The sequence below is a fragment of the Pedobacter sp. UYP30 genome (genome assembly GCF_040547165.1).
Taxonomy (GTDB): Bacteria; Bacteroidota; Bacteroidia; order Sphingobacteriales; family Sphingobacteriaceae; genus Pedobacter.
In genome coordinates this window covers 346029-450179 of the sequence record NZ_JBEPPD010000002.1, presented here as the reverse complement: position 1 = coordinate 450179, position 104151 = coordinate 346029, and the positions used below count along the sequence as shown (strand labels likewise).

95 protein-coding genes (1 of these 95 cut by a window edge) are annotated in these 104151 nt (G+C 38.8%); 32 read left to right on the top strand and 63 right to left on the bottom strand.

Features of this window, described 5'->3' with window-relative positions; genetic code table 11:
• Positions 1 to 618: 618 nt before the first annotated feature.
• The 4 genes from ABIB40_RS04315 to ABIB40_RS04300 all read right to left on the bottom strand — a co-directional run bounded on the left by ABIB40_RS04315 (position 619) and on the right by ABIB40_RS04300 (position 5213).
• Positions 619 to 1812 (bottom strand): phosphoglycerate kinase, encoded by a 1194-nt coding sequence (locus ABIB40_RS04315; protein WP_354356327.1) that lies wholly within the window; start codon positions 1810 to 1812, stop codon positions 619 to 621.
• 466 nt (positions 1813 to 2278) lie between these two features.
• Positions 2279 to 3274, bottom strand: coding sequence for a type I glyceraldehyde-3-phosphate dehydrogenase (gap, locus tag ABIB40_RS04310; protein ID WP_354356325.1), 996 nt, complete (start codon positions 3272 to 3274; stop codon positions 2279 to 2281).
• A gap of 27 nt (positions 3275 to 3301) precedes the next feature.
• On the bottom strand, positions 3302 to 4333 hold the full coding sequence (locus ABIB40_RS04305; RefSeq protein ID WP_354356323.1) for an MraY family glycosyltransferase: 1032 nt from the start codon (positions 4331 to 4333) through the stop codon (positions 3302 to 3304).
• Positions 4334 to 4466: 133 nt separating this feature from the next.
• Positions 4467 to 5213 (bottom strand): glycosyltransferase family 2 protein, encoded by a 747-nt coding sequence (locus ABIB40_RS04300; RefSeq protein ID WP_354356321.1) that lies wholly within the window; start codon positions 5211 to 5213, stop codon positions 4467 to 4469.
• Positions 5214 to 5382: 169 nt separating this feature from the next.
• Between ABIB40_RS04300 and ABIB40_RS04295 the strand changes: the two genes are divergently transcribed.
• Positions 5383 to 5904 (top strand): acyl-CoA thioesterase, encoded by a 522-nt coding sequence (locus tag ABIB40_RS04295; RefSeq protein WP_354356319.1) that lies wholly within the window; start codon positions 5383 to 5385, stop codon positions 5902 to 5904.
• Between the two features lie 70 nt (positions 5905 to 5974).
• Positions 5975 to 7180, top strand: coding sequence for a cation:proton antiporter (locus tag ABIB40_RS04290; protein WP_354356317.1), 1206 nt, complete (start codon positions 5975 to 5977; stop codon positions 7178 to 7180).
• Between the two features lie 54 nt (positions 7181 to 7234).
• Here ABIB40_RS04290 and ABIB40_RS04285 read toward each other — a convergent pair whose 3' ends face one another.
• From ABIB40_RS04285 to holA, 13 genes are all read right to left on the bottom strand, one after another.
• Positions 7235 to 7639 (bottom strand): EVE domain-containing protein, encoded by a 405-nt coding sequence (locus ABIB40_RS04285; RefSeq protein ID WP_354356315.1) that lies wholly within the window; start codon positions 7637 to 7639, stop codon positions 7235 to 7237.
• Between the two features lie 689 nt (positions 7640 to 8328).
• Entirely contained in the window at positions 8329 to 8820 is a 492-nt protein-coding gene (locus ABIB40_RS04280) for a hypothetical protein (protein ID WP_354356313.1), read from the bottom strand.
• A 27-nt stretch (positions 8821 to 8847) separates the two neighbouring features.
• Positions 8848 to 9966: an outer membrane protein assembly factor BamB family protein gene (locus ABIB40_RS04275; RefSeq protein ID WP_354356311.1), complete on the bottom strand. Its 1119-nt coding sequence runs from the start codon at positions 9964 to 9966 to the stop codon at positions 8848 to 8850.
• A gap of 21 nt (positions 9967 to 9987) precedes the next feature.
• On the bottom strand, positions 9988 to 11520 hold the full coding sequence (locus tag ABIB40_RS04270) for a rhamnogalacturonidase (protein WP_354356309.1): 1533 nt from the start codon (positions 11518 to 11520) through the stop codon (positions 9988 to 9990).
• Positions 11521 to 11607: 87 nt separating this feature from the next.
• Positions 11608 to 13137: a rhamnogalacturonidase gene (locus tag ABIB40_RS04265; RefSeq protein ID WP_354356307.1), complete on the bottom strand. Its 1530-nt coding sequence runs from the start codon at positions 13135 to 13137 to the stop codon at positions 11608 to 11610.
• A 36-nt stretch (positions 13138 to 13173) separates the two neighbouring features.
• The gene (locus ABIB40_RS04260; protein WP_354356305.1) at positions 13174 to 13317 is read right to left on the bottom strand and encodes a hypothetical protein; all 144 of its coding nucleotides are present in this window, start codon (positions 13315 to 13317) and stop codon (positions 13174 to 13176) included.
• Positions 13318 to 13417: 100 nt separating this feature from the next.
• Positions 13418 to 15487 (bottom strand): glycoside hydrolase family protein, encoded by a 2070-nt coding sequence (locus tag ABIB40_RS04255; protein ID WP_354356303.1) that lies wholly within the window; start codon positions 15485 to 15487, stop codon positions 13418 to 13420.
• 54 nt (positions 15488 to 15541) lie between these two features.
• On the bottom strand, positions 15542 to 17506 hold the full coding sequence (locus tag ABIB40_RS04250; RefSeq protein WP_354356301.1) for a glycoside hydrolase family 97 protein: 1965 nt from the start codon (positions 17504 to 17506) through the stop codon (positions 15542 to 15544).
• A gap of 102 nt (positions 17507 to 17608) precedes the next feature.
• Positions 17609 to 19288 carry a PQQ-dependent sugar dehydrogenase gene (locus ABIB40_RS04245; RefSeq protein ID WP_354356299.1) on the bottom strand — a complete coding sequence of 560 codons (1680 nt, stop codon included), beginning with the start codon at positions 19286 to 19288 and terminating at the stop codon, positions 17609 to 17611.
• A gap of 93 nt (positions 19289 to 19381) precedes the next feature.
• Positions 19382 to 20395, bottom strand: a complete 1014-nt coding sequence (locus ABIB40_RS04240) for an aryl-sulfate sulfotransferase (RefSeq protein WP_354356297.1) — start codon at positions 20393 to 20395, stop codon at positions 19382 to 19384.
• The gene (locus ABIB40_RS04235; RefSeq protein ID WP_354356295.1) at positions 20392 to 21855 is read right to left on the bottom strand and encodes a glycoside hydrolase family 28 protein; all 1464 of its coding nucleotides are present in this window, start codon (positions 21853 to 21855) and stop codon (positions 20392 to 20394) included. The genes ABIB40_RS04240 and ABIB40_RS04235 overlap by 4 nt, the downstream gene beginning before the upstream one ends.
• A gap of 169 nt (positions 21856 to 22024) precedes the next feature.
• On the bottom strand, positions 22025 to 23794 hold the full coding sequence (susR, locus tag ABIB40_RS04230) for a SusR family glycan utilization regulator (protein WP_354356293.1): 1770 nt from the start codon (positions 23792 to 23794) through the stop codon (positions 22025 to 22027).
• A 93-nt stretch (positions 23795 to 23887) separates the two neighbouring features.
• Complete coding sequence (gene holA, locus ABIB40_RS04225; protein WP_354356291.1) at positions 23888 to 24904, bottom strand: DNA polymerase III subunit delta; 1017 nt, start codon at positions 24902 to 24904, stop codon at positions 23888 to 23890.
• Positions 24905 to 24990: 86 nt separating this feature from the next.
• Between holA and ABIB40_RS04220 the strand changes: the two genes are divergently transcribed.
• Positions 24991 to 25449, top strand: a complete 459-nt coding sequence (locus ABIB40_RS04220) for a type I restriction enzyme HsdR N-terminal domain-containing protein (RefSeq protein WP_354356289.1) — start codon at positions 24991 to 24993, stop codon at positions 25447 to 25449.
• Positions 25450 to 25676: 227 nt separating this feature from the next.
• Here ABIB40_RS04220 and ABIB40_RS04215 read toward each other — a convergent pair whose 3' ends face one another.
• The 4 genes from ABIB40_RS04215 to rpsF form a co-directional block, all read right to left on the bottom strand.
• Positions 25677 to 28403 (bottom strand): valine--tRNA ligase, encoded by a 2727-nt coding sequence (locus tag ABIB40_RS04215; RefSeq protein WP_354356287.1) that lies wholly within the window; start codon positions 28401 to 28403, stop codon positions 25677 to 25679.
• A 289-nt stretch (positions 28404 to 28692) separates the two neighbouring features.
• Entirely contained in the window at positions 28693 to 29136 is a 444-nt protein-coding gene (gene rplI, locus ABIB40_RS04210; RefSeq protein WP_354356285.1) for a 50S ribosomal protein L9, read from the bottom strand.
• 14 nt (positions 29137 to 29150) lie between these two features.
• Positions 29151 to 29414, bottom strand: coding sequence for a 30S ribosomal protein S18 (rpsR, locus tag ABIB40_RS04205; RefSeq protein WP_354356283.1), 264 nt, complete (start codon positions 29412 to 29414; stop codon positions 29151 to 29153).
• Positions 29414 to 29770, bottom strand: a complete 357-nt coding sequence (gene rpsF / locus ABIB40_RS04200) for a 30S ribosomal protein S6 (protein WP_354356281.1) — start codon at positions 29768 to 29770, stop codon at positions 29414 to 29416. The genes rpsR and rpsF overlap by 1 nt, the downstream gene beginning before the upstream one ends.
• A gap of 681 nt (positions 29771 to 30451) precedes the next feature.
• On the opposite strand from rpsF, the gene ABIB40_RS04195 reads away from it, so the two are divergent.
• The 4 genes from ABIB40_RS04195 to ABIB40_RS04180 all read left to right on the top strand — a co-directional run bounded on the left by ABIB40_RS04195 (position 30452) and on the right by ABIB40_RS04180 (position 33830).
• A complete protein-coding gene (locus ABIB40_RS04195) occupies positions 30452 to 30754 on the top strand; it encodes a hypothetical protein (RefSeq protein WP_354356279.1) in 303 nt (100 codons plus the stop codon).
• An 81-nt stretch (positions 30755 to 30835) separates the two neighbouring features.
• Positions 30836 to 31261 carry a VOC family protein gene (locus ABIB40_RS04190; RefSeq protein WP_354356277.1) on the top strand — a complete coding sequence of 142 codons (426 nt, stop codon included), beginning with the start codon at positions 30836 to 30838 and terminating at the stop codon, positions 31259 to 31261.
• A gap of 21 nt (positions 31262 to 31282) precedes the next feature.
• Positions 31283 to 31747, top strand: a complete 465-nt coding sequence (locus ABIB40_RS04185) for a hypothetical protein (RefSeq protein WP_354356275.1) — start codon at positions 31283 to 31285, stop codon at positions 31745 to 31747.
• 130 nt (positions 31748 to 31877) lie between these two features.
• The gene (locus ABIB40_RS04180; RefSeq protein WP_354356274.1) at positions 31878 to 33830 is read left to right on the top strand and encodes a DNA polymerase III subunit gamma/tau; all 1953 of its coding nucleotides are present in this window, start codon (positions 31878 to 31880) and stop codon (positions 33828 to 33830) included.
• 381 nt (positions 33831 to 34211) lie between these two features.
• On the opposite strand, the gene ABIB40_RS04175 is transcribed toward ABIB40_RS04180, so the two are convergent.
• The gene (locus ABIB40_RS04175) at positions 34212 to 34613 is read right to left on the bottom strand and encodes a hypothetical protein (RefSeq protein ID WP_354356272.1); all 402 of its coding nucleotides are present in this window, start codon (positions 34611 to 34613) and stop codon (positions 34212 to 34214) included.
• A 105-nt stretch (positions 34614 to 34718) separates the two neighbouring features.
• The gene (locus tag ABIB40_RS04170; protein WP_354356271.1) at positions 34719 to 36938 is read right to left on the bottom strand and encodes an NADP-dependent isocitrate dehydrogenase; all 2220 of its coding nucleotides are present in this window, start codon (positions 36936 to 36938) and stop codon (positions 34719 to 34721) included.
• A gap of 395 nt (positions 36939 to 37333) precedes the next feature.
• Between ABIB40_RS04170 and ABIB40_RS04165 the strand changes: the two genes are divergently transcribed.
• From ABIB40_RS04165 to ABIB40_RS04145, 5 genes are all read left to right on the top strand, one after another.
• Complete coding sequence (locus ABIB40_RS04165) at positions 37334 to 38125, top strand: glycerophosphodiester phosphodiesterase (RefSeq protein WP_354356269.1); 792 nt, start codon at positions 37334 to 37336, stop codon at positions 38123 to 38125.
• 48 nt (positions 38126 to 38173) lie between these two features.
• The gene (locus ABIB40_RS04160) at positions 38174 to 40237 is read left to right on the top strand and encodes a TonB-dependent receptor (protein WP_354356267.1); all 2064 of its coding nucleotides are present in this window, start codon (positions 38174 to 38176) and stop codon (positions 40235 to 40237) included.
• Positions 40238 to 40393: 156 nt separating this feature from the next.
• The gene (locus tag ABIB40_RS04155) at positions 40394 to 41665 is read left to right on the top strand and encodes an MFS transporter (RefSeq protein ID WP_354356265.1); all 1272 of its coding nucleotides are present in this window, start codon (positions 40394 to 40396) and stop codon (positions 41663 to 41665) included.
• 276 nt (positions 41666 to 41941) lie between these two features.
• The gene (locus ABIB40_RS04150) at positions 41942 to 43201 is read left to right on the top strand and encodes a putative DNA modification/repair radical SAM protein (RefSeq protein WP_354356263.1); all 1260 of its coding nucleotides are present in this window, start codon (positions 41942 to 41944) and stop codon (positions 43199 to 43201) included.
• A complete protein-coding gene (locus ABIB40_RS04145) occupies positions 43201 to 43962 on the top strand; it encodes a TIGR03915 family putative DNA repair protein (protein ID WP_354356261.1) in 762 nt (253 codons plus the stop codon). Before ABIB40_RS04150 ends, ABIB40_RS04145 begins: the two co-directional genes overlap by 1 nt.
• 68 nt (positions 43963 to 44030) lie before the next feature.
• Here the strand turns inward: ABIB40_RS04145 and ABIB40_RS04140 are convergent, their stop codons facing one another.
• Positions 44031 to 44393: an alpha/beta fold hydrolase gene (locus tag ABIB40_RS04140; protein ID WP_354356260.1), complete on the bottom strand. Its 363-nt coding sequence runs from the start codon at positions 44391 to 44393 to the stop codon at positions 44031 to 44033.
• Between the two features lie 277 nt (positions 44394 to 44670).
• Between ABIB40_RS04140 and ABIB40_RS04135 the strand changes: the two genes are divergently transcribed.
• The 3 genes from ABIB40_RS04135 to ABIB40_RS04125 all read left to right on the top strand — a co-directional run bounded on the left by ABIB40_RS04135 (position 44671) and on the right by ABIB40_RS04125 (position 46643).
• Positions 44671 to 45819, top strand: a complete 1149-nt coding sequence (locus ABIB40_RS04135) for a hypothetical protein (RefSeq protein ID WP_354356259.1) — start codon at positions 44671 to 44673, stop codon at positions 45817 to 45819.
• 172 nt (positions 45820 to 45991) lie between these two features.
• Positions 45992 to 46357, top strand: a complete 366-nt coding sequence (locus ABIB40_RS04130; protein ID WP_354356258.1) for a type II toxin-antitoxin system RelE/ParE family toxin — start codon at positions 45992 to 45994, stop codon at positions 46355 to 46357.
• A complete protein-coding gene (locus tag ABIB40_RS04125) occupies positions 46341 to 46643 on the top strand; it encodes a helix-turn-helix domain-containing protein (RefSeq protein ID WP_354356256.1) in 303 nt (100 codons plus the stop codon). Before ABIB40_RS04130 ends, ABIB40_RS04125 begins: the two co-directional genes overlap by 17 nt.
• 142 nt (positions 46644 to 46785) lie before the next feature.
• Here the strand turns inward: ABIB40_RS04125 and ABIB40_RS04120 are convergent, their stop codons facing one another.
• The 3 genes from ABIB40_RS04120 to ABIB40_RS04110 form a co-directional block, all read right to left on the bottom strand.
• Positions 46786 to 47133, bottom strand: a complete 348-nt coding sequence (locus ABIB40_RS04120; protein ID WP_354356254.1) for a hypothetical protein — start codon at positions 47131 to 47133, stop codon at positions 46786 to 46788.
• Entirely contained in the window at positions 47133 to 47930 is a 798-nt protein-coding gene (locus tag ABIB40_RS04115) for a type II toxin-antitoxin system antitoxin SocA domain-containing protein (RefSeq protein ID WP_354356252.1), read from the bottom strand. Before ABIB40_RS04115 ends, ABIB40_RS04120 begins: the two co-directional genes overlap by 1 nt.
• Before the next feature lie 140 nt (positions 47931 to 48070).
• On the bottom strand, positions 48071 to 48673 hold the full coding sequence (locus ABIB40_RS04110) for a thioredoxin family protein (protein ID WP_354356250.1): 603 nt from the start codon (positions 48671 to 48673) through the stop codon (positions 48071 to 48073).
• Between the two features lie 1274 nt (positions 48674 to 49947).
• On the opposite strand from ABIB40_RS04110, the gene ABIB40_RS04105 reads away from it, so the two are divergent.
• Positions 49948 to 50973: an IS110 family RNA-guided transposase gene (locus ABIB40_RS04105; protein WP_354356248.1), complete on the top strand. Its 1026-nt coding sequence runs from the start codon at positions 49948 to 49950 to the stop codon at positions 50971 to 50973.
• Between the two features lie 236 nt (positions 50974 to 51209).
• Here ABIB40_RS04105 and rsmA read toward each other — a convergent pair whose 3' ends face one another.
• The gene (gene rsmA / locus ABIB40_RS04100; RefSeq protein WP_354356246.1) at positions 51210 to 52043 is read right to left on the bottom strand and encodes a 16S rRNA (adenine(1518)-N(6)/adenine(1519)-N(6))-dimethyltransferase RsmA; all 834 of its coding nucleotides are present in this window, start codon (positions 52041 to 52043) and stop codon (positions 51210 to 51212) included.
• A gap of 118 nt (positions 52044 to 52161) precedes the next feature.
• On the opposite strand from rsmA, the gene pdxA reads away from it, so the two are divergent.
• Complete coding sequence (gene pdxA, locus ABIB40_RS04095) at positions 52162 to 53238, top strand: 4-hydroxythreonine-4-phosphate dehydrogenase PdxA (RefSeq protein WP_354356244.1); 1077 nt, start codon at positions 52162 to 52164, stop codon at positions 53236 to 53238.
• Between the two features lie 564 nt (positions 53239 to 53802).
• On the top strand, positions 53803 to 54555 hold the full coding sequence (locus ABIB40_RS04090; protein WP_354356242.1) for an NYN domain-containing protein: 753 nt from the start codon (positions 53803 to 53805) through the stop codon (positions 54553 to 54555).
• A 9-nt stretch (positions 54556 to 54564) separates the two neighbouring features.
• On the opposite strand, the gene ABIB40_RS04085 is transcribed toward ABIB40_RS04090, so the two are convergent.
• Positions 54565 to 55791, bottom strand: a complete 1227-nt coding sequence (locus tag ABIB40_RS04085) for a DUF2254 domain-containing protein (RefSeq protein WP_354356240.1) — start codon at positions 55789 to 55791, stop codon at positions 54565 to 54567.
• Positions 55792 to 55945: 154 nt separating this feature from the next.
• On the opposite strand from ABIB40_RS04085, the gene ABIB40_RS04080 reads away from it, so the two are divergent.
• The 3 genes from ABIB40_RS04080 to ABIB40_RS04070 all read left to right on the top strand — a co-directional run bounded on the left by ABIB40_RS04080 (position 55946) and on the right by ABIB40_RS04070 (position 58080).
• Entirely contained in the window at positions 55946 to 56551 is a 606-nt protein-coding gene (locus ABIB40_RS04080) for an alpha-ketoglutarate-dependent dioxygenase AlkB family protein (protein ID WP_354356238.1), read from the top strand.
• 175 nt (positions 56552 to 56726) lie between these two features.
• The gene (locus ABIB40_RS04075) at positions 56727 to 57092 is read left to right on the top strand and encodes an META domain-containing protein (protein ID WP_354356236.1); all 366 of its coding nucleotides are present in this window, start codon (positions 56727 to 56729) and stop codon (positions 57090 to 57092) included.
• Positions 57093 to 57231: 139 nt separating this feature from the next.
• Positions 57232 to 58080 carry a YihY/virulence factor BrkB family protein gene (locus tag ABIB40_RS04070; RefSeq protein WP_354356234.1) on the top strand — a complete coding sequence of 283 codons (849 nt, stop codon included), beginning with the start codon at positions 57232 to 57234 and terminating at the stop codon, positions 58078 to 58080.
• Positions 58081 to 58138: 58 nt separating this feature from the next.
• Here ABIB40_RS04070 and ABIB40_RS04065 read toward each other — a convergent pair whose 3' ends face one another.
• Entirely contained in the window at positions 58139 to 58435 is a 297-nt protein-coding gene (locus tag ABIB40_RS04065; RefSeq protein WP_354356232.1) for a hypothetical protein, read from the bottom strand.
• A gap of 131 nt (positions 58436 to 58566) precedes the next feature.
• On the opposite strand from ABIB40_RS04065, the gene ABIB40_RS04060 reads away from it, so the two are divergent.
• Positions 58567 to 59718, top strand: a complete 1152-nt coding sequence (locus ABIB40_RS04060; protein ID WP_354356230.1) for a tetratricopeptide repeat protein — start codon at positions 58567 to 58569, stop codon at positions 59716 to 59718.
• A 277-nt stretch (positions 59719 to 59995) separates the two neighbouring features.
• Here the strand turns inward: ABIB40_RS04060 and ABIB40_RS04055 are convergent, their stop codons facing one another.
• Genes ABIB40_RS04055 through ABIB40_RS04045 form a run of 3 tightly spaced genes read right to left on the bottom strand, consistent with a single transcriptional unit; the run spans position 59996 to position 63144 of the window.
• Positions 59996 to 60580 carry a riboflavin synthase gene (locus ABIB40_RS04055; protein ID WP_354356228.1) on the bottom strand — a complete coding sequence of 195 codons (585 nt, stop codon included), beginning with the start codon at positions 60578 to 60580 and terminating at the stop codon, positions 59996 to 59998.
• A 33-nt stretch (positions 60581 to 60613) separates the two neighbouring features.
• Positions 60614 to 62104, bottom strand: coding sequence for an acetyl-CoA carboxylase biotin carboxylase subunit (gene accC / locus ABIB40_RS04050; protein ID WP_354356226.1), 1491 nt, complete (start codon positions 62102 to 62104; stop codon positions 60614 to 60616).
• 17 nt (positions 62105 to 62121) lie between these two features.
• Positions 62122 to 63144, bottom strand: coding sequence for a threonine aldolase family protein (locus ABIB40_RS04045; protein WP_354356224.1), 1023 nt, complete (start codon positions 63142 to 63144; stop codon positions 62122 to 62124).
• Positions 63145 to 63357: 213 nt separating this feature from the next.
• Here ABIB40_RS04045 and ABIB40_RS04040 point away from each other — a divergent pair, with 213 nt between their 5' ends.
• A complete protein-coding gene (locus tag ABIB40_RS04040) occupies positions 63358 to 64227 on the top strand; it encodes an N-acetylglucosamine kinase (protein ID WP_354356222.1) in 870 nt (289 codons plus the stop codon).
• Positions 64228 to 64294: 67 nt separating this feature from the next.
• Here the strand turns inward: ABIB40_RS04040 and ABIB40_RS04035 are convergent, their stop codons facing one another.
• On the bottom strand, positions 64295 to 64984 hold the full coding sequence (locus tag ABIB40_RS04035; protein ID WP_354356220.1) for an NUDIX hydrolase: 690 nt from the start codon (positions 64982 to 64984) through the stop codon (positions 64295 to 64297).
• A 109-nt stretch (positions 64985 to 65093) separates the two neighbouring features.
• Here ABIB40_RS04035 and pfkA point away from each other — a divergent pair, with 109 nt between their 5' ends.
• From pfkA to ABIB40_RS04015, 4 genes are all read left to right on the top strand, one after another.
• On the top strand, positions 65094 to 66080 hold the full coding sequence (gene pfkA / locus ABIB40_RS04030; protein ID WP_354356218.1) for a 6-phosphofructokinase: 987 nt from the start codon (positions 65094 to 65096) through the stop codon (positions 66078 to 66080).
• 1 nt (position 66081) lies between these two features.
• On the top strand, positions 66082 to 66924 hold the full coding sequence (locus tag ABIB40_RS04025) for a hypothetical protein (RefSeq protein ID WP_354356216.1): 843 nt from the start codon (positions 66082 to 66084) through the stop codon (positions 66922 to 66924).
• A gap of 6 nt (positions 66925 to 66930) precedes the next feature.
• On the top strand, positions 66931 to 67935 hold the full coding sequence (gene gap, locus ABIB40_RS04020) for a type I glyceraldehyde-3-phosphate dehydrogenase (protein ID WP_354356214.1): 1005 nt from the start codon (positions 66931 to 66933) through the stop codon (positions 67933 to 67935).
• Between the two features lie 822 nt (positions 67936 to 68757).
• A complete protein-coding gene (locus tag ABIB40_RS04015; protein WP_354356212.1) occupies positions 68758 to 69567 on the top strand; it encodes a M48 family metallopeptidase in 810 nt (269 codons plus the stop codon).
• 107 nt (positions 69568 to 69674) lie between these two features.
• On the opposite strand, the gene ABIB40_RS04010 is transcribed toward ABIB40_RS04015, so the two are convergent.
• The 9 genes from ABIB40_RS04010 to ABIB40_RS03970 form a co-directional block, all read right to left on the bottom strand.
• A complete protein-coding gene (locus ABIB40_RS04010) occupies positions 69675 to 70097 on the bottom strand; it encodes a hypothetical protein (RefSeq protein WP_354356210.1) in 423 nt (140 codons plus the stop codon).
• A 135-nt stretch (positions 70098 to 70232) separates the two neighbouring features.
• Positions 70233 to 71672: a serpin family protein gene (locus ABIB40_RS04005; RefSeq protein ID WP_354356208.1), complete on the bottom strand. Its 1440-nt coding sequence runs from the start codon at positions 71670 to 71672 to the stop codon at positions 70233 to 70235.
• A 155-nt stretch (positions 71673 to 71827) separates the two neighbouring features.
• On the bottom strand, positions 71828 to 72385 hold the full coding sequence (locus tag ABIB40_RS04000) for a hypothetical protein (protein WP_354356206.1): 558 nt from the start codon (positions 72383 to 72385) through the stop codon (positions 71828 to 71830).
• Positions 72386 to 72582: 197 nt separating this feature from the next.
• A complete protein-coding gene (locus tag ABIB40_RS03995) occupies positions 72583 to 73494 on the bottom strand; it encodes a hypothetical protein (RefSeq protein WP_354356204.1) in 912 nt (303 codons plus the stop codon).
• An 81-nt stretch (positions 73495 to 73575) separates the two neighbouring features.
• Positions 73576 to 74274 (bottom strand): hypothetical protein, encoded by a 699-nt coding sequence (locus ABIB40_RS03990; protein WP_354356203.1) that lies wholly within the window; start codon positions 74272 to 74274, stop codon positions 73576 to 73578.
• Between the two features lie 921 nt (positions 74275 to 75195).
• Positions 75196 to 76275, bottom strand: a complete 1080-nt coding sequence (locus ABIB40_RS03985) for an alkene reductase (RefSeq protein WP_354356201.1) — start codon at positions 76273 to 76275, stop codon at positions 75196 to 75198.
• Between the two features lie 446 nt (positions 76276 to 76721).
• Positions 76722 to 77801, bottom strand: a complete 1080-nt coding sequence (locus tag ABIB40_RS03980; protein WP_354356199.1) for an Ldh family oxidoreductase — start codon at positions 77799 to 77801, stop codon at positions 76722 to 76724.
• Positions 77802 to 77847: 46 nt separating this feature from the next.
• On the bottom strand, positions 77848 to 79434 hold the full coding sequence (gene bshC, locus ABIB40_RS03975; RefSeq protein ID WP_354356197.1) for a bacillithiol biosynthesis cysteine-adding enzyme BshC: 1587 nt from the start codon (positions 79432 to 79434) through the stop codon (positions 77848 to 77850).
• A 311-nt stretch (positions 79435 to 79745) separates the two neighbouring features.
• On the bottom strand, positions 79746 to 80375 hold the full coding sequence (locus tag ABIB40_RS03970; protein WP_354356195.1) for an NAD(P)H-dependent oxidoreductase: 630 nt from the start codon (positions 80373 to 80375) through the stop codon (positions 79746 to 79748).
• 102 nt (positions 80376 to 80477) lie between these two features.
• Here ABIB40_RS03970 and ABIB40_RS03965 point away from each other — a divergent pair, with 102 nt between their 5' ends.
• Positions 80478 to 80885 (top strand): winged helix-turn-helix transcriptional regulator, encoded by a 408-nt coding sequence (locus ABIB40_RS03965; RefSeq protein WP_354356193.1) that lies wholly within the window; start codon positions 80478 to 80480, stop codon positions 80883 to 80885.
• 246 nt (positions 80886 to 81131) lie between these two features.
• Here the strand turns inward: ABIB40_RS03965 and ABIB40_RS03960 are convergent, their stop codons facing one another.
• The 9 genes from ABIB40_RS03960 to ABIB40_RS03920 form a co-directional block, all read right to left on the bottom strand.
• Positions 81132 to 82727, bottom strand: a complete 1596-nt coding sequence (locus ABIB40_RS03960) for a RagB/SusD family nutrient uptake outer membrane protein (RefSeq protein WP_354356191.1) — start codon at positions 82725 to 82727, stop codon at positions 81132 to 81134.
• 18 nt (positions 82728 to 82745) lie between these two features.
• On the bottom strand, positions 82746 to 85769 hold the full coding sequence (locus ABIB40_RS03955; protein ID WP_354356189.1) for a SusC/RagA family TonB-linked outer membrane protein: 3024 nt from the start codon (positions 85767 to 85769) through the stop codon (positions 82746 to 82748).
• Between the two features lie 59 nt (positions 85770 to 85828).
• A complete protein-coding gene (locus tag ABIB40_RS03950; RefSeq protein ID WP_354356187.1) occupies positions 85829 to 87016 on the bottom strand; it encodes an ROK family protein in 1188 nt (395 codons plus the stop codon).
• 333 nt (positions 87017 to 87349) lie between these two features.
• Positions 87350 to 88543 carry a signal peptidase I gene (gene lepB, locus ABIB40_RS03945; RefSeq protein WP_354356185.1) on the bottom strand — a complete coding sequence of 398 codons (1194 nt, stop codon included), beginning with the start codon at positions 88541 to 88543 and terminating at the stop codon, positions 87350 to 87352.
• 109 nt (positions 88544 to 88652) lie between these two features.
• Complete coding sequence (locus ABIB40_RS03940; RefSeq protein ID WP_354356183.1) at positions 88653 to 89093, bottom strand: GNAT family N-acetyltransferase; 441 nt, start codon at positions 89091 to 89093, stop codon at positions 88653 to 88655.
• On the bottom strand, positions 89093 to 89827 hold the full coding sequence (gene dapB, locus ABIB40_RS03935) for a 4-hydroxy-tetrahydrodipicolinate reductase (protein ID WP_354356181.1): 735 nt from the start codon (positions 89825 to 89827) through the stop codon (positions 89093 to 89095). Before dapB ends, ABIB40_RS03940 begins: the two co-directional genes overlap by 1 nt.
• Positions 89828 to 89837: 10 nt before the next feature.
• Positions 89838 to 90557 carry a DUF5683 domain-containing protein gene (locus tag ABIB40_RS03930; RefSeq protein WP_354356179.1) on the bottom strand — a complete coding sequence of 240 codons (720 nt, stop codon included), beginning with the start codon at positions 90555 to 90557 and terminating at the stop codon, positions 89838 to 89840.
• The gene (locus tag ABIB40_RS03925) at positions 90557 to 91468 is read right to left on the bottom strand and encodes a ParB/RepB/Spo0J family partition protein (RefSeq protein WP_354356177.1); all 912 of its coding nucleotides are present in this window, start codon (positions 91466 to 91468) and stop codon (positions 90557 to 90559) included. Before ABIB40_RS03925 ends, ABIB40_RS03930 begins: the two co-directional genes overlap by 1 nt.
• 8 nt (positions 91469 to 91476) lie before the next feature.
• Positions 91477 to 92280 (bottom strand): ParA family protein, encoded by an 804-nt coding sequence (locus ABIB40_RS03920; protein WP_354356175.1) that lies wholly within the window; start codon positions 92278 to 92280, stop codon positions 91477 to 91479.
• 180 nt (positions 92281 to 92460) lie between these two features.
• Between ABIB40_RS03920 and ABIB40_RS03915 the strand changes: the two genes are divergently transcribed.
• Together ABIB40_RS03915 and ABIB40_RS03910 are read left to right on the top strand one after the other, a co-directional pair.
• The gene (locus ABIB40_RS03915; RefSeq protein ID WP_354356173.1) at positions 92461 to 92982 is read left to right on the top strand and encodes an NADPH-dependent FMN reductase; all 522 of its coding nucleotides are present in this window, start codon (positions 92461 to 92463) and stop codon (positions 92980 to 92982) included.
• A gap of 220 nt (positions 92983 to 93202) precedes the next feature.
• Positions 93203 to 94924, top strand: coding sequence for an FAD/NAD(P)-binding protein (locus tag ABIB40_RS03910; protein ID WP_354356171.1), 1722 nt, complete (start codon positions 93203 to 93205; stop codon positions 94922 to 94924).
• Between the two features lie 90 nt (positions 94925 to 95014).
• Here the strand turns inward: ABIB40_RS03910 and ABIB40_RS03905 are convergent, their stop codons facing one another.
• The gene (locus tag ABIB40_RS03905; protein ID WP_354356169.1) at positions 95015 to 95275 is read right to left on the bottom strand and encodes a hypothetical protein; all 261 of its coding nucleotides are present in this window, start codon (positions 95273 to 95275) and stop codon (positions 95015 to 95017) included.
• 208 nt (positions 95276 to 95483) lie between these two features.
• Here ABIB40_RS03905 and ABIB40_RS03900 point away from each other — a divergent pair, with 208 nt between their 5' ends.
• Positions 95484 to 97220 (top strand): GMC oxidoreductase, encoded by a 1737-nt coding sequence (locus ABIB40_RS03900; RefSeq protein ID WP_354356167.1) that lies wholly within the window; start codon positions 95484 to 95486, stop codon positions 97218 to 97220.
• A 9-nt stretch (positions 97221 to 97229) separates the two neighbouring features.
• Entirely contained in the window at positions 97230 to 97862 is a 633-nt protein-coding gene (locus tag ABIB40_RS03895; RefSeq protein WP_354356165.1) for a gluconate 2-dehydrogenase subunit 3 family protein, read from the top strand.
• Between the two features lie 123 nt (positions 97863 to 97985).
• On the opposite strand, the gene ABIB40_RS03890 is transcribed toward ABIB40_RS03895, so the two are convergent.
• The 10 genes from ABIB40_RS03890 to secY all read right to left on the bottom strand — a co-directional run.
• Positions 97986 to 98234, bottom strand: a complete 249-nt coding sequence (locus ABIB40_RS03890) for a hypothetical protein (protein WP_502931047.1) — start codon at positions 98232 to 98234, stop codon at positions 97986 to 97988.
• Positions 98235 to 98478: 244 nt separating this feature from the next.
• Complete coding sequence (gene rplQ, locus ABIB40_RS03885; RefSeq protein ID WP_354356163.1) at positions 98479 to 99069, bottom strand: 50S ribosomal protein L17; 591 nt, start codon at positions 99067 to 99069, stop codon at positions 98479 to 98481.
• A gap of 122 nt (positions 99070 to 99191) precedes the next feature.
• The gene (locus ABIB40_RS03880; protein ID WP_354356161.1) at positions 99192 to 100184 is read right to left on the bottom strand and encodes a DNA-directed RNA polymerase subunit alpha; all 993 of its coding nucleotides are present in this window, start codon (positions 100182 to 100184) and stop codon (positions 99192 to 99194) included.
• An 86-nt stretch (positions 100185 to 100270) separates the two neighbouring features.
• Positions 100271 to 100879 carry a 30S ribosomal protein S4 gene (gene rpsD / locus ABIB40_RS03875; RefSeq protein WP_354356159.1) on the bottom strand — a complete coding sequence of 203 codons (609 nt, stop codon included), beginning with the start codon at positions 100877 to 100879 and terminating at the stop codon, positions 100271 to 100273.
• Positions 100880 to 100943: 64 nt separating this feature from the next.
• Complete coding sequence (rpsK, locus tag ABIB40_RS03870) at positions 100944 to 101333, bottom strand: 30S ribosomal protein S11 (RefSeq protein ID WP_354356157.1); 390 nt, start codon at positions 101331 to 101333, stop codon at positions 100944 to 100946.
• Between the two features lie 151 nt (positions 101334 to 101484).
• On the bottom strand, positions 101485 to 101862 hold the full coding sequence (gene rpsM, locus ABIB40_RS03865) for a 30S ribosomal protein S13 (RefSeq protein WP_354356155.1): 378 nt from the start codon (positions 101860 to 101862) through the stop codon (positions 101485 to 101487).
• 72 nt (positions 101863 to 101934) lie between these two features.
• Positions 101935 to 102051 carry a 50S ribosomal protein L36 gene (gene rpmJ, locus ABIB40_RS03860; RefSeq protein WP_354356153.1) on the bottom strand — a complete coding sequence of 39 codons (117 nt, stop codon included), beginning with the start codon at positions 102049 to 102051 and terminating at the stop codon, positions 101935 to 101937.
• 2 nt (positions 102052 to 102053) lie between these two features.
• A complete protein-coding gene (gene infA, locus ABIB40_RS03855; protein ID WP_010599888.1) occupies positions 102054 to 102272 on the bottom strand; it encodes a translation initiation factor IF-1 in 219 nt (72 codons plus the stop codon).
• A 71-nt stretch (positions 102273 to 102343) separates the two neighbouring features.
• Positions 102344 to 103129, bottom strand: a complete 786-nt coding sequence (gene map / locus ABIB40_RS03850; RefSeq protein WP_354356151.1) for a type I methionyl aminopeptidase — start codon at positions 103127 to 103129, stop codon at positions 102344 to 102346.
• Positions 103130 to 103138: 9 nt separating this feature from the next.
• Positions 103139 to 104151: the 3' portion of a preprotein translocase subunit SecY gene (gene secY, locus ABIB40_RS03845; RefSeq protein WP_354356149.1), read on the bottom strand. Its footprint extends 328 nt past the window's final position; only the last 1013 of its 1341 coding nucleotides appear in the window; the start codon falls outside the window, past its right edge — the gene reads right to left on this strand; its stop codon occupies positions 103139 to 103141.

Below are 104151 nucleotides of genomic sequence, written 5' to 3'. Positions count from 1 at the left end.
TTTTTTTCGTCCAAATCGTCATGCAGAAACCTGCCCCTCTTCGATGTTTTTTGCTCTATTCCCCGCCCATATCCCTGAGCGGAGTGCAAAGATAGAAAAAATAACGGCACGCAGTTATAACCGGAAGAGGATTTCAGGATAATCACCGCAAAACGCTGTGGAATAGCACGTTTTATTTTTGCAACGGGATATCGGGACGGCGCTGGGGCAGCGCTCAATGTCACCAAGTCGTATATCGAACCTCGGGATGAGATCATTTTGTTTGCTCTTATTATTAGCTTAACGGCGCACGTGCCGCGCCAACGACAGAAACGGCATCCTTTTGATCTCCACTTCGGAGATCAAAAGATATAGTGAATGGCGTGTTAAGGCGCCCAAATTATCTTTATGGAAATGCTGTACATGCTTGTGATAAATATTTCAGCAAATATTGCCTGAGACAATAATTAACGATGTCATTGGCTCGATTTTGGCGAAAATAAAAATAGGCCTATATTAAGGCCTCTAAATCCCTACCTGTTTAAAAAAAAGCAACGGAACTAATTCCGTTGCTAAGTTTGTTTGAAGCCCGCCTATCACAAAAAGGCCGGATTTTATAAAAAATTAGTTTTTGAGTGGCTAATCATTAATCGCCTTTACTCCTGGCAATTCTTTGCCTTCCATATATTCTAACAACGCGCCGCCGCCGGTAGAAACGTAGCTTACATCATTTTCCATCCCGAATTTTGCAATTGCCGCAGCCGAATCACCGCCTCCGATTAAAGAGAATGCCCCATTATCTTTGGTAGCCGCAACTACCGCTTCTGCAACTGCTTTGGTGCCAATTTCGAAACTTTCCATTTCGAAAACGCCCATTGGACCGTTCCAAAGCACCGTTTTAGAGTTTTTGATAACATCTGCAAAAAGCTTAATTGTTTTTGAACCAATGTCCAATCCCATCCAGTCGGCTGGAATTTTACCCGATGCTACTTCTTTCTTGTCTGCGTTGTTGTCAAATTTATCGGCAATTACGGTATCAACGGGAAGCAACAACTGTACGCCTTTATCTTTTGCTTTTTGAATTAGTTCTAAAGCCAGGTCTTGTTTATCGGCCTCTAGCAAAGATGTGCCTATTTCGCCTCCCTGCGCCCGCGCAAAAGTGTAAGCCATTCCACCGCCAATGATGATGTTGTCTACCTTATCCAGTAATTTCTCGATTAACAAAATTTTATCGGACACTTTTGCTCCACCCATAATGGCAGTAAAAGGGCGCTCTGGATGATTTAAAACCTTATCGGCATTCTCAACTTCGGATGCCATGAGGTAGCCAAAATACTTTGCTTTCGGAAAAAACTGCGCGATAACGGCTGTTGAGACGTGCGCACGATGTGCAGTTCCAAAAGCATCGTTTACATAAACATCGCCAAGCCTAGATAACTTTTCTGCAAAAGCTACGTCGCCCTTTTCTTCTTCTTTATAAAAACGGAGGTTTTCTAACAGAAGCACTTCGCCCGGAAAAAGATTTGATGCCTGCTTAACGGCATCTTCACCTATGCAATCGTGGGCAAATTTTACCTCCAAATCTAACATCCGGGAAAGATCACCAAGAATGTGCTTTAGGGAAAACTCACCTGTTGGGCCATTTTTCGGTCTGCCCAAATGAGACATTAGTATAACCGAGCCCCCATCATTAAGAATTTTCTGAATGGTAGGCAATGCGGCACGCATCCTTTTATCATCGGTTATGTTAAAGCTTTTATCTAAGGGTACATTAAAATCTACCCTTACTAAGGCTTTGTGGTTTGCAAAGTTAAACTGGTCTATCGTTTTCATTCTTTTGTTGTTACTAAATTTCGTTTCGTTTTATAATGCGAGGCCAATTTTCGATATTCAAACATATCTGGATTGGATTAAAGCTCCTTTTCTGACAAAAGCAGCCCTCAATTGCTCTTGCATCGCACCAAATATAGCCTACTTTTGTGGTTTTTAACAAACTTATTGCAAAAGCAACAAGTTTAGAACAGAAATTTTTACCTACAAAATTAGCATGAATGTCCATTCCACTTTATTGGTATCCAAAGGGATGGACTAATTTAAATCGTTTGGCGCAAATGACTCAACACGTACAATCTCTTGGTTATTGAATGTTTTTACATTATCATCGAACATGAAAATGCTTCAATAAAAAAACTCACCCTTTCTTAAAACTAGGCTACGGGGGCAAAATATTTTAGCAGAAGAATTTTTTCTGTAATTTTTTATAGCGTGATAGCTGTAATCAATGATGCGGCTTTAACCGTTAGGAAGATTTTTGCGCTGCAATTTTTTTAACTACATCAATTAATCTACTGCTGTAGCCATATTCATTGTCGTACCAGCCTACAACTTTTACCAAAGCACCAACAATAGAGGTAAGTTGCGCGTCGAAGATACAAGAATGCGGATTATTGATTACATCGACGGACACAATTGGATCTTCTGTATACTCTAAAATTCCCTTCATACCAGCATTTGCGGCGCTTTTAAATACCAGATTTATCTCTGCTACCGTTGCTGGCTTATGGAGCAAACAGGTAAAATCTGTTAAGGACCCGTTTAATACCGGCACCCTGATGCCTGCACCACCTAAAAAGCCGTCTAACGACGGGAAAATTCGGGTAATGGCTTTTGCAGCCCCTGTGGTTGTAGGAATAATAGAGGAAGATGCCGCCCGAGCTCTACGCAAATCTTTGTGGTTTGCATCGTGCAGATTTTGATCACCGGTCATAGAATGGATGGTAGTGATGTAACCCTCTTTTACACCCCAGTTTTCATTCAATACCTTTATCATGGGGGCAATGTTGTTGGTTGTACAACTTGCGTTGGAGAGGATTTCTGTGCTCAGATCTATCTTGTCTTCGTTTACTCCAAGCACAAGCATTGGTATATCATCTACCGCGGGCGCAGATACCAACACTTGGGTTGCCCCGGCTCTAATATGTTTTGATGCTGCATCTTTTGTTAAGTGCCTGCCTGTGCAATCTATAACTAAATCTATGTTTAGTTGCTGCCAAGGTAGGCTTTCTGCATCTTCGATAGAAAAGACAGAGATTAGCACATCATTTATTAATAATGCGTCGGTTTTGGCCGAAACATTTCCTTTAAAAACACCATGTACACTATCATACTTTAGCAAGTGGGCCATTGTTTCGGCATTGCTTAAGTCGTTAATGGCCACCACATTCATATTATTTTGTAGTGCTAATCTTAAAAATGTGCGTCCTATTCTACCAAACCCATTAATCGCAATTTTCATTATCTGTTCCTTTTTGCTTTGTTATTTTTATAATCCCTGCACGTTGTCTTTTCGCTTCAAGGCGATTGTTACGCCAAAATTAAACAAAGCGCAGGCAACAATCATTAAACAAATGAGCACAAAATTGCCCAAGTTTTGAAGTAAAAACACCAAGCTGACAAACAATGCGTTAAAAACGACCAAGATGAGCACTATTTTATTTGGTTTTAAGCCTAATTGTTCCAATCTGTGGTGCGTATGATTTCGATCACCATGAAAAGGAGATTTACGCTTCAAAATACGAACTGTAAACATTCTAAGCGAATCGAAAATGGGCACGATAAGGATAGATACCGCAATGGCAGGTGCAGAATAATACATAGAAGCAGCTAGCGCATTCACTTTATTCAATTCTACAAACCTAATTGCCAATACCGAGGTTATTAAACCAATAACCAAAGAACCGGTATCGCCCATAAAAATTTTAGCAGGGCACCAGTTAAATTTTAAAAAAGCCAACAAGGCACCAAATAAAGCAAAAGAAATTAGGGCATAAGGTGATTGATGCATGAGTGCAAACAAGATTCCGAAACATCCGCTTACCAACAAACCTATACTGGTGGCTAAACCATCGATACCATCTATTAAATTGAAAATATTGCTTAAAAAAATAATCAACAGCACAGAGAAAAGACTTCCCCAAATGTAATTTATGTCGCCTATACCAAAAACTCCATAAAGACTGGTTAGAGAATAATGGCCAAAAAACACCAATAACACTGCAACACCTATCTGTAAGAAAAGTTTCGCCATCAAACTAGCGCCGGAAACATCATCCTTTAAGCCCATAGCACCTATAATAAAACAGCCGATAATTAAAAAATTGGCGCTCTCGTAATGAATCCAGGGAGCAAAAAATAAAACGGTTATGGTAAAGCTTACAAAGATAGCAACGCCTCCTAGTCTAGATATGAGCCCTTTATGGTCTTTTCTATGTAAATCTACCCGATCGAAAAGTTTGTATTTTTCCGAAACTGAAATTATTGTGGGCATAATACCGATTACTATGGCAAGGGCCATAATTATGGCAAAACAATAAAAATACTCAGGGTGTGTTTTTAATAATTCTTGTAGCAAATCAACAACTTCTTTAATAGCAAATTAAGGCCAATGTTTGGGCTGGCCACCCATTTCACTGGCCAATGTACAATTGTTATCTAAAATATTGGCTAAACTTTGTTATTTTTTTAAGTAAAAGTACATAGATCGGAAAAGGCAGTTTATTTGCGACCAAGGCTTTATAATCGTTCAGCAATGCAGAAATTCGGCTAGCCATAGATTGATTGCTCACTCCGCCTTGACGCATTTTTATCATTAAAAAAGGCAAATATTTACAAGCAACCTTATGTGTATAAAAATAGCGAAGGATAAAATCATAATCTGCGGCGGTTCCATAATTTAACGAGTAGTTGCCATGCTTGGTAATGACTGATTTTCTTAGGTAAAGCGTTGGGTGAGCTGGCATCCAGCCCTGCGCCAATGCTCTAAAACCAACTTGCTTAGAGCGCCAACGCCTCAAAATTTTTCTACTTTGCGGATGGATGTAATCCAAATCTCCATAAATACAATCTATTTTTAGGTTTTGTTCAAAGGCTTCTGCAATTTTGGCAACTACAGAACCGTCTGCAAACATATCGTCTGAGTTTAGCAGACCAATTACATCGCCCGTGGCAACTTCCAACCCTTTATTTATGGCGTCGTATAAACCCAAATCAGCCTCCGAAATTACTTTTGCTATAGTTGATTGATGATTTGCGATGATGTTAGGCGTACGATCTGTGGAATTTCCATCGACCACAATATATTCTATATTTTGATGGGTTTGCGAAGAAACAGAGGAAATACAATCTGCAAGGTAATTTTCTCCATTAAATACAGCCGTTATGATTGATATTTTCATTAAAAACTTCTATTTCTAAGCGATGGGGAGACAAAGGTTCGCCCTAAAGGTAAAAATAATTTACAGAGCTGACGCGTATTTTTAGATTAACAATTGCATTTTAATGAGCTCCAAAACAAACCGGTGATTGCTCTAATTAACCTCAATTTGCTTACTTTTACCGCTAATTATGATTGTAGAAAATAAATTTGCCAAAGAAAGCTTTACCATTATGAACGAACTGGTATTGCCCAATGATACCAATACGCTAAACAACTTAATGGGCGGAAGACTCTTGCATTGGATGGATATCGCCGCTGCAATTTCAGCCCAAAAACATTGCAACAGAATAGTGGTAACGGCATCGGTAGATAATGTTTCTTTTAGAAACCCAATAAAATTAGGCGACGTAATTACCATCGAGGCTAAGGTTACTAGGGCTTTTAACACATCTATGGAGGTGCGTTTAGAAGTTTGGGCAGAAAACATCCCGACAGGAGAACGAAAAAAAAGCAACGAGGCCTATTATACTTTTGTTGCCATTAACCAAAGTGATGAAACCCTTAAAGTGCCAGAAGCCGTTCCAGAAAGTGAAGAAGAGTTGGAACTTTACGCTGGCGCGCTGCGTAGACGGCAATTGAGGTTGGTGCTAGGCGGTAAAATGCAAGCAAAAGACGCAACCGAGCTAAAAGCGCTATTTTTAAAAGTTTAAAACTTTTTTGGAGTTTTTATAGTTGCTAGGCAAGTTTATATTAAATTGCGGGTTAAATAAAGGTTAAAATATGTCTACATATACCACACTTATTATCTTAAGCGGCTTGGTTATTTTCTCCTATCTGTTTGACTTATTTGCTGGCAAAACCAAAATTCCATCGGTTGTGCTGCTACTTTTGCTAGGCATTGGACTAAAATTGTTGGTGGAAAGCTTGCACCTAAAAACGTTCGATTTTCTCTCCATCTTACCAACCTTAGGCACGGTAGGCCTTATCCTTATCGTTTTTGAAGGGTCGTTGGAGCTTAAATATGAGAAGGAAAAAAATAAGATGATTAGGACTGCATTCTTTTCTGCACTTACCATTTTGTTGGTTACGGTTACCATTATTACACTCATTATTTATCAAATAAGCCACAGAGACCTTTATACTTGCATTGCAAACGCAATCCCTTTTAGTGTAATCAGCTCGTCTATCGCTATCCCATCGGCGGCAGCTTTGGGCAAAAAAGGCAAAGAGTTTGTGGTTTACGAGTCTTCATTTTCTGATATTCTGGGCATTGTAGCCTTTAATTTTGCCATCTCCAATCCATCTTTAACCACCTCTTCTTTTCTTAGTTTGGGATTGAGCACTTTCCTAATTTTGTTGTTATCTGCAATTGCATGCGTGGTACTACTTTATGCCATGGGCAAGCTCGTTCATCACGTAAAGTTTTTCTTAATCATTTCTATTCTCGTATTGCTTTACGCCATCGGGCAATCGTATCATCTCTCGGCACTTATTTTAATTTTAAGCACCGGCCTGTTTCTAAATAATGCAAGCACCATAAGAAACGCTTGGTTTAAATCGATACTTATTTATAAAAACCTAGATCAAGACATCTCTCAGCTTTACCAACTTTCTGCAGAAAGTGCCTTTATTTTGCGCACGTTCTTCTTCGTAATTTTTGGTTTTACCATGAATATTCAGGAGCTGAACAATGGAGTTGTATTGGCAAATGGATTTTTTATTTTAGCAACCGTTTATGCGGTACGATACGTTTTGCTGAAATTTTTAAAGGAAGGAAGTCCAATTCCCATTTTATATCTAGCACCTCGTGGATTGATTAGCATATTGCTTTATTACAGTTTGCCCGACAACTTAAAAATCGAAGGTGTAGGCACCTCGTTTCTATTCTTGGTGGTACTCGGAAGTAGCGTAATCATGTCGCTTGGGCTTCTATTTAGCAAAGGCAAAATAGAGGGAGGAGAAGAAACAGAAGCTGCTAGCGCCTAACTAATCTTTTTAATTTTTTCGCTTCCGCGGATAAATAACGACCATACAGCCCCATTAACTCCCCATTTCTAGGATTTTATCAAATTCTTCTGCTTTTAATGGCATAACCGATAAACGACCCTGACGCACCAAAGAAACATTCTTTAAACTTTCTTCTTCTTTAACCTGCGCCAACGATACCGGCTTTTTTAAGCTTTCTACTGGTACAATATCTACCACTACCCAATTGGTATTATCGGTTGTTGGATCTTGGTATGCTTCTTTTACAACTTTGGCAATGCCGACCACATTTTTGCCTTCGTTGCTGTGGTAAAACAGTACAAGATCACCTTCTTTCATATCGCGCATGTTATTTCTTGCCTGATAATTTCGAACGCCATCCCAAAAGGTACGGCCATCTTTGTTAAATTGTTCCCAACTGTATTTATGCGGTTCTGATTTTACAAGCCAATGGTTCATGGGTTTAGGGTTTAGGGTTTAGGGTTTAGGGTTTAGGGTTTAGGGTCAATATTGTCGACAAAGAATTGTTTGCCGGAAATTTATAAAAATTAATCCACATCTGTAAGTAAATACTTAACAAGGAATCTAAATTTGATGTGATCCTCCAAGTATAATTATCACAATCATTTTCTAGATATTTGCAATGTTGGCAGATAGTTTACTTTAGTCAGCGAATTTGTTTTGGCTCTTTGTTCTGCTACTTGCTTGTTTATCTGAAACCTGAGCAAAAGCCGCTTTTACACTCAACGTTGTTATAAAACATATAGTAATTTAATGTAATTTCCCATAATTCATGAATGTAGGGTAATACTACGCATTAGCGACAGACTTTAGTATTCTAAAATATTCAATTCTTTAATGATGTATTTGTCTTCCCAAAAAGCAACACTTATTTTTCCGTATATATAGAAAAAAACTTGAATCAAAAAAGTTATCTAAAATTCTATTTCGCCAAGCGGATTTCGGTTGTAAGAATTTTAGCGTAGCAAAATTTTAAAAAAAACGGCGCCCTGTTTTTTCAACTTAGCACTTTCCCTAATATTTCGTCAAACCGCTTTAGGGATAGGAAAAACTTATGCTTTTTCAACCAAATAACAGGTTATTTTTTTGCTTTTTTGATAAGCCTTCTTGTATTTAATTCTTTACTACTAACAGCTAAGGCTTCGTTGGGCTCGCAGAGCCAACAATGAAGCCTTAGCTGTTGGGTGTACATATATCCAAAAGGAAATGCGGTTATAGCCTGACGAATCCTGCGGCGTATCAAAATGCAGTTGCAAAGACGAGGCACCAGCTTGCCCATTAATATTAAACATTTGGGAACCCCACTTTGTCTTATTACCCGGTAAGGCCAAGTACTCGGTATCTCGTATGGAAGTGCGGAATCGTAATGATTGCTTTCCATCCTTTGCACGGTCGCGGGTATAACTCATTTGGCCAATGCTGGTAACGATCCATTTGCCTTTGGCCTCCATGTCGTCAATCAGTTTAGCATCAAGAACGGTCTTTTTTTCCCATGTGGCCATTAGCGAATTTTGTTCTGCCACGGAAAGAGGAAAAGCTGCAAGCTGCTTCGTGCTTGTCTGCGCCTTGCAGAAAAAAGAGGATGCCAACAGCAGCAATATTAAATAGAAACTTCTCATCTTAACATTGCATGTGTACTGTTCAGATTAATGTTCAGATTGTCCGGGTATTTCTGGAATTCCCGGATCATCCAAAATCTGAACCGCAGTTGCGTCGCCAACAGTTTCCCAATCGTGCAACACCCAAACTACCTTTTTATCGTTTGTAACTTCAATCAATTGCGGACCTTTACCACCCTGGCCCCGCGAAGCAAAAATGGTGTTACCGTTTGCCAGCCTGGTACAGCTTTGCGGCGCGGAGGTAAACTGGTACTCGGCAGGAAAATCTTTTTTACAATCAAAGTTCCATACAGTTTCACCCTTTTTGTTAACTTCAAACGTGCGATTTTCGGTTTCGTCCGTAATTAGGGTATTACCATTTTTTAACCTTATGGCAGCCCATGGCTTTGTGCTTTTGTAACTCCAAATTTCTTTAAAATCTTTATCGTATTCAACAGTCTTGCCTTGGTTAAGCAACGCAATAAGGTAAGTACCTTGTGCAGTATAACGCGCTCTTCTAACCTGCGGATGAATATCTCCAACGGTTGCAGGTTGGTTAGAGGGAAGCACATGTTCTACTTCAACCTTTCCGGTTTTAATGTTTACAACGAATAATTTTGGTGGTAAGCCATTCACCACAAACATAACCTTATCTAAACCAATAGGTTGGCAGGCATGTACCTCTGTATGATCTGCACCTTTTGAGTTATTGCAATCGTAACGCCAAAGCACTTTCTTATCAGGAGAAATTAGAGCTATGTATTGCATCCGGGTAAACAAAATATTCCCGTTAGATAGCATCCAAATATCATCATATTCCGGACCCTTGCCTGTGTTATAGGTCCAAATTACCTTACCATCTTTTACAAGCGACATTCTATTGCAGTTTTCGCCAACATACAACATTGGATGTTGCGCCAACCCGTTTCCTGGTAAGTTTGACGGTGTCGCTTCAGTTGATGAAATTAGCGGTGCAAACTTCTCCTCTGGAGCCATTGCCGGTACATTTGCATCAGTAAAAAGATGGAGCACATCCATGCATGGAGTTGCTGAGGTAGTTGCTTTTTTAGACGTCCTCTTAGCTTTGGCTGAGTTTTGCGCAATAAGCGATTTTGAAGAGAACATTAAACATAAAGCCAAAAGAAAACTGATTTTGATAACTCTCATAATATTTAATTAAATCAATACTTAAAACTGTTTTTTGTCTATATCTGCCAATTTAGTATCCGGCAGCCTGTTGCTATTAAAGAGATTGAAATTCTTTACCTGGTTCAACATAAAAGTTGGCGCTCCATCAGCTCTTTGAGCACGCACATGCTGAAAATCTGCTCCGTCTACGTTATCCAAAATAAATGCAGGCCTAAGGTCTTCTTTCAGGTAGCTAACTTCCACATTGTTTAAGGTAATATTCTTAACATTGCGGATAAAAAAGGCATACGCAGGTGTAATTCCCCAACGGTTTGGATCTGGATAGCTGTCTATCAGCGCCGGTACTTCCCGTTCGGACTGAGCCTTAGTACCGCCGCCGTTAAAATAAAACTTAATATTACTTAAGGTAATGTCCTCAATATCGTGGCCAGGTATACCACTTATAATTGCGCCTTGTGTACCGGTAATTCCATACGCAATCACATTACTAATCATTACCCGGCGCAGTGTACTGTATCGAAAATCTTTAGGCCCGCGCATCCGTGCGCCAAGCCTAATAAAAATTGGTGCATTACCAACATCGCGCATAGTGATATTGCTGATATTAATATCTTCCAGTACGGCACCGTCAACTGTTTCGAGTGCCAAACCACGGCTGTTATCAAATACACAATTACTTATCGTGATATTTTTAAAGCCCCCGTTTGATTCGGTACCCAACTTAATACGACCGGTAGGCGAACCATTACTCCACTTTACATTGGTACCATCTAATAAGGTGCCTTCCTTGTACCCAGAAACCTGGCAGTTGGTTATGGTAATGTTTTCTACATCGCGCGGATAACCCAACGCGAAATCGCTCTTTATCACAATAGCATCATCAACCGGCGTATTAATGGTACAATTTGAAATACGTACGTTTTTGCTGGATATCAGGTCTATACCATCGCGGTTAGTATCCATCTTTATATTGTCAATTGTGGCATTGTCTATCCCTGTTAACAAAAAACCAAACCAGCCACCATGTGCCACGGTAAAATCCCTCAATATTACATTTCGACAAAGTTTAAGAGCAAGCGTTTTATTACCCAATCCACGCTTATTTTCGCCAGATGTACTTTCTTTCATGACTAAGCCTTTTCCCCATATACGCCCGGGACCAGTAATGGATATATCGTGCAAATTTTCGCCATAGATAAGACTGTTCCGAAAATAGCTGTGGCCATAATCCTGATACAGGTCGTTATCGGCCTTTTCGGGGTGATTATATTGTACCCCTTCGCTTGGAGTAGCGGCTACAATGGTGGCTCCTTGATCAATATATAAAGCGATGTTGCTTTTAAGGTGAATGGTTACCGATAAATAATCTCCCGCCGGGAAATAAACGGTACCACCACCTGCCGCTGCAGCTGTTTCAATGGCCTTATCAATTGCTTTGGTGTCTAAAGTTTTACCATCGCCCTTGGCTCCGTATTTCTTTACATCATAAACTGGAGCCTGAGCCCAGGTTTGGCATGTAAATATGCACAGAAGAAGGAACGCACTAAAAAGGTTACGGTATACTGCTATCATAGTTTATCTATTAACTTTGTTATTGAAATTATAAGGCAATTATGTATAAGTCCTTTTTTCATAAAATAACTAACCTTACCTCTTAGCTTAAATTACTTTTTTATCAACAGTTGGCAAATTAGTATTTGGCAATTTATAGCTGTTAAATAAATTAAATTCCTTTACTTGATTCAACCGAAACACAGGAGTATCTCCAGATTTTTTTGCACGAATCTGTTGAAAATCTGCACCGTCTACATTATCCAAAATAAAAGCCGGGCGCAGATCTTCATCCATAAAACTAACTTCTACATTATCCATTTTTAAGTTTTTAACATTCCTGATAAAAAATCCATAAGCAGGCGTTATTCCAAAAGAATCCGGTTCGGGATAGTCTTTAATTAAAGGCCGTACTTCACGGGCAGCTTGCTCTTTAGTGCCCCCGCCTTTATAATAAATACGGATATTATTTAATGTCAAATCTTCAATATCGTGGCCGGGTATGCCACTAATAATAGCGCCCTGATCGCCGGTAACGTCATAAGCTATAATATTGCTTATAATTACCCTACGCAATGTACTGTATGGAAAATCTTTGGGCGCGCGCATACGGGCACCCAGCCTAATAAATATAGGGGAGTTGTTAATATCACGCATGGTAATATTGCTAATGGTAATATCTTCTAATGCTGCGCCGTCAACGGTTTCAAGCGCCAGGCCTTTGCAATGGTCAAAAACACAGTTACTTATGGTGATGTTTTTATATCCGCCGTTTGACTCGGTTCCGAATTTAATACGGCCCTGGGGGTGTTTTCTGCCGTCCTTTAAAAAAGTGCCGTCTAAAAAAGTCCCCTCATTGTAGCCTGAAACCATGCAGTTGGTGATAGTTACATTCTCTAAAGCCCGGGGGTAGTTTAAAGAATAATCACATTTCAAACACAAGGCATCATCACCAGGGGCATTGATAGTGCAATTTGAGATATGAACATTTTTGCTCGAGATAAGATCAATTCCATCCCGACCAGTATCCATTTTAATATTATCTATGGTTGCATTATCAACCGCAGTAAGTAATAGGCAAAACCATCCCCCATGGAAAATGGTAAAATCTTTTAAGGTAACATTGCGACAAAGCTTAAGCGCTATTGATTTGTTTCCTAAACCGTCATTTTGTCCTGGTTTGCGTTCATCTTTTATCAAACCCTTTCCCCAAATCTTTCCTGGCCCAAGGATGGATATGTCGTGTAGGTTTTCGCCAACAATCAAACTGTTATTAAAATGGCTGTGCCCAAAATCCTGATAGATCTCATTTTCGCCCTTTTCAGGTAAATCATACTGAACATCTGGCGAGGTAGTAGCAGCTACAATAGTGGCTCCCTGATCGATGTATAAGGCGACATTGCTTTTAAGATGAATGGTCACTGATAAATAATCTCCGGCAGGAAAATAAACAGTACCACCACCTGCCGCATTAGCGGCATTAATGGCTTTGTCAATCGCTTTGGTGTCAATATTTTTGCCATCGCCTATCGCTCCGTATTTTTTAATATTATAAACGGGTGCCTGTGCTGATGAAAGAGTAATGGTTGAAAATAGAAGGATAAATGCGGAGGCTAGATTGCGGTATATGGATATCATAATTTTTAGTTTATATGTTAATGTATTAAACTTGCATTAATGTTCTGATTGTCCTGGAATTTCGGGTATGCCCAGATCATCTAATACTTGCAAAGCGGTTGCATCACCAACATTTTTCCAATCGTGAAGAACCCAAACCACTTTCTTTTCTTTGGTTACCTCGATGGGGGTTTTTTCCACTTTTGCCCTGGCAGTTTCTACTGCCAAATGTTGGAAAAATCACTTAAACATTAATTACTTTTAAAAGGAGTAATTAATTAACTAGGTAAAAAGAGGTTTTTTAATACTTTAGTGCCGCTATTTTTACATTTTTGATTCCAGTTCCTTCCGATTTTAGCAAGAGTTTTTCCACCTTCAAGTCAGGGCGAAAAGCAATCATCGTACGTTGACCTGCAATTTCTGTGTCAATCTGCGAACCGCCAAATTTATCTTCATATTTAACAATGATGCGCACGGTAAACGGTTTATCTGTATTTGCCAAGTTTTCAATAGCGTAATTACGTGCGCCGCTTGGAGAACCACCCTCCCGCAATGATTTCTCCCTACTCGAGAAATTTTGAAGCTGCCCTTTGCCATATTGCGCTCTTTTAGCATTTGGACTAATTTGTACTTCACAGGCATTTTTTTCACCATCTGCCCCTAAAAAAAGTGCCCCAAGTTTTCCGGTCAAATCTGTACCTGGTTCTACCTCAAACGTTAGCAGGAAAGAGGACGATTTGGTTGTAAAAGAGGTGGTCTCTTTAACTTCTTTCGCTAATAATTTCTCTTTTTGCGTTGCAGGAATTATTTCCTTCATCCATTTTGTTCCTATTCTGCCATCAGGAGATTGGATCATTTCATGGATAGTCAGTGCACCGCCCCAACCAGCCATGGGAATCCAGCCGGCCAACAAGAAACGGCCATCGCTTATTTCTGTTACCGCGGGCACGTTCATTCCATTGTAAAAGTCTAATCCTTTTTTAACCCCATCTACAAATTTGTCTTCTGATGCAGCGGCAGGTTTTGACCAAAAGCCGGTAAAACCGCCGATGACGTAATCATAACTTCCCCAGCGAAAGAAGAAGGTGCAATCACCTCCTGGAGGGAAATTCGGATTGATAGATCGCCAACCTCCATTGATGGATTTCGACCCCCAAGTTCCTTTAGCTCCATAGTTCGCTAACATGCGCAAGTTTCCTTCGGGATCTGTATAAACACTCGGGTTTTCACAGGGATGAAATAATATCTTGGTTTTTTTGAAATTACTGATGCCATCTTCGCTAATGGAATAAGTAGATCCTGCTGGATACCCCGGAATGGTGTCATAGCGGAAGGAACCAGTAACGCCGTGTTTATTGTAGTAATCCCACTGCAAGGGCAACATGGTTTGTTCTTTAGGATAAATCCGTGTCGTGTGTAAGCCATAACTAAGACAAAATTTATTTTCAAAGATAAAAGGTGTACCAGTTCCAATCGTTTCCCATTGTGCCTCTATGGGAGTTGCCGCTTCGTGCTCGGTCCACGTTTTGAAGTCTGTTGTTGAGATGTGTTCAAAGTAATGACCTCCCTTTCCAAATTTACTCCCATGCCCGCGGCGATCAAACAAATAAAATATATGATAGCGTCCGTGATAATAGAAAGTAGCAACATCGCCCACCCAAGCGTTATGTCCCTGAGGTGTCCAATACTGCATCTCATTTGAAATGCGGGGCTTCTTCAATGCCACTCTTTTTGGTTCAATTCCAGGAAAGAAGATTTCTGCTTTAGAAACTACCGAAGGATTTATTTCCCAGGTACTTTGCTTTCCCCATTTTGGATATCCTATTGGAAAATCGTTATCAAGAAGCTCGTTGTCAACATATAACGTCCATCTAACACCAGAGAAATGAAGTACAACTTCGTGTTCTCCTTGGGGCTTTTTTAACATTGCCAATGGAATACCTATTGGCATATCACGTGCGCCTTTAGGTTCTAAAGGCGGATAAAGCCGAAGAGCTGCTTCCAGTACTGGAACGGAACCATCCGGCATTGGATAAGCTGGATAGTTTTGACCTTTTCTATCCTTCGCATCATGTTGAGAGGTGGTAACAGTCAGCACCCCTGGAATGTTAAGAAGGTTAATAATCGAGTTTTCCGCTCTTAGATTGACCCGCATTTTGATTGTAAAACTGCTGCTGTCAAAAGGCACCGTAAAAGTTGCTTTGGTTTCTTTTGATGAAAGGGTACTCTGTGCTTTACCTCCCGAAAATTGCCAAGGAGTAGCGCGCAGCAAAAGTTGGACCCCCTGACGTTTTTGTGCACAAACAGTACCAAGAATGCTCCCAATGATTACCAGTGTAAGTAAGGAGGAACTGACTAGTCTATTTTTCATTGATGATTATTGTAGTATAAAAGTTAGTCATAAAAATTCTCCTTTTCGATAAGTTTATTTTAATACTGCAGCCCATCCTCCGTTCCGAACCATTTTGATCGTCGTTTTATCACCTGCTTTTACCTGAACGGATTTTTTTCTGTAATCCATCGCCTGCACGCCAGCATTTATGCCATCTTCAAAATAGGTCATGGTATAGGTCTTGCCTTTCTTGAGGAAATCAAAATTGATTGTTATATTTCTTTCCTTTTCTTTTCCATTGGTAATGCCACCTATAAACCATTTATCTCCTTTACGCTTGGCTACCACGGCCACTTCGCCCGCTGTCGCTACTAGTGCTTTTGTTTCGTCCCATGTAGTTGGTACGCTGGTGATGAATTCCGTGCAATCGGGGTTGCGATAATAAAGAGTCGGATTGTCTGCCAGCGCCTGGATGCCACTTTCAAAAACAACATATAGGGCAAGTTGATACGCCCTGGTGCCAACGCCTGCGGCGTTTGGACGTTCAGATCGGTATACTTCGGGCTGCATGTTTATCATTGCGCCCGGCGTAAAGTCCATCGGGCCAACGGCGTTACGCATAAATGGTAAAAAAACGCTGTTATCTGGTGTGCAGCCACCCATTTGTTCCAATCCTCTCACTCCTTCGTAAGAGATTAGGTTGGGATATTTATATTCTAGACCTGCAGGCTTAAAAGAACCATGGAAATCAACAAATATTTTATTTTTTGCCGCCTCTTTTACTACGTTCTCATAGTAATTCACCATCCACTGGTCGCTACGGTCCATAAAATCGATCTTCACTCCCTTTATTCCCCATTCATGGAAAGTCTTGAAAAGGTCCATGTTGTTGTGTACCGTTAACCAAGTTAGCCAAAGAATAATGTCTACATTCTTCGTTTTGCCATAACGGATCAGCTCTTTTACATCTACCTTGGGATTCGGTGTGTAAGGATCGGTGGTGCTTTTAGCCCATCCCTCGTCCATCACGATATATTTAATACCAAATTTCGAAGCAAAATCTATATAGTACTTATAGGTATCTAAGTTGTAACCGGATACGAAATTCACATCTGGCCCATACGGAGTAGCACCGTTCCACCATTCCCAGCTGGTCTGTCCCGGCTTAATCCAGCTTGGGTCCGCGATTGTACTTTTTGCTGCCAACTTCAAAGTCATGGTGTTTTCCATCAGCTGTCTATCATCTGAGGTAATTACAAAATACCGCCATGGAAAATTCCTTAATCCGGTAGTTTTTGCGATATAATCTGCCGACTTGAGGATCTTCTGGCTACGATCGCCATCGGGAACAAACTCTAGCGGTACTTTTGGGAACGCGCCCTCCAGTCCGTTATTTCCGTTGCCTTTTAGAAAAAGCCCAGGATAATCAGAAAGATCAGACTCACTTATTAATATTTTGTATTGTTTTTTGGTATCGATCAACATGGGCAGGTTTGCTATTTTATCAGACGGCTTCCAGTTATTTGATTCAATGTGTTGGTAAGCTTCTTCGTAAGACGATTTAAAACCATCATGCTGCTGCACATGCAGTAGGTAATCGTTCGGAAGATTAACAGCAAACTCTTCGTTCATAACCTCTATATTACCTTTTTTAGCGGTAATAAAACGATAGGCTACACCATCATCAAAAGCACGGAATTCAACCGAGAAATCTCCTTTGAAATTCAAGACCAAACCATTGTAGTTATTTTTTACCGTCGAGAATTTTAAAGAAACGTAGGGCTTTATCTCCTCTGATCCTTTGGTTTTCTTAGACGAGAGCAATTTTGGGTTCTTACCAAGTAATTCGTCCCTTAGCGTCAGCGAAAGCGAGTTTTTGGTGAGAAGCTCCTGCTTGTTGCCTGCCACAGAATAATAGATTTTATCGCTCAGGCTGATTGAGACTTTTATCTCTCCGTTGGGAGAAGCTAAATCTATTGGCTTAGACTGCGCATAAAGTTGGGCAGATAGTCCTGCCAGCAATATAAAACAAGCGGCAATTTTGTTAATCAAATTCATAAATTATTAGTTATTGTGTGTTTCTTAAATTATAATTCCATTTTATCTGCTTCCGGCAACTTGGTATTCGGAAGTTGCGGGCTATTGAACAGGTTAAAGTGGTTATTTGGTTTTACGGGCCGCAGCAACTTCGGCATTGGTTACGGCACTGGCTTTATTGCCAAAACTATTGCGAACATAAGTAAGCACGTCCGCAACTTGTTTGTTGGTTAAAAAGTCATGCGCCGGCATCACGTTGCTATAGCTTTCCCCATTAATATCAACGCCTTTCATGCCTTTGAGCAGCGTTTTAATCAGTCTAGTTTTGTCTCCGAGCACATAATCGGTTTTGGATAAAGGAGCATTTAAATTTTGTACACCGCCGCCATCAGCCATGTGGCAGGTCTGGCAATTTTTCGCATAAACAGTTGCTCCAGCCAAATAAGATGCTTTAATGGCAGTTGGTATTTTTGTGCTAACAGCTTTTGAAACGGACGGTTTAGCTACAGCTTCTTTTGTATGTAAACTAGAGCTTCCACCTTTATAGGAGATTTTATAAATGGCACCTTTCGAATCGTCGGTTACGTATAAGGAGCCATCTGGTCCTTGTGCAAGTCCACAAGGACGATGATCTGCCCTACCTGATGCAGTTTTCTCGGCGGATCCTGAGAATCCATCTGCGAAAACCTCCCATTTACCAAAGGGCTTGCCATTTTTAAATGGCTGAAAAACCACGTAGTAGCCTGCCTGCGGTTCGGGTGCCCGATTCCACGAGCCATGGAAGGCAACAAAAGCACCGTTTTTGTATTTTGCGGGGAATTGGTTTCCCGTGTAAAACAAGATGTCATTAGGCGCCATGTGTGCCGGAAAGGCAACAACTGGGTCGATGTATTCTGAACTGCCTTCTTTCTTTCCATCGCCACCATATTCTGGAGCTTGTATCTTTTTATTCTGCGAACGGTCATAATAAATAAAGGGCCAGCCCGCATTATCGCCTTTTTTTAGCGCATACATGCATTCGGCAGGTGTCTCGGCATTTTGTTTGGCGTTGAAAAGGTCCGGAAATAAGTTATCCAGCTGGTCACGGCCATGCTGCATTACATACAGTTGATTGGTCTGCTGATTCCAATCAACACCAACTACGTTGCGTAAGCCAGTTGCATACCGAATACCGTCAGCGTAAGTTTGATTTGGCTTATTTGGACTAAACTGCCAAACACCGCCTGCTGTTTTCAACAACGGACAACCAGGCTGCCCCAATGACCCTTTTTTCCTATCTTCTATTTGGCAGGAGTTAGATGGGCAACCAATGGGAATATACATATTTCCATTATTATCCATTACAATGGATTTGGTTTCATGCGTGCTCTTATCAACAAGACCAGTTACAATAGTTTCGGGTTCATCTGGATTCATGACGTTGTCATTGGCATCGACTTTATATCGAAATATTTCTGAATTGGAAGCCACATACAAATGGTCTTTATATAGCCTTACACCTGTGCCACCATAATTGCCAAATCCCGATTTTACCGTGGCTTTCCCATTAATTTCTCGCAATAGCAAGGTGCCTTGGTTGTTCACGGGCTTCGCCAACCTTACGTAAATATTTCCTTTTGGCGTAACAATGAGGTGGCGCGCCTTACCTATTCCTTCAATAAGTTTCACTGCCGAAAAGCCTTGCGGAATAATTAAGCCCGCATTTACTAATTCATCTTGTTTGCCACTGTATTTTAATGATGATAATGTTACCGTTGCAATTAATGCCAGTAAAAGTAAGCCGTTGATGTAAATTTTCTTCATGTTATTTTTTATATTGTCAGAGGTTCTTTACCCAAACATAAGTTCTACTTAGCAACTCATTATGCCCAAAATCTCAACGTTTAAGTAGTTACATCACTTTATATTCCCAAAATGCGCTTTCTCATAACCAGCATTATTTGGGTCTTTTAATAGCTGTATAATTGTTGCAGGGCCTAAATTTGCGGGCGCATCCCATGAGCTCAACGCCCAAACTATCTTTTTATCAGGCATAATTTCAATGGCCTGCACCGGGCGATTGGTTTCGTCGATTTTGCCGTCCCATTGATTAAACCAACTATTGACCAATATGTTGCCATTCGGCAGACGTTGGGCAACTTGTGGAGCTATTTTATAATCGGGCAATTCCTTTAAATCGAAGTCCCATACAGTCTTGCCATCACGGGCAACCTCGCGCACATAATGGTCGTTACTGGCGATTAAAATATTTCCGTTGTTAAGTTCAACTCCGCTCCATGCACCAGGCGCGTCTATCGAATTTAGTATTTTTCCATTAACATCGTATTCGTTTATTTTACCTAGATCCATGTGGGCAATAAGTAAAGTTCCTGCTTTCGTCAAACGGGCATGCCTTATTTGGCCATGTGTACCACTCTTAAAAGGCAATACAAATTCTTTTACTACCTTATTTGTTCTGATGTTCATCACAAATACTTTGGCTGGGTTTCCATTTTGAACAAACACTACATGGTCCTTTCCAATAAGCTGAGCAGTATGCGTCTCAAATCCTTCTGGCGCATCGTATTTCCAAAGCACTTTTTTATCGCGGTTAATAAGGGTTACACCGAACTGATGAGCGAATAGCACGTTTCCATTGTCCATTAAAATTGCATCGCTTATTTCGCCACGGCCTACAGTATCGATGTATGACCAGGTAATCTTGCCGTTCCGCACAATATACATATTGCGCGATTTAGCTTCGCCTGCATAAAAAAAGTCAAAATGCTTGAGTCCATTTCCTGGTAAAGTTGTTGGTGCAGCGGGTTTATCTGCAGCAGCTGTTTGCGCGGTTGATTGTTTGCTGAAACTAGTCATCAGCCCAAGAATTAATACTAGGGCCGAAAAACTTACTTTTTTAAAGGGCTTCATTTTTTTGGAGTTATGCTTGATGAGTTTGCCGTGAAAATTTTATTTTTACTATTAGGTTCTTTTACTATCAGTTTTTTAAATGTAGACTGATGCACATCATCTAGCACAATCGCAGTTCTAAAGTCGGCCTTAGCGGCGGTTATAGAAAGACCGCCAAATTGTACATTACGGGCATGGCGAATAAATACGCCCCATGCAGGTAACTGGCCGAACATATCGTATTCGGGATAGCCATCTGCCTTCTCGGGAATATCTTTTAGATTAGCAATAGAAATTTTTGCCGAAGCTTTATCTGCGCCCCCAGGAAATTTTACTACAATGTTTCTTAGCTTTACGTTATTGATAATCTGATTGGGCATACCGCCAATTACTATACCAGGCATTGCCTTAAGTGGATTTTTTTCGGTACGTATTTCCACATTAACATTTTGGATAGATACATTTTCGATTTTACCATTACGGTTACCTTTGCGTGCACCGGCGCGTAAAAATATGGCATTACCAATATTTGTACCCTGTAAGCCATCAATTTCAATATTTTCAATAGTTGCACCGTCTACCGCTTCTAAAGCAATTGCAGAGCGATTGGTATCAAACACTTTGTTGTTGAGGATGCGGATGTTTTTAAAACTTCCCAAGGAGGCCGTTCCAAACTTTATGCCACTGGCATCGGTGGTCATGCTGTTATTTTCAATTAAAATACTTTCGTTCGACTTATCTGGTTCCAACGATTTCAAACAGATGCCATCATCGCTACAGTCGAAATAGGAATTACTTACCTTAAAGTTTGTACAATCCACAATGTCGATACCGTCATTGTTCCAAAACGCGCGACTTTCTACACGGATACTATCAATTACAACGTTTTTGCACTGGTTGTAACATTCTGTCCAACACGACGAATTTTTTAATGTGATATTTTTAACGGTAACGCCATCGCAACCGAACAGATTAATAATCATTGGCCGTTTATCTTCATCAGGCCGACTAACGGAACGATCTTTTATTAAGCCTTTTTTTACGAGTTCGCCCACCGCAGCGGCGAGTGCTTTTCCCTGTCCATCAATTTCTCCGGGGCCGGTTATGCCAATATTTTTTTGGTTTAGTCCGAGTATCAGCGCAAGCGAAGTTTTAAAATTATGGTCGAAAGGAGTGTTCTGCCGGTCGTAATCAAATGGATTTGTAGACCCCATCAACACCGCTCCTTTTTCTAAATGAATGGTAACATCTGATTTAAAATGGATGCCGCCGGTTAAGTATTTGCCCTCTGAAAAAACCAGTCTTCCACCTCCATTTTCGCTGATGTAATCTATGCCGAATTGGATGGAGCGCGTATTTAAAACCGTACCGCCGGGTGCAATACCAAAAAATGCGGCAGTGTAATCTTTAGCCGAAACTGTAAAAATCTGAAAGATTAAGAATACTGCGGTTAGACAGCTGCTTTTACATTTTACGTTCATCCTTTATAGGGGATTGTTGGTTAGAAATTTTATAACAAGCCTTTCAACAAACTTACGATTCGCTTCTTGTATTCTACCGTTCTGAAGGCAGCAGCCAAAAAAATCAAAAAGCACTAAAAATCAAATCACTTATAATCAGATGTTTATCTGACATTAAAACCATAAAAATCTAAGAAATATCCACAAACTTTATTTGCATAATCTGCTGATCAAAGTCATCTCCCTGCAAAATTGCCTTTGATTTTATTCGATTTCTGTAGGTGTAGACGGTGCTTACGGCTGTCTCTAAAATATTGGCTATCGTTTGGGTATCGCTTATTCCCAGTCGCATCAATGCAAATATCCTAAGGCTGGTATTCAAGAGCTCGTTCTCTTTTGGAAATATCTGATCGTCGTGTTTTAAGAGAGAATTAAACGTGTCGATGAAATTTGGGAAGAGCTTAAGAAAAACATGATCAAATGTATAAAACAGATTCTCACGTTCTGCCTTAATATCTATTTCTCTCGCAATCTGAAGCAGGTCTTCATAATTTTTCTCTTTAATTTTTCGCTCTGTATTTCTCTTAATTTTTGCGAGTTTTAAGATGTAACCCGAAATTACATTAAAGAAATAGCCAATATATTCTTCTTTAATTCGAGCATCTTCCATCAGTTTTTTATTGATATGATCTAGCTGCTGATTTCTTTGATGAACGAGTTGCTCTCTAACTTTTACCCGTTTTAGCCGGGTATAAACTATAAACGAAATCAAAGCTAAACCACTGAGCACAAATGCCGCTATCACAATTAGAATGGTTAGCAGCTGATTTTTACTATTTTCAGAATCAATAAGTTTCTGAGCGGAAGCTTGAGTCAAAATGGCGGTTACCTCTCTTGCACGAGGTTTATTACCATAAAAAGTAGCCTGATCGAGTGCCTCGCGCAAAAGTAGTATCGCGTCGTTAACGTTCCCAGTACTAAACTGCTGTTTGCCTAACGTAAAAACGGCCAATGTTTGTTTGGTTGATGAACGGATATCATAAATAGCAGCTAGCGTGATCAACCTATTCTTTTCTTCTCCCGTAGTTAAATGACTTAGGTCGTTGGCCGCCATTGCTCGTTGATGACTTGTATACTTAGAATCGACCATTAACATTCTTAAAATACCAATCGCTTTCTTTGGCCTTCCATAAAGGGCTTCCCTTTCTGCTATCATTTTGTAATTTTCATACGATCCAGATAGCGTTAACGCAATAGCAGAATCGAGCACAGCCATTGACCTTACTCGGTTTGCAGGGGAAGAAAAAGTACTTCTGTTATAGGCAGCTAGGTCCCACAAAGCGCGCGACTTTAAGCTATAATACTTTAGTTTAACTTTCTCGCCTAGTATTGCCGTGTTAATTTGTCTTAAACAGTCAAATGTTTCTTTAAACATTCCGCCAGACAATTGGATACTGCCCAACTTAATTTTGCTTTCAAATTGTTTGCTTAGGTCATCGGTAAGTTTACTTATCTGCAACAGCTTTTGCACATAAACAAAAGCAGAATCAAATTTAAAATCTTTATACTCCTCAAATATCTGATTGCAGATTAGGTACTGTTTAGAAAAATCAGTTGCCGGTACGCGCGATAATTTAAATTTTAATGCATTTATGCGATTTTCCTTTGCCTGATCATAAGACTGTTTTTTTCTTATCTCAACTTTCAGTACTTTAAGAAGGCTGTCGGCAGGAGGTTGGCCTACTGAATTGTACGACACTCCAAGCACCAAGAAAAATGATAGTAAAACTTTAATAAACAAGTTGACCTTAGTTTGTGTCAACTGTTCATTTTCCTGGCCTGTAATCATCATATAACTAAAAACAACATCAGATTTTAACTTAGCCTCTTCGTTTAAAGGGCTCTTGGATACAAAAGCAGAACTGTCCGAATTTAAACCGCCCGTACGGAAAAAAATCAAGTAAACGCTGGTATGTGCATCTCTATCAATGATATAAACATTATCATTAGTAAAATAAAAAATAAGATTTACAAAGTGTGTCTAAAAGTAAACTTAATGCACCATTTTAAATATCATTTCCTTCAGCAAATCGCCTTGTTCGGTATTGCCGGTACTTTCCAAGCCTTTGCTTTTCAAATCATATTCCCTCAGGTAGCTAATAATTTCGAACACTTTTTGAGTGGGATAATTTTTTGCGGCCACTTCATAATCTCTAATAAAAAACGGCGGAACGCCCAGCTCTTGTGCGGCATTACCTTTATTTGGCAAATAATGATATTTTAAGATTTTAGAAAAGTAACTGTACAGATTTCCGAAAACCAGTGGCAGTGGATTAGATTTTGGATTGTCTGCAAAGTAATTAATGATTTGGTTACATTTAAAAACATTGCGAACTGCCAACGCCTTCTGCAACTCGAACACATTGTAATCTTTGCTAATGCCGATATTTCGTTGAACCAAATCAGAATTAATAATTTGCCCTTTAGACACATTGAGCATTAACTTTTCAATCTCCTTGGCCATTTTAGAAAGATCAGCACCTAAATATTCTGCCAACAGCGATGTAGCCTGTTGATCTATCGCATATCCTTTGGATTTTACAAAATCATCAATCCAGACCGCCAGCTTATAATCTTTAACGGCATCAGATTGAAAAACCAATCCGCTTTTAGAGATGGCTTTGTATATTTTCTTGCGCTTATCAAAATTACTGTATTTAAACGCCAGGACCAACACGGTACTAGGCAATGGTTTTTCAAAATAGTTTAGCGCAATTTCTGCATCTTTCCCTTCGTCTTTTGCCCATTTCATATCCTGTGCTTCTTTTACCAAGATTACCTGGTAATCGCTCATCATGGGATACCGCTTTGCTGCCCCAATTACGTTTGCCATATCGGTATCCTTTCCGTAAAAAATGGTTTGGTTAAAGCCTTTTTCGGCATCGCTAAGCAAATTATCCTCAATATAATCGCTAATTAAATCGATATAATAAGCCTCTTCGCCATGCAACAGATACACAGGCTTAATGGTGCGATTTTTAATGTCTTTAATAATGTCTCCAGCGGTCATTAAAGGTAAAATTACAATTTAGCTTTTAGGTTTTCAGAAATTACTAGAAATGTTTATACACAAATGATACCTTTGAAATTGCAAACATGTTCAAACCAACGCCTTTAAACCTTCCGCCCTATCCATTTAAAATTACCGAAAAGGATAATCAGGTTTTCATTTTCGATCAGTTGCGCAAAAAACACTTGGTACTTACGCCAGAAGAATGGGTGAGGCAGCATTTTATCCAACATTTAATCGCAAACCATAAATTCCCAAAAACGCTAATCAATATTGAGGGCGGGCTTGTGCTAAATCAACTACAAAAGCGTAGCGACATTTTAGTGTTTAATGCAAATGGCGAAAAACTGATGCTAATAGAATGCAAAGCTCCAAAGGTTAAAATTACCGAAACCGTTTTCGACCAAGCACTGCGCTACAATTCTATCCATCAAGCACCATGGATTGTACTTACCAACGGCTTAAAGCACGTCTATGCGAAACTAAACTTTACATCCGGCGAAGCCGAATTTGTGGAAGAGTTACCTCTTTATCTAAATTTGTAACTTCGTAGATTTAGAAGATATTTCCAATTAATTCTACCCTGTTTTTTTTTCTCATAGCTATAAAAAATACTGAAAGGGGAATGCGAAAGCTTAGGAAGTTGGATGTTTCAGACACACGCGACATGCATGCGCTATTTATGAAAAGACTAAAACCAAAAGCTTAGCAAGTGAGATGTTTCGCTGCACTCAACATGACGTCGCATATCTAAACAACTAAACACTAACCCCTAACCTTCTAACTCTCCAAGGCTTTCCTCTATAATTCTGATCTTCGCTTCTGCATCTGCCTGCTTATTTCGCTCGTTGGCGATGATTTCTGGCTTTGCATTTTGCACAAAACGCTCATTACCAAGCTTTGCGTTTACAGATTTTAGAAAGCCCTGCAAATAAACCAAATCGGTTTTCAAACGTATTTTTTCTGCTTCAACATCTATATTTTCCGTCAGCGGGATAAAAAACTCATCTTTGCCAGCCATAAAAGCAGTAGCGCCCACTAATTTATCGCTAACCACCTCTGCGGTAGAAACATTGGCGAGTTTAGAGATTATCGTTAACCAATTCGAATAATTTAAATGAGAGTTTACTTTAATGCTTAGAGACAATTCTTCTTTCGGTGAAATCTGCTTCTGGTTGCGCACATTTCTAATTTCTGCAACAACGGTTTTAATTACTTCGGCTTCTTTTAAAAGGGGTTCGTTTACATCCTCCACTTTCGGAAAATCGGCAACAATACAGCAATCCATTTCTCCACGCGCGGCAAACAAATCATCATGCCACAATTCCTCTGTAATAAAAGGCATGTTTGGATGCAATAGCTTAATTATTTTTTCGAAAAATCCAACCGTAGCGTCAAAACTTGCTTTATCTATAGGTTGCTGATAGGCGGGTTTAACCATCTCTAAATACCAAGCGCAGAAATCATCCCACACTAACTTATAAGTAATCAGCAACGCTTCTGATAAACGATATTGCTTAAAGTTGGCCTCAATTTCTATCAAAGCTTCATTAAAACGGCTCTCAAACCAAGCAATAGCTTGCTTATTTGGATTTTCTAACTTTTCATCAACTTCCCAACCTTTAACCAAGCGGAAAGCATTCCATATTTTATTTGCGAAGTTTCTACCCTGTTCGCAGTAACTTTCATCAAACATTAAATCGTTGCCTGCTGGCGACGACATCAACATGCCCACACGAACAGCATCAGCACCATATTTTCCAATCAATTCAATTGGATCTGGCGAGTTACCTAAAGATTTAGACATTTTGCGTCCCAACTTATCGCGAACAATTCCGGTTAAATAAACATTTGTAAATGGCTTTTTGCCCATAAACTCATGTCCGGCCATGATCATTCTCGCCACCCAGAAGAACAGAATTTCTGGCGCAGTTACTAAATCGTTTGTTGGATAATAATAGTTTATGTCTTTATTATCGGGGTTTTTAAAACCATCGAACACAGAAATTGGCCACAGCCAGGAAGAAAACCAAGTATCCATTACATCGTCATCTTGGCGAATATTATCAAGAGCTTTAGAAATTTGATTCTCAGTATAAAAAATCTCGTCGCTACCAGCATGTTCTATCGGTCTCCTATAATATTCTCTAAACTTTTCTAGCGCATCTTTCTTTGTTTTTGCAATTTCAATATGGTCCGGGCCATCGTACATCAAACTTCTTGGACCATACCAAGCCGGAATGCGTTGTCCCCACCAAAGTTGCCGCGATATGTTCCAATCGCGCACATTTTCCATCCAATGTTTATAGGTGTTTTCAAACTTATTTGGAATCAGATTTACCTCGCCATTTAACACATCGGCTAAAGCAGGCTGCGCTAATTCTTTCATTTTTACAAACCATTGGATAGAAAGTTTCGGCTCTATAGCAGCATCGGTACGCTCAGAAAAACCAACCTGCGATTTGTAGTCTTCTACTTTCTCCAAATGTCCAGCTTCCTCAAGCATTTTGGCTATTTTCTTTCTCGCCACAAAACGATCTTCGCCGACCAAAATGATTGCTGATTCGTTTAGAGTTCCATCATCATTTAAGATATCGATTACCGGTAGATGGTGCTTTACGCCCAGCTCATAATCATTCAAATCGTGCGCTGGCGTAACTTTTAAGCAGCCTGTGCCAAAATCAATATCAACGTATTCATCCTGAATTATGCGTATTTCGCGATTCACAAGTGGAACGTAAACCATCTTACCTTTCAAATGCTTAAAGCGTTCATCATTCGGATTGATACAAATTGCTGCATCTGCCATAATGGTCTCGGGGCGAGTAGTCGCGACAGTAAGGAAAGTTGGCGGTTTAGAGTTGAGAATATCGACCCGTTCCCGCTTTATCTCATATTTTATAAAATACAATTTTTGATTTACTTCTTTCCTTATTACCTCCTCGTCAGAAACGGTAGTCATCCCTTTTGGATCCCAATTTACCATTCGCTTGCCGCGATAAATTAGTTCTCTTTTATGCAAATGAATAAACGCATCAATTACCGCTTCAGAAAGATCTTTTTCCATGGTAAAACGTGTTCGATCCCAATCGCAGCTGGCACCAAGCTTTTTTAACTGTTCTAAAATAATGCCACCATATTTCTCTTTCCATTCCCAAGCATAACTTAAAAATTCCTCCCGGGATAAATCTTTTTTGTCGATTCCCTTTTCCTTAAGCATGGCCACAACCTTTGCTTCGGTAGCAATAGAGGCATGATCTGTGCCAGGAACCCAACACGCATTTTTGCCCTGCATACGTGCCTTTCTAATCAACACATCTTGTATGGTGTTGTTAAGCATGTGCCCCATGTGCAACACACCGGTAACATTTGGCGGCGGAATTACAATGGTATAAGGTTCGCGTTCATCAGGCTCTGAATGAAAAAACTTCTTGGATAACCAATAGCTATACCATTTATCTTCTGTTTCTGCGGGATTGTACTTGGTGGAAATGCTCATTTGAAATGTTATGAAAAGGCAAAAATAAGTATTTTAGTGAGACTTGAGATGTGAGATTTGAGATTTGAGACCGTAACTTCATACGCGAGGCCACTAAAAACCCATCAAGCTCCATCGGAGCGGCCGATTTAATAGCGATGGGTTTCAACCCGTCGCATTGGAATTGGAGATTTGAGACAAATAACTCCCAACCCTAAAACCTACACCCTATCACCTAAAACCTATCATTACCCAACAAAAAAAGGGCCTCGCAAAAATGCAAAGCCCTCGTATAATCTATAAAGAAAAATTACTCTACAACAACCTCGAAAGGAACTTGTACCTTAACCTCTTTGTGTAAATTTAAGTTGGCAACATATTCACCAATAAATTTAGGTTCGGTTTCGAACGTAATTCTTCTGCGATCTACCTCAAAGCCTTTGGCCTTTAATGCTTCAGAAATTTGAATGGTATTTACTGCACCAAAAATCTTTCCGCTTTCGCCAGCTTTAGCACCAATGGTAAGCTTAACATCTGTTAAACGTTCTGCTATACCTTGCGCGTCCTTTTTAATCTTATCTTGTTTAAAAGCTGCTTGTTTAAGGTTTTCTGCCAACACTTTCTTTGCAGAAACAGTTGCCAATGCACCAAAACCTTTTGGGATTAAATAGTTACGACCGAAACCGGGTTTCACCGTAACTAGATCATCTTTTTCGCCTAGGCCTTTAATATCTTGTTTTAATATAATTTCCATATCTACTTAGCCTCCTATTTTAATTGATCTGCAACATAAGGCAACAAACCAATGTGGCGAGCGCGTTTTACCGCTTGGGCCACTTTGCGTTGAAACTTTAAAGAAGTACCTGTTAAACGTCTAGGCAATAACTTACCTTGTTCGTTTATAAACTTCATTAAAAAGTTTGCATCCTTATAATCGATGTACTTGATACCATTTTTCTTAAAACGGCAATATTTTTTACGATTGTCCTCTACTTTAGGGGCGGTTACGTATTGTATCTGTTCTCTTGCCATTACGCTGCTACCTCCTTAGGTTTTTTATTAAAAGCACCACTACGCTTCTTCTCATTATAAGCAATGGCATGTTTGTCTAACCTTACGGTTAAAAATCTCAACACACGCTCATCGCGTTTTAATTGAAGCTCTAATTTGCCGATCAATTCACCGTCTGCTTTATACTCGGTTAAATTGAAAAATCCGTTTGTCTTCTTTTCAATCGGATACGCTAATTTTCTCAAACCCCAACTATCTTCTTGGATAATTTCGGCTCCGCTATCAGTAATGATACCTACAAATTTGGCCATAGCCTCTTTTGCAGCTTCGTCTGATAACAACGGGGTTAGAACGATAACAGTTTCGTACTGATTCATTGTTAATTGATTGATTATTTGTTTATTCCCGATACAATTCGGGCTGCAAATGTAGCGATATTTTTGGTTAAATCAAACTGGATGAAAAAGAATGAAACTGAAGCATAAAGCTTAAAGCAAAAAGACCAAAGTCTAAAGCAGAAAGCTTAAAGCTTAAAGTCTAAAGCAGAAAGACACAACCGCCTAAAGGAGTCGTCACTGCAAGGCACGAAGCAGTCTTAAACAGAAAATTAAACATACAACGCCAAGGATAATAACCTCCACGTCTGTGTGTCCTTTGCGAGATCCTCTGCGCCTTCTGTGGTTACAATAAAAAGAACTAGAAAACCAAGCAAAAAGTGCCCCTCGGTTGCTGAAAATACAATCATAAAGAACACGGAGAAAATCGCATAAAGAGCGCAAGAAATAACCTCCAACCCTTTGTGATCTTTATAAAAACCTTAGCGCGCTGTGGTTACAATAAAAAGAATTAGAAAACGCTCAGACCCTGCTAAAAAACTCCTGCAGCCCCGTGTTCCGCTGTAGGTTTATTTTTTTCGGAAGAAAAAATAAACGCTGCCGCTACACCCGGGTTTAGAAACAAAGGCTTCTGCAAACCAACCTAAAACCTCGCAATCGCCGCAAAAAAGGCTATTCTACTTTTTTTAAGAGAAATTTTCTATTTTAGTAAAAAAAGAACTTGTGAAGAATACCAAAGCAGATAGTCAACATTATTCTAAGGAAGAATTAAAAAACTTAAAAATAAATTTAAGCAGCAACATGTGCTTTACTGGCTTTTATTGTATCATGGAAGTGTTACTGTGGCTATTAATCATTAGCATATTTTTAGATAGAACGAGTTCAGATGGATGGACTGTTTTTTCAGTTCTTTTTTTGGTAGTTGGTCTTTTAATGTTTGTAGCAGCAACTATTTATCATTTTAAAAAATTCTTTCGGCAAATGTCGCTGTTTCGAGAATTAATTAGACTGTCTAGAAATAACTAAATTAGAGAACTTTACCGTTTTCTTGATTGTAAATTAAATTTTACCAGACTTATTAGAAAATCAAATTTTAAACTTATAACTATGGCGACTGTAAATACTTATCTAACTTTTAACGGCAATTGCGAACTTGCTTTTAAATTTTATCAAAGTGCTTTTGGCGGCGAGCTAAAAGACTTTAACAGGTTTGGAGATATGCCGCAGCAAGAAGGTGCAGCCGAAGATAAAAACAAGATTATGCATGTTAATTTGCCCATCAGCGCAGAAACCACGCTTTACGGCAGTGATTCCATTGATGGCTTTAGCCCGCCACTTGTTATTGGCAATAATTTTTCGATTTCTATTGCAGCCAGCTCTAAAGAAGAAGCCGACGACTTGTGTACCAAACTTTCTGCCGAAGGAACAGTAACCATGCCATTGGCAGATACTTTTTGGGGCGCTTATGTTGGTATGTGGACAGACCAGTTCGGCATCAATTGGATGGTAAATTACGATAAGCCAACGGCATAAAGTCTAACAAAACGAAAAGATATGAACAGACAATTAGCAACGGTAGCAATTTTAATTTTTGCCTCGCTTACAGCTGATGGACAGACAAAACAAAATAATCATGCTTTTAATTCAAGCTTTATAAACATTAACAAGCTAACGGTTTTCCAATTTATTGACCTACTTAAAATTGATAAAGAAAATTCGAAAAAAACTCATATTTTGACCATTGTTGGAGTGCGAACTTCTGAGAATTGGCTAAAAGACAAGGATATTGACAGCTTGATGAACTTAATAAGCTCGACAGCGCCTGCAAAATGTGTGATGAGCGCTCTATGCTCTTATGCACCTTTAAGTGACATTTCGACAATTGGTGGGCAAGTTATGGACATCATAGAGGCATACAAAGACAACAAACAATATCCAACTTTTTTAACAAGTTGCGCAAAAACAGACGCGAAACGAGTTGAAAAAATAAAGCTATGGTGGAATGGACAGAAAAAATAAAAAGTAGTGCTAATGTGTAAGGATGTCAGACTTTTAAATTATATTACAAAAAATCAATCCATAAAACCGATTTTTCAACATTTGCCATCACCACGTTCCTACTCAATAAAATTTTCTTAATTTCGTACCGATGGAAAATTTTATTGTTTCAGCGCGCAAATATAGGCCGGCAACCTTCGAAACGGTTGTTGGTCAGCAACATATTACCGGAACGTTAAAAAACGCCATCAAAAATAACCAATTGGCGCAGGCATTTTTATTCTGTGGTCCGCGAGGCGTTGGCAAAACTACCTGTGCAAGAATTTTGGCAAAAACCATTAATTGCACCAATCTGGGTGCAGATGTAGAAGCCTGCGGAACTTGTGAAAACTGTCTTTCTTTCCAAAATGGCAACTCTTTTAATGTACATGAATTAGATGCTGCTTCTAACAATTCTGTAGATGACATTAGAAGTTTAATTGAACAAGTTCGCATCCCGCCGCAGGCCGGAAAATATAAAATTTACATTATAGATGAGGTGCACATGCTTTCTGCTAGTGCTTTTAATGCGTTTTTAAAAACTTTAGAAGAACCCCCACCTTATGCAATTTTTATCCTCGCCACAACAGAAAAGCACAAGATTTTGCCAACCATTTTGTCGCGTTGCCAAATTTTCGATTTCAATAGAATCCAGGTTGATGACATTGCAACACACTTGGCTGTTATCGCAGAGCGAGAAAACATTACTGTGGATGCAGACGGACTACATATCATTGCGCAAAAAGCTGATGGTGGTTTGCGAGATGCACTTTCTATGTTTGATCAGATTGCGAGTTATTCTAATAAACAGATCACCTACAACTCGGTAATAGACAACTTAAATATTTTAGATTACGACTATTTCTTTAAGCTAACCGATTATTTAAATCAAGCCGCAGTAAGCGAAACCTTATTGTTATTTGATGAAATTTTGAATCACGGGTTTGATGGCAACAATTTTATAAACGGGTTGGCAAGCCATTTTAGAAATTTATTGGTAAGCAAAGATGCGACAACCGTGAAATTACTGGAGGTAAGCGAAAACATAAAAAAGCGCTATTTGCAGCAAGCACAGCAAACAGCTCTTTCTTTTCTGTTAACCGGTTTAAACCTCGCCAATAATTGCGACCTCAATTATAAAACATCTAAAAATCAGCGGTTGCAGGTAGAGTTGGCCTTAATTAAAATGTGCCACATTAAAGAAGCAGTCAAATTAGCTCAACAACCCATTGCTAACTCTCAAACATCGGCGGACGAAAATCCGGATAAAAAAAAAACGATTAGCGTAACTGAGGGTGAGGCTAAGGCTGAAAGAATAAAGAGCAAAGACCAAAGCGAAAGTGAGCCCAGAAACGACCAACGACCAACGACTAACGAGGTTGAGGCTGAGATTAAGGCTGAAAGACTAAAGACCAAAGACCAAGGCGAAAATAAGGTTGAGGCCGAGATCAAAGTTGAAAGACTAAAGACCAGAGACCAAAGCGAAAGTGAGCCCAGTAACGACCAACGACCAACGACCAACGAGGTTGAGGCTGAAAGACCAACGACCGACGAAAACAACTCTTCTAGCACCTCTATAAAAATAAAAAAACCGATTAATGCGGTTAGCTCGCTTATTCCATCCCTTACCGATTTGCAAAAAGTTGTCGGTGGCGACGAAGCGGAGGAACCAAAAAAAATTACTGGAGAAACTAGAAATCCATTTAGTGCCGAAAGGCTATTTGAGGTTTGGAGCAATTATGCCACTCAATTAAAAGCCGACGATAAAATAAATCTTTACACCATTCTAAATAGCTTTCCGCCGGTTTTAAAAGAAAACCATGTAATTGAAGTTTTTGTGGAGAGCAAAACCCAAGAAGAAATGGTTCAAAAAGGTTCGATAGACCTGCTTAACTACCTTAGAAATACCTTAGATAATTTTGGCATAGAAATTATCTACAAGCGTAGCGAACGTAAAGTAGAAAATCGACTTTATGGCAATAGGGAAAAATATGATTACCTGGTTGCCAAAAACCCAAAGTTGGATGAGATGCGGCGGAAGTTTAATTTGGATGTGAGTCCTTAAAAAAATTCGTCATTGCAAGGAACGAAGCAATCTGTTATGCCATGAATATTGTTTGATTGCTGCCAAGTAATGTCCTGCAATTTATCTAACCAAAAAAACTCCTCTTTAATCATGAGTGCATTATCAATTGCCTCAAAATAACCACCCCAGTAAGGTGTTTATAAAATATGATGGAAAATTCCCCTCTTTCATAGCGGTCATCACAGACGCGGGTGTTCAACTAAAAGTTAGTCCACTAATAATTAATATTTTAAAAACGCATAAATACAACTACGAGCTCTACTTTGCGTAAGTTTTGGAAACGCCAGAAGAGTTTAAAAACAAAAACCCCAAACCAATGTATACATCAGCTTGGGATTTTAACAACTTCAAAACGGAAAGTTATTTCTCATCATTTTTTGGATAACCTTCTTCATCCAAATCTGCTCTATCATCTTCTGGTGTATGAGCGAGGGCTTCATCGTTTTTGCCAACCTTTACGCTTTGGCCGCTGTCTACATGCATACCCAATTCCTCTAATTCATCGTCTGCAATTTCAGCTTTATCGGCATACTCATCGCCGATGTAAGGATTAGAATTATCATACGTAGAATCATCGTCTTTTGCACCTTGCGCTACAGTTTCGTATCCCATTGGGTGATCGTATTCTTTGTTCTCTCCCTTTACATCAAGCTCATAACTCTGCTTGTGCTCATCGTAAGCTAAGTTTTCCTTATTTACCTCAGTGCCTTCTGTAGTGCTCTTTAATTTATCTTGCGCTTGTTTTTTATGATCGTTTTCCATAACAATATGTTCTAGTTTTCATTAACAAACAGTCGATATACACTTTGGTTTTAAAAACCTTGTTCTAAAGCGACACCAATAATCTCCAAAAAGAGCAGCACCTTTTTACAAACCTGCAATTGCTGCATTAAATGTTTCACTCGGCCGCATCGCTTTACTTCCCAATTCATCATTTGGATTATAATAACCACCAATATCTTGAGGTTTACCTTGCGCACCGATTAATTCTGCAGTAATCTTATCTTCATTCTCCTTTAAAAATTTTGCAAAGGCCGTAAATTTTTGCTGCAAATCTATATCCTTAACCTGCGATGCCAACGCTTCTGCCCAGTAAAGTGCCAAATAAAAATGCGATCCACGGTTGTCTAACTGCCCAACTTTGCGAGCAGGAGATTTATCATTTTCCAAAAATTTATCTGTTGCATTGTCTAAGCATTCTGCTAACACCAATGCTTTTGGATTGTCTAGCGTTTGGCCCAAATGTTCTAAGGAAGCAGCCAAGGCTAAAAACTCTCCAAGCGAATCCCAACGGAGATAACCTTCTTGTAAAAATTGTTCTATATGTTTTGGCGCAGAACCACCCGCACCTGTTTCGAATAATCCGCCACCATTCATCAAAGGCACAATCGACAACATTTTTGCCGAAGTACCTAATTCTAAAATTGGGAAAAGATCTGTTAAATAATCGCGAAGTACGTTCCCGGTAACAGAAATGGTATCTAATCCTTTACGCAATCTTTCTAAAGTAAATTTAGTTGCCGCTATTGGCGATAATATGCGAATGTCTAAATTTTTGGTATCATGCTGAGGCAAATAGGTATTTACTTTTGCGATCATTTCCCTATCGTGTGCACGGTTCTCATCCAACCAAAAAATAGCTGGCGTGTTAGATAACCTCGAACGGTTTACCGCCAATTTTACCCAATCTTGGATGGCTGCGTCTTTTGCTTGGCACATGCGAAAAATATCGCCTTTGGCAACTTTTTGATCAAAAAACACCTTTCCATCTGCATCGCTTACCTGGATTGTGCCTTCGCCTTTGGCCTGAAAAGTTTTATCGTGCGAGCCATATTCTTCTGCCTTTTGGGCCATTAAACCAACGTTTGGCACCGAACCAATGGTGGTTACGTCGAACGCGCCGTTTGCCTTACAATCTTCTATGGTGGCAGTATATATCCCTGCGTAACTTCTATCTGGAATTAATGCAATGGTATCTTGTAATTTTCCTTCTGCATTCCACATTTGGCCAGAACTACGGATCATTGCTGGCATAGATGCATCTACAATTACGTCAGATGGAACGTGCAAATTGGTAATTCCCTTATCAGAATTTACCATGGCTAATTGGGCGCTATCGCGCATCGCAGCCGCAAGGGCATCAATTACCTCTTGTTCTTTTGCATTCCCTTTTATCTTTGCATATACATCACCCAATCCGTTGCTCGTATCTACGCCTAGTGTTTTAAACAATTCTGCGTATTTGATAAAAACGTCTTTAAAATAGACTTCTACAATAGCACCAAAAATAATGGGATCAGAAACCTTCATCATGGTTGCCTTTAAATGTGCAGACAATAAAACACCTTCACTTTTTGCTACCGCGATTTCTTTTGCCACAAATTCCTTTAGAGCCGAAATGCTCAAAGCAGAGCAATCTATCACTTCGCCCGCTTTAAGTGGCGCAAGCTTTTTTAAATTTTCTACCTTTCCATCGGCAGATATAAAATCTATTTTAAATTGTGTTGCCTCTTTTACGGTAACAGATTTCTCAGAGCCGTAAAAATCGTGTGCAGACATACTCGCCACTCGTGTTTTAGAATCTGCCGACCATGCTCCCATACTGTGTGGATGCGCTTTAGCATAATTTTTAACAGCACGTGGTGCTCTCCTATCTGAATTGCCTTCCCTTAAAACTGGATTTACCGCAGAACCTAAAACTTTGCCATATTTTGCCTTAATATCTTTTTCTTCATCGCTTTGCGCGTTTTCTGGAAAATTTGGAATTTTATAGCCTTGAGATTGCAACTCTGCAATGGCTTCTTTTAATTGCGGGATAGACGCCGAAATATTTGGCAACTTAATAATGTTGGCTTCTGGAGTTGTGGCTAACGCTCCTAATTCTGCCAATGCGTCTCCAACCTTTTGATCTTCTGTTAAAAGACCAGAAAAATTAGCCAAAATTCTATTTGCTAAAGAAATATCTCTACTTTCTACATCGACATTTGCATGAGCTGTAAATGCCTGTATGATAGGAAGCAAAGAATAAGTGGCCAACATTGGGGCCTCGTCTGTTTTGGTGTAAATTATTTTTGATGGATTTGACATGCAGCTTAATATTAATTGAAAATGTAAAAAAAACGATCCTATCTGTTAAACAACTTAAAAATCGGCTAAAGATAATGGAAACTAGCTAAATTTTGAACATTAGTGTGTTAAAAGAGAAATCAAAGGTCAGAAATTGGAAATCAGACATTTTACTCTAGAAATAAATTCATCATGCACAATGCTTGTCTGGCAAGTTTTTTAACCTCGACAAACATGTGGCATTAAGTTTTTGACAAATTGCCTAGCCCGATTGTCTTTGCAAGGCACGAAGCAATCTCAAAAAAGAAATTAATAGCTATATAAAATTACAACTAGCGAAAACCCACAGCCACAAAACCTCTAAAAACTTAACGCTACAGTTAAACTCTTTGCCTTATCTTTGCAAAAAATCCATTATGCGAATTATATTCATCGGCTTAGTCGCCATAATTTTAACATCTTGTAAGATTGTGCAGAACAAAACAAATTTTCATAAAAATGTGGTCGTGGCTCATCGTGGCGCCTGGAAAACTTTAGGTTTGCCACAAAACTCCATCGCCTCCTTAAAACAAGCAATAAAATTGGGGTATCGGGGTTCTGAATTTGATGTTAGAATGACCTCAGACGACAGCTTGGTAATTCATCATGACCCAGATTTTAACAACCTAGAAATTGAAAAAACTACTTTTGCCGAACTGCGTAAATTTAAGTTAAGCAATGGAGAAGAACTACCTACGCTGCACGAGTACCTTTCTGCAGGGCTAGCGAACAACTCTGGCACCATGCTGGTTTGCGAAATAAAACCTTACGATGGTGGTGCAGAACGGGCCGATAAAGTGGCCACTAAAGTAGTGCAAACGGTAAAAGACCTTAATGCGCAAAAATTGGTGGGCTACATCAGTTTTGATTACAACATCTTAAAAAAAGTACATCAACTAGATCCAAAAGCTACCACACAATATTTAGAAGCGAACAAAACGCCTGAGGAAGTCGCCGCAGATGGCCTAACGGGTGTTGATTATTATTTTACGGCGTTCCAAAAAAACAAAGACTGGATTTCTATGGCGAAAAAGAAAGGCATCACCCTAAACGCTTGGACGGTTAATAATCCAGAAGATATGGATTGGTTGTTAAAAGATGGCTTCGATTTTATCACCACCAATGAGCCCGAACTACTTTTGAGCAAGGAAAAAGCGCTAAAAAAATAATTTTATAAATTTCCTCATCCTTTTAATATCGAACCCGATCAACAGCGTATGCAATTAAATTTAGCTCGGTTTTTCGCAATTACCGTCCTTTTCTTCTCGCTTTGCGAAAACATTTCTGCGCAAACTCTGCCTGTAGATTCTGCAAAAAAGCTTCACGAAGTTACCGTAAAAGGCTATTACAACCAAGAACCGCTTATTCGTTCTACTGCGGCAGTTAGCATGTTAGATAGTGGTACGCTTAAAAACGAAAATACAACATCGTTGGTTGGTGCATTAAATACAATTGCAGGCGTACGAATGGAAGAACGCTCTCCAGGAAGTTATCGGTTATCCTTGCGCGGCAGTTTGCTTCGTTCTCCTTTCGGGATAAGAAACGTAAAGATTTACATTGATGATTTTCCCCTAACGGATGCAGGAGGAAATACTTATCTAAATCTATTAGATCTAAACTCTATTGGATCGATGGAAATTTACAAAGGCCCGGATGGGAGTATATTTGGTGCCAATACAGGTGGCGTTGTGCTTATCAATCCAAAATCTAACCAAAATAATGCTACAGAAATTGGCCTTTCTGGTGGGTCGTATGGATTATTTTCGCAGCATGCAAATGTGCAACGTACCTTCAAAAATTATCAATTCAGCATTTCCGAAGCTTACCAACGGAGCGATGGTTACAGGCAAAATAGTGCCATGGACAGAAAGTTTATCCAAACTACGCAGCGTTGGCAATACAGCCCAAAAGCAAACCTCCATGCGCTAATTTTTTACAGCGATTTAACCTATCAAACACCTGGTGGATTAACAGCAAGCCAATTGGCAGAAAACCCAAAGTTTGCGAGACAGGCTACCAAAACGTTGCCCGGCGCTATCGAACAACAAGCAGCCATTTACAACAAAACCATTTTCGCAGGGCTTTCAAACAGTTACCAATTTAACAAAAACTTTAAGCATGTTTTGGCAGTATTTGGCTCATATACCGATTTCAGAAATCCTTTTATTACCAACTACGAAAAACGTTTTGAAAACACATTGGGATTGAGGACTTTTCTGGATTACACAAAATTGTTTCAAAATAATCGTGTAAACGCTCAGCTTGGAGTAGAAAGTTCGCAAACTGGAAGCGAAATTAGAAACTTCGACAACAACAAAGGCGCACCAGCGGCTATACAAGCGTTTGACAATTTAAAGGCAAGCCAAACTTTTGCCTTCGTAAAATTAAAGGTAGATGTAAATAAAAAACTTTTAATGGAGCTTGCTAGCAGTTTAAATTTTTACCGTTACAATTATGAAAGCCTTGCGCCAGTAGCCATCGCAAAACAAGAAAATAAATTTAAACACCAATGGATGCCAAAAGCTGCGGTGTCTTATTTATTTACAAACAAGTTGGCCATTCGCGCAACTGCTGGTCGCGGGTATTCTACACCTACCATTGCCGAGGTTCGATCGTCTAATAACGAAATAAACGCAAATCTGCAAGCAGAACTCGGTTGGAATTACGAAACTGGAATTAGGTATCAGACGGACAAATTCTACCTAAACGCAAATTTATTTAGGTTTAATTTAGCAGACGCCATTGTTAGAAGGCTTGATGCAAATGGCAATGAATTTTTTATAAATGCAGGCGGAACAAGTCAGCAAGGTTTAGAGTTTGAAGGCTCTTTTGTTTTATTGAAAAAAGCAGACGGCTTTTTAAATTTGCTCAAATTAGCATCTAGTTACACCTTAAACCATTTTAAGTTTACAGATTTTAGTGATGGCACAAATAATTATGGTGGAAATAATTTAACTGGTGTGCCCAAAAACGTTTGGGTAAACAGTGTTGACCTTGGTTTTAAAAAAGGCTTCTACCTTTTTGTCCAAAATAATTTTACCGATAAAATCCCGCTAAATGACGGCAACTCGGCTTATGCAAAAAGCTATAACCTGTTAGATGCGAAAGCAGGAATGAGAGGTAAACAGGTTTTTGGCGGCCGCTTAGATTTTTACATTGGCATAAATAACATCCTCAATCGCAAATATAGCTTAGGAAATGATTTGAACGCATTTGGTGGAAGATATTATAATCCATCTGCCACCGTTAATATTTATACAGGAATTAATTTGGCATTTTAAATGCATCGGGTTAAAACCCGACGCTAGAATTTCGGCCGAGCCGATTGCTCTTTTGAAACCGCACGGAATCATTCTTGTGAAGCACTGCCTGTCCCGAAACTTCGGGAAAGCAATGTTATCTTTGCGTCGATAACGTAATTTGGGCAAAAACAATAAATGAATATCACCACTTTCAATTCTTTTAAAAGCAGAAACTACCGCTTATTCTTTGCTGGGCAATCTGTATCGCTTATAGGCACTTGGATGCAGAAAACTGCGGTAAGTTGGATCATTTATTCCATTACCGGTTCTAAATTTATGCTTGGGGTTTCTGTATTCGCAACGCTGTTTCCAACTGCAATATTTTCTCTATATGGTGGCATCATCGCCGATAGATATAACAGATACCGCGTATTGCTTATCACCCAAGTGATCTCTTTGCTGCAAGCTGTGCTGCTTACACTTGCAATCATTTTCTTTAGGCAAGACGCCGTTTGGTGGATTATTGGCCTGAGCGTTATGCTAGGCATTGTTAACGGTTTCGATGTGCCCGCTCGACAGTCGCTGGTAAGAGATATGGTAGATAAAGATGAAGATTTGCCAAATGCATTAGCGTTAAATTCTTCTATGGTCAATCTTTCTAAACTTATTGGCCCTGCACTTGCCGGCTTTATTTTAGAAAGTTTTGGAGAACAAGTATGCTTCGGCATAAACGCCGTAAGTTTTATAGCCGTTATCGTTTCGTTGTTGTTTATGCATTTAGATAAGTCGAGGACTAAGCCAGGCATCAAAAGAGATTTGAGGAAAGAATTTTCGGAGGCTTACCAATACATTAAAAATACCGCAACCATCAGCTCGGTTATTGTTTTTGCGGCCATGATAAATTTATTTGCGTTGCCCTTTTCTACGCTCACGCCCGTTTTTGCCAAAGATATTTTTAAGGGAAATGCGTCAACTTTTGGGGTAATTGATGGTTTTGTTGGCCTCGGTGCTTTTATCGGTGCACTTTATCTTGCCTCCTTAAAAAAAGATACAGATTTAAGCAAAATCCTAGCGAGAAGTACCTTTATTTTTGGAACGGGATTAATGCTTTTTTCTTACACCACCTTTTTCCCGCTCGCACTTGCATTCCTAATTTTTACCTCTTTTGGTATGATGGCCATCGTTACGCTCACCAATACCATCATCCAACTGATTGTGCCCCATGAGCTGCGCGGCAGAATAATAAGCGTTTTTGTGATGGTGCTTACCGCCATGGTGCCTATTGGAAGTTTGCTAGTCGGCTCCATTTCTCACTACATTGGTGTAGAGAACACCGTTTTGGGGGAAGGTATTATTGCCATCATTGTAGCTTTCTTTTATAACAGTTACCTTAAAAAACAAAAATTAAAGGCACAGCAAATTCCGGTTACCCCGAACGCGAAGGAAGCAGCTTTTACTCCAGTTTAATTGCAACATCATTTTAATTCTAATTTTAATTGCTGATAAGTACTAAAATGTTTTTGGGCGTTTTTACACGTGCTAAGCTGTATCTTTTATTGGCAGAAATAGCCAACAAAAGGATGCCGCGCCGCCCGTTAACGCAAAATTATCTACAAACTGAATCCACTTATATCCGGCTATCTCCATTAATAAAAATCTTTCTTAACTCTACACCTTAACTTTTCAAAAACAAATATACTAATATTATTAGTTTTTAAGCTAATAATATTAGTATATTTGAAAATGAATTTTGAGCGGATAACCGAAAAATTAAGCATCCTAGCCGATGCTGCGAAATACGATGTCTCCTGCTCATCGAGCGGAAGCAAAAGAGCCAATAAAGAAAAAGGTTTGGGAAACGCAACAGGAATGGGCATTTGCCACTCTTATACTGAAGATGGCCGATGTGTAAGCTTGCTCAAAATCTTATTAACCAATGTTTGTATTTTCGATTGTGCGTATTGCGTAACCCGAAAAAGCAACGACATTAAACGCGCAGCTTTTACCGTGCAAGAAGTGGTAGACCTGACCATTAACTTTTACCGTAGAAATTATATTGAAGGATTATTTCTGAGTTCAGGCATTTTTAAAGATGCTGACACTACCATGGAGCGTTTGGTTTCTGTCGCCAAGAAACTGCGTTTAGAAGAAAATTTTAACGGATACATTCATTTAAAAAGCATTCCTGGCGCATCAAATGAATTGATGCGACAAGCAGGATTGTATGCCGACCGCTTAAGTGTAAACATAGAACTGCCAACCGAAGCAGGCTTAAAATTATTGGCACCAGATAAAAACCACAAAGACATGACCGGCCCGATGGACTTTGTAAACAAAGAAATCATCGCTTATAAATCAGAGAAAAAACTTTTTAGATCTACTCCGAAATTTGCCCCTGCTGGGCAGAGTACGCAAGTTATCATTGGCGCTACACCAGAAACAGATTTAGAAGTCATTGCGATAGCCAATAATTTTTACAAAGATTATAAGCTAAAACGCGTTTATTATTCCGGTTACATTCCTGTAAGTGATGATTCCAGGCTGCCCTCGCTCCAAAGCAAAGTTCCCATAATTAGAGAAAACAGGTTATACCAAGCCGATTGGCTGATGCGCTTTTATGGTTTTAAAGCAGAGGAAATTTTAGACCCGAAAGATCCTTTTTTGGCGCTGGATATGGACCCGAAGTTGGCTTGGGCGCTTAGAAATCAATCTTTTTTTCCCATAAACATTCAAAACGCAGATCTCGAAGCGATTTTGCGCATACCCGGAATCGGCGTAAAATCTGCATGGAAAATTGTTTCTGCGCGTAAATTTTGCACTTTAAATACAACGCATCTTAAAAAGATGGGCGTTGCGCTAAATCGCGCAAGTCATTTTATTTGCTTTAACCAATTCCAAGCAACTTATAGTAAATTGGATAGTCCAGATTTAAAATCGGTGATTTTAAAAACGGTAAAAAGCAAATATGCCAACGATTTTAAACCGCAACTTTCTCTGTTCTAATGCACATTTTAATTTATGATGGAAGTTTCGAAGGTTTTCTAACCGCCGTGTTCGAACTGTATGAATATAAGTTGGCGCCAGTGCAAATCGTTAAAGAAAGCGCACCTTTGCCGCTCTTGTTTATCAACGCAAAAATCGTAATCACAGATCGGGTAAAGGCCGAACGCGTTTTCACCAAGCTGAACGCCATTATTGGCAAAAAAGGCATTCACCAATTGCTTTGTTCCATCTTAACAGAAAAAGACGATTGCGAAATCCATTTGCTAAACGTAATTAGGTACGTGCTCAAAAACCCAAACGATAATGTATTGCAGAACATGGCCGATCCATCTGTGTTAAAATTGGCGCAACAGGTTAAAATGATTGGACGAGAAAAGCATAGAATGGAAGCTTTTGTGCGTTTCAAACTTACTTGTGATGATATTTATTTCTCAGAAATAGAACCCGATTTTAATGTGCTGCCACTCATTCTCAGCCATTTTAAACAACGCTACCAAGACCAAAAATGGTTAATCTTTGACCAAAAAAGACATTACGGCATTTTCTACGATTTGCAAACCGTAGAATATGTAGAGATGGATTTCAACGAACTTAAAAACAGTAGAGCAGGATTAGAAATGTTGGCCAAAGACGAAGAACTCTACCAAAGCTTATGGAAAACCTATTTCAAAAGCACGAATATTAAAGCAAGAAAAAATACCAGGTTGCACTTGCAGCACGTTCCGAAACGGTATTGGAAGTATTTGACTGAGAAGGTTTAGATTAGCTATTCTTCCGTTGCTCTAAAAATCTAAAATTATTATGCACCACACAAGCCGACGAAAAATCGTCATTGCGAGGAACGAAGCAATCTAATTCGTACCAAAATTACATGGTCTAACTTTTTATCTTTTATGTATTGAATAATCGCAACCTTGTATGTGTCTAAATAAGGCGAATTTTCAATGGGTGGCTGACCTGCATAACCCGCCAATGTAAATACATGGCATTGGTAATTTTTGCTGTATTTTGCGATGGTCGAATCCCAAACGGCGCTACTACAAGTTAAGCCTGGAATAAACAACATGGGCTCGCCTTTTCCTGTTACTGTGACAGCAAAAGGTTTTGCAGCCGGACTTTGTGCAAATAGATTACTTCCTGTAAGTAGGAAGATCATCAACACCATCGGAAATCCTAAAATTTTCTTTTTCATCTTTTTATTGTTTACTTCTTAGTAAGGGAGGATGAAAATTTATTACAGTTTTTGGTGAAGTATTTTTTACACAAAAAATTTCAGATAAAAGTTCTATATTGTGGGAACTAAATTAATAATCGTGCTTGATCTCAAAAGTTTGATTTAACTATCTATAAAAGCTTAATACGAGGTTTCAAAAACTTAGAATCGCAAACCAAATATCAAAGACCTGGTAGCAAGTCTCGAGGAATTATTTAGTTTATTAAAAGCCGACCTTAACCTAAAACTATCCGAAATGGCTCCAGAAGAGACAAATGATGCGACAAGTAAAGCGTCCACCCAAATCAAAAAAACTGTTCCGAAAAAAGCGGCAGGAAGAGGTGCAAAAAAAGCACTTCCTAAAAAAGATTTGAAAAATAAATCTGGCAACTCAAAAAGTACCACTTCACCGACAAATTCTAACTATCCTCGTCATTCTCTTTTAAAGGCATTAAGGATACCTAAAGCGATTTTAGAGCAAAATGCCGGTAGAGAATGTACAGACGTTGAATCAGCATCTTTCGTTGGAGTTAATTATAATGGCGGGCCATATGCTTCCGAAATTAGCTCGGCTATAAAGTTTGGCCTACTTGAGAGGACAGAACCCAAGAAAATAAAACCAACAGAATTAGCAAAGAAAATTTTAAGACCGCAAACTGCCGATGATGAATTAAATGGTTATCGAGAAGCTGTTTTAATGGCACCAGTTATAGGAAATGTTTACAAACATTATAGAGGAGAAAACTTGCCCGACAGAAAGTTTTTTGAAAACGCCTTGACCGAAACTTTCAAAGTACCAGAAGAAAAATATTCTGAATTTATAGATATATTTAACGAATCTCTCACAGTTGCTAAGCTGATAGAAAAAAACGGCGATAAGTTTAGAGTAGTTGATATTTCTACTAATGCACCATCTTCGTTACTAAATGCAAACTCTGAAATAAAAAAGCTAGGGAAATCAGTAAACATTGCGGCTGGCGATTCATGCTTTGTAATGATGCCTTTCGCCGCACCTTTAGGCGACTACTACAGCAAAATATATGATCCCGCTATAAGGAAAGCGGGTTTAAATCCTATTCGTGCAGACCAAGACATTTTTGGAACAGGCAAAATCGTAGACCAAATTTGGCATGGTATTAATTCAGCTAAAGTTTTAATTGCTGAATTGACAAACAGAAACCCAAATGTTTTTTATGAGCTTGGATTAGCTCATGCTTTAAAGAAACCGGTAGTATTAGTGTCATCAAATCAAGATGACGTACCCTTTGACCTGCAGCATATCCGTGTTATCTACTATGACGTCAATGACCCTTTTTGGGGGAACAAACTTATTGACAAAGTAGCCGAGAATATATTATCAGCACTTAAGAATCCTGAAGAAGCAATGCTATTTAGAGATGTATAAATATTGGTATATAATTCCCAATCTGGCGCAAGCTTCCGCTTATGCATTTCCTATTAATAAAAACTTTACGAATCAAAAATAGACAACTTAAATATCAAGTTTATTTTTCGTTTGCCTGACAAATACTTAAAAAAGTATTTCATTTTGTTCCATTATTAGTTAACTTTGTTTGATGAAAACAATTCGAGAGATCGTTTTTTATAAAGATTACTTCGACGACTTTTTTGAAACCCTAACTGCAAAAGCAAAGGATAAAATTGACGAAGTTTTGTTTATGATTACAATTCTTGAACGTGTACCAACTAAATTTTTTAAAAGTATTGAAGGCATAAAAGGACTTTTTGAAATTAGGGTTGAATATGAAAGTAACATCTACAGAATATTTTGCTGTTTTGACAAAGGAAATTTGATAGTATTGTTTAACGCATTTCAAAAAAAAACACAGAAAACACCAACTAAAGAATTGAACAAAGCAGAAAAAATAATGAGGGAATATTTTAACGAACAAATAGAGCTAAAAAATGCAAGCAGAAAATAAAAACATCAAAAATTTTGCCGACCACCTCGACAAAAGATATGGGGAAACAGGTACTGAAAGCAGAATTAACTTTGAAATTAAAGCAAAATCTTTTGCAATTGGCGAGTTAATTAAAGAGGAAAGAAAATTAGCAAATTTAACTCAAGAACAGCTTGCAGACAAAATAGGTGCTAAAAAAAGTTTCATATCAAGGATTGAAAATGGGCACAGCGACATCCAACTTTCAACACTTTACAAGCTAATAGAATTTGGCCTTGGTCGAAAGATAAACCTCACAATTCAGTAAAAGCTATCATCATAATGGCTCAAGCGTCCGCTTGTGCATTTAATAACTACTCAGTAATTACGCTGATCGAATCTTCCAAACTGCAAAAGCTTCGTTAACACAAGCGGACGCTTGCGCTAGACGGATTTGTCGTGTAAAAAACCTACCTAAAATTATCCAATATTCTTTTTCTGTCTTCATTTTCTTTGTCGTTTTTGTGATACAATTCTATGAAGGTAATTTTTTGGTCGGCGGGAAAGTAAGCGTATATTAATCTTAATCCAGAGTTTACACCTCTGCCTTTTAAGCTGTCGCAAGCAATTTTCTTCACTTTTATAATGCAGGTTTCAATTCCTAAATTGTTTATCTCGAAACTAAATGGAGGCTTTTCATTGGGTCTTACTTTTAAAATGGTTTTAACAACAGCAAGATCAGTATGCAGACTTCTATATTTCTTTAACAATCGCTTTAAATCTTTATCGAATTCCAGAAGTGTATCAAAAACAACCATTAGTTTTCGGTTTCATTATAGACCCTTACCGTATAAGGCAATTCTCTATAAAAAGCTAAGTTGTAATTAATGTCTTCGCCGTTTTCTGTAACTTCCCAAGGCAAATCTTTATGAGAATAATCACTTATAGATGTGGCGCTCCAATCGCTCATTTGCTCAATTACCCGATCGATAACGTCTTTTTCGCTTGCTTTTAACTCGGTTAAATCTGCCTTTTCTAAGGGCAAATAACGCGTTTGAGGATAACCACGATATTCGGCTTTAATGCGTTGCAACTGCCCAGCTTCAATCATTTGAGTGAAGATGGCATCTAATTTTTGCGGAACTGGACCATAAGGCAATTTGCGGTAATTGGCGCCAGTTAAATGTTCCTCATATAATTCGTAGTAGTTGAAATCAGCGAAATAAAGCAACTTGTACAATACTGTTTCGCCAACATTTGGTTTGCCTGCGCACCGTTCTAATATATAAAGCAACACATTCTTAAACTTGTTTACTTGCAATGTTGGTATGGAGACTCGTTCTTCTATTTTCGTCGATTTCGCTTTTGTCGTTCCCAGGATTTCTTGAGTTGCAGTAAAATCTTTAGATAGAAAATGATCTAGTGAAAAAGCCAACACCAAAGAAAAGCTTTGCATTTCGAGAATGTCAACACCTCGGTTACCTAATTCTATTTGAGCCAAGGATGGACGGGAAATGTGGATGCTTTTGGCTAAATCTTCTTGAGATAAGCCTTTTAATTTTCTAAGTTCTGCAAGTCTTTTGCCAATTTGTTTTTGTGATAATGTTGTGTTCATGTTCAATTCCTTTAGTATTCTCAACGAAACAAAGGTAATCTTTGTTTTGATATTAAACAAAATCATGTTCTATATCAAAACAAATACAATTTTGAAGAACGTTTTTTGGTAAGTAACTAGTAAGCAGCCTTTCTGCGATATCAACTCAACCCTTTCAAAACCTCCGTAAATTCCTTTTGAATTTCTACCGTTTTATCTTTAGCATACCAACCATGCAGTTTTTCTGCTAATACAGGCATTTCAGTTGTTTCTTTTTTCCAATCTGCCAAGAGTGTTTTCAAAACTTCTGGGCGCGGACCCCAGCTTGCCAAAACTTCGTTTTTGGTTTCACTTAAAAACAGAATAATTGGAATTGCCTTGCCGCCGTTGGTTAAATGTGCATTTACCAATTCTTCATTTTTATCGCGAAGTACAAAACGCAACTCTAGTTTATCTGGCGCAGCCGAAACCATGTGGTCTAACACGGGAACAATTTGCGCAGCATCGCCACACCAACCTTCGGTAATTACGAGCAAATGGTATTTTCCTGTTAAATTGTTTAGTGCGTTGGATAAATCATCAGAAAGTTTAACGGTTTTGTCGAGGCGGTTCATGCGCTGCACATTCAGCTTGGTATAATCTACCATAAAATCTGTATCATCATCTCCAGTAGTTAAACCTTGTGCCAGTTTCTCGTCGATTAATTTGCGATAGTTTTGGTAGTTGATGCCTTGGGTGGCAAATATGTTTTGGTAATTTATCATGTATTTTTTTGAGTTCTAATTATTTTTTAGAATGCTAAGTTCGGTAATAAAAATGTTTAAAAAGATGATAAAAATTAGATTGCCCCCTAAAATGTCTTACCTGTCAGAATATAATTTAGCCCTCCACTCTTCCTAATGCTGTCCTATCCGGACGGGAGTCCTACTTTTTTCTTGATGAAAAAGTAGCAAAACATCAAGGCTGGCATCTCTTTGGGTAAAAATTCGCCAAGTTGTTTAACATCGATGATTCGAGGCTTTGCCTTTGCCTTTTCCCTCCCACGACTGCGAATCCTCTTCGCAGCAATTAGCCCGCCCGGCTTCTGCAAGCAGCTTTAGTCGTTTTTTCCTCCAAACAGCTGCGAGGCCGCTCCCACCGGGATGGCGATAGCGAGTTTTCCGGCCGAGAATGCATCTTAATTTTTTTATAAAAAAAGCAAACTGAGTATTTCAGCGAACTCATGAATGTAGAGGAGAAAATTAATGACGGTGGCCTAATTACTGCCCCTCTGCTTCACGCTGTCCTTCCGGACGGGAATTCTAATTTTTCTTGATGAAAAAGTATCAAACCGAGCATTTTTGGGAGTTCATTAGAGCCATTTACGAAAATCCAAATCCCGATGTCAACATAAGAATGAAAATTAAACATAACTGTAATTTGTCCTAGGCTCAGGCTTTTCGGCCTCTTGAGCGGCCAACTCAAGATACTTTTTTCTTAGTCAAAAAAGTATCCAAAAAGACAAGGTAAAACGATCCTTCCACGCTATAGCCTAACACGTGGCTCGGCGTTTTACCGAACCTGCGCTCCCTATCCCTTGGAAATACTTCGCGCAGAATTTATAAACTCCGATTTCCCTTTAATTTTCGATGCCAGAATTCTTTTTTTTTCGGCACTACATTATGCATTTTCTTATTTCCGGCCCCATCCGGTTTTGCGTTCAGGATTGAAATGAAAATCCTTTTAGCCAGCAAAAGCCCCTTTGGGGTTGGGGCAATGTCATTAACTTAAAGAAATCGTTTGTCCTTTAGATTTGTCTTAGTCTATATTTAAGGATAAACAAATTTTTACTTTTACTTGTAATAACTTATTTAGAGATTACCTAAAACGGTAGCGGCACATTACTTACTTTGTCAAGGTTTTTATGCCTATTGACTGATTTAATCCGCTACCGTTTTTTCCCTTTGTGACCAGATAACAATTAGGGCAGTACCCATTATTAAGGACTAGGATCGATGGGGTAAAAATTAGGTAACCGTTGCAAACTTAAAAAAATAATATGATGAACAACACCACGTTTTATTTTATCGGGATCGATGTCTCGAAACCGTACTTCGATGCCTCGCTGATGGCGGTAGTGAACCACATGAAGATGCCGATAGAGACCCTGCGTTTCGGCAATACGCCAGAGGGGATAGAGCAGTTTGAAAAATGGCTAAGGCAGAACGGTGCAGCCATGGATGAACGTTCGCTGGTGGTGATAGAGAACACGGGTGTCTACCACCGTCTGATCTGGTCTTTCTGCACCAAGAAAAACCTCCCCCTCCACATCGGCAACGCGGCCCATATCAAGTGGAGCTTTGGCATCGCCCGGGGCAAGAACGACAGGATAGACAGTATCCGGTTGTGCAACTATGCGTTCAGGGAATCAGACAGCTTAAGGGCCACAGAGGCCTTAGACCCACAATTGCTGAACCTCAAAGATTTTATATCAGCCAGGACAAAGCTGCTAAAACAGCTGAGCGGCATACGGGTCACGGTAAAAGAACTCAGGAACACCAACTCAAAGTCCCATCAGAATATTCTGGAAAGATCGCTAAGGTCGGCCATCGAGGGGATAGCGAAATCTATAGGGAACATCGAGGAGGAGATCAAGAAAATCATAGCCGGGAACGCTTCCTTCAAACAGAACTACAAGCTCTTGAAGAGCATACCCGGAATAGGGCACGTAACGGCAGTATATCTGATCGGATGTACGGCCAACTTTGCGGGCAATCCCAGTGGCAAGCAACTGGCCTGTTATGCAGGGGTCGCACCGTTCGAACATAGCAGCGGAATAAGTATAAGAGGCAGGACCCGGGTGCACCGGATGGCAAACAAAGAGCTCAAGAGATTGCTGCACATGGGTGCGATGTCCGTCATACAGCATAGGGAAGAATTCAAGATGTACTACAGCAGAAAACAGGATGAGGGCAAGCACAATATGTGCATCCTGAATGCCGTGAGAAACAAGATAATATTAAGGGTAGCCGCGGTTATCAAAAGCCAAAGCCCGTATAAAAATAATTATAAAATAGCAGCCTAAAAATTTGTAGAAGTCATAACAATCAGTCAGAGCCTGTCGAAGACCTTAAATATGAAGTTGCTAAATCTAAAAAAACAAATAAAATGGCTGTCCTTCGACAAGCTCTGGATGACACCATTTTATTGGTTTTTCCTTGAGTTAATGACATTGGGGGTTGGGGAGGTTAAAAGATTGTAATGGAAAGCCTGACCCGAGTATTGGCCAAAAGCGTGGGAAAGGGGAACGTCCAAATAAATTTACGATAACTTTATTGTCTGATTTCTGACATCTGACTTCTGATTTGCCTCTCCTTTCATCAACTTCTCCACATGTTGCGTCAACGCCACAAAATCTTCTACACTTAGTTGCTCTGCTCTTTTTTCGAAGTAAATATGATCATCCATATCTGGTTTGGGCATCAATCCTGCCAAAGCATTTCTTAGTGTTTTTCTACGCTGATTGAATCCGGCTTTCACAATGCGCCAAAATAATTTTTCATCGCAAAGTAATTGCTCAACTTCATTTCTGGTTAGCCGAATAATCGCTGAATGTACCTTTGGCGGCGGATTAAACGTACCTGGCTTAACCGTAAACAAATATTCTATTTTATAAAACGCCTGAATGAACACGCTTAAAATACCATATTCTTTGCTTCCCGATGGTGATGCACAACGTTGGGCAACTTCTTTTTGAAACATCCCAACCATCTCTACCACTTTATGGCGGTTGTCTAAAATTTTGAATAAGATTTGAGAGGAAATATTGTATGGAAAATTACCTATGATGGCGAATTTATCGGGGAAAATATCATCAAAATTAAGCTTTAAAAAATCGCCGTTAATAAGCTTATCGCCAAGTTGCGGATATCTATCGGCCAAAAACTCAAAAGATTCAACGTCGATGTCGATCAAAAAAGTTTCGAAGTCTGTGCGTTCCAATAAAAAATCAGACAAGATGCCCATTCCGGGGCCAACTTCTAGCACCTGTTTGTATTTATCAGTGGAGATTAAGCTGTCTACAATGCGTTTGGCAATTGTTTTATCGGTTAAAAAATGCTGACCCAGATGTTTTTTTGCCCTAACCACACTCATGCTTTATTTGCTTTAGTCGTTTTTTTGAATGGGAATTCCCTGTACAAATTAACTAATTTTAATCCACAGGGCGTGCAATTAAGCTAAAATCTGTATTTTGCGCTAAATACAGAAAAGCATGAGCGATAAACTAAAAATCGGGATTAGTATAGGAGATGTAAACGGAATTGGCTTAGAGGTGATTATAAAAACGCTTTCTAACCCTGCAATTTTAAACTACTGCACACCGATTGTTTATGGCCACACCAAAGTTGCTTCCTACCATCGCAAAGCAAATAAATTGGCCGATTTTAGTTTTAATGTAATTAACAACGCGGACCAAGCCCAAGATAGAAAAGCCAACATGATAAATTGTTGGGAGGAAGATGTAAACATAGAGTTGGGCTCGGTTACAGAAGTTGGCGGAAAGTATGCTTTATTGAGTTTAGAACGTGCTACGGCCGATTTAGTGGCAGGAAATATCGACGCATTAGTTACCGCGCCGATAAATAAAGATAACATCCAATCTGCCACCTTTGCTTTCCCAGGCCATACAGAATACCTACAAGAAAAAAGTGGAAGCAAAGATGTGTTGATGTTTTTAATCAGTGAAGAATTACGTGTTGGCGTAGTAACTGGCCACATTCCATTAAAAGATGTAGCGAAGAACATTAGCCAAGAAAAAATTGTAAACAAGATAAAACTCATTAACGAAAGTTTAATAAAAGATTTCTGGGTTGAAAAACCTAAAGTAGCGGTACTGGGATTAAATCCTCATGCTAGCGACAATGGTTTGTTGGGTAATGAAGAAGCAGACATTATTTCTCCCGCCATTAAAGAATTGTATGATAAAGGCATAATGTGTTTTGGCCCTTACCCTGCCGATGGCTTTTTTGGCAACGCCGCTTACAAACAATTTGATGCGGTTTTGGCGATGTACCACGATCAGGGATTGATTCCGTTTAAAACCTTGGCTTTTGAAAATGGCGTGAACTATACCGCAGGATTAAATTTTGTGCGCACATCACCAGATCATGGAACAGGATATGACATTGCCGGAAAAAATTTGGCAGACCCAACCTCTTTTACCGAAGCGCTTTTTGCGGCAATTCACATCGTAGAAAAACGCAGAGAACAAGAAGAAATGCTTAAAAACAAATTGCGCACCGGCAGAGTGGTAGAAACGCAGTTCGATATTAAAGATGATGCTTCATAAATTACGATTTTAGATTTACGATTGTTTGAATAACAGTAATAAAATGCTTTCATCCTGAGGTTTAATATATTTCATATAAATCAATGTAAATGACGTTTTTTAACGTGCTATAGCCATCTTGCTACGACCGGCCTAGCAGCAGTTTGGAGGAAAAAACGCCAGAAGCTGCTTGCAGAGACCTGACGGGTTATGCCTGCGAAGGTGATTCGCAGCCGTGGGCGGGAATAAGCCTGGGGAGAGGCCTCGAATCATCGATATTGAACAGCTTGGCGAATTTTTACCCAAAGGGATGCCAGCCTTGATTTTTTGTAAACTTTTTTATCAAGAAAAAAGTTTGAAGCCCGTGCGGCTAGCACAGCGTGAGACAGGGCGGAGGTCTTTTTTTGATAAGGCCGAATGAAGGGGGTGGTAGAAATCAAATAATATTATAATTATTTGATATTCAATTGATTATAAATAACGTCAATGGTAGCCTGTCGAAAGACTAACATTTAATTAATCGTTGAATTGTGAACGGTCTTCGACAGGCTCAGACAGACACCATGTATAAGAAATAATTAAATTATGGAGAAAAAATTTCATATTGCCGTGTTAATTGATGGAGACAATGCACAACCTAAACTATTGCAAGCCATTATAGAGGAGGTTTCCAAATATGGAAAAGCAACCATTAGACGTATTTATGGAGATTGGACCTCGGTTTTAATGAACGGATGGAAGGAAATCATCAACCAACATTCCTTTACACCAATTCAAAAGTTTTCTTACACAACAGGAAAAAATTCTACCGATGGTTCTTTGATTATTGATGCTATGGACATTTTGCATGGCAAAAACGTTGATGGCTTTTGTATCGTTTCTAGTGATAGCGATTATACCGGTTTGGCAAAAAGAATTAGAGAGGAAGGAATTTTTGTAATGGGCATTGGCAGAAAATTAACTCCGACAGCTTTTGTGCAATCCTGTGAAGTTTTTACATTTACAGAAAACATTACCCCCGAAAAAGAGCAGAAAATAGTTGCTAAAAAAGCGGCTTCTAAGCGTTCTAAGTTAACAGGAAATGAACCTGAAAGCACTAAAATAGAAGTAAAAATCGATACTAAAAATATAGATAAAGCATTTGACATTTCTGCCGGCGAAGAAGACCAAGCATATATTGCACAGATTGGTTTAAACTTGCGCAAAATTGATCCAAGTTTTGATTCAAGAGCTTTCGGATATAAAAATTTGACACAAATGTTCTTAAATCTACCAAATTACCAGGTACTTAAAAACAATGTTAACGGTTTAGATCATCCACTCATCAAGCGGAAATAGCAATTGCTGTTAAAAGGCAGAGGGCTTTGCTGCAGATTCAACAACCTTTAACATGTTCGAGACAATCGGCTTTTCAGTTTTCATCTTCAACTGATTTAAAATGTTTAGCATTTCTGTCTGGACCAATCTATCCTTTTTTCCATAATCCCAAATGGGCATAATACATTCTTCGAATAGGTTTTCGAAACTCTTATCTCGCACATAAATGCGCACCTTATTTTCATTGTCTTTTACGTAAACTTGAGACGGCGATTCCAACTTACAGAAAAGCAAGTTACCGATAGATTGGAGCGCTAAGACGGCTGTTTCTGGGTCGTTAATACCCGGACTTAGTGCTTTTAAAGCAATCTCCATCAACTGCTTAAAGCCGTAATAAGAGTCTACATCTATATCTCGGCTCATGCTAATTTCTATAAACTGACTTATCTTTTCGAAAAAATCATCATGTACATCGCTTTTTTTGTACACGCACAGCAATGGATTTCCCTTTAAGATATAATCACCTATTTTAGCGCCAAGCTCTATTACCACATCTTCCTTAATGCAAAACCGCAGCATATCTTCCCTATCAAACCCTTGAAAAAGCCCACTTCGATATGCACCAATGGTTACTTTTTTAGCTGGTTTATCGAACGAAATGGGCAGTCCGTTACTTTTACTGGTATATTCTAAACCATCTTCGGTCCGCTTAGAAATTCGCTTAATAATAATCTCGAACTTCACCGTTTGTGTAACATAATGTAGAAAATAAATGAAGAGAAAAATATCGGTAATCGTAAAGCCAATTAAGAGATAGGTACTTATTGCTGGCACATAAACGCCAGTATTTACATCTCTTATGGTACTTAATAAAAATAACGCATACACAATTGTGCCGATGTAAAAACCCAAAACAGTTTGCTGAAATCGGTTGCCTATCAAGTTTCCTAAAATCCTATTGCTCATCTGCGATGCTGCCTGATTGAGCAAAATCATCACCATGGAAAAACTAAAAACGGCAAGCGAAATAATACCGCCAGCAATTGAAGAACAAATACTTCTAGCGGTGCTGGCATCTTTTAAACTCAACCAATCTAAACTCGCTTTAAACGCCCTCCCCGATTCAGAAAAATCAAATTGAATCATAATGTAAGCCAACAATAAAAAGCCTACAGAGATAAGAGCTGGCAAAAAAGCTATACTATTAACTGCGGCACGGTAGGTATTTCTAATCCATTTGCTTAAAGACTGCTTCATTTGTTTGGTTTGATAATTAGATAAAGTTGCAATTTACATACCCGAAATAATGCGATATTGTTTTCGTTTTCTACGCTAGGCGATGATAAAATCTTATAAAGATAACCGTTTTACCTATCTTCGAATGACCATGCAGACAACTATTTAATGTAACATGAAATTATTCGACGAGCCCATAGATTCCTCTAAAAACCTCTTGCCTTTTGATGGTGAGGTAAATTACTATGGACAAGTTTTTTCATTGCAAAAAGCAACTGAATTGTTCGATAGCCTCGCAGCTACGTTAGCTTGGCAACATGATGAAGCCCTGATTATGGGAAAACGCATTATAACCAAAAGAAAAGTGGCCTGGTACGGCGATAAACCTTACGAATATACGTACAGCAAAACCACGAAAACAGCACTAAACTGGATTCCCGAGTTGTTAGGCTTAAAAAAAACAATTGAACTTATAACTGGCGCAGGTTACAATTCTTGTTTGGCAAACCTCTACCACACTGGCGAAGAGGGAATGGCTTACCACAGCGACAACGAAAAAGATTTAGCAGAACATGCCGCAATTGCTTCTCTAAGTTTTGGTGCAGCGAGAAGATTTTTGTTTAAGCATAAGGACAGCAAAAAAACAATAACCACTTTTTTAGAACCTGGAAGCCTCTTGGTGATGAAAGGCGAAACACAAAAAAATTGGCTCCATAGGCTGCCACCTACAACAAAAACTACCCGCCCGAGGATAAACCTTACTTTTAGAAAAATAAGTTGAATAAAAAACCTTGCTCTTTGGTTATTACACTTAGCGTGAAAAAAATTTAAAAATCAAAAAATGACCAACTAAATTTGGTTTACTTTTTGCTTGTTTAACGAAAAATCAAAATATGATAAGGAACTTATTAATATGCGGATTGTTTATGTGCCTAACCAGTGCGTGTTCACAAAAAATGAATCCAACCAAAAAAGGGAATGCGGTAACCTCTGCACAACTGGACAACACGCAATGGGAATTATCCTCTTTGCCCGGAACCACACTTCCTACAGATGCTAAAGCAACCTTAAACTTTGGAGATTCGCTTAAAGTAAACGGAAAATCTTTTTGCAACGGCTACGGCGGACAGGCAGAAATGGTAGATGGAAAGTTTGAACTGAAAAATGTGTTCGGCACCAAAATGTTTTGCAAAGAAAGCGCGGTTGCCGAAACGGCTTACTTAAAGGGGCTAAACGAAACCACCACGGCCAAGTTGAGAGATGGTAATTTGGTGTTGTTAAACAACGAAAAAGAACTATTGATTTTTAAAAAGACCAACTAAAACATAATTGGTATAAGAGTACAAAGCCCGAAGATATTTTAGTATTTTCGGGCTTTCTAGCTTTAGTCTACAAATGCAGCTCCATTTAAAGAAAAATATCAGCTTTTTTTTCGCAACGACAAAAACTGCTTTTGTCATTTTGCAAAAAAATGATCCATTGCGTTTGGCAGGTGCAACTGCGTTTTTTACCAATTTCGCACTTCCCCCCATTTTGCTCATTTTAATAAGACTATTTGGCTATTTTACGGATAGACGCAAATTAATAGATACAATTTTTGACCGCTTGGCCAATATTTTAGATGCCGACAGCATCAATCAAATTAGATTTACCCTAAAAAATATTAGGAGTGTAGAGCAAAACTGGTATGTTACCATTATCAGTTTTGTGTTTTTTTTGTTTGTCGCCACCACCTTGTTTACGGTAATTAAAAACTCCGTAGAACAAGTATGGAACGTGGGCTACAAAGAAAGGCGCGGTATTTTCTCTAACTTAATCGAACGAGCTAAAGCTTTTTCGGTTATATTATTGGCGGGTCTTTTGTTCTTTATCGGTTTATTGGCAGATAGCATTCAGGCTTTTATAGGCTCTTTTATTTCTGGCGGGCTATATGCTGCCGTCTTTTTTACCGCTGTGGTAAACCAAATTATTTTTGTGCTTATTGTTACGGTTTGGTTTTCGGTGTTATTTAGGTTTTTAACCAATGGCCGCCCCAGCTGGAAGAGTGCTTTTTATGGCGGGTTACTTACCGGCACTTTATTTACGCTGGGAAAATACATTCTACGGATTTTGCTCCCGCTAAGCAATATAGGCAACGTTTACGGGTCTGCTGGCAGCATTGTGGTGATCATGCTATTTGTGTTCTATTCTTCTCTTATCTTTTATTTTGGCGCCTCGTTTGTAAAAGCGTTGAGCGATAAAAAGGAATTTCCTATCGAAGCAAAAAATGGCTCTTACATTTACGAACAAACGGAAGTAGAAACCGAATAACCTAAAAAAGGCTGCCCTTTTTAGGCAACCTAGTCAATTTTAAATGGTAAAATGTGGGCTAGCTTTTAGCGTCGTCAATCGCTTGTTGTTCCCTAAGCGCATCCACCTTGTTCTTATCGCCAAACTTATCTGTCTTCTCTGCAAAATATTCTATAATTCCGCCAATCGTATCTAAGTTATCGGCAATTCTTTGATGAATGTCTGGCAAATCTTTTTCCAATCTCTTGTCAGAAAGGTCGAAGTTATCTACCTCAATTTTTCCAATCTTTTGAATCAGAGCTTGCTGTGTATTTTGGAGATCTTCGAGCTCGCGAACAATCTTTTCCATCAACTCAAATTTCTTTAAAGTATCCATTATTTTAGTGTTAAACTGTTAAATGTATCCTAATAAACCCAAAACCAATGTTTTTGTTTTTTCAATAGTTATTAATTATGGATTTGGAATTACGAATATTAACTAATACATTAGTTTAAGTTTAATGCCTGATGACAAACTTGTGCGCTGTTTTATTTTTTAGTCTTTGTAGTTCTTTTGCTTTTGCTCAGGCAAAGCAAACTGTAGATAAAGAAAAACTAGTTGATTTATACCAGAACCAAAAGTACAGCGAAGCAGCAAGTTACTTAATGAGTATTTACGGCAAAGATGCAGCTGATTTTAAAGAAATCACACAATTAGGCTATTGTTATTTAATGGGTGGCAACACAGCCGAAGCAGAAAAATTTTATTCAAAAGCAGACTTAATTCAACCTCAAAATCTACCTGTTCTCTTTAGCCTTGGCAGCATTTCAATCAAGCGAGGAAATACGGAAAAAGCAAAAAAATACTATGAAGAAATTATAAAATTAGACAGCAATAATTTCAACGCTTACAAACAGTTGGCAGCTCTGCATCCAGAAGTCTTTAGCCTTCAAAAATCAGATTACCTTAAAAAGGCAAATAAATTAAACCCAACGGATGTAGATATTGTACTTGATATGAGCGAAATGTACGCCAAAATGAATCTATTCGGCCTTATAGAACCTATTTTAAAACCTGCACTCGAAGCAGATTCAAATAATATTCGGCTTCTAAAAATTAAGTTGCCTTTACTTCTATCAAATAACGAACTTGATGGCGCCATACAAACGGGTGAAAAACTTTTTGCTCTGGGAGACAGCTCAACTGCCGTGTTGAACAATCTCGGCAAAGTATATTACATGAAAAATGAGTTCAAAAAAGGTCTTGATTATTTTAAGAGGGTTAGCTTGTCTTCATCTGGCGATAATGAATCGCTATTTTATAATATGGCGCTTTGTTATCGCGGATTAAAAGACTATCTGTCTGCTACAGAAAATTTCAAAAAAGCAATCAAAGCAGGAATATCTAAAAACACACTACTTTACTACACAAAAATGGGCGAAAGTTTTGAGCAGGCTGGGGAATTTGAAGCAGCGGCGACCACTTATAAAAAAGGGTCATTTTTTGATAACGATGGGAACTTACTGTACATTTTAGCTCAGATTTACGACAAAAAATTAAATCAGAAAGTAAATGCAATTTCAACTTATACTCAAGTTTTAAAATCTTTGCCAAACACAGAAGGAAACAAACCTGCAAAGGCTTACATTATCAATAGAATTGAAGAGTTGAAGAAATAGTTTAGGGTAAATTGACAAAATATATTAAGAGTATTTTACATTTTTTGGGCGCTTTTCCATGCCTTCCATTGTATCTTTTGTCCCTATCAAACAGGTACAAAAGATGCCGTTTTAGTTCTTAGCTCGGGGAGCATGGAAATACTAAACGCTCTGTGATAAAATATAAACTAATCGGGGCGAATTGAATTCGTCTCAAACAGATAAGATGACCGAGATATCGAAATATAATCCCAAAACCAATTATAGAAGCAACCCATTGCCTCTTTTACCGTGTTTTTTATTTGCTCAACAGCCTAGCCACATATTTACCAATAATATCAAACTCCACATTAACCGTGTCGCCCTCGTTTATCTCATGCATATTGGTATTTTCGTAAGTGTAAGGGATGATAAAAACCGAGAATTCATTTGCGGTAGAATTAACCACAGTTAAGCTAATTCCGTTAATACAAACTGAACCTTTTTCTACGGTTACATTTCCCATATTTGCATCGTATTTAAAACGAAATTCCCAGCTACCATCTAACTGGCTTCGCTTAATGCAAGTTGCAGTTTGATCTACATGGCCTTGTACAATATGTCCATCTAACCGCCCATTCATTTGCATGCACCGCTCCAAATTTACCTTGCTTCCAACTTTAAGCATGCCCAAACTTGTTTTATTCAGCGTTTCCTCTATCGCTGTAACCGTATGCGAGCCAGCATTTAATGCCACTACGGTTAAACATACGCCATTGTGGGCAACGCTCTGATCTATCTTAAGCTCATTGCCTATAGCAGATGAAACGGTAAAATGTAGGTTAGTTTCTTCTTTTTCGATGCCGATAACAGCCCCAAGAGTTTCTATAATTCCGGTAAACATGTTGTGTGTGGTAAAAAACTTATCTTATTCTTATTAATTTCTGCGCCTATTTTTGATCCAATTAGATTCCTTTTGCTTTGCTTCTACATCGGTGGATTTCGCGCTGCCTTGATAAACCTTCGCTGCCATTACAGCCGCTATCATCGCCTCCATTTCATCATATTCATCTAGCAACTCTGGCTTAAAGTATTTCTCTACAAATTGTGTATCAAAATTACCCGACCTAAAAGCTTCGTGGCACATTACAAAATTACCAAATGGCAAGGTAGTTTCTATCCCTGTAATCTCATATTCGGCAATCGCACGTATCATTCTCTCAATTGCTTCTGCCCTATCATTGCCATAAACAATCAATTTGGCAATCATCGGATCGTAATAAATGGGTATTTCCATACCTTGCTCAAAACCATCATCTACGCGCACCCCAATGCCTTTTGGTATTTTATAGGTTTTTAGCGTGCCAATATCGGGCAAAAAGTTAGTTCTCGGATCTTCTGCATACACCCTTAATTCTATGGCATGGCCGATGATTTCTAGGTCTTCTTGCTTGAAAGAAAGTTTTTCGCCACGGGCAATTTTAATTTGCTCTTTAACCAAATCTATTCCCGTAATCAATTCGGTAACAGGATGTTCTACCTGCAAGCGCGTGTTCATCTCTAAGAAAAAGAAATCTAGCTTTTCGTCTAAAATAAACTCTACAGTACCTGCGCCAACGTAATCTACAGCTTTTGCAACTTCTACCGCACATTTGCCCATTTGCGCTCTAATTATAGGCGTTAACACCGATGATGGCGCTTCCTCTACTACTTTCTGGTGCCTGCGTTGGATGGAACATTCGCGTTCGAATAGATGTACTATGTTTCCGTGGATATCTCCCAATACTTGAATCTCTATGTGCCTTGGCGAAGTAACATATCGCTCTATAAACACAGATCCATCTCCAAAGGCCGATGTTGCTTCGCTTACCGCCAAATTCATCTGCTCCTCAAAATCTTCTGCCTTTTCTACAATACGCATTCCTTTGCCACCGCCGCCGGCTGCTGCCTTTATCAAAATTGGAAAACCAACTTCCTTTGCCCTTTTTTTCGCTTCCTCAATATCTGTTATGGCTTCTTCTGTTCCAGGAACCAAGGGAATGTTATGTTTTAGGGCTGCCGCTTTTGCGGCGAGCTTATTCCCCATGGTCTCCATCGCAGCCGCAGATGGACCTATTAAAATCAGGCCAGCTTCGGCAACTCGTTTGGCAAATTTGGCGTTCTCTGATAAAAAACCGTAGCCAGGGTGAATGGCTTCTGCGCCTGTTTTTTTACAGGCCTCGATGATGTTTTCAATCACTAAATAGCTCTGGCTAGAAGCTGATGGGCCAATAAAAACGGCCTCATCTGCATAGCGCACATGTAAAGCACCTCTATCTGCCTCAGAAAAAACGGCAACGGTTGCAATGCCCATTTCTCGTGCAGAGCGCATAATACGCAAGGCAATTTCTCCCCTATTGGCAATTAAAATTTTACTAATTTTAGGCATCTCATTAAAAGCTAACACTATTTTAAATGTCTTATAATCTCTATCGTTTCGTCAACCATGGCTGGGCTAATGTCTAAATGAGTAACCAGCCTAATGGTGCTATGGTTTGTTGTACTGCACAAAATTCCCTTCTCTTTAAATTTTTGAACGGTTTTGGCAGCATAGCCCTTGGCTACCTCAAACAAAACAATATTTGTTTCTACCGGAACCACATGGTGTACATAATTGGACTCGGCAAGCGCGTAGGCCAATGTTTTTGCATGATGATGATCGTCCTTTAGTCTTTCTATGTTATTATCTAGCGCATAAATACCTGCCGCAGCCAAAAAACCCGCTTGTCTCATTCCACCTCCAAAAGCTTTTCTAATCTTCTTTGCTTTGGCGATGGTTTCTTTATTTCCAAGCAAAACCGAGCCCACTGGCGCACCTAAACCTTTAGATAGACAGATGGAAATGCCATCAAAATATTGCCCATATTGATGCGCTTCATCGCCTGTGGCAGCAAGGGCGTTAAAAATCCTGGCACCATCTAAATGAATTTTCAGCCCTTTTAAATTACATAAATGGTGTATGGGCGCAATTTGAGAAAGGGAATAGCATTTACCGCCACCTTTGTTTACCGTGTTTTCTAACACCACCAAACTGGTATTTGGATAGTGGATGTTTTCGTCATTCACCTCTGGCTCAATCAACTCTGGCGTTAAAATTCCACGTTCGCCGTGCAACAACCTCAAAGAAGCAGAAGAATGGTAGGCAATTCCACCCACCTCGTACCTATACACATGTGCAGTTTGATCACATATTACCTCGTCCATTGGTTGGGTAAAACATTTTATGGCTATTTGGTTGGTCATGGTACCGCTTGGGCAAAATAAACCTGCCTCCATGTTAAATTGTCGCGCCAATTTCTGTTCTAAAGCTTGTACTGTTTCGTCTTCATTGTACACATCGTCGCCCACTTTGGCGTGAAGCATGGCATCGAGCATCCCTTCTGATGGTTTGGTAACCGTATCACTTCGAAAATCTATTATTTTGTTCATTTTAGTGTAATGTTGGTATTTTTCGTAATTTAAAAAAGAGAAAGCTATTTAACATGATTATTTTAGCTATTTTAGAATTTTCGGAGAAAAATTAAGCTTTTCATGCGGCGTTTATTTCCTGTTGATAATTAAATTGTTAAATAATTATTAAAAAAAGCGCTGTTAATTTAAGACTTTTTATACTTTTATCGCACTAAACAAAAATAAAGAACAATGATAGTAATTGCAGACGGCGGCTCTACCAAAACCAATTGGTGTTTGATAAATAAAGCGGGAAGAAAGATTTATTTCAATACTGAAGGTTATAACCCATATTTCTCTAAGGAGGACTACATTGTTAAATCTCTAAACGAAACGCTTCCAGACCACTTGGAACGCGACAAACTTACCGAGGTTTATTATTACGGAGCTGGTTGTTCTACCCCCGCCAACGTTAAAATAGTGGCCGATGCCATGAAAAGAGTCTTTACCAAAGCAGAAGTTTTTGTGGGTCATGATTTGCTGGCTTCTAGCCGAGCTTTACTTGGGGATCAACCGGGTTTTGCTGCAATTTTAGGCACAGGCACCAATTCCTGCCTTTACGACGGTATAGACATTACCATGAACATAGATTCTCTCGGCTACTTTTTGGGCGATGAGGGAAGTGGCTGCTTTATTGGCAAACGCCTTTTGGGCGATTACATGAAAGGCTACATGCCAAAGGGTCTGCGTGAAGCATTCTATGACAACTATGCTTTAACAAACGAAGACATTTACGACCATATTTACAATAAACCCTTGCCAAATCGTTTTTGTGCTGGTTTTAGTAAGTTTCTATATGATTTTAAAGATAATTATGAAGACTATGCCTTTAAAACTGTCGATTACGCATTTACCGCTTTTTTCGAAAACTTGGTGGTTCATTATCCAAACTACAAAAACTACACCTTAAATTGCGTAGGATCGGTTGGTTACAGTTTTAGAGATATTTTAAGTATTGTTGCCGATAGATATGAAATGGGCATCGGGAAAATTATCCGTTCTCCAATAGACGACCTGGTAGACTACCATTTAGAAATTGCGCCAAAGAACAGCTTAGGCTAGTGCCTGATAGAAATTCTTCCTAAAAAATGGATGGTTTAGATTTAATCGATTAGCCATCCATTTTTTTTTAAAAAGCAATCTCTTTACCGAACAGTTTTGCATATTTCCGCTTATCAAAGCGGTATAATGTAGCAGCACGATAGGAAACGCCTTTTTGTTTTTCATTAAGTTCTTTCAACACCCCAAAACTGGTAATCTTCTTTCTAAAATTTCTTTTATCTAATTTTTTGCCCAAAACCAGCTCATAAACATGTTGCAGCTGGGTAAGCGTAAACTTCTCTGGCAATAGTTCGAAGGCAATGGGCTGGTGCTTAATTCGGCGCTTAATTTTCTCTAAGCCTTTATCGTATATCTTTTGGTGGTCAAAGGCCAATTTAGGGAGCTTGCTAATCGGCATCCAGTTTGCCTGTTTTGCATAACTGCTTCTCGGCACTACTTCTTTTTCGCCACCCAACCTAATCAAAGCATAATACGCTAAGGTGATCACTCTACCTTGCGGGTGCCGACCAGGATCGCCAAAAGCATAATACTGCTCCATATAAATACCACTAAGCCCGGTCAGCTCATACAAAATACGCTCGGCAGATTGATCTAGGCTTTCATTATGTCCAACTATATTGCCCGGCAAAGCCCACCAGTCTTTAAAAGGTTCTTCATTTCTTTCGATGAGCAGGATTTTAAGCTCTTTGCCATCGAAACCAAACAAGACACAATCAATCGAAAATACAGAATCAAAATGAGGTAAAATTTGTTCCAAGTTACATTATTTAGGTGGAGGCTGTTAACATCATAATTTTCAATATTAAGAAAAAAAACTAGAAAAAAATTACTTAGTGTAAAAATTACACACTATATTCGTAGATTAGATGAACAAACAAATTAAGAATATAGCTGTATTAACCTCAGGGGGCGATGCGCCCGGAATGAATGCAGCAATTAGAGCGGTTGTACGCACCGGAATTTATAATGGCCTTAACGTGTTCGGTGTAATTCAGGGATACCAAGGTTTAATTACTAACAATATAAAACCAATGGATGCGCGCTCGGTGAGCAACATTTTGCACCTTGGTGGCACCATCCTTAAAACTGCCCGCTGTTTAGAATTTAAAACAGAAGAAGGCATGGCCAAGGCCTACCAGCATGTTAAAGAGAACAATATAGACGCATTGGTAACCATTGGCGGAGATGGAACATTTACGGGAGCTAAAATCTTTTCAGAACGATATGGAATTAACGTAATTGGAATTCCAGGCACTATAGATAATGATTTGGCAGGATCTGATTTTACCTTGGGTTATGACACCGCGATAAACACGGTGTTAGACGCTGTAGATAAAATTAGAGATACCGCAGATGCACATGATAGGTTGTTTTTTATAGAGGTAATGGGAAGAAATTCTGGTTGCATTGCGTTGCGCAGTGCAATTGCCAGCGGTGCCGAAGTGGTGTTGTTGCCAGAACAAGAAACTACCATAGATGATCTGATTAAAAAATTAGAACTCGGCGCTTCTACAAAAAAATCATCCAGCATTGTTATTGTTTCTGAGGGGCATAAAAAAGGTGGTGCTTTTGAAATGGCGAGACAGGTAAACGAGCGTTTTAAGCATTACGACACAAAGGTGACTATTTTGGGGCATTTGCAACGAGGTGGTAGCCCTAGCAGTTTCGACAGGATTTTGGGCAGCAGACTTGGTTTTGCAGCAGTTAATGCGCTTATAGCTGGCGAAACAGAAAAAATGGCTGGCTTGATTGGAAACGAGGTAAAGCTTACCAGCATTCATGATGCGATTACCACGCAGATAAACAAATTAGAACCAGACCTGTTAGAGATGACAGAAGTACTTTCTATATAACATGGTGGCAATTGTATACAGTGGATCTAAAACTGCCTTTTGGAAATTAACCCAAAACGGAAAAGTAGTGGCCCATTGTAACACCACTGGCTTAAACCCTTGCTTTGTAGATCGTAAAACCATTTTACAGATCTTAAATAAAAAGGTAGCGTTGGTAAATCATGCAGAAGAAATTAAAAAAATATATTTTTTCGCTGCTGGTGCCTCTTCAGATGATAGGAAAGAAGAATTGGCAGGCACGCTAGCTTCCTTTTTTAAGTTTAGCAAAATAACGGTAGAAGATGACCTGTTTGGCGCGGCCAAAGCCGTTTGCTTTGATAAAACCGGAATAGTTGGGATGATTGGAAATGGTGCAAATTGCGCCTATTTTGATGGGAAAAGACCTGTAAAAAACAATTTTGGTCTAGGTTACATCTTGGGCGACGAGGGTTCTGCGACTTATTTGGGGAAAATGTTGCTAAAAAATCATCTGACAAAAAAACTGCCACATGACCTGGAAACAAAATTTAACAGTACGTATAGCTTAGATCGTCCACAAATTCTGGAGAAAATATACAATAAGCCACAGGCAAATAATTTTTTAAGCTCTTTTTTCGATTTCATCGTTCAACATAAAGATCACGGTTACATTATTGGGCTAGTTGACGAAGGTTTTGAAAAGCATTTAAATAAGTACACATTGCCCATGGCATCAAAATATAAAGACGAAGAACTACATTTTGTGGGTATTGTAGCCTCTGAGTTTGAAGAGCGGTTAATACTTGCAGCAGATAAACATCAGTTAACCATTAAAACCATCATTAAAGAACCCATTCATAATTTATTAAAACATTTCACTAATTAAAAAAAAATGAGCAAAATTGGAATAAACGGCTTTGGCCGTATCGGCCGCCTGGTTTTCAGGGCAGCATTAAAAAGAGGTTTGGATATTGTAGCGATAAACGATTTAATAGAGCCAGACTACATGGCTTATATGTTAAAATATGACACTACGCATGGCAGGTTCGACGGAACGGTTGAAGTAAAAGACGGCCATTTGGTTGTTAACGGAAAAACCATTCGTGTAACTGCAGAAAAAAACCCAGCAGACCTTAAATGGGATGAAGTTGGTGTAGAAGTGGTAATAGAATCTACAGGCTTATTCTTAACAAGAGAGGCTGCAGAAAAACACCTTGCAGCTGGCGCTAAAAAAGTAGTTCTTTCAGCACCTGCAAAAGACGATAGCATCCCAACTTATGTAATGGGTGTAAACCATAATAAATTGTCTGCAGATCAAACCATTGTTTCAAACGCATCTTGCACAACCAATTGTTTGGCTCCTATTGCCAAGGTATTAAACGACAATTGGGGAATTGCAGAAGGCTTAATGAGCACTGTGCATGCCGTTACCGCTACCCAAAAAACAGTAGATGGTCCATCACACAAAGATTGGAGAGGTGGCCGAGGTGGTTTCTCTAACATCATCCCATCATCTACAGGTGCAGCAAAAGCGGTTACCTTGGTAATACCAGAGCTTAAAGGAAAATTAACAGGTATGGCATTTAGAGTTCCTGTTGCCGATGTATCTGTGGTAGATCTTACAGTTAAACTTGAAAAACCTGCTACTTATCAAGAAATTAAAGATGCAATGAAAAAAGCATCAGAAGAAGGCGATTTGAAAGGCGTGTTGGGATATACCGAAGATGACGTAGTCTCTAGCGATTTTATTGGAGATGATCATGCTTCTATTTTTGATGCAGGCGCAGGTATTGCGTTAAACGATCATTTCGTTAAGGTTGTTTCTTGGTACGATAACGAATGGGGATATTCTTCTGCATTGGCAAAATTCGTAGATTACTATTCAAATCTTAAATAATTAGCAGTAAGCTAAATTAAATCTTACAAAAAGGCAACGTTTTTAAGCGTTGCCTTTTTTTTTGTGTTAGAAAACCAACTTTAGAATGCACTATTTCACTAAAGAACAAATTAAAGCAAAAAAAATCTTTAATAATTCAATAAAGAGAATACATTTAACATTAAATTAACATACAAAGCAAATTTTAACACAAAAACACTTTTATTTAACTTTCAAAAAACTATACTTTAACAAATTTTAACTTTTAATAAAAATTAATGTCTTATTTTTGTATTATGATTTATTTCAAAGGATTTTTAAAGAATAAAGTATTGTATAAAACTAAAATGACAAAATAAATACACATTTTTTCTTAGTGTACTTTCTACACTAAGAAAAGTTATCTATATTTGCATCATGATAAACGGAAGTATTTATCATTTGATTTAAGAAAAAAACAAACAACAAAACTTTTATTAAAATTTGTTGTTTCAAGACAAAGCCTGGCTCATAACAGGTTTATATTTGGTTAGAAAAAAAAGAAGGTGCTCGGATGAGACCTTCTTTTTCTGTTTAAAAGGCTTTTTGTTTATAAATCAATAGGATATTGGAATACCATAACTTAAAACTCTTCAGAATTTTGGCCTGTGCATTTAGAAATTGACTAAGTAGACTTCTGAATCCCCGAAAAACAATAGAACAACAGGCTGGAATTTACAATCTTGTTAACGCAATGTGGTTTGTTTTCAGACTCATCGTCTGCAAATCGAGAAAATATATTTTTCTCAGCTGCAATTGGTTTGATAACTTTTACTTATTTTTAAGACCTCAGATAAAAACCTCATGAAAAAACTAATTACAACTACGCTCATTGTAGCCGTAGCATTTTACGCCAATGCGCAGATCAAACTCGGTAAAATGGCAAAAGCAGCCTCTAAAGGCGTAACCGCACTTTCATTTTCTAATGCCGACGCCCAAAAAGTGGCTAAAGAAGGTGTAGATTGGATGGACAACCATAATAAAGTGGCCGGGGCTAAAGATCCCTACACTGTTCGTTTGAATAAATTATTTTCCAAACACCAAAGTGAAGACGGCCTTCCCTTAAACTATAAGGTCTATTTAGTATCGGATATCAATGCCTTTGCGTGTGCAGATGGAAGCGTGCGCGTGTTTTCTTCGCTAATGGACATAATGACCGATGATGAACTTTTGGCAATTATTGGGCACGAGATTGGCCACGTTAAAAACGAGGATTCTAAAGATGCGGTAAAAAGCGCCTATTTGCGAGCTGCCGCTATGGATGCTGCCTCTGCATCTTCTAATACAGTGCAAACGTTAAATGACAGTCAATTAGGCGAGCTTGCAAACGGAATATTAGATGCCAAACACAGCAAGAAGCAGGAAAGCCAGGCAGATGATTACTCTTATGCTTTTATGAAAAAGCATGGGTACAACGTGGTTGGCGCTTATACAGCCTTTAAAAAATTAGCCTTACTGGGCGGAAGCGCGAAGGCAACTTCATTTCAAAAAATGATGAGTTCGCACCCCGACAGTGAGCAAAGAGCGCAGTCTATCAAAAAGAAAGCTGAAAAAGACGGCGTATGGAAAGATCCCGGAACTGTAATGCTCCCGACAGCGAAGCTTAAAGCTTAAAAAAGTTTAAATTTAATAAAATCCTTTAGCAACTGCTAAGGGATTTTTTGTTACAGATTGTCCTAACGAAATTTTCATATTGCTAAAGCAACTATCAAACTAGCACATTATTTTCGTACTCGTTCAAAAACAACATTATTTACCATCTGGGTTTTATTGATAAAATTATCCTTGAAATTTAAACCTGAGTTGCACCGATAGACCAATTTACGGTCTGTAATTTCTATTTCGCAATAGGGCGCATGGTGGTCGCCATTTTTTGCGGCCATAATAAGTTTGTCTCCCCTGATTGATGCCTTATAGGCATCGATATTTTCGTTGTTACTTGGGTCGGAATTACCTGTCCAATCGTTTATCGTAATATAATCTACTTCTTTGTCGAAATAAAACGCAAGGTATCTTTTCGCCTTTTTATTCACCCAAATTCCTGCATATAACTTTTTAGCATGGGCAATTTCAACTTTCGATTGTGCATTTACATGCTGGCAGATTAAAAAAATAATGACTATTGGCAAAATATATATTTTCATTACGCTATCCCCACTTAATGTTATTACCTCAATTTTTACCTGTAAATTTGAGGGCTATCATTTACTTTTCCCGTAAATAAAGTTAAGCATAAATTTAATTTAAATCTACCTTTTTAGGCTTAGCTTTGCGGTAAATCAATCAGTCTTCAATAGCTTCTTTCCTTTCTTTAGTGTAATGACAACCAAACCATCATAATCCTTTGGCGAATATTTAGCAATCTCGCTTTTATCTTTGTACACGTGTACAGCTTCAATATTTTCTGCACTTAAGCCATTAAATTCGGCTTCTGAAATGATGTTGCCATCAAGTACAAATAACGCTGAATTATGCAAATTACCAGTCGAAAATTTCTCGGTCTTCTTTCTTTCTAAATTAGAGGCTAAATTTTCTGTCTCCATCTTTTCTCCATTAGTAGGCTTTGCGTATCTACCGATAAATAAAATTGCCTTAGATTTATTGTCTATAATAAAAAACAAGAACGGATGGTCGGCTTTAAAAATCTTGTACGATGGCAAGCCCGTAATCCTAACGGTAACGGCAGTTGCCGCAGCAGACTCTGTTTTTTCTTCGTCGAGTTCGATAAATGTTTTATGAATAACTTTGTCCAGCGCTAAAGGTGTTTCTGTTATCCCCGAGAAATCTGCATGTTCTGAGAAAGCAGGCGTTAAGCCAGCTTTTTTCAATACATTGCTCAATTCTACGCTCGACTCTAATTTTATCTTTGGAATAAAAAGTTGTGTATTTGCAACCTTGGCGCTATCTAAAATGCTCTTAAAAAAAACATTATCCATCTTTTGTTCTATTTCTTCAATTCCGAATAGCTTTTTGGGAAGAATAACGCAAAATGACAAATCTGAGTTTTGGTAAGGCTTAGATACAAACTGATAATCTCCGTTTTCAAAATAGGCAAGGTTTTCGGTCATCTTCATAAAACCAACCTTGTACTGGCTTTTTACATCTGCAAAAAACGTAGCAGCACTCGTTTGGCTTTTGCTAAATTTATTAAGCCATTTTCCTTTAAAATAAACCGCATTTAAAAGTAATAATCTTGTGCTCGGAGTTACATCATCCGCACTTATAATTTCGCCTATTTTGTGATTTGTCTTCTTATCAACCCAGCCATTGATTGCCAAAACGGCAGACCCAACATCTGTAAAATCTGTTCGTTTAAAGTCTGAGGAATATTTATCAGAGACGGCTTTTCTAAATCCGTTTTTTACCCGCATTCTATTATCCAACCAAATGGCATTAGAAACTTTAAAGGCCGCACTACTATCTGTTTTAGCTAAAAAACCTTTTAAATAATCATTTTCTGCAACATCCGATTTTTGCAAGTGCAACACTTTCTCAAATGCTGCTTTTGTTTTATTTTTCGAACCATCATAAGCCATTAAGAGCGCGTAATATGTGCTAATAGGAGAAAGTAAAAGATTTTCATTGTTCACTTTTGCATTCTGGTACAAATCCAATGAGTAAGTGTTTAAACCGTTACTAGTTCTGGTTTGGGCGGATAAATGGCCGATATTAAAAAAGATGAAGCAGGTTAAAATGAGAACGATGGTTTTGAGGCTCATAAAGGTTAAGATTGAGGTTTAGGCCGAGGCGTTTTTGCATGATAATTTATTATTGCCTTGATGTTCAATCAAATATAAACATAATTTTTGGAGGAAATACTGATGTGTCGCGGGCTTATTTTATTTCGAACGATAAACCTCTTAAACTAGTTTTTTCAAACAAGCTCTTGCAATCGTGCCTTTGGAATTTTAAACAACAAAACTAAAGCAGCTATTTGGATGATGGTCTGGATAACATATATGATCAACTCTATTGGAGCATTTAACAGGTTTTGAACAACAGTAGGCAGTACAATCAGACCAAAAATTAGCGATACCAACAAAAAATACTTAATAGATTCAACTCCTGCCCTTATTGCAAACCCAATCCCCACCGAAAAGGATAGTGTTAAGACTGAAATAAAAACAGTGCGAGAGGAGTTTAAGGTTTCAGAACGCACAAATAAACCTATAAGCCATAAAGCCACAGAAGCAAACATTAAATTAGAAGCTAGAATATAATTTTGATGCACCACAATTTTTTCTTTTAAGTTTCCTTTCTCAATCAAGGCATATAAGCGTTCTAATTCATCGACAGAGAAAACTCGCCCCCTCGATTTAAGTATTTCAAAAGCATATTCTATAGCTTGTGGCACATAGGCGCTGTCGGGTAGAATGTACTGCTCCAATTCTCTATCGGTTTTTTTCTGAAGGACGGTTTTCTCTACGGTCATTTTATCTTAATGTTTCGTTTTAATTTGATGCTCTCGATGCTCTTCTGAAAGAAAGCTTGCGCATTCGAGCCTTGATCAGTCGGATGTCCAAATACACAGAGATTAAAAATTTTCAGATCGGGATTATAACGCTCGTTTTATCAGAAGTTGGACATGTGCCTGCGGAACATGGCGAACAGCGGGATGTGGCTAGTTAATTAAGGCTGTAGTACAGAATCGTTGTTTGAGTCAATTTTATAGGGGGTATATTCATCTTGTCCTTTATACCAACGATATTGTGTTTGCTTGAATCTTAGCTTCTTTAACATTTCTTGTAATGCCTGTTGAGTTTCTTTAATATTTAAGTTTGTAGCGAAATATCCTCCCGTGAATTTAAGGATAGTATTGCCCTTTCCGCTGATAGTTACATAAACATCGTTTTCCCATAGCCTATCTTTAGCCAACTGGAAGTAGGCCTTTCTAATTCTTGGAAAGCATTTGACTTGGGAAGCGACAACCTTTGACCTTAAAGTGCTAGTTAGCGATGCAACATCTTTATCGGGGGTTATGTTTCCCTCTTTTACAAGCCTTGAGTAAATCTGAAATACTGAGACTGCAATGTTTATGCTTTGAAGTGTAGAAAGATCCATATTAGATATGTCATCTCCTTGATTTATATCCTTTATTCCATCTTTAATCTTGTTTTTTAGTTCCTCTGTTTTTGCTAATTTCTGGTCATCATCATTTTTTTTACTTGGTAAATTAGAATGAACGGCTCTATTTCCAACGGAACCGTATTCAATCACATTACCTATATCAATCCAACCACTATATCGTTTGGTTAACCAATCAGGTTCTATTACCTTTACTTTGCACCACTTTCCTTTTATCTCTGTGATAATTATTTTATTGGAATTATCTAAGCAACAATATTCAGTGTTGTTAGAAGTTATTGGAAGCCCCTCGTCGATTGATTTAGCAGACACCTCGCTCGGCTCTTTTCTTAGATAAACTAGCGTATCTACTGAATAGAATTTTGTTCCAATTTGTATGCCGTTTTTGTCAGCTGACTTAGGATTGCCGCAACCAAATAAAAAAGCGACTAACGATAGTTTTAAAGCGTATTTCATATTGAGAGATAAATGATCTAGTGAAAATTGACGATTGTACTCTAATTAAACTGATAAGCTCTTTCTAATATTAACGGTGCTTTATTTGCAATAGGACATTGCAAAAACAGCAACTTCTCCAAGCATATCCTCACTCAATTTATATTTCTTTCTTAATTCGCGATATGACTGTGCGTCTAATCGATCCACCATGGCCATATGCTTATCCCCATAATCAGGGTACTTATGGTCTGCTTTGTGGATATTGTCAAGTTCAATCTTCTTTAAAGTTTCAGCAAAGGCACATAACTCCAAACCTCTTTCTTTAAGATATGCCTTAAGCTTTTCAAGTTCAATTTCATCTGCACTCTTGACTTTATTATCGACGTTTCCTAGGGCACTAATTTTAAAGTTGTTAAAAGTCACCTCAGGCTCTGCATTACCTGGCCTTTTTATTAGCATAGCTATCCAATTGGCTTTATCATTAAACGCTTCTTTCGATGTAAATAAGTATACACCTATTACCGTGGCATTGTCATGCTTAGTAAAAGCTTTCTTATCCTTATTAATATTGTAGATATCCATAATTGCGATTCTTAGGGCATCTTTAGTGTAAATAGTATCCTTATATACAGCATATTCTATTAACTGTGCTTTATTGCTTGTTTCACTTTTAACTTCACTTATCATTTCATAATTGCGAATAGTCTCGAATTTCAATACGGAAGAATTGTCAGACTTAGTATTTGTACACCCTATTAGAAATGATGCAAGTACAGCTAGTTTAAAGAATGTTTTCATTTGGACAGCTTAAAGACAGGAGTTAAGTTATGGAAGCGTAAAAATATTGTGCATTTTAATCTTGCTAAGTTAAGAAACGCAAGCAATATTTTGTTACGGGAAACCGTAAGCGATGCTCTTCGGAATGTTAGCTTGCGCATTTCGAAGTATCGACAAGGCGGATTTCCGAATCCGCAGAAATTAAAACTTTTAGATCAGGATTACAAATCCATTTTATCAGAAGTTCGACATACGCCTGCGGAACATGTCGAACAGCGGACTATAATTCTCAAATATACGCAACTACATTTGTGAAACTCATTGTCCGCAGCATGAAATAAGGCTTCTGCGTGCGTATTGTTAATACTCAACTCAGCGCATACCACACAAAACCCTAATAAATTAGTCTTTAAAATCTCTTATCCTGTTAATTATCAGCGAAGATAACTGCCCGATATCACATAAAAAAACGGGAAACCGTAAACGCTCATATTTAAGTATTACTATCAGGCTTTAGATACATTAGCGGATTAATAACCATCAAAATAAAAAGACCAAGGAAGTCAGCGGTCAGAAGTTAGCCCTCAGCTATTTTACTTTCAAAAATACTTTATCAAGCCTTCTTGAATACAGCACTCCTTAAACTAAAAATCATTAAAATGGTGTCATCCTGAGCCTGTCGAAGGATTATTTAAGTAATCAAACAATTTATAGATATTTGTCTTTTGAGCGGGCTTCGACAAGCTCAGCCTGACAAAGACTTAACATTGAGTTATGAAATTGCGCTTCAGAGATTGCTTCACCGAAGAAGTAGGTACGGGCGGTGCCTCGCAAAGAACTGCAAAGCATTAAAAAAAGTGAGGGTTACCGCAACTGCTATCTCACAAAAAATCCCCAATAAAATTATTGAGGATTTTAGATTTATGAAAAGATCTCGATTATTTAAATCCTAGGATAATCAGTGTAACCTTTTGCACCTGGCGTGTAAAATGTATCCATATCTGGTTTGTTCAATTCGGCATTGGCTTTAAAACGTTCCAATAAATCTGGATTGGCCAAATAATGTCTACCAAAAGCGATCAAATCTGCGGTGTTGTTCTCCAAGGATTTTTCAGCAGAATCTTTGTCAAAACCTCCACAAAGTATTAGTGTTCCGGTGAAAGATTTGCGCACATCTGCCAGCACTTCATTGGGCATTTTTGAAGTTCCCATAGAAGAATGATCCAATAAGTGTACGTATGCAAGGCCGAGCCTATTCATTTCGACTGCAATATTATGATAGGTTTCTTCCATCTCCGGATAAAACTTCATATCATTAAAATTCCCGTTTGGTGAAAGGCGTAAACCAACTTTCTCTGCGCCAATCACCTCCACCAATTTACGCGCTACCTCAAATAAAAATTTCGTTCTGTTTTCTACACTTCCTCCAAATTCGTCTGTACGGATGTTGCTGTTTGGGTTTAGAAATTGCTCTATCAAATAACCATTTGCACCATGAATTTCTACTCCATCAAAACCTGCTTCTACAGCCAGTTTACCTGCGGTTAGGTATTCTTCAGTCGCTTCTTTCACTTCTGTATTGGACATTGCTCTCGGCTTATCGTTCTTTTTCATGCCTTCTGCATCGGTGTACATATCACCTTCTGCTGCAATGGCAGATGGCGCTAAGATTTCTGCCCCTTTCGGCAAGTTTAAATGATGCCCTACCCTTCCGCAATGCATTAACTGCAAGAATATCTTTCCGCCTTTATTATGTACTTCATCCGTTACTAGTTTCCAACCGTCAACTTGTGCTTGATTGTACATTCCGGGTATGCGTGGATAACCAATTCCGTTGGGAGATGGCGAAGTGCCTTCGGTTACAATTAATCCCGCTTCTGCCCGCTGACCGTAATAAGTTGCCATTAATTCATTGGCGATATTATTATCTACAGCTCTAGACCGGGTCATAGGCGCCATAACGGTCCTGTTTTTTAAAGAAAGTTTGTCTGATTGATATTTTTCGAATAATCTATTTTCCATTTTTTGTTGAAATTGTTTCAAGTTACTATACTGAAAACGGAGGGAAAATGTTTGTCAAATTAATGCTGAATTATGGTTTGTAGGATTTATGTGATTGACATGATTGAAAAAGGTAGTCTGAGGTCGGAAGTCAGAAATCAGTTATTTTTGCTCGGAAAATATTTTGCTGAGTGTTCTTGAACGTAACGGTCCTTATCCTAAAAACATTAAAAATGATGTCATCGTGAGCCTGTCGAAGAAATATCGGTAAATTTGAAAGGCGTTTCGACAGGCTCAACGAGACAGCCGGAAAAATGGTAGGAAATGCATTGAATTATTATAAAAGAAAAAATTAAAACTCCGTTTTCGAGAACAACACATTGCCTGTTGCTCCTCAAAAGATTTTTTTTCCCGAAGTACAAATCGGGAGAGACAGTGCCTCGCCATGAAGAAAATCTGTTAAAAATCTAAGCTGGAAATTCTAATTTAAACTTCTCCGCAATCTCTCTCAAATCTGCTACCACAGCATCTACAATAGGAATCCCAGTTTCTCGGCGTTCTTGTTCTGCGGCGTATTCTGGCTCGCCAGGTACGATAACTTTATGTGCTTCATCAATGCTTTCAGCGGATTTAAATCTGCTGATCCAGTTGTCTAAATGATCTTTAAAATCTTCGATGGGCCGAAAACCATCTACGCGCATCGCACCAAAAAAATGGCCTATTCCTTCGCCAACTGGGTTTGTCGGCGGATCTAAAAAAGCCACAAATGGAGGCACCCAAGGGCCGTAATTGGCGCCAGAAAGTACTGCAGATAAAATATCTACTGTTGCTCCTAAGCCGTAACCTTTATGACTTCCGTGTGCCTTATCGCTGCCAAGCGGCAACAAAGCACCGCCGTCTTTCAGCTCGTTTGGATTAGTAGAAGCATTTCCTTCTTTGGTTTGCACCCAGCCTGAGGGCACATCTTCATTGGCGCGTTGCGCAATTTCCAGTTTTCCATTCGCTGCCGCAGAGGTGGCCATATCTACCACCACCGGCGGATACTTCCCGGCGGGAAAAGCGTAACACATTGGGTTTGTACCAAGCAAACGCTCGGCAGTAAATGTTGGCGCTACCAATGGACTCGCGTTGGTCATGCTGATGCCAATCATATCTTTTTCAACGGCTTTTAAAGCATGATATCCGGCGATGCCGAAATGATTAGAGTTTTTTACCGAAACCCATCCGCTGCCATATTTCTCTGCTTTTGCGATGGCTAAATCCATAGCAAAAGGAGCAACAACTAATCCGAGACCTGCGTCGCCATCAACCGTTGCAGTTGTTGGCGTTTCGTGTATAATTTTGATATTCGGTTGGGTATTTATTCTACCTTTTTCCCATAAACGCACATAACCTTTTAAGCGCGCTACGCCATGCGAATCTATCCCACGCAAATCTGATTTTAACAAAACATCAGCAGCTAAAACGGCGTGTTCGATTGAACAACCCATTTTTGTAAAAACTTGTTGGGCAAATGCCCTGAGCTTAGATTCGGTAATTGTGGTCATTAAATTTATACTATTTTAAATGGAATAATGGAAATGGTCTAGAAAACTAAGGCAATAGCAACGTAAAATCGCCACCAAGTGGGTCGAAACTTTCTATCAAAGTAGATAAGAAATCCTCGCCGTAATTTACATACATGGGTGCTAAATTCATAGTTCTTTCTTGGAGCGTGCCGTTTGGAAATAAACGCTTCTTTACATTTTCTATCTGTGTGAGTGCGGTTTTGTGTTTCCTCTTTTCGGCCCTAAATAATTTCTTTTCTAAATTAGTGATCAAATGCTCAGTTTTGGTCAATGCCGTATCGGCAGACACAGAAAGCGTCTTGTCTATTTTGTAGGAAGAAAGCTTTATCTGCTCGAAAATACTGGTTATCGCACGCATTTCATCCGCAAGGCTAAGGGTAGCATCGGTGTTGTTGCGCACCCAGTTATTTTTTAAAGTTTCTGTAGGCAAAAAAACATCTTCTAACTTAAACCCTAGATTGAAGAGATTTTGGGCAGACCGCCTGTCAATCAGCAAGGCTGAGTTACGCAGCAACAATACCGGGAACGGCACTTTGTAGAAATCGAAATTTGCTTTGAGCTGCATCCAATACGCCACTTCTGCCCCACCACCAATATAGGCGATGTTTGGCAAAATAACTTCTTGGTATAATGGCCGCATTACCACATTCGGACTAAAGCGCTCAGGATAATTTTGCAACTCATTTTCTAATTCCTCTTTGCTAAAACTAATGTCGGTATGATTAACCAAATACCGCTCTTCTTTAAAAATCAACCTTTCGCGAAGGTTATCTATTAAGTAGAAGAAATTGATGTCGCGACCATTTACTTGGCTCTTATACCCTAAATCTTCCAATTTCTTTGAAGTATCTTCGATAGTTCTCGCACTGTTCTGCTTAGTAATGTCAGCCAGCATAATGTCGAGAAACTCAGCCTTGAGCTGCCTATCGTCTGCATTTATAATTACCAATCCATATTTTTGGAAGAGCTCGTTTACCAAAAACCGTGTGGCATCGGCTAAATTATCGTGATGTAAATAAGCTTCTTCTATCATCTTAGCCAAATGCTTTCCGTTTTTGCTTATTCCCAAATAACCTTTATAGGCAGTAACCGCAGCGGCCACTGTTTTGGTACTCATCCTGCCTGTTGCGCCATTGGTGCTTTGCAACCAACTGATGTTTTTCTCATCTACATTTACATGGTTGATTTCTTCAAAATCGTGGTCTTCGGTAGCCATCCAATACACCGGAACGAAGTTTTTATCGGGCTGGGCAATCTTAAGCTCTCGGGCAAGGTTAATGGCACTAACTATTTTGTAAATGAAATAAAGAGGCCCAGTAAATAAATTAAGCTGATGGCCGGTAGTTATTGTAAAAGTATCTTTGGATGCCAAAAGTTCTATGTTTTTAAGCACAGACTTATTCGGTGTTAACGATGCATATTGCTTTTGCAGTACATATACCAAGATGTTTCTATCGCCCGTTTCTGCTCGATTTTCTACAGCGCTTTTTAAGCCTTCTAATTCTGGACGATAACTGTAGAAATCTTTCAATTGCAGCTGGTCGTCTATATAATCTAATGCCAGTTTAGAAAACGATGCGGTATCTTGATAAGAAATGTATTTTGCCTGCATAAGATGCTAAATAACGTAAATTTCAGCGAAAATTATAGAAGCAGTTTGCATTTGACATAAAGGAGACCGAGGTTGAGACTGAGAAAGTTGAAAGACCAAAGCGAACTGGGCCGACGTTCTAGGCTTTAGGTGTTAGGATATAGGTGTTACGCTTTTTATTTTTAATAAACCTGTGCCGCAGTTGTGGCAAAATCCAGCTATTTTCATATATTTCTCTGCGACAACAACAAACAGCGCAGTTAAAAAAAATCCCCATCAAAAATTTAGCTTTTGCATGGGGATTAGGTCACTTCTTAAAAGTGTTCAATATATTACATTTCTATAAAAAATTCTTCTTCTGGTGTACGTACTTTTTTAAGATTTACCAACCAATCATTTTCTTCATCGCGATAGCCAATTGCCATAATTACGGCACTTTTAAGACCAAGTTCCTTTAGGCCAAGAAAATCGTCCATCATTGGTGCTTGAAAACCTTCCATAGGCGTAGCATCTACCTTTTGCTCTGCCGCAGCTACAAGCGCAATACCTAAAGAAATGTACGCTTGCTTAGCCGAATGGTTTTGATGCCACTCTTGCCCTAAAGGCTCGTACATTCCCCATAAGGTATTTTGATAACCTTTTACAGAATCCTCTGGCAAACCACGTTCATTAGCGCCTTGCGCTAAGGATTTTCCCATGCGATCATTGGAATAACCATCCCAGGCAGCAAACACAAGTAGATGTGAACAATCTGTAATCTGACTCTGGTCAAAAGAAAACTTTCTAATTTCAGCAAGCTTTTCTCTATCGCTTACTACGATGATTTTAAACGGCTGCAAACCCGAAGATGAAGGGGCCAAGCGGGCAGCTTTTAAAATGTACTCTAATTTTTCTTGTGGAACGAGCTTCCCATTCATCTTTTTAGTGGCGTAACGCCAATTCAAATCCTCTATTAAATTCATTTTATAATGTCTTTTTTGGAGCTGCAAATATGAGAAATTTATGTTTACTTTTGTCAGTAAGTAACAAAAAGTAATAGTGACAAAGGGGTAGCAAGAGAAAAAATGACAGAAGTTATATATGAAAACTACGATTGCAAAGAAACCATTAGGGCGGTTAAAGATGCAATGGACATTTTAAATGGGAGGTGGACAATTTCTATTATTGCTGCTCTTTGTTTCAACAAAAAACGTTATTCAGATATTTTAAGAGATGTTAGCGGAATTTCTGGCAAAATGCTGAGCAGAGAACTAAAAGATATGGAGCTGAACAAATTGGTAAAACGCACGGTGCTTCCTACTCAGCCCATTACCGTAGAATACGAGCTTACCGAATATGGCAAAGAGTTAAAAACGATGATAAACAACTTGGCCGCGTGGGGCATTACGCATAGAAAACTTGTTACTGAAAAGGAACAGATTTTAGCAGAAGCACCAAAATTAACAACAACGAAAAGTAACTTAGAAGCTTAGGACGACCTTTAACAGTACAGGCATTTTTTTGTATCGTTAGTCCAAATAAGAAAAAATCGGGCAGGAAATTAATAATTATCTCTGCTTGAATGCAAGCTTTGACGATTGACGCCCTTGCCCTTAGCCAAAGATACCAGCTGTAGGGGGCAGTTAAGAATTGATACAATATAAATAGGAGATGCCTTAAACAAAAAGAATAGGCCGGTTTCCCAGCCTATTCTTTTTTAAATACAAATCGAAAAAAACCTAATTTTTAACTTTTAAATCCCACCATAAACGGGTGCCGCCATTATCTGGACCGCCCAATAAACTTACAGCTTTCATTATCTCAGCATTGTTGGTAGCATACTCCTTTTGAGAAAACGGCAACCTACGAATAAAATCTGTCGTGCTAATTTTACCTTGACTAGCATTTATTACAACAGGCATTAAAACCGGATAGTTAGTACGGCGCTGTTCTGCCCAAGCCTCGTTACCATCGGGCCATAAACTAAGCCATTTTTGGGTGATGATGCGTTCCAACTTACGTTGATAAGTGTCGCCCTCGTTCCATTTAATGGTGATGGTGCTTAAGTAAGGCGATCCGGCTGCCAAATTATTTGATGCGCGTACTAAATCAACATAAGGAGCCTCTACACTAGTTGCATCGTTTAAATAATTCCCTAGAGCAACGCCCGCCTGCTCAAAAGAGAGTGTTACTCCTTGTTGATAAAAGCTTTGCGCAGTACCCCCCATAGACCAGCCGCGTAAAGTTCCTTCAGCACGTAAAAATGCAGTTTCAGAAGATGCCATTAATCGGATTGGAGAACTGCTGCTTATATTAAAATCACTCGCTGGCGAATACTGATCCGAGTTATCCAATTGGATACCATTACGTATTCCCCGGTATTGGTCATTTGCGTTTTTAACAAAATAGGATGCAATACGTGGGTCTTTATAACCTTTCAAATAAGTTTCCATCGGCCCACCCATTTTTGTATCCAAATATTCATAATCAACTGACCAAATAGGATTTGTAAAAGTAACCCCATTTACCGCTTTTACATAAGCATTATCTGCATTGGCGGTCATTAAACCGCCAGGGTCATTTACCGCTTTTTCTGCCTGAGTTTTCGCAAGCGATGGATTTACCATGGCAATACGCATGGCTAACCGTAAGCGCAGCGAATTGGCAAATTTTATCCATTCTTTATAATCGCCATTGTAGATAAGATCATAGGGTTTAAAGGGTGTCTCGTTTGGGTTGTCGGCCACATACTTATTAAGCGTACTCACCGCAAAATCTAATTCAGAGAAGAAAGTATTATACACCGTTTCTTGACTATCGTAAGGTACAGACAACGCCTTTACACCAACTTTGGTGTATGGTATTGGGCCGTAAACATCTGTAACCCGATGCATGCCTTCTACCTTTAAAATGTTGGCAACTGCCAAATAATCTTGCGAGCTTGCAGTCACTCTGCCCCTCACTTGGACCCAATTGGCCATAATAGTACCGAAACCAATGTCGAAAGGTGCCGTATTCCATCCCGAATTCAAATTGTAGGTGTGGTTATTCGGATTAAAGCCGGCATCTCCAGTCATCGTAAAACCAGAGAATATATCCGCATTAAGGTTTTCTTGAACCTGATAATTATAATTTGTGCTATTGAGGATACCAAGCTCCATTGGAACCATAAATGCTCCAAGCCCTTCTCCATCAATTTTTAATGTAGCATCGGTTGCATTGTATTTATCGGTATTGTACTTTTGAAAGTCTTTTGTACAAGACGATTGAATCAAAACCGCGCCCAACCCTAAAGTTATTGCGAGATTTATTTTATTTATAGATTTCCTTTTCATTTCAATATCGTTTAAAGATTAAAATTTAGCGCTGACCTTAAATCCTATACTCCGAATGGTTGGCAAATTGAAAATATCAATTCCTTGGAAACCATTCCCTGTTGATAGTGCCGCATCAGGATCAAAAGGTGCGTTGTTTTTAATAAAAAATAAGTTACGAGCTAATACCGAAATACCAACATTTTTTATTTTATTATTAAATAAAGCATCTGGTAAAGTGTATCCAAAGGAAACCTCTCTCAACCTGATGTTAGTCGCACTATACACGTATTGAGATGCCAAACCATTACGTCCATCTATTAAGTCATAGTATTTTTTGGCATCAACTTTTTTGTCGTTAACCTGAACACCGCCGTTGTCTCTAGCTGCCGCGGTAGCTGCAGATGTGCCATAAAAATCCAATACCGAGTTGGTCAACGAAACAACTTGACCACCAAAATGTCCATCGATAAGAAAACCTAAACTAAAGTTTTTATAGTCAAACTGGTTTTGGAAACCCGCTAAAAAGCGCGGATTATAATTACCGATTTTACTCAAATCATCTGAACGAAGTGGAATCCCATCGCTATCCACAATATATTTTCCGGTAGCATCTTTTTGCAATGTGCGCGAATACATGTCTCCATAAGAGCCCCCTTTTTGTACGCGTAGATCAATAAAGTCTGATGACAACGTCACATGGTCTAAACTTTTCTTAACCCCGGTAGAAGGTTCGATAAAATCATCTAACACCGTCAACACTTTGTTGCGATTAAGCGAAAAATTAAAACTTGGTGTCCAACTAAAATCTCCTGCTTTAAGGTTATACCCCAAAGTTAATTCAACCCCCTCATTTCGCACATTACCACCGTTATAGTAATACAAGCTGTGTAAAGAACTTGCAGATGGCTCTATGGCATAGATTTGATTTGTTGTAAACGACCGGTAAACATTAGCACTTAATGTAAGGCTATTGTTAAAGAAACGCCAGTCAGTACCAATCTCGTAGGATCTTGTTTTTTCAGGTTTTAACGTTGTTAAACCTTCGGCACCAATAGCCGAAACAGTACCGTTTGTAACAGCGTAAGTTGGATTTGTAGCATATTGAATGGAAGATGCACCGTTACCAACTCCAGTAACATTACCACGGATTTTCGCAAAACTTACAAAATCAGGCATCTTAAAAATTTGAGTTAGAACTGCATTTAAACCAACTGATGGGTAGAAATAGTTGTCTTTATTTGAAAAGGCTAAACTAGAATCCCAATCGTTACGGGCGGTAAGATCCAAAAAGAATTCGTCTTTAAAACCAATTGAAGCTGTGCCGAATAAAGATTGTACCTGACTTCTATTAGAATATTGGGTCGGAAAAACCCTCGAATAATCAATATTGGAGATTGAAAATACATTTGCAAAATTTAAAAGATTGCCCGATGTATTGGAACCTGAGTTTAAATTGTTTTGCAAACTCGCACCTAAATTTACGTTTAAGCTAAAATCTTCTACCTTTTTATTAAAGTTTGCCAGAACATCTGCATAAGTCTGTGTAACGGTAGATGGATTATATGTATATGACCCTTTGTTGCCAACAATGGTAGTATTAGATGAGGCAAAGTTTTGTCCCTCATAAGTATCGCTCGTACGATCTATTTTTAAACGCGCTTGAATATTGAACCAGTCTGTTAACAAATATTTAGCAGAAACAGTTCCCAAAATTCGGCTAAGTTTTTCTTGATTATTATTTCGGTTTACTATCCAATATGGATTTTGTGTGGCGATATCGCTTACCGTAAACGCAGCAGGCCAGTTTTGAACCAACAAATTTCTGCCAATATCATACGTTTCGAAGTTTTTATATTGGTTAAAATCTACGCCCCTCGGGAAAATATACAGCGGTACAATCGGGTTATAATAGAATCCTTGGTTTGGCCTATTGTTCACATCTTGCGCTATGTAGTTCGCAGTAATATCCAAGGTTAATTTATCCTTAAAAAACTGACTGCTATTACGTACGTTAAAGTTGTATTTGTTCAACTTATTATTTGGTATGATACCAGAGGAATTTGTGCTTTCGAAACCAAAATACGTTTGATTGGTCTGAGTACCTGTTTGTATAGATAAAGAGTTGGTAAACGTTTTACCAGTATTAAAAAAGTTCTCTGGATTAAAAGAAGATGGTGAACTTAGTTTAGTAGTCGCCCAACTATCATTAGAATTAGCTGCAACATCAAACTGTCCGTAGGTGTTCTGCATTTCGGGCAATTTAAAATCGTTCTCAAACGTAGAGTTTGATGAAAAATTGACAACCGTTTTACCAGCAATGCCTTTTTTAGTGGTGATTAAAATCACACCGTTAGATCCTTGGTTACCGTATAATGCAGATGCTGCCGAACCAGGTAACACGGTAATGCTCTCTACATCTTCCGAATTAAGGTTCTCGACAGCGTCGCCACGATCTTGGCCACCAAATGCGCTTCCGATTTGCGAGCTGTTATTACGAGGCATGGGTATACCATCAATTACAAATAATGCGTTATTATCACCAGTAACAGATTTACTACCGCGTAAAACAATCTTGGTAGAACCACCTAAACCTGATGAACTTCTTGTTATCTGAGCGCCGGCAATTTTACCAGACAGCGTATTGACCAAACTTGGATCTTTTACAGCATTAACATCGCTGCTTTTAAATGTCTGTACGCCATAAGTAAGTGTTTTCGATTCTCTCTTAATGCCCAGCGCAGTTACCACAACTTCGCTTAAACTATTATTGCCCGCCTGTAGTGTCACATTAATTGTGGATGATGTACCAACAACCACCTCCTTACTTTCATAGCCAACAAAACTGAAAACCAAAGTTGCAACCGGATTTACTGAAATGGAAAATTTTCCATTAGCATCAGACTGGGTACTTGTTTTAGTTCCTTTAACAAGGATACTTACCCCGGGCAGTGCGCCTGAAGATTCTGTTACCTTACCGGTAACTGTTTTCTGTGCATAAGCGACAATTGTTAAACAACTTAACAACAGAACGCTTAAACACTTCGAGTAGATTTTTTTCATAATGTCATCTGCTTTTTTGGTTAAAAATTAGTTTACTGGATTAAAATTTATTTTCGTTCTTAAAATTCACTATTCTCTATTACCAAACTTGCGGCGGCAAGTAATTCCGCATCTTCTGCCAGCTCTGAAACCACAATTTTTGTTTGTTCCGAAATTCTACCAATACAAAACTCGTGTATGGCCTGCTGTATGCTTGGAAGCCACATTTTACCAGCTCTTGCACCTCTACCTCCAAGCACAATACATTTTGGATTCATAATGTGTATCAAAGTAGCAATGCCCTTACCCAGGTGATAACCTGTTTCTGAAAGGATGGATACTGCCAAAGGATCTTGCTGCGTTACGGCAGTTAAAAAATGATCACCATGCAACATTGCTTCGTCTTCGAATAAGGTCGTCATGCTACTCTCTGCTCCCTCGGCAATTGCACTTTCGGCTTTTTCTGCCATTACCTTTAATGAAGTTTCTACCTCCAAACAACCTCGTTTACCACAAGAGCACAACTTATTAGAACTTGATAATGGCACGTGGCTAAATTCACCCGCATAACCTGTACTTCCTCTATACAATTCTCCATTTATAATCATACCAAGGCCTGTACCCCAACCAAGGTTAATTACTAGCGCGTTGCTGTAACCTTTAGCCGCGCCAAAATGCAACTCGGCCAACGCAATTAGGCTAGAGTCGTTGTCTAAAAATACCGGCAGATCTAGTTCGACACTTAAAAATTCGCTTAGGTTTAATGGCCCCTCAGTGGTGAAAAATGAATAGTTGATGCCATCTTGCTTATTGATAAAGCCGGGCATACCGATTCCCATCCCAATAAAATATTCTTTTTGCAACCCCGATTTTTGTAGTGATGTTTTGATAAAGTCTACAAGATCTTTTACGCCGATGGTTTTACTTTCTAGATTAAAATCCATGGTCTGCGTTTCCATCATTTTGTTGCGCCGCAGATCTAAAATACTAAAACGGGTAACGCGCTGATCCATAGCTACAGCAACGATGTACTTTTTATGGTTTGGATTTAACCTGAATAATGCTGCCCGCCGGCCACCACTAGAGGGTGCCAATCCTTCTTCTAACACATAGCCTTCTTCTAACAGCGCATTCACTGCTGTCGCAACCAAAGGTAAACTCCGCTGAGTTAGCTTCGTCAACTTTGCAAGAGATAGTTCGTTTTTATAGAAGAAATATTTAATTATTTCTGTCCTAAGCTTTAATCCGTTTCGTTTGGCTGCTGACATTTTTGATTTAGTTACACAAACTTAAAATAAAAATAGTATTCTACAAGAATCTTTTTCTATTTTTTTAAAAAGTTTTTTAGGCCAAAAAAAACTCCCGAATAAACTTCGGGAGTCTGTAAACATTCTGAGTGTTATAAATTTCGTTGCGGTTGGTCGGTATTTTTATTGCCGAAGCGCGTTGATGATAGAGGTGGCATCTTTTATCCTGATTCTTCTGCCAAAAAGATACAACGGATATTGAGCTTGTCCCAAGTTTGATTCGGGATTATAACGCCCAAAAACCTACAATCTATTAAAAGTTATCTAATCGGGCTTTTTATCCTCATTTAAAACTTAATGAATTCCACTAAATAATCTGTTCCATCTAATTTTATGAAGCATTGAGCCTTCACCATCCCAGCTCATCCAAATAAAGAGTGCTTTGCCAACAATATGGTCTTCAGGAACAAAGCCCCAATATCTACTGTCTGCCGAGTTGTGCCTATTGTCACCCATCATCCAATAATAATTCATTTTAAAAGTATAGGTTGTTGCAGGCTTATCGTTGATGTACCATTGCTTTCCTTTTTGCTCTACTTTGTTGCCCTCATAAGTTCTAATGGCTCGATAATACAAAGGCATGTTGTTGCTATCGATGGTAACTGTCCAACCTTTAGCCGGAATTTTTATCGGGCCAAAGTTATCTACATTCCAAACCCTGTTTGGATCATGGGGAAAAATACCAGTTTCTCGTTGCGTCAATACGGTTGGGCTTAATTTAACCGAACTTACAAAATCTAAAGCCCTAAGCTCATCGACAATGTTTGGCGATGCATTTGCGATGTAACTTTCGTTGCCAATCTGCTGCATCTCGCCTGTTCTAACCCCAAGGTCTTCCAACACAGAAAAATTCACATCTTTTGTTTTAAAATCAATTTGATAGGGCATCATTCCAGTGGCCTTTAACGGTTCTGGCTTTCCATTAATGCTCACTACGCCGGCCTTCATGCTTACTACATCGCCAGAAACCCCGATACAACGTTTTATGTAATTTTCTCGTTTATCTACCGGTCTATCTATAATGGTATAGGTGCTGCGTACTACTCCGCGGCCCATGTTGCGCACCATATTGTAATAACTATCTGCTTGATTTTCTACCGCCACCGTATCGCCTTCCGGAAAATTAAAAACAACCACGTCGTTTCTTTTAACCTCAGAAAGGCCAGGCAAACGATGATATTTCAGTTCGAATCCATCCCAGTATGCTTTTGTAGACGTAGTAAGTGGCATGGTATGGTGTGCGAAAGGAAAAGCGATTGGCGTCATCGGTATTCTGGCACCATAGTTAACCTTGCTCACAAACAAAAAATCACCTACCATTAAAGTTCGTTCCATAGACCCTGAGGGAATGGTATAGGCTTCAATAAAAAATACGCGGATAATGGTGGCTGCGATCACGGCAAACACAATAGCGTCTACCCACTCGCGCGTTTTAGATTTTTTCTTGTTGGTGGCAGTTTTATTTTTCTGCCAAAATTTGTAGCTCATATTAAAGGTATTAAAACTAACTCATTGAAATGGAGACCAGCTAATGCTTGACTTTGAGCACCAGATCGCGACAATGTTACAATTTTCGAGGCAAAAGTAGAGTCTTTCACTATTGTTTTCGGCGAATGATAAAACCATTTTGGATTCTTTCGAAACCAACTTTAGGATAATAATCCATGGCTTCTGGAGCTGATAAAAGAATTAACGTGGTATCTTCTCCTATCGCCTCTCTCGTTAAGCCAATCAATTCTTTTCCTATGCCCTGTTTCTGATAACTCGCCTTTACCGCCAAATCTGATAGATAGCAGCAGTAAACATAATCTGTTAACGAACGGGCTACACCTATCAGTTCTTCTTGATGAAATGCGCAGACAATTAGGTTTGCATTTTCATACATGTTGGCAATTCGCGCTCTGTTGCTGGTCGGCCTGTTGATTCCAGAATCGTTGTACACCTCTATTACAGCGTCAATATTAGGCATTTCATTTACTTTATAAATGATAGTTCCTATTCTAACTTCGTTTTTGCCTGTTTGCCGCAATTGATGCATTATTCAAAAATATCTGCAACGTTAAAGAAACCATTTCTATTTTGCAACCATTCGGCAGATATTACTGCGCCAAGTGCAAAACCATTTCGGTTATGTGCAGTATGTGTTATTTCTATATCGTCTACTTCGCTGCTGTATACGATAGAGTGCGTGCCGGGTATATGGTCTACTCTGTTAGACTCTATAAGAACTTGGTCTGGTTTAGCAGAAACCTCTACGGGTATATCAGTTACTTGGTTTACCCATTCATTTTTACGGTCTAAATTTTCTATCACTCCCTCTGCCAAGGTAATGGCTGTACCGCTTGGGGCGTCTAGTTTTTGGGTATGATGGGTTTCTTCCAACTGTACGTCGTACTCAGGATGATCGTTCATCAACTTGGACAAAAATTTGTTTAGCTTGAAAAATAAATTTACTCCAATACTAAAGTTAGATCCATAAAGCATGGTGCTATTGCTTTTATCGCATTCGTTTTTTACTTCTTGAAGCTTGCCATACCAACCTGTGGTTCCTACAACAACTGGCACATCAGCATCGAAACAAGCATAAATATTTTGCAACGCAGCGTCGGGTGTACTAAAATCAATGGCAACATCTGCCTTTCTTAAATTTTCTTTGGTTAGATCGAATGGATTGTCGACAGAAATTTTAAGCACAATTTCGTGTCCACGCTGTTGCGCAATTTGTTCTATTAACTGGCCCATTTTCCCGAAGCCCAGAAGTGCTATTTTCATAAATTTATGATCAAAAAGTTAACGCAAATTTTATAGATGGCACATAATTGCTGCCATATAGCGTGGTGTTTTGTAAGCAAGGCGATAGGTTAAAAGCTAGATTATCGTCTACGTTAAAAAAATGAAGTCGAGCTGCTATATAAGCATCTAACACATTGGCCAAATAAAGTAAGCCATAAGAAAAGATAACAATCTGACTGTTCCTTTTATAGGTGTTTTTTCCATTGGTAATTCCCGCATCAGAATACCGCTCGCCGAACGGCCCATTTGGATCGAATGGCGCATTATTATCAAACCTATATTGCAACTCTTTTAAGAAGATTTTATAATTTTTTCTAGCGTCGACGTAAGCGAAGGTCAACGCGCCAAACCCACCATAAATTGCACCAATTTTACCAATGGTATAAGCCTTTTGTAGCACATGGCTTTTGCCGGCGCGTTCTCCATATCCATCTTTAAGCAGTTGAATATTATATAACTGGCCCCATCCGGGCACAATTAACGACCTGATAATGGCCTTTCGTCCTGCCACTTTGCCGGGATTAATATAATTTGACTTTACCGTATCGATTTTACTTTTTGGCCCAAGCTTTTCTATCACCAACGGCGTTTTTTGCACTTGTACCGTATCAATGGGTTTTAACAAAGTATCCTTAACTTGGGCCGTTGCCAAATTTACCAACACTGTGGTACAGAAAAGGAAAACTAAAAAGTGTTTTAGGGTCTGCATTACCAATCTAATAGCTCTAAAATTCTGTTTAAATCATCGTCATTTAAAAATGGAATCTCTATAGCTCCTTTTCCATTTTCGCCTACTTTCAATTTAACGCGAGTTGCAAATTTAGATGCCAAATCATCTTGCAGCTTTCTGTGTTGAAAAGAAATCAATTTATCTGGCAGCCCTTTGTTTGCCTTTTCTCTAGATTGATGTTGAAGATTACGCACCAATTCTTCCACCTTTCTAACGGATAATCCCTTTTCTAAAATCTGTTGGTGAATAAAAAGTTGCTTATCTACTCCATCAACATTGATGATTGCCCTTGCATGGCCCATAGATATTTTTTGGTCTCTGATGGAAGCCTGAACAACTGGCGGGAGTTTTAACAGCCTAAGATAATTAGTCACCGTACTACGGCTTTTACCCACGCGGCCACTTAATTCTTCTTGTTTTAAGCCAATTTCATCAATCATACGTTGAAAACTTAAGGCCACTTCTATGGCGTTTAAATTTTCTCGTTGAATATTCTCTATCAATGCCATTTCTAGCATTTGCTGATCATTTGCGCCGCGAATATAGGCTGGAATTTTAGAAATACCAGCTAATTTCGACGCCCTAAACCGTCTTTCTCCAGAGATAATCTGATACTTGTTTGCGCCTAATTTGCGTACGGTAATTGGCTGAATTAACCCTTGCACTTTTATAGAATCTGCCAACTCGCCAAGCGCCTCCGCATCAAATTCGGTACGGGGTTGGTAAGGGTTTGTTTCTATTTCTGCGATGTTTACATGGCTAATATTGCCTACTTGAGCGCCCTCGCTTGTTGCATTAAAATTATCTCTTGCGGGTTGAGTTGCATCATTGTCATCCAAAAGCGCACTTAATCCCCTTCCTAAACCTGTTTTTCGCTGAAAAGATGTCATCTATAAAATTATAATGTTTCTGTATCTATGCTTTCTGCCTCTTTTAACAAACCATTCTTCTTTACTATTTCGCGTGCTAGGTTTAGATAATTAATAGCACCCTTACAATTGGCATCGTGCATAATTACCGAAATACCAAAACTTGGCGCTTCACTTAAACGTGTATTGCGCTGTATAATGGTATCAAAAACCAACTCGCTAAAGTGGGTACGAACCTCTTCTACTACTTGATTGGACAACCGCAAACGAACATCGTACATGGTTAGTAAAATCCCCTCAATTTCTAGTTCGGGGTTTAAACGGTTTTGAACGATTTTTATGGTGTTGAGCAATTTACCTAAGCCCTCTAAAGCAAAATATTCGCATTGTACGGGAATAATAACAGAATCTGCTGCGGTAAGTGCGTTAATGGTTATCAACCCTAAAGATGGAGAGCAATCTATGATGATAAAATCATACTGATCTCTAACCTTTTCGAGTACAGCCTTCATTTTGTACTCTCTATTATTTAGGTTGATCATTTCTATCTCGGCACCCACAAGATCTATATGGGCGGGCAAAAGATCGAGGTTTGGAGTCTCTGTTTTTTGAATAGCCAAAGAAGGCTCAACATCGTTAATGATACACTCGTAAATACTTTCTTTTATGGTACGTGGATCAAACCCAATGCCAGATGTAGAATTTGCCTGAGGATCTGCATCTACCAATAGTGTCTTAAATTCTAACACGGCCAAACTTGCGGCCAAGTTTATCGAAGAAGTAGTTTTTCCCACCCCTCCTTTTTGATTTGCTAATGCAATAATTTTGCTCATTTATCTATCCAAAAACTACGTATCGTCTAATTGCCTTGCCTTGATGTACCTGTTTTTTTAGCAAAAAACGCTACTTTTGTGCAATGTGCAGGCTATTTATCAAACAGCTAAGATACAAACTATATGGTAAATTTAACAGCTGCATGATTTGCTTTTTACACATCTTACTAACAATTAACCATGCTAACTATCATATCAGCAACAAATAGACCCGATAGTAAAACTCTAAAAGTTGCCAAACATTATCAACAAGAGTTTGCGGATAGAGGCCTGGAATCAAAAATTTTAAGTTTAGAACACCTTCCAACAGACGTGCTTAACACCGATATGTATGGGAAAAGGTCTGTTGCTTTTACAGAAATACAAAACCTCATTTCCACTACCGAAAAATTTCTTTTCGTTATGCCAGAATACAATGGCAGCTATCCTGGAGTGCTAAAGGTTTTAATCGATGCTTGTAATTTTCCAGAAAGCTTTTCAAACAAAAAGGCCGCCCTTACAGGCTTGTCGTCGGGAAAATATGGAAATATTAGAGGAGTAGACCATTTTACTGGCGTTTGTCATTATATAAATCTACACGTTCTCCCTACACGCTTACATATTCCAAACATTGTTACCGAGCTAAATGCTGATGGAAAATTGTACAAAGAAGACACCCTCCGTTTTATTAAAGATCAAGTAGAACGATTTATAAAATTCTGAAGCTACAAGGTCACTTAATTTGTGGCTTTTTTGTATTTCGCCAGTTTTTGCTTTTAAGGAAAACTCCAAATATCATTGGTAAAACTACTTGGATCTCACGCTTTTTATACGTTACTTCAAACAAAAAAAACCATTTTTAGAAATAGGGGTTTAAGAACATTAATATGCTTTTTGGCATAAAAGCGATAAAACATTAATTTTTTATAAACCTGTTTTCTACATGTTAAAGAACATAGCCATAATAGGTGGCGGTCCAAGCGCCTTGTTCATGTTTCAGCGTTTTGTGCAAGCGGGAAACGCAAGCATAACAATAGATATTTTTGAAAGAAGCCACCGCCTCGGAGCTGGCATGCCCTATAGCACTGAAGGCGCGTTAAACGAGCACATAACCAATGTGTCTGGAAATGAAATTCCAGAGTTGGTAAGTAGTGTAAGCGATTGGATTAAGACGGTTCCGAAAGAAGTATTGGACCAGTTTGACATAAATTTGGACAATTTTAGCGCATATCAGGTACTTCCACGATTACTATTTGGCGATTATTTAGAAAATCAATTTAACCTATTGATTAAAAAAGCGCAAAAAATTGGCATAGAGACAAACGTTTTTTTCAATTCAGAAGTGACTGATATTAAAGATTTCCCAAAAGAAGATAAAGTTCAGGTAGATGTAACAGGAAAGTTTAAAGGCTACTATGAGCATGTAATTATTTGTACCGGGCATACTTGGCCTAAGACATTTGAGGGGAAGGTTGATAGTTATTTTGATTCTCCTTACCCGCCAGAAAAATTAAAAGGTACATTTAATCATGCCATTGCGATAAAAGGGTCTTCTCTAACTGCAATAGACGCAATAAGAACTCTCGCCAGACAACACGGCAAATTTTCGGCTAATAAGAATAACATTCCAAAATACCAATTAGATAAAGATTGCGCCGAATTTAAAATGGTTATGCATTCCCGTCATGGTATGCTTCCTGCCGTTAGGTTTCACCTAGCTGACCCTCATTTATTAAAAGAAACGGTTTTAAGCAGAGATGAAGTGGCAAAAAACATGCAAGAAAACGATGGCTTTTTGCTGCTAGATTTTGTATTCGATAAAAATTTTAAAGAACTGTTTAAAGAGAAAGATCCGGCTTTCTATGCGAGTGTTAAAAACCTATCCATAGAACAGTTTGTAGACCAAGCCATGGAATTGAGGGAGCGGTTAGATCCATTTCAACTTTTTGAGGCAGAGTACGCCGAGGCGGATAAATCTATAAAGCGCCGAGAATCTGTTTATTGGAAAGAACTTCTTGCTGTATTAAGCTTTGCGATGAATTATCCTGCGAAGCATTTTTCTGCAGAAGACATGATCAGATTGCAGAGAACGCTGATGCCGCTTATCTCTATCGTAATTGCATTTGTTCCTCAATGTTCAGTAGAGGAACTTCTCGCCTTAAACAAAGCGGGTGTTTTACAAATGGTGGCTGTAGATGAAGCCGGAACAGAAACGCCACACCCTAATTGTGGTGCAGTTTACCATTACAAAAATGAAAATAACGAACAGGTTGCCAAACATTTTAAAACTTTTATAAATTGTGTGGGGCAACCTCATTTAAACTATAAAGATTTTCCTTTTAAAAGTTTGCTGCTCGATAAAACCATATCTCCAGCAAAATTAAAATTTAAAAACATCAACAATGCTGATAGCTGGCCTAACGATGATGTTAAGGTCGTTAGGAAATCTATTAATGGCACTTATCTGAATGTGCCGGGCATTGCAATAAACGATAATTTTCAAGCTTTAGACGAGTTTGGAGCACTAAACCCTAGGGTGTACGTAATGGCAGTACCGTACATTTCTGGCTTTAATCCTGATTATTCGGGATTAGATTTTGGCGAAGCTGCATCTAAAATTATTGCTAGAAGTCTCTGTTTATCTGATAAAAATATCGACGTGTGAAATTAGAGATGAAGGATTGCAAACCGTTGCGCACAAGCCGCTTTGGAAAGAATTTAACCAAAAAAAACTAACTAGAAAACAGCCTTTACCCTATTCGTCTTTGCTAAAAGGCATATTCCCGGCACTGCCCTTATTTCCTTTTTCATCATCGCTTCTCGCCTCTTCAGAACCAAAGTCTCCCTTGCCAAAACTCTTACCAAGGTCTTTGTCCTCTGGCTTGACTATATTATTATCGGTATGCTTGTCGCTATGGTTAGCAGGCACTAAATAATCCGGCATATTAGAACGGTCCGCAGAATTCTCTAAGTTCTTATCTTCTAAGTTTCTATTTGTTTTCTCTTCGTTGTTCATATCGTAAAATTTTAAATTTCTCTAAAAACCTCGATTGTTGTATTTATGTTTTTAAATTTTATAGAATTCGCCGAAACACTCAGTGGTTAAATAAAATATCTCTAATCTCATACCACCCTTCTATGTTCCTTTGTAAAAAATTAGTTTCAAGCACTTTATTTAAGACAAATTTACCCTACATTACGTAATCTTTTAGAGCTAACCATTTATGAGTGATTTTCAGATTAAAAAGTCGCCGACCATTTACGATGCCATTGTGGTAGGATCTGGTGCAGGCGGAGGCATGGCGGCCTATGTACTTGCAAACGCCGGACAAAAAGTGTTGATGTTAGAAGCAGGGCAATATTTCGACCCTCGTACTGACTCGCAGCAATTAAAATGGCCTTGGGAATCTCCCCGCCGTGGTGCAGGAACAAACCGTTATTTCGGGGATTTCGATGCTGCCTATGGTGGATGGAGCCTAGCTGGCGAACCCTATACCACAAAAGACAACACGTCTTTCGACTGGTTTAGATCCAGAATGCTGGGCGGCAAAACAAACCACTGGGGAAGGATTAGTTTACGTATGGGTCCAGAAGATTTTAAGCCAACTGACGGTTTGACTGACGAATGGCCAATTACATACGATGACATTAAGCCTTTTTACGATAAAGTTGACCGCTTAATTGGCATTTATGGAACTGCCGAAGGAATTCCAAGCGAACCAGATGGCATTTTTATGAAGCCACCAAAACCCCGTTTAAACGAACTTCTTATTAAAAAAGGAGCAGAAAAAGTTGGCGTTAAGGTAATTACCGGAAGAGGTGCTGTAATGACAGAGGCCATAAAAGGCAACAGTGATCGCGCGCCTTGTTTTTACTGTGGGCAGTGCAATAGAAGCTGTAAAGTATATGGCGATTTTTCTGCCTCTTCTTGCCTAGTTATTCCAGCGGTTAAAACGGGGAATTTAAAAGTTATTACAGATGCGATGGTTCGCGAGGTACTAACTGATAAAGACGGAGTAGCAACTGGAGTTTCTTATGTTAATAGAAAAGATTTACAAGAGTACCAGGTAAGCGCTAAGGTGGTTATCCTCGGGGCGAGCTCTTGTGAATCGGCTCGAATACTTCTAAATTCTAGGTCTTCGTATCATCCAAACGGACTAGCTAACAACAGCAATGTAGTAGGGAAATATTTACATGATTCTACTGGAGCAAGTGTTTCTGGCTTTTTACCTCAGCTAATGGACCGGAAACGCTACAATGAAGATGGTGTAGGAAGTGTGCACATCTATTCTCCATGGTGGTTAGATAATAAAAAACTAGATTTCCCTAGAGGTTATCATATAGAATATGGCGGTGGCATGCACATGCCAGGCTACGGCTTTGGCGGCGAGGTGCCAACGATTAATGGTTTGGCGCCCGGTAGAGATGGAAAACAAAAACCTGCTGGTGGGTATGGAGCTTCATTAAAAGACGACTACAGACGGTTTTATGGGACTGGAGTTGGTATGGCTGGCCGGGGTACAGCCATTGCTAGAGCAGACAACTACTGCGAGATAGATCCTGCAGTAGTGGACAAATACGGCATACCTGTTCTAAGATTTCATTACAAATGGGCAAAGGAGGAAATTAATCAAGCAAAGCACATGCAAGAAACTTTCCAAGGCATTATAAAGGCTATGGGAGGTATTGTTACGTCAACCATCCACGGTTCCGATACCAATTATGGTTTAGAAACTCCCGGCAGAATTATACACGAAGTCGGCACCGTTCGCATGGGCGATGACAAAACAAAATCCGCTTTAAACAAATACTGTCAGGCGCATGACTGTAGGAATCTTTTCGTAGTAGATGCAGCTCCTTTTGTTCAGCAAGGCGATAAAAATGCCACTTGGACAATCCTAGCAATGTCTATGCGTACCGCAGAATATATTTTGGCACAGAAGAAAAAACAAAACATTTAATCTAGAACGATGAACAGACGTGAATCTTTAAAGGCCTTAGGAATAGGCGCAATAAGCACAACCGTTTTATTGGAAGCGTGCAAACAAACCGACAACGCAAAAGATATTCCGCTTAAAGCAAACGATAAACCAACCGCCGGTAAAGAGGCTTGGGAAGTAGATCGCGATAAAGAACTGAACGACGAAAAATTTTTCAGTAAAGAAGAAATGGCTACCATTACTATTTTAGCTGATTTGATTATCCCAAAAGACAATATTTCTGGAAGCGCCTCTGATGCTAAGGTGCCTGACTTTATAGAATTTATTGTTAAAGACATGCCAGAGCACCAAATACCTATGCGGGGTGGCTTAAAATGGATTGATCTTCAAAGCTACAGTAGATTTCAAAAAGCATTTGTAGATGCAGGTACTGCAAACCAAAAAGCCATTTTGGATGACATAGCTTATCCAAGTACAGCAAAACCAGAGATGCATGCTGGCGTAGCGTTCTTTAACCGAATGCGCAACTTAACCGCATCGGGGTTTTTTACCACAGAAATAGGCGTAAAAGACATTGGCTATGTGGGCAATACGCCAAATCAATGGACAGGAGTTCCGCCAGATGTATTGAAACAATACGGGGTTGAAAATTTGAAAATATAAAAAAATCGCGTATAATACGCGATTTTTTTGGCTAAACTTTACCAAAAATAAATGCTTTCTCAAAATTAATCCTTTCCCCTTTTTTATAGGGATATTCTTTCCCTTAGCGTAATTGCCTTCCTCTTAAAATTTATTGATTTTTGGGCCCGCGATGGTGGCTTTTGCAACTTCGATTCCTAGCTTACTCCAATCCATGCACAGATTAACCGAAATATCACTATCTGCCCAAGTTGCCAAAGCGATCATGGCTTTGCCTTTTTTCTGGTAACCAATTACTAACGCATTTGGGTTGTTCGTTTTTACAGGGCAGTTCTCGCTACAGTATCCAATCATTTTGAAACCCGTCAGGCCGACATCCCGTGCTTTCCACAATGTTTTTGGATCACTTTTTCAGCCCACCCTAAACGGCTAGTCATTCAGTAAATCATTCCCCGCAACGGATTCCAATCATTCCTATGCATCTATATCATCAAATAAAAAGGATTGCCACTCTCCCTTATCATATTCAACTTCAGCGCAATTTGTGGCAAACTTCCATTAAAATCAAGCTAAGATTTGCCATAAAAAAAGTCCCGCTCTTTCGAACAGGACTAGTAAAACTTTATACCTATAAAAACTATTCGCCTTTTGGCTCTTTTGCAGCTTCAGTCGTATCAGAAGCAGGCACGGTATCCTTTACTGGCGCTTCTTCTTTAATTTCTTCAGTTGCAGGAACTTCTTCAGCTACTTCTGCTTTAACTTCTTCTGCAACATCTGTTGCAGGTTCGGCTGTGGTTTTTCCAGGAGATTTGGTTCTTCCTCTACGAGTAGTTTTCTTAGCTTCCTCTGTAGTTCCTTTGCCATATACTTCGTTGTAATCTACCAATTCAATCAATGCCATTTCAGCATTATCACCAGAACGGTTGTTCAACTTAATAATACGGGTATATCCACCAGGGCGACTCGCTACTTTTTCAGAAATTTCTCTAAAAAGAATGGTTATAGCTTCTTTATCTTGCAAGTAAGAAAACACAGTACGGCGAGAGTGCGTAGTATCGTTCTTAGACTTTGTAATGATTGGCTCTACATACATGCGCAAAGCTTTAGCTTTTGCTAGCGTTGTAGAAATTCTCTTGTGCTTAATAAGCGATATAGCCATATTGGCTAACATTGCTTTGCGGTGGCTATCGGTTCTGCCTAAGTGGTTTACTTTTTTACCGTGTCTCATTGTGTTTTGATTAAGTGTATACCGTCTCGTTTAAGCGAGGGATTTATACACTGTGAATATTAATTGTTAAGTTGTACGTTCTAAGTTATACGTACTACGTAACACTAAGAACGTGTAACATTTTATTCTTCGTCTAACTTAAATTTAGACAAGTTCATACCAAAAGATAATCCTTTCGATTTAACAAGTTCCTGAATTTCAGTTAAAGATTTCTTACCAAAATTTCTAAACTTCAGCATATCTGCCACATCGTAGCTAACTAAATCTGCAAGGGTACGAATATCTGCAGCTTTTAAGCAATTTAATGCCCGTACTGAAAGATCCATATCTACCAATTCTGTTTTAAGGATCTTACGCATGTGCAAAATTTCCTCATCAACTTCTTTAGTTTCTTCTTTAGCTTGAGATTCTAAAACGAGATTCTCATCAGAGAACAACATAAAGTGCTGAATCAAAATTTTCGCTGCTTCCTTTAAAGCTTCTTCAGGGTGGATAGATCCATCAGTAGAAATATCTAAAATCAGCTTTTCGTAATCTGTTTTCTGTTCTACCCTGAAGTTCTCAATAGTATACTTTACGTTCTTCATTGGCGTATAGATGGAGTCGATAGCAATAACACCGACTACGGCATCAGCTAATTTATTCTCCTCTGCAGCCACATAGCCACGTCCCTTATTAACAGTAAGCTCCACTTCTAAAGTTACCGACTTATCCATATTACAGATTACGTGATCTGGATTTAAAACGGTAAAGTTATTAGAGAATTTAGTAATATCGCCAGCTTTGAACTGATCTTGACTGTTAACGATAATAAAAATCTTCTCAGCATCACCAGAATCACCTGATTTCTTAAAACGCACTTGTTTTAAATTCAAAATGATGTCTGTTAAATCTTCTACAACACCCTTAAGGGTAGAAAATTCGTGCGAAACGCCCGAAAAACGAATATTTGTAATAGCATAACCCTCTAACGAAGAAAGCAATATTCTTCTTAGCGCGTTACCAATTGTTACTCCGAAACCGGGCTCTAATGGACGAAATTCAAATACGCCCGAGAAATCGTTCGATTTCTGCATAATAACCTTGTCTGGTTTCTGAAATGCTAAAATTGCCATTTATGTTTATTTAAACTCGTTATTAAATATTTATGGTAATATAAAAGTGTTAAAGACCATACAATAGCCTTTAACACTTTTATAAATTACTTAGAGTAAAGCTCTACGATTAAGTTTTCTTTGATGTTTTCTGGAATTTCATCACGTTGAGGATAAGTTAAAAACTTGCCACTCAATTGATTTGCATCGAAATCCAACCAACCAAACTTGTTAATCTTACGACCAGCAACAGCGTTCGAAATAGACTCTAAAGATTTAGATTTCTCTCTAACCGCAATTACGTCTCCAGCTCTTAATTGGTAAGATGGGATATTAACAACCTCTCCATTAACTGTAATGTGCTTGTGGCTAACCAATTGGCGAGCCCCAGAACGGGTAACAGCAAAACCTAAACGGTAAACAGCATTGTCTAACCGTGCCTCTAACAATTGCAACAAGTTATCACCTGTAATGCCTGCACGAGACGAAGCTTTTTTGAAAAGATTACTAAATTGTTTTTCTAATACACCGTAAGTATATTTAACTTTCTGCTTTTCCATTAACTGGATAGCATATTCTGATTGTTTTCCTCTTCTTTTAGATGAGCCATGTTGGCCTGGAGGATAATTTTTTCTGTCTAAAACCTTGTCAGGACCAAAAATTGGTTCTCTGAACTTACGGGCTATCTTACTTTTTGGGCCTGTATATCTTGCCATTTTTTTTTGCGTTTTTTAAAGTATCGTCCAGCCTAAAACAGGAGATTCTTATCTTTAAAATTAATTAAACTCTTCTCTTTTTTGGAGGACGACATCCGTTGTGTGGAAGTGGAGTAATATCTCTAATAGAATTTACTTCTATACCCGCTACCTGCAAAGTTCTAATGGCCGACTCACGACCAGAACCTGGACCTTTAACAAATACATCTACCTTACGTAAGCCAAGATCAAATGCAGCTTTACCACAATCTGAAGCTGCTTGTCCTGCTGCATAAGGAGTGTTCTTTTTTGAACCTCTAAAGCCCATTTTACCAGCAGACGACCATGAAATACATTGTCCGTTTGTGTTGGTTAAGGTAACGATGATGTTATTAAAAGTAGCATTGATATGAGCTTCGCCCACTGATTCTACAACAACGACACGTTTTTTTGTAACTTTTTTACTTTTAGCCATTTTTTATTTTAGATATGAGACATGAGATATGAGTATTGAGACTTCATTCTCGCTCACACCACTATCTTAACTATTTACAACGTTAGATCGAGAAGTTGACTGGATGATACAATTGTTTCGTATCTCAAATCTAACAGCTCAAATCTTTTTTCTATTTAGTAGCTTTTTTCTTGTTTGCAACTGTCTTTCTCTTTCCTTTTCTGGTACGAGAGTTGTTTTTGGTACGCTGACCACGAGAAGGTAAACCTTTTCTATGACGCAAACCACGGTAACAACCAATATCCATCAAGCGCTTAATGTTAAGCTGAACTTCTGAACGCAAAGCACCTTCTACTTTGATTTCGTCGTTAATGATGGTACGAATTGCTGTCAACTCATCGTCAGACCATGTTTCAACTTTCTTATTGAAGTCGATTCCCGCCTGGGTTAAAATGCGTTGAGCAGTAGTTTTGCCTATACCATAAATGTAGGTTAAGCCAATTTCTCCTCTTTTGTTTCTCGGTAAATCTATACCTGATATCCTTGCCATATTTGTAAATTGATTTTAAATAAACGATCGAACGGCGGGCCACCGTTGTACGAACCTCGCTCTAATGTTTAATTATCCCTGACGTTGCTTGAACTTAGGATTCTTCTTGTTGATTACGTAAAGTTTTCCCTTACGACGAATAATCTTGCAATCTACGCTACGTTTTTTAATTGACGATCTAACTTTCATTTCTATTTGTATCTATAAGTAATGCGACCTTTCGTTAAGTCGTAAGGCGACATTTCTAATTTAACTTTATCTCCAGGTAAAATCTTTATATAATGCATGCGCATTTTACCAGATATGTGCGCAATAATTTCGTGCCCGTTTTCTAATTCTACCCTAAACATAGCATTAGATAACGCTTCTCTTATTACTCCGTCTTGTTCAATTGAGGCTTGTTTAGCCATATTATACTGATTGTTACTTAATTACCTGCCTCTAAACAGGGACGCAAAATTAAATAAAATAATCCAATATTTTATTCTTTTTTTCGTAAAACTTCTTCTATGTAATCAAACGTAGACAAAATATCTGCTTGTCCCTTCTTTATTGCCACAGAGTGCTCAAAATGAGCCGAAGGTTTATTGTCTTTGCTCGTTACAGTCCACCCATCGGCATGAAAATTAATACCGGCAACACCAGCATTAATCATAGGCTCTATGGCAATTACCATACCTTCTTCAAGCTTAGGGCCATTGCCCCTCTTGCCGTAGTTTGGTATTTCTGGTTTTTCATGCAACTGCGCACCAACTCCATGACCTACCAATTCTCTAACCACCCCAAAACCATTGCTTTCTGCACATTGCTGTACGGCAAAGCCGATATCACCAACTCGCATTCCAACAATAGCTTTTTCTATGCCTAAACGTAAACATTCTTGGGTAACCTTTACAAGCTTCTTCTTTTCTTCAGAGATCTCTCCAATAGAAAACGTATAAGCAGAATCACCAAAGTATTTATTTTTAATTACGCCACAGTCTACAGAAATCAAATCGCCTTCCTCAATCACATAATCATTAGGAAAACCATGAACTACTTGATCATTAGGCGAAATGCATAAAGAATTTGGGAAGCCATTATAATTAAGAAAAGCCGGCACTGCGCCATGGTCGCTAATAAACTCAAAAGCAAGTTTATCTAACTTAATTGTGGTAACCCCTGGTGCAATTATTTTAGCCACCTCGGCCAAAGTTTTAGACACCAACAAATTGCTTTCTCGAATAAGCTCGATTTCTTCTAACGATTTGTAATAAATTTTAGACATGTTAACCTGCTACAAAACGGCATTGCTGCTCGCTGCTGGAACTCCTGCCCTTCCACTTATTCTACCTGTTTTCATTAAACCATCATAATGGCGCATTAACAAGTAACTTTCTATTTGCTGGAGTGTATCTAACACTACGCCAACCAAAATCAATAGAGATGTTCCTCCAAAAAATTGGGCGAACTCTTGTTTGATACCAAATTTTACCGCGATTGAAGGTAAGATGGCAATAATGGCCAAAAAGATGGCACCTGGAAAGGTAATCTTAGAAATTACATCATCAATGAAAGTTGAAGTTGCCAAACCCGGCTTTATACCTGGAATAAAGCCACCATTCTTTTTCATATCGTCGCTCATTTGAACAGGGTTAACTGTAATAGCGGTATAGAAAAATGTAAATAAGATAATTAAAATTGCAAATGTAAGGCTATAAGCCAAAGAAACAGGATTGCTAAATTGAATTAACCAAGAACCCTGTAAAGAAGGTACAAAAGAAGTAAGTGCACCTGGAATAAACATCAACGCCTGCGCGAAAATGATAGGCATTACACCTGCAGCATTTACCTTTAAAGGAATATACTGGCGAACACCACCAAACTGTCTGTTTCCAACAATTTTCTTTGCATATTGAACTGGCACTTTTCTAACTCCCTGAACAATTAAGATGGTAAACATTACCACTGCAAATAAGGCAACGGTTTCTATTACCAAGGCAACAGGGCCACCGCCAGTACTCGATGCACCAACTTTATCAGAAAATTCTTGACTTAACGCAACAGGTAAACGTGCAATGATGCCAATCATTATAATTAACGAAACACCATTACCAATTCCCTTATCGGTAATTTTTTCACCAAGCCACATTACAAATAATGTACCCGCTGTAAGCACGATAACAGAAAGAATATAGAAAAGCGTAACTGGCATTAAAATAGCTTCTACTGGTACCTGCGTTTTAACGTATCCAATAGATTGCACAATGGTAATCAAAACTGTCAGATACCTTGTAATCTGATCCATTT

Bases quoted from the DNA above. Each gene is read 5' to 3' on its own strand.
- ABIB40_RS04060 (WP_354356230.1), top strand. From the start codon at position 58,567: ATGACAAACTTGTGCGCTGTTTTATTTTTTAGTCTTTGTAGTTCTTTT.
- ABIB40_RS04010 (WP_354356210.1), bottom strand. From the start codon at position 70,097: ATGAAAATATATATTTTGCCAATAGTCATTATTTTTTTAATCTGCCAG.
- ABIB40_RS04140 (WP_354356260.1), bottom strand. From the start codon at position 44,393: ATGAAAAAGAAAATTTTAGGATTTCCGATGGTGTTGATGATCTTCCTA.
- gap (WP_354356214.1), top strand. From the start codon at position 66,931: ATGAGCAAAATTGGAATAAACGGCTTTGGCCGTATCGGCCGCCTGGTT.
- rplI (WP_354356285.1), bottom strand. From the start codon at position 29,136: ATGGAAATTATATTAAAACAAGATATTAAAGGCCTAGGCGAAAAAGAT.
- ABIB40_RS03920 (WP_354356175.1), bottom strand. From the start codon at position 92,280: ATGAGCAAAATTATTGCATTAGCAAATCAAAAAGGAGGGGTGGGAAAA.
- ABIB40_RS04235 (WP_354356295.1), bottom strand. From the start codon at position 21,855: ATGAACGTAAAATGTAAAAGCAGCTGTCTAACCGCAGTATTCTTAATC.
- ABIB40_RS04135 (WP_354356259.1), top strand. From the start codon at position 44,671: ATGGCTCCAGAAGAGACAAATGATGCGACAAGTAAAGCGTCCACCCAA.
- ABIB40_RS04015 (WP_354356212.1), top strand. From the start codon at position 68,758: ATGAAAAAACTAATTACAACTACGCTCATTGTAGCCGTAGCATTTTAC.
- dapB (WP_354356181.1), bottom strand. From the start codon at position 89,827: ATGAAAATAGCACTTCTGGGCTTCGGGAAAATGGGCCAGTTAATAGAA.
- ABIB40_RS03970 (WP_354356195.1), bottom strand. From the start codon at position 80,375: ATGAATTTAATAGAGGATTTGAATTGGCGTTACGCCACTAAAAAGATG.
- gap (WP_354356325.1), bottom strand. From the start codon at position 3,274: ATGAAAATTGCGATTAATGGGTTTGGTAGAATAGGACGCACATTTTTA.
- ABIB40_RS03915 (WP_354356173.1), top strand. From the start codon at position 92,461: ATGCTAACTATCATATCAGCAACAAATAGACCCGATAGTAAAACTCTA.
- ABIB40_RS04160 (WP_354356267.1), top strand. From the start codon at position 38,174: ATGCAATTAAATTTAGCTCGGTTTTTCGCAATTACCGTCCTTTTCTTC.
- rsmA (WP_354356246.1), bottom strand. From the start codon at position 52,043: ATGAGTGTGGTTAGGGCAAAAAAACATCTGGGTCAGCATTTTTTAACC.
- rpsD (WP_354356159.1), bottom strand. From the start codon at position 100,879: ATGGCAAGATATACAGGCCCAAAAAGTAAGATAGCCCGTAAGTTCAGA.
- ABIB40_RS04040 (WP_354356222.1), top strand. From the start codon at position 63,358: ATGATAGTAATTGCAGACGGCGGCTCTACCAAAACCAATTGGTGTTTG.
- ABIB40_RS04270 (WP_354356309.1), bottom strand. From the start codon at position 11,520: ATGATAGCAGTATACCGTAACCTTTTTAGTGCGTTCCTTCTTCTGTGC.
- ABIB40_RS04000 (WP_354356206.1), bottom strand. From the start codon at position 72,385: ATGACCGTAGAGAAAACCGTCCTTCAGAAAAAAACCGATAGAGAATTG.
- ABIB40_RS03900 (WP_354356167.1), top strand. From the start codon at position 95,484: ATGAGTGATTTTCAGATTAAAAAGTCGCCGACCATTTACGATGCCATT.
- ABIB40_RS04005 (WP_354356208.1), bottom strand. From the start codon at position 71,672: ATGAGCCTCAAAACCATCGTTCTCATTTTAACCTGCTTCATCTTTTTT.
- ABIB40_RS03910 (WP_354356171.1), top strand. From the start codon at position 93,203: ATGTTAAAGAACATAGCCATAATAGGTGGCGGTCCAAGCGCCTTGTTC.
- ABIB40_RS04150 (WP_354356263.1), top strand. From the start codon at position 41,942: ATGAATTTTGAGCGGATAACCGAAAAATTAAGCATCCTAGCCGATGCT.
- ABIB40_RS03995 (WP_354356204.1), bottom strand. From the start codon at position 73,494: ATGAAATACGCTTTAAAACTATCGTTAGTCGCTTTTTTATTTGGTTGC.
- ABIB40_RS04295 (WP_354356319.1), top strand. From the start codon at position 5,383: ATGATTGTAGAAAATAAATTTGCCAAAGAAAGCTTTACCATTATGAAC.
- ABIB40_RS04285 (WP_354356315.1), bottom strand. From the start codon at position 7,639: ATGAACCATTGGCTTGTAAAATCAGAACCGCATAAATACAGTTGGGAA.
- bshC (WP_354356197.1), bottom strand. From the start codon at position 79,434: ATGCAGGCAAAATACATTTCTTATCAAGATACCGCATCGTTTTCTAAA.
- rpsR (WP_354356283.1), bottom strand. From the start codon at position 29,414: ATGGCAAGAGAACAGATACAATACGTAACCGCCCCTAAAGTAGAGGAC.
- ABIB40_RS03985 (WP_354356201.1), bottom strand. From the start codon at position 76,275: ATGGAAAATAGATTATTCGAAAAATATCAATCAGACAAACTTTCTTTA.
- ABIB40_RS03965 (WP_354356193.1), top strand. From the start codon at position 80,478: ATGACAGAAGTTATATATGAAAACTACGATTGCAAAGAAACCATTAGG.
- ABIB40_RS03955 (WP_354356189.1), bottom strand. From the start codon at position 85,769: ATGAAAAAAATCTACTCGAAGTGTTTAAGCGTTCTGTTGTTAAGTTGT.
- ABIB40_RS04075 (WP_354356236.1), top strand. From the start codon at position 56,727: ATGAATCCAACCAAAAAAGGGAATGCGGTAACCTCTGCACAACTGGAC.
- ABIB40_RS03990 (WP_354356203.1), bottom strand. From the start codon at position 74,274: ATGAAAACATTCTTTAAACTAGCTGTACTTGCATCATTTCTAATAGGG.
- ABIB40_RS04080 (WP_354356238.1), top strand. From the start codon at position 55,946: ATGAAATTATTCGACGAGCCCATAGATTCCTCTAAAAACCTCTTGCCT.
- ABIB40_RS03930 (WP_354356179.1), bottom strand. From the start codon at position 90,557: ATGCAGACCCTAAAACACTTTTTAGTTTTCCTTTTCTGTACCACAGTG.
- pfkA (WP_354356218.1), top strand. From the start codon at position 65,094: ATGAACAAACAAATTAAGAATATAGCTGTATTAACCTCAGGGGGCGAT.
- infA (WP_010599888.1), bottom strand. From the start codon at position 102,272: ATGGCTAAACAAGCCTCAATTGAACAAGACGGAGTAATAAGAGAAGCG.
- ABIB40_RS04065 (WP_354356232.1), bottom strand. From the start codon at position 58,435: ATGGATACTTTAAAGAAATTTGAGTTGATGGAAAAGATTGTTCGCGAG.
- ABIB40_RS04085 (WP_354356240.1), bottom strand. From the start codon at position 55,791: ATGAAGCAGTCTTTAAGCAAATGGATTAGAAATACCTACCGTGCCGCA.
- ABIB40_RS04290 (WP_354356317.1), top strand. From the start codon at position 5,975: ATGTCTACATATACCACACTTATTATCTTAAGCGGCTTGGTTATTTTC.
- ABIB40_RS04125 (WP_354356256.1), top strand. From the start codon at position 46,341: ATGCAAGCAGAAAATAAAAACATCAAAAATTTTGCCGACCACCTCGAC.
- ABIB40_RS04240 (WP_354356297.1), bottom strand. From the start codon at position 20,395: ATGAAGCCCTTTAAAAAAGTAAGTTTTTCGGCCCTAGTATTAATTCTT.
- accC (WP_354356226.1), bottom strand. From the start codon at position 62,104: ATGCCTAAAATTAGTAAAATTTTAATTGCCAATAGGGGAGAAATTGCC.
- ABIB40_RS04155 (WP_354356265.1), top strand. From the start codon at position 40,394: ATGAATATCACCACTTTCAATTCTTTTAAAAGCAGAAACTACCGCTTA.
- ABIB40_RS04275 (WP_354356311.1), bottom strand. From the start codon at position 9,966: ATGAGAGTTATCAAAATCAGTTTTCTTTTGGCTTTATGTTTAATGTTC.
- ABIB40_RS04105 (WP_354356248.1), top strand. From the start codon at position 49,948: ATGATGAACAACACCACGTTTTATTTTATCGGGATCGATGTCTCGAAA.
- ABIB40_RS04045 (WP_354356224.1), bottom strand. From the start codon at position 63,144: ATGAACAAAATAATAGATTTTCGAAGTGATACGGTTACCAAACCATCA.
- ABIB40_RS03905 (WP_354356169.1), bottom strand. From the start codon at position 95,275: ATGAACAACGAAGAGAAAACAAATAGAAACTTAGAAGATAAGAACTTA.
- ABIB40_RS04255 (WP_354356303.1), bottom strand. From the start codon at position 15,487: ATGAAAAATAGACTAGTCAGTTCCTCCTTACTTACACTGGTAATCATT.
- ABIB40_RS04025 (WP_354356216.1), top strand. From the start codon at position 66,082: ATGGTGGCAATTGTATACAGTGGATCTAAAACTGCCTTTTGGAAATTA.
- ABIB40_RS03895 (WP_354356165.1), top strand. From the start codon at position 97,230: ATGAACAGACGTGAATCTTTAAAGGCCTTAGGAATAGGCGCAATAAGC.
- ABIB40_RS04055 (WP_354356228.1), bottom strand. From the start codon at position 60,580: ATGTTTACCGGAATTATAGAAACTCTTGGGGCTGTTATCGGCATCGAA.
- ABIB40_RS04120 (WP_354356254.1), bottom strand. From the start codon at position 47,133: ATGGTTGTTTTTGATACACTTCTGGAATTCGATAAAGATTTAAAGCGA.
- rpsF (WP_354356281.1), bottom strand. From the start codon at position 29,770: ATGAATCAGTACGAAACTGTTATCGTTCTAACCCCGTTGTTATCAGAC.
- ABIB40_RS04180 (WP_354356274.1), top strand. From the start codon at position 31,878: ATGGAAAATTTTATTGTTTCAGCGCGCAAATATAGGCCGGCAACCTTC.
- ABIB40_RS03980 (WP_354356199.1), bottom strand. From the start codon at position 77,801: ATGACCACAATTACCGAATCTAAGCTCAGGGCATTTGCCCAACAAGTT.
- ABIB40_RS04215 (WP_354356287.1), bottom strand. From the start codon at position 28,403: ATGAGCATTTCCACCAAGTACAATCCCGCAGAAACAGAAGATAAATGG.
- ABIB40_RS03880 (WP_354356161.1), bottom strand. From the start codon at position 100,184: ATGGCAATTTTAGCATTTCAGAAACCAGACAAGGTTATTATGCAGAAA.
- ABIB40_RS04175 (WP_354356272.1), bottom strand. From the start codon at position 34,613: ATGGAAAACGATCATAAAAAACAAGCGCAAGATAAATTAAAGAGCACT.
- ABIB40_RS04265 (WP_354356307.1), bottom strand. From the start codon at position 13,137: ATGATATCCATATACCGCAATCTAGCCTCCGCATTTATCCTTCTATTT.
- ABIB40_RS03950 (WP_354356187.1), bottom strand. From the start codon at position 87,016: ATGTCAGCAGCCAAACGAAACGGATTAAAGCTTAGGACAGAAATAATT.
- ABIB40_RS04300 (WP_354356321.1), bottom strand. From the start codon at position 5,213: ATGAAAATATCAATCATAACGGCTGTATTTAATGGAGAAAATTACCTT.
- ABIB40_RS04280 (WP_354356313.1), bottom strand. From the start codon at position 8,820: ATGAGAAGTTTCTATTTAATATTGCTGCTGTTGGCATCCTCTTTTTTC.
- rpsK (WP_354356157.1), bottom strand. From the start codon at position 101,333: ATGGCTAAAAGTAAAAAAGTTACAAAAAAACGTGTCGTTGTTGTAGAA.
- map (WP_354356151.1), bottom strand. From the start codon at position 103,129: ATGTCTAAAATTTATTACAAATCGTTAGAAGAAATCGAGCTTATTCGA.
- pdxA (WP_354356244.1), top strand. From the start codon at position 52,162: ATGAGCGATAAACTAAAAATCGGGATTAGTATAGGAGATGTAAACGGA.
- ABIB40_RS04110 (WP_354356250.1), bottom strand. From the start codon at position 48,673: ATGATAAATTACCAAAACATATTTGCCACCCAAGGCATCAACTACCAA.
- ABIB40_RS04165 (WP_354356269.1), top strand. From the start codon at position 37,334: ATGCGAATTATATTCATCGGCTTAGTCGCCATAATTTTAACATCTTGT.
- ABIB40_RS04190 (WP_354356277.1), top strand. From the start codon at position 30,836: ATGGCGACTGTAAATACTTATCTAACTTTTAACGGCAATTGCGAACTT.
- ABIB40_RS04090 (WP_354356242.1), top strand. From the start codon at position 53,803: ATGGAGAAAAAATTTCATATTGCCGTGTTAATTGATGGAGACAATGCA.
- lepB (WP_354356185.1), bottom strand. From the start codon at position 88,543: ATGAGCTACAAATTTTGGCAGAAAAATAAAACTGCCACCAACAAGAAA.
- ABIB40_RS04170 (WP_354356271.1), bottom strand. From the start codon at position 36,938: ATGTCAAATCCATCAAAAATAATTTACACCAAAACAGACGAGGCCCCA.
- ABIB40_RS04245 (WP_354356299.1), bottom strand. From the start codon at position 19,288: ATGAAGAAAATTTACATCAACGGCTTACTTTTACTGGCATTAATTGCA.
- rpmJ (WP_354356153.1), bottom strand. From the start codon at position 102,051: ATGAAAGTTAGATCGTCAATTAAAAAACGTAGCGTAGATTGCAAGATT.
- rplQ (WP_354356163.1), bottom strand. From the start codon at position 99,069: ATGAGACACGGTAAAAAAGTAAACCACTTAGGCAGAACCGATAGCCAC.
- ABIB40_RS04220 (WP_354356289.1), top strand. From the start codon at position 24,991: ATGTTCAAACCAACGCCTTTAAACCTTCCGCCCTATCCATTTAAAATT.
- ABIB40_RS04145 (WP_354356261.1), top strand. From the start codon at position 43,201: ATGCACATTTTAATTTATGATGGAAGTTTCGAAGGTTTTCTAACCGCC.
- holA (WP_354356291.1), bottom strand. From the start codon at position 24,904: ATGACCGCTGGAGACATTATTAAAGACATTAAAAATCGCACCATTAAG.
- rpsM (WP_354356155.1), bottom strand. From the start codon at position 101,862: ATGGCAAGGATATCAGGTATAGATTTACCGAGAAACAAAAGAGGAGAA.
- ABIB40_RS04185 (WP_354356275.1), top strand. From the start codon at position 31,283: ATGAACAGACAATTAGCAACGGTAGCAATTTTAATTTTTGCCTCGCTT.
- ABIB40_RS03960 (WP_354356191.1), bottom strand. From the start codon at position 82,727: ATGAAAAGGAAATCTATAAATAAAATAAATCTCGCAATAACTTTAGGG.
- ABIB40_RS04250 (WP_354356301.1), bottom strand. From the start codon at position 17,506: ATGAATTTGATTAACAAAATTGCCGCTTGTTTTATATTGCTGGCAGGA.
- ABIB40_RS03940 (WP_354356183.1), bottom strand. From the start codon at position 89,093: ATGCATCAATTGCGGCAAACAGGCAAAAACGAAGTTAGAATAGGAACT.
- ABIB40_RS04130 (WP_354356258.1), top strand. From the start codon at position 45,992: ATGAAAACAATTCGAGAGATCGTTTTTTATAAAGATTACTTCGACGAC.
- ABIB40_RS04115 (WP_354356252.1), bottom strand. From the start codon at position 47,930: ATGAACACAACATTATCACAAAAACAAATTGGCAAAAGACTTGCAGAA.
- ABIB40_RS04305 (WP_354356323.1), bottom strand. From the start codon at position 4,333: ATGGCCCTTGCCATAGTAATCGGTATTATGCCCACAATAATTTCAGTT.
- ABIB40_RS03925 (WP_354356177.1), bottom strand. From the start codon at position 91,468: ATGACATCTTTTCAGCGAAAAACAGGTTTAGGAAGGGGATTAAGTGCG.
- ABIB40_RS04315 (WP_354356327.1), bottom strand. From the start codon at position 1,812: ATGAAAACGATAGACCAGTTTAACTTTGCAAACCACAAAGCCTTAGTA.